The organism is Hungatella effluvii (genome assembly GCF_003201875.1).
Lineage (GTDB): Bacteria > Bacillota > Clostridia > Lachnospirales > Lachnospiraceae > Hungatella > Hungatella effluvii.
The window spans coordinates 134,992-250,334 of the sequence record NZ_QJKD01000007.1 but is presented as its reverse complement, the minus strand read 5'-3'; the positions used below and the strand labels follow the sequence as shown (position 1 = coordinate 250,334).

Here is a 115,343-nt window from a genome sequence, read left to right as displayed (position 1 = left end):
TTCCCGCATAAAATCCCTTCAGCAACAGGTGCCGGACAGTTATCGTGAATCCACGCCGCTGCCTTTTTTATCTGCGGTTTTCGATAATGAGTGCCGTGGGAATCTGTTCCCAGAAAATGGATCCGCCCCGACTTGCAGAGCTTGCGAACCACCGCGCTGGCAGAATCAAACACTCCGCCAAACAGGCTGGCTCCATTTACCTGAAGGCAAATGCCCAGATCCCTTAATTCATCGAGCCGGTCCGTCTCCTTATACAGGCAGCGGTAACGCTCCATGTGAGCCAGGATCGGCGTATAGCCGCCGGATGCCAGCCTTCGCAGTCCCTTGTACAGCTCTTCATAACGAACGGACGGTAAAAACTCCACCAGAATGTAATGGCTGCCCGCCATAGTCCACGCGCGGCCCTCGTCAAGGCACTCCAGAAGGCTTTCGGAATACATCAGCTCATTACCGAGATGCAGCCTCATTTCAGCCCCGTACGGGGTCTCCTTTAAGCGCGCTTTCAGCTGTTCGAAGCCCTCCTGCAGTTTAGAGGCGTATCCGGCCTCACAGTCCGCAGAAAAATGGGAGGTGCATATGATATGGCGCACGCCCTCCTCATATTCCAGCTTCATGGCCTCCAGGCTCTCTTCCATCGTCTGTGACCCATCGTCCACTCCGGGAATTAAATGGCAGTGAATGTCGTATAAATCCATCCTTCTTACCGTTCCCTTTCTCTTTGTGTGATCGTTAATGGTTGCTTAGTATTTTTTATTTGTTGTCTTGTTATTTACTGTCTTTGTTATTTACTGTCTTTGCTATTTGTTGACTTTGTTATTTGTTGACTTTGTTATTTGCTGTCTTTCCAGGTATGGACCGCGACCAGGACAATGACTCCGAGAAGGACTCCTATCACTCCCGTAATCATACCGGTTCTGCACAACCCGTTACCGTATATTTTGAAAAACAGTTCCATGTAATCCGGGGTCACCTTCGGCAGGTTCTGACCGACTATGACCATGCCGGCGCCAAAGGCCGCCGCAGTTATCAGTCCGCCGCCCATCAGGCCTTTTCCGCCCAGTATAACACCACGGTGTTTATAATGGTTCAAGCCGATGATAAGGGCCTGTGAAAGAATGACAAGCAGCAGTGAAAGCGGCAGTGCTATTTTTGCAAAAGCAAAAAATTCCGTTTTCATTTCTATCCACCATGCTGCAAATGGCCATTTAAGCAGCGAGGAGTACTTCTGATCCAGACGATTCATCAGTTCATCCAGCCCAGTCTGGGCCTGCTCCGTCATAGTAACAGATCTGTCTTCCAGGTATGATCTGATATCTGCCTCCAGCTGGTCTGTCAGCACGGAAGTATCCGCCTGATAAACGCCCTGGCTTAGATCACTCTCCACCTGCTGCCTTGCTGCCAGCACGACGCGCTCATACGTAATCGCGCCATCCATAACGTTATCCGGGATGTCCAGAAGTGCAAACGAGATAGAAGTATCACGCCGCAGTTCCTCAAAGATCGTGCGGTAATATCCCGTATCCGCAAGTTTATTCAAAACAGCACTGTCCTGAAACGCCCCGATCCAGACGCTTACTGCCGAAAAGCAAATGGCGGACAGCACACCTATTTCCGCTGCCAATATAAATCTAAAAAGTTTCCTCAGCTTTCTGTTATGATGGTGTACAAAAAGCTTTTTTAAGAATGAAATGGCTGTAATAATCGCTATGACCACAGCCAATATGATAATAATGTACCATAGTATTTGATAAGGAATATGGATGCGCGCCATCAGGGCGTCTGTATCCTTTGATAAATACTCGTATGACTGAGGCGGTGCCTTGTCCACGAGCTCCAGAATCGAGATTACCTCCGGGGTTGGCGGAATTACCTCCTGCGGCTCCTCAGAGTCTGATCCATCCGGATTATCCGTTCCGTCCCCACCATTCTGCCCATCACCGACAGTTTCTCCGGTTGATTCTCCGCTTTCCGTACTCTCTCCCGGCTGATTTCCAGCCTCTGCGTTTCCGTCTGTTTCCTGGCCATCCGGATTCTTACTTCCGTTATTTCCTGTTTCTCCGCCCTTTGGACTTTCGGCCGGTGCCGTCTCCGGAGGCGCGGTCTGCCCGATCTGCTCTAAATATCCGCTGTCGACACCAGTCTGTACATTGGAATAGATCTCAGATATCACGGATTGTGCCTGCTCTGCTGTCAGATCCACATCATCCTGCTGTAAGTAACCCATTGCAGAATTTATATATTCCTGACGAACTTTGTAGATAACACCGTCCTGCTCGAACTGGCCGTTGATGACGGAAACGATCGACTGCTCGTTGCCATTGATACTGCCGGCATAAGCAGGGGTACAGAAAAACGTGACCATTAGAAATGTAGGGAACAGCAGTGATAACAGGCTGCAGCGCTTTGCAGTCCTTGTTCTATTTTTCATAATTTGCTCCACATTGGTTTTGTTGCCTGGGTTGAAAAATGGTTGTGTATATTATTTTGTAAGGTGCACTGAAAAATAGGGCGGTTCCTTTGGGAGCCACCCTATAAATGGTTGGAAATATTAATTATTTTAAAGTAATTGTGTAAGTTACGTCTACACCCTCTACTGGTACAATAATAGACGCTACAGTTCCAGTTTTGTACTTATCTAAATTATCAACCGTTAAATATTTATCTAATAAACGGCTCATCTCACTATCCATATCTTCAACTTTGATTTCTTTTGTATGACTTGGAAGACCCGGTATAACTACTCCATCAGGAATAACTACAGTAACAATTTCATCAGAAGCAACACCTTCTACTGTTTTTCCTACAAGGCTTGTAACCGCCTCCTTTACTGTCGTTACATCTTCCTGAGTTTTAACCTCTTTTACGGTTACCGTAACAGGTACAGTCGCCTTCTTATCACTATCCATCTTAGGCTCAGGCACAACAATATTAGAGATTACATCCTTAGCTGCTTCTTTTACATTTTCAACTTCTCCCTTAACATTGTCCACCGCTGATCCTACTTCATCCGGTACCGGAACAGGGGTTGGGGTTGTACTACCACCGCCGGAACTGCTTCCGCCACCGCCACCATTCAGTGACTGGTTACCATTTCCACCATATGTAGCTGATGCTGGTACGCTAGGCTGTCCATTAGTAGTTCCATAAAGGCCAAAGTTATAAGTCGTATTACCGATCTTCATATCACCGATAAATAAGTCACCGCTTGTCCCCATGTAATAAACCTGATTATCAACCTTGATCAGGCCAACCTGCATAACGCCATTGTATGCCAGGAAATACCATTTTCCGTCAGCATCCTGGAACCAGCCCTTCTGCATAATTCCGTTGTTGTCGAAATGATACCATCTTCCATCAGCGTCTCTAAACCATGTTCCTGTCTGGAATGTACCATTATCATTCTGGTATCTCCAGTTGCTTCCCTCCTGTAACCATGCAGCTGACGCTGTCATGACTGAACCTACGGAGAGAGCTGTTGCTAATGCCATAACAGCAAGCTTCTTCATTCTCATAATTGCATTCTCCTTTCAAAATCCTTTTCCTAAAATTATTTTTCCGGAATATGTAACCCGTTGAGACTATATTAACTCACCTTTCCATATTTTGCAAGCTTTTTCAGCCTAAAACATGTCTATATAATCTGTTTTCAACGTATTTTACGAACAATATCACCGGATTGTATTTATAAAAAGACAGGATCACTAACTTTTAGCGATCCTGCTGTTTTACACCAATATTATAGATAATTACCTTGTCTATTAATTTATTATGGATCATAGACATTTAGCTTTGCATTAGTATTTATTTTTTCAGGTTTATTAAATCTTGTATAAACTGATAATATGAAACCTATATTATATAGAAGAAACCATCACCTCCACAAATATGGTGATTGGAAGGAGCTAAATATATGTCACTTATTTCTCTTCTATTATATGGTTCTATATGTTTTGTAGTCAGTTGCCTCATTACATTGGTCTTACTCGTTTATTGCATGATCCGCGTTTCGACAACTTATGACAAACTATCTGATGATGAGCAACAAATCAAATTTTTACAGAACCAAAACACTTTGTGATGGTATATCTGCAAATCCTATAGATTCCTGTTAGCAGACAGAAACAACTACAGCCAAGCACTGTGCCGATACTATTCATAAGAATATCATCTACCTGAAAATATCCTCTTTGGGTGATCAGTTGAGTCGTTTCAATCATTAGGCTGCAGAAGGCCCCGCCCATAAGGCTGAATACCAAATTACGCATAGGCCTAAAAAGAGTAGCTGGCAAAAAACCAAAAGGAATAAATAAGAGTACATTTTCTATAACATATGCATTATTTCTGGAACCGCCTAATGTTTCAAATAAGGTAAGACTGATCGCTGTCCGTGAGCCTGGTTCGCGCTCGAATAAAGTGATATGAACTAATGCTAATAGATAGATTAGAAATATAAATTTATAGAAATAATGGGAGCTCTTATTACTTTTAAATAAGATATTTTTTGTAATAAAGAACAATATTAAGCCCAGTAGTATAGCATATGGAAGATATTCCAGTTCTTTTCCAATGTCCTTTATTATATAGTTCCACATAGTTTTATCATATAAATTTATCATATTGGTTACCTTTCAAAAAGTAGTACATATAGTTTATTAATTGACAAATTTTTTATGCCTACATATTTTATCAACTACTATAACATAAATATATATTCTTTACATTATATTATATTCTTAATTATTAATATAAACTTTTTAACTTTTAATTAAAAGGCTGTATTTCTAAACACTTTATTTTACTCTTTCGACCAGATTAATTTTCAAAAATCTTTATTACATAATTGATTGTTAAAGTTTGTAAAAAATTACATTTACCGAAGTTCATTACAGCCACTCATCCACCATACTATCTTCTGGTAAATTAATAAAATTTCTTCCATTACAGTTTAATAGCACCTCTCTCTTTCTTTTTAATGATACTTCCGTATAAATTTGTGTTGTAACAATACTACTATGTCCCAATATCTCCTGTACCGCTCTAATATCAGCTCCGTTGTTTAATAATTGGGTTGCAAAACTATGTCTTAAATAATGAGGGGTTGCATTAGAATTTATATGTGCCAATTCCCGATACTTATAAAATAGATTTTCTATGCTGTAGATACTTAATCGTTTTCCGTATTTATTAACAAACAGAGCATCGTCCTGAATATTAAATTCTTTTCTCGTTCTGATCCATTTCTGAAGTTTCTGATTTACTGCGATTGAGGATATAAAAAGTAATCGTTCTTTGTTTCCCTTACCATGAATTAAAAATGATGCCTCAACAGAATCGTAATCCCCTATATTTAGCGCTGCAACCTCTCCAATTCTCAAGCCTAAACAAAACAACACTTCAATTATACACATATCTCTCAAATAGAGTCTCCGATAAAAATCACTTGGAGCTGACCAATATTCTCTTGATACAGTAGAAATCAATTGATTAATCTCCGCTTTTGATAAAGTACGTGGCAGGGACTTTGGCAGCTGAAACTTTCTAGAGGAGAACTTCATAAATATCTCGTTGATTCCTTTTTCTGTATTTATGTAGTAAAAAAACTGTTTGATGGAGACATACTTTCTGCGAATAGATCGCGGTGATAATTTCTTATCTTTTTGCAAATAAAGAAAATAATCTGAGATTGACTGTGTATTTAATGAATCATATCTATTTTCATCTAACCAAGTAAGCAAACATACCAAATCACTTTTATAAGCATAAAGAGTTTTCTCTGATAGATTCCTTTCAAGTGATAATGAATTAATAAAATCTGTAAGATATGTTTTTTGTTGTTCGTATATGTATTTCATTGTTTGGTACCCCCTCATTATTGAACATACTATATATTTTCAGTCTAATTATTGAAGTTTTATTGGCTTTCTACATTTACTCCTGGTCCTCTACAATTTGTTAGCATATCTCTCCCTTCTAAAAATAATGCAATTATAAATAACTATGTTTTGTACACCTAGATTATTGCATAAATAAATAGGACGATAAAGTGTCTGGTTTAAATAATAACAATTATTTGCAGATAGAAAGTTTTTAGTAGATATTAGTATCACATCCATCATCAGCTTATTTTCTTAATAATTAAAGAAATATCTGCCCCTATGATACAAGTGGTTTCCTACATAATCGAATGGCAAAAAACATATATGACCGCCTAATAGCTTACAAAATATAAAAATAAATGAAACCAATCATGAGGAAACAAAATATTACAGGAGAAACATATATCTCGTAAAAAAGAACAGGGTTTGACCGCAACGTTGGACATTAAAACAATGTTTAACATTGCGGGTTTTGTTGTTATTACGCCATCAACCAATATCTATCCTGCGAAATCAGTGATGGAGAATTACGGCATTGCACTTCAATTCGCGAAGGTTAGAGGAGAACTTGAGCAACAAGAGTGCAGTCGCCTCACCGAGGAACTTCAATCCATTCTAGCTTAGATTGAGAAGATTCTGGATGACAAGGAAAGACTGCAGTGGTTTGCAAGTAAGTGCGCAAAACAAGAAGGAGGTGTTCTTTGTTGGAAGAGATATTGGTCACGCAGTATGCCTAGAAGGAAGCTTGAAGCTAAAAGAAATCAGTTACATCCATTCTAAGGCATACGTCGCAGGAGAGTTGAAACATGGCACGATTAGTTTAACTGAAGATGGGACTTTTGTTATTGGAGTTCTTACACAAGGTTAACTGTATGAGAAAACAGAGAGCAATATGGTAGAACAAAAGCCGTGGAGCGAATTTATGTGCAGTAACTTTATATGGGAATTACGAGATTGAAGAAACAGCTGATTTTGTTACTTATGTACTGAAGGTGGATGAGAAATTTATGGCTTCACTGGCTGCAATACCATTACAGTTGTTGGGATATTACGTGAGCATTGTAAAGGGACTTGAAGTTGATAAGCCGAGAAATTTGGCAAAAAGCGTTACGGTGGAATAGGTTCATAAATGTCAATTTAAGCGTTAAATTTGGAGGTAAAAGAAATGTCATTGTATGAGAAATTAATTCATGGTGAAGAAAAACTTGCGTTGGTTGGGTTAGGTTACGTTGGTATGCCAATAGCTGTTGCTTTCGCAAAAAAAGGCTTAGATGTTATTGGGTTTGATCTCAACGAAGCAAAAATAAATCTATATAAAGAAGGTATTGATCCTACAAAAGAAGTTGGCGATGAAGTTATTAAAAGTACAACAGTTTGTTTCACTGCTGATGAGAAATCACTACAATCTGCAAAATTTTTGATTGTTGCAGTTCCAACTCCAGTAAATACTGATCATACACCGGATTTAACCCCTGTTATTGGTGCATCTGAAATTGTTGGTCGTAACCTTACTAAGGGCGCTATCGTGGTTTATGAATCTACTGTTTATCCGGGGTGTACTGAGGATGTATGTATTCCTATTCTTGAGAAAGAATCAGGATTAAAGTGTGGTGTGGGCTTTAAAATTGGGTATAGCCCAGAGCGTATCAATCCAGGTGATAAAGTACATCGTTTAGAGAATATTCATAAAATTGTATCTGGTTGCGATGCAGAGTCTCTTGAAGAGATTAAAAATATATACGACATCGTAATTGAGGTTGGAACACATCCGGTTTCCAATATGAGAACAGCTGAAGCTGTTAAAGTTGTAGAAAATAGTCAACGTGATATTAATATAGCGTTTATGAATGAGCTTGCTATGGTGTTTGATCGGATGGATATTGACACCAATGAAGTTGTAGAGGGTATGAATACTAAGTGGAATGCCCTTGGTTTCCGACCAGGTTTAGTTGGTGGTCATTGTATAGGAGTTGACCCATATTATTTCACATATCAGGCAGAAAAACTTGGATATCATAGTCAGATTATTCTGAATGGACGTATTATTAATGACAGTATGGGAAAATATGTTGCTGATAGTGCAGTAAAACAGATGATTGCAGTTGGACAGGCACCTAAAAAATCAAAAGTAGTTATTCTGGGCCTTACATTTAAAGAGAACTGCCCGGATACTAGAAATAGTAAAGTTAACGATATTATCAAGCAGCTGAATACATATGGTATTAAACCGGTAGTTGTTGATCCTTGGACAAGTGAAAGAGATGCGATGCATGAGTATGGTGTTACTCTAACTAAGTTGGAAGATGCAAAAGATGCAGACTGTGTGATTGTTGCTGTTGCACATGATGAGTTTAAGGCGTTGAGTTTGGATGATATCAAGAAAATGTTCAAGGCAGGCAATGAAAACGAAAAAGTTCTGATTGATGTAAAGGGACTTTATAAAGTATCTGATCTTAAAGCATCTGGTATGCGCTTCTGGAGACTGTAATTTATGAAAGAAAAGAAAGTAAAGATATGCTTGGCGTCATCATCGGGAGGACATTTTGAGCAGTTGATGATGCTTAAGCCTTTAATTGAAAAATATAGCGGCTATATTGTAACAGAAAAAATAGGCTATGATGTTAAGGTTGGAGATATACCGGTGAAATATGTTATGTCAATTAATCGAACAGATAAAATGTTCTTTTTAAAGTTTTTTGCAAACATTATAAAATCGTTTTTTATCGTTTTATCAGATAGACCAGATTATATCATTTCCACTGGTGCTTTAGCCGCAGTGCCATTAATGGCATGGACGAAAATTTTTGGTGGTAAGGTGATATATATTGAATCGTTTGCAAAAATTTATTCGCCTAATCTTTCTGGAAAGATTGCGTATAAGTTTGCAGACCAGTTTTATGTACAGTGGGAAAGTATGAAAAAATTCTATCCGAATGCAATTTGTAAAGGGGGAATTTATTGATGATATTTATCACGACAGGATCAAGAAGTTTCCAGTTTAACAGATTGTTAGAGGCTGTAGATAAAGCTATAGAGAATGGATCAATTACCGATGAGGTTTTTGCTCAAATTGGTTCCAGCAACTATTTAATAAGAAATTATAAATACAAAGAATTTTTGAATCGTGGCGAATTCAATGAAATAATGAAAAACTGCGATATCGTGTTGACTCATGGTGGCACAGGAGTAATCGTGAATGCTGTAAAAATGGGTAAACGTGTAGTAGCAGTTCCTCGATTGGCAAAATATCTAGAGGCTGTTGATGATCATCAGCTTCAGTTGGTGCAGGCATTTGAAAAACTCGGAATGGTCACTGCTTGTTATGATAGTAACGAGATTGGTAAGGCTATCGAAGAGGCAAAATGCAAAGAAGTCAAACCGTATGTATCAAATACGCAAACCATTATTGATTCTATCGATGCGATGATATGTGGAAATACTGAAAATGATAAAAAAACTAGAATCTTAATGTGTAGCTCGGATCGAAAAGAAAAGGGTGGCATGAACAGTGTTATTGATCAGTTAATGGATCATGATTGGGGGGATGACTTTCAATTTTCATATTTAGCTACACATGTAACAGGAAATCCGATAAAGAAGGCACTTTTCTTTGTTAATGCCTATAGAAAGCTAAAGAAACTCATAAAACGGAATACGTTTGATATAATACATATTCATATGTCTTATAAGGGGAGCTTTTATAGAAAGTATTATGTAACTAAACTGTGTAAGAGATACAATAAACGGGTTATAGTCCACTTGCATGGATCTGAATTTAAAGATTTTTATTATAGCGGAAATAAAAAACGGAAAAAACAGATTCAGGAACTGTTTTCTATTGCAGATGCTAGCATTGTTCTGGGAGAAGACTGGAAAAACTTTATTTTGGAAATCGCACCAAAAGCCATTGTTATTGTTATCAATAATGCTGTTTTTCTTCCTGTCTTTGAAGATAAGGAAGTCAGTAAGATAAGAACGTTTTTATTTCTGGGAGCACTTATCCGGCGTAAAGGAGTTGTTGACTTATTAGAGGCTGTAAACAAGATGAAAAATAAAGGTGTTTCGGATTTTCGTCTATTAATTGCTGGTTCTGGAACCGATGAGCAACGATTAAAAGAATATGCACAGACTAACGGATTACAAGACTGCGTTGAGTTTTTAGGCTGGATTACAAAAGAACAAAAGCCAGAATTGTTGAAAAAATCTGATGTACTTGTATTGCCGTCTTATAATGAAGGACTACCAATTGCTATATTGGAGGCCATGTCTTATAGCTTGCCTATTATAAGTACAGATGTTGGCAGCATTGCTGAAGCAGTGAAAGAGAACGAAAATGGCTTCTTAATTAAACCAGGAGATGTTAACGCGTTAACACATGCAATGGTTCAGCTTACCAATAATTTGGATTTATGGAAAAATGAATCGAATGCCTCAAGAAAAATCTGTGAGGAAAAATTTTCTGAGGATGTATTCTTTCAAGCTTTAGAGAAAGTATATCGGGGTTTGTATAAATAATGATTAGAAAAATTAAGCTGAAAATAAAAAAATTACTCCGCGGGGGATGCACAGTCGAAGAACTCCGGAAGCTTGGTGCCACAATAGGCGATGATGTGGAAATCTGGACGGATAAAATCGATAGAGGACATGCTTTTTTGCTAGAAATAGGCAATCGAGTTACTATTAGCGATGCCAGAATTCTTTTACATGATGCCAGTACAAAGAGATTTATAGGCTATAGCAGAGTGGGCCGAGTAGTTATAGGAAGTGATGTTTTTATCGGTGCAGATGCTATTATTCTTCCAGGGATCACAATCGGTAATAATGTAGTAATTGGCGCAGGTGCTGTTGTGACGAGAGATATTCCAGATAATAGTATCGTTGTGGGAAATCCTGGACGGGTAATCAGAACGACAGATAACTTTATAGAGAAAAACCAGAAAGGTATGGAGAAGCATCCTGTATTTACTACATACTGGGCAAATAAAACGATAGAAGAAAAACAAGAGATGAAGAAAGCTCTAAAAGATTGTATGGGATATGATGTTTAAGTGGCTTTTTTAATCAAGGTGGACAGTATTATTTACGTTTGTGAAATTGGATTTTATAAGTGCATTGCATGAGTTTTGAATGCTATTTTCTGGCTGTTCCCCACCTGAAAAAAATCGATATTCCAACGAAGGTTAGAGCCGTAGAGAATCTATATGCAACTGCAAGTATAAAGTTTGAGTTGTATAGGGAGTAAACTAAAGTTAGGAAAGAAATGGAGATTATTCAGACATGATGGATATGCTGGTAAGTGTGCTGATGAGTACATATAATGAGCCAATTGGTTTTATATCTACTGCAATAAATTCAATTGAGGAACAGACGTATAAGAATATAGAAATCGTTGTTGTAAATGATAATCCGTTGAGAAAAGATCTTACAGATTTTCTAGAGGGATTAAACGAAAAGGGGAAAATAGTACTAATTAAAAACAAAAAAAATATCGGCTTAACAAAATCGTTGAATCGAGGACTGCAATATTGTAATGGGTCAATAATTGCAAGAATGGATGCAGATGATATATCTGATAAGAATCGAATAGAAAGTGAACTAAGGTATATGTTTTATAATGATTTGGATATTGTTGGAACATATATTCAGCCTATAGATATGATGGGAAATCCGTGTGGGTGTATAAAAAAATACCCAGTGTGGAACACCGGATGTAAAAACTACTTAAAGGCGCGTAGCTCATTGATTCATCCGACCTGGATTGTAAGAAAAGAAGTTTTTAATGAGCTTGGAGGATATAGAGATTTCAATTGTGCTGAAGACTATGATTTTCTATTGAGAGCATCAAAGAAATTTCGAATGGCGTGTTGTCCAGTAGTTGGGCTAAAGTATAGAATCAATAATTCTGGAATTTCTCAAAGTAATAAATTGAAGCAAAAGGTTGTTTCTAGATATTTACGAGAGAATATTAATTCAATGAGTAATGTGAATCCAGAAGATATCAGTATTGACTTGAAATTAAAAAGTCACAAAACGGCTGAGATAGCAAAATATTTTTCTCAAATTGATGAAATTCGAGAAATGAAAGCTAATAGAAATTATATGTTTATAGGTAAGTATATTAAATTGTTGTGTAAATCAGGATATGCAAGAAGTTCCTTTGGGGAAATTTTTAGAATTAAATTAGTAATGATGATATCTTCACTAATTGAAAAAAGAAGGAAAAAAAGATGGCAATTTATTTGATAACATTTTCTATCTCCACTTTTTTGCTGATGCTGGCTGAAACGGGAAAAAGTAAAAAAATTACAAAGCATGTTTTAGTCTTTTTGGGATTGCTGATGCCCATTCTTTTAGCAAGTATGCGCAAAATCGGCGTTGGTACGGATACAAAAGTATACACTTTTATGTTATACGATGCAGCTCAAAACGCACAGAGCTTTTTTGATTATTTAGGGAAGTCAGTTTATTCAAATTTTCAATACAAAGCAGTTACAAATTGGGAAATCGGATACAATTTAGTAGTTTATTTTTCAACGAAGCTGACAGGATCTATTCAAGGAGTTTTCTTTTTGACGCACGCCTTGATTATTGGCTTTATCTATAAAGGATTAAAAAAAATAGAGGGCGATTTTTCGATTTCTTTTTCGATGCTTCTTTTCTATTTGCTGTTTTACGGAACATCACTGAATTTGATGAGACAGTGGATGGCAATCTCCATTTTGTTTTATGGTTTTCATTTTTTACAAAAGAAAGACATAAAAAGATATATTCTTACAGTAGTTTTTGCTACGCTATTTCATAATAGCGGAATTATCGGAGCGGTGATACTTCTTTTATATTTCTATCTTGAGAATGAGAGCAAAAATGTGAACATTACAATCGGAGAGAAAGTTGTCGATATTGGAATTCGAAGAGTTGTTTTCGTCTTTGGAATGGCAATATTGCTTTTGATTGGACTTGAAGCGTTTGCGAGAATTTTAGGTGCGATTAACAATGTTTTTGCACGGTATGTGCGCCTATATATTAGTGGTACTATAAAAATTATGCCGATGCAAATAGTAAGACGTGTACCAGTGTTAGCTATTCTGTTTTACAGTTGGAAAAGATTAAAGTGGAAAGAGCCGGCAACTCCTTTTCTATATGGAATGTTTATGCTGGATTTGGTTACGTCTCAGCTTGGAGGAATAACAAATCAATCCTCTAGATTGGGATATTTTTTTTCTGTGTATGAACTGATTTTATTTAGTAATGTAGTTCGGAGTCAGCAAAAAAGGCAAAGGCTTATTTGGGGTATTTTCTTTTTGGTTTATTATACCTTTTGGTTTTACTATGATATGGTTTTAATGGGAAGAGCGGAAATTGTGCCATATCTTTTTTATTTCCAGTGAAAAAAGCTAGGTGGTATTTTTTTAGAAACAAGGTAATATACAGGAGAAAAGAAATGAAAGTAAAGCAAAATGATATAGAAGTTTCCGTTGTTTGTATTGCATACAATCAAGAGAAGTATATTGCAAAAATGTTAGAAAGTTTGTTGGCACAAAAAACAACATTTAACTATGAGATTTTGATACATGATGATGCGTCAAAGGATAAAACACAAGATATTATCAGAAAGTATCAAAAAAATTATCCTGAGACAATAAAGCCGATTTTACAAACAGAAAATCAGTTTAGCAAAGGGAATAACCCCAATATCATGTTTAACTATCCACGAGTGATGGGAAAATATGTTGCATTCTGTGAGGGAGACGATTATTGGTCAGACTCTAACAAACTTCAACTTCAGTATGAGGCTCTCCAAAAACATACGGATTGCGCGATTTGTGTTCATAATACGCAATGTGTATCTAATACAGGCGAAAGAATAAATAGATCATTTCCACCAGTTAATATAAAAGGTGGGGCGATTACTGCGCAAGAATATATTAAAATGGAGTTATGTTCTATTGGGTGGCTGTTTCAAACAAGCAGCTACTTTATAAGAACAGAGGTTATCAAGAAGTATGTTCAAGAGTATAACAATGTGTATCCTGTAGGGGATTTGCCGCTTGTATTATTTTCTCTTCATAAAGGAAAATGCTATTATATACCTAAAAGTATGTCTTGCTACCGTACAAATAGTGGAGGTGTAATGACAAATCTACAGGATGTAACAAGAAAAATTAGCCATTTAAAAAAAATGATAGCGGGACACGAGAATTTTGATAAATTTACAGATTACCAATATCATGCTGATTTTCAATACGCAATTCAAAATTATACTTTTGAGATTTTATATTTACAAGGCGAATATAAAAGGCTTTTGAAATTTGAGCATAGACAGATTTTTAAACAGCAGAGCAATAAAAGAAAGGCTATTATTTTTATAGGAACTCTATCACCCCAAATAGCAAAATATATTCTGAGAAAAAAAGGGGAAAAGAATGAATGATAAAAGAGCACGTAAAACGGTTTCAAATTTTATATGGCGCTTTGCGGAACGTTGTGGTGCACAGCTGGTAACATTTGTTGTTTCCATTGTTCTGGCGCGTATTCTTGCGCCAGAAGATTACGGTCAGATTGCTCTTATCACAGTCTTTATGACAATCCTGCAAGTATTTGTGGATAGTGGTTTGGGTACAGCATTGATTCAAAAAAAGGATGCTGATGATTTGGACTTTTCGTCGGTATTTTATTTCAATTTTGTTGTTTGTCTAATACTCTATGCGGTAATGTTTATTACGGCACCGTTAATTGCAGGATTCTATAATGACGATTCTCTTACACCGATTATTCGTGTTATCAGTTTGACAATTGTGATTTCAGGTGTTAAAGGTATACAACAATCATATGTGTCAAAAAATATGCTATTCAAAAGATTCTTTTTTGCAACACTAGGCGGTACGATTTTTTCGGCATTTCTCGGCGTAGCTTTAGCGTATGCTGGTTTTGGTTTATGGGCTATTGTGGCACAACAGTTATCCAACACTACTATTGATACATTGATTCTATGGCTGACGGTTAAGTGGCGTCCGAAAAAGGTATTTTCATGGGAAAGGTTAAAAGGGTTACTTTCATTTGGCTGGAAAATACTAGCGTCGTCTTTGTTGGATACAGTTTATAATAATATCCGTAGTTTGATTATTGGTAAATTTTATTCCGCATCAGATTTGGCTTTTTATAATAAAGGAAAACAATTTCCGAATTTGATAGTAATAAATATCAATTCCTCTATTGATAGCGTGTTGTTACCATCAATGTCTCAGGAACAGGATAATCGTTCCAGAGTTAAGACAATGACTAGGAAGGCAATCCGTACAAGTAGCTATATTATGTGGCCATTGATGTTTGGATTGGCAATCGTTGCAGAACCGCTTGTATCACTGATTTTGACAGATAAATGGTTACCTTGTGTGCCATATTTGCGAATCTTCTGTTTTACATATGTATTGTGGCCAATTCATACAGCTAATCTAAATGCAATTAAGGCAATGGGTAGAAGTGATATGCTCTTGAAATTAGAGATTATCAAAAAAATAATGGGTGTTATTTCTATTGTTGTTGCTTTGCCGTTTGGTGTATTCGCAATTGCAGTGGGATATATGGCTACAGGTCCGCTCAGTGCAGCAGTAAATGCCTTCCCAAACAAGAAGTTATTGAATTATTCATTCAAAGAGCAGATTACAGATATACTTCCGTTTTTCTTGATGTCCAGTTTGATGGGGGCAATAATTTGGCCGATTCAATACTTAGTTTTACCAAAGATTACGATTATTGCTTTGCAGGTGCTCTGCGGAGGCTTTATTTACATTGTGGAATCAAAGGTATTTCGTATAGATGTCTTTGATGAGTGCTTAGTATTGATTAGAAAAATAGTGAAGAAATAATATAAACTTAGAGTAAAGAATGGGGCGTGGCTGTTGTATATAAAAGGAATGAGCCGAGAGGCGATGCTTTCATTTTTGAAAGAGATAGATGAATCTTTTCCGGTACCGCTTTTGCATAAGCAGGATTTAGAAAATTTAACGGAAAAGTTTGTTGAAAAGGCAAAAATATGCGCCGAAATAGAAAACAACGAAATTTGTTCTATGGTTGTTGGATATACAAATAATGTAGTTAACGATATGGCACATATTTCTGTAGTAGCAACGAGACAGGAGTACCTAGGGCGTGGTATGGCAGTCAGACTTGTACGGGAATTTTCGGAGATTGCATTCTCAGAAGGGCTGACTGCAGTTCATTTGTATTCGGATTCTCGAAATGAGGCTGCAATTCGTATATATGAAAAAGTGGGATTTGAAAGATATGTTGTCTCAAGTAAGCCTCGTCCTAAAGATGTCCATTTGATATTAAGGCTAAATAATTCTTGGGAGGAGCAATGAAAATGGAAAGGACACCGATTGTAATGTGCAAAACAGATTTAGATAATCTGGACATATATGTGAAAAGAGATGATCTGCTTCCGTTTTCATTTGGCGGCAATAAAGCTCGCATTGCACAGGAGTTTTATTCTGATATGGATATCAAAGGTAAAAATTGCATGATTGGTTATGGAAATGCAAGATCAAATTTGAGCAGAGCACTGGCAAACGTCAATTCTTATCGGGGTGGGGTATGCCATATCATATCTCCGGCAGATGATGATGGAAGTCGGATTGTAACGAACAACAGTTATATGGTACATGCGTGTGGTGCACATTTTCATGAATGCGAAAAACAAAAAGTTGCAGAGGCTGTGGAAAGTGTAATACAGGAATGTGAGTTGAATGGAATGAAGCCATACTATATTTATGGTGATAAATTTGGACATGGTAATGAAGCTGTCCCAGTACGTGCTTATGAAAAAGTATATCGCGAAATTTTGGAACAGGAAGAGCAAATGGGAATTCGTTTCGATTACATTTTTCTTCCGACAGGAACCGGGATGACACAGTCTGGTTTGCTGGCAGGGAAGTTGATTGCAAGAAGAAGCAATCAAAAGGTAATTGGTATTTCTGTAGCTAGAAAAAGTGAGCAGGAAATAGAAGTGATTAAAAACTATCTGGATGCATTTTCCCTGGAAAATCAGATATTGATTGAAGAATATCCTGAGATCTGTGTGGAGGATGATTATTTGTCTGGTGGGTATGGAAAATATTCAGATGGAATTAAGGATACGATACGCTCCATGTTTGTATGTAATGGAATTCCTTTAGATTCCACGTACACAGGAAAAGGATTTTATGGAATGCTGGAATATTTGAAGAAAAATGGAATTAAGAATGCAAATATTCTTTTTATTCATACTGGAGGAACACCACTTTTTTTTGATAATATCCATTTACTGGAACAAGGCAAATAAAAAGGAGACAAAAGTAATATGAATATTTTATTTACATCGGTAGGAAGAAGAAGTTATTTGGTTCAATATTTTAAGGAGACTTTGGGGGATAGCGGAGAAGTTCATGTGGCTAATAGCTCATCAGTTTCTCCAGCGTTTCTTGTAGCTGATAAATCGGTAGTTACTCCACTGATTTATGATTCGGAATATATTTCTTTTTTGCTTGAATACTGTAAAAGCAATCATATAGACGCAGTGATTTCTCTATTTGATATTGATCTTCCGATTCTTGCAAAAAACAAGGAGCGGTTTGAAGAAATTGGAACAACGGTTATTGTGTCTGATTATGAAACAATCGAAATCTGCAACGATAAGTGGAAGACTTTCTGTTATTTAAAAGAGAAGGGAATTGATATTCCAGTAACATTTATTTCTTTAGATGATGCAATCAGCAGTTTACACAATGGGTGTGTGTCCTACCCTGTTATGGTAAAGCCACGTTGGGGAATGGGCTCGATTGCTGTATTTGAAGCAGAAAATGAAGAAGAGCTTCGCATTTTCTATGCGAAGACTATGAGAAATATACAAAATACATATTTGAAATATGAGTCGGCTGTTGATATTGAAAAAAGTATTTTGATTCAGGAAAAACTAAAAGGACAGGAATATGGATTGGATGTCATTGACGATTTGAATTGTAACTATGTTACTACAATTGCAAAAATGAAATATGCGATGCGTTCAGGTGAAACAGATTGTGCTGTGACGGTTGATAAACCGGAATTAAAGCGATTGGGTGAAAAACTGAGTTGTGTGATGCACCATAGAGCTAACTTGGACGTAGATGTGTTTGTTGTAGAAGATAAATGTTATGTTCTTGAAATGAATGCCCGATTTGGTGGCGGTTATCCGTTTAGCCATATGGCAGGGGTGAATCTGCCATTGGCTATCGTGAAATGGCTGAATAATGAATCTGTGGAAAAAAGTGTATTAACAGAGCGAGTTAATATTATGGGACAAAAAGATATTCAGATGGTTCGTTTACAGATAGAGCCACAGATGAATATTGGTAAGATATTAGATGCGGATGAAGCAGAGAGACAGTTTCTGTATTTTGAAAAATTTCTTAGTCCTACATTATTGGAACGAGGAATTGATATTAAATCTTACGCTCAAAAAATATGTTCGCATGGAGCAATTCTTTCCTGTAAAAACGGCATCGAGAATCCAATGGGATTGTTGGGTATGTATGTGAATGACAAAGATGCTTATACAGCATATTTAAGCTTTTTGTCAGTGGATCCTAATTTCCGTGGTCTTCATGTTGGAAAAGAAATGATGAAGAAGGCAGAAAAACTGGCATTAGAAAACGGAATGAGAAATTTCAAGTTGGAAGTGAGAAAGTCTAATATTAACGGAATTGCATTTTATAAGTATATGGGCTATGAAGTGATTGAAGAAGCGACAAAAGATTCCTATTATATGTGGAAAGAATTGAAGGAGAATTAAAAATGGATAGCAAAATTTTAGTAACACGTTCTTCCATGCCTCCAATAGAAGAGTACATAGAAGAAATTAAGGAAATGTGGGACAGCCATTGGCTGACAAATATGGGACCCAAGCATAGAGGATTACAGGAAAAATTGGAAGAGTATCTTGGAGTCGAACATATTGATTTATTAACAAATGGACATATGGCTCTGGAACTTTCTATGCAGGCTCTTAATTTACATGGAGAAGTTATTACGACACCATATACTTTTGCATCTACTACCCATGCAATCGTCCGTAATGGTCTGACGCCGGTATTTTGTGATGTCAATCCTGTAGATTTTACTATGGATGTAACAAAAATCGAGGAACTAATTACTGATAAGACATGTGCGATTGTTTCTGTTCATGTATATGGAAATATCTGTAACATCGAGGAAATTGAACGAATTGCAAAGAAGTACAGCTTGAAGGTAATCTATGATGCCGCACATACTTTTGGAGTTCGCTATAAGGGGAAAGGCATTGGTGATTTTGGTGATGTTTCCTGCTTTAGTTTTCATGCAACGAAGGTGTTTAATAGTATTGAAGGCGGCGCAGTATGTTTCCACGATAAGGAATTCGGAGAAGCATTGTACAATCTGAAGAACTTTGGTATTCACGGACCAGAGAGAGTTGAAGCAGTAGGTGCAAATGCCAAGATGAACGAATTCTGTGCAGCTATGGGACTTTGTAATCTGCGTCATGTTGATGAAGAAATAGCGAAGCGCAAGAAAATAGTGGAAAGGTATCGTACTCATCTGGACGGCACTGATGGAATTCAGCTTAATCCTGTGCAAGATGGGGTAACTCCGAACTATGCCTATTTTCCAGCAGTTTTTGATGAGAAGGAATTTGGTTCAAGTCGTAATGAGGTTTTTGAGGCACTTGCAGAACAGGGGATTGGCGCAAGAAAGTATTTCTATCCTATCACTAATAGCTTTGAGTGTTTCCATGGACAGTATGATGTAAATGATACACCTGTCGCACTTCATTTGAGTAAGAGAGTTCTTACATTGCCATTGTATGCAGATATGTCATTGGATGATGTAGATAGAATTTGTGAGATTATTTTGAGTAGTAAAAAATAAGGATCTAGAGGAAACTGAAGATTGTAAGATAGAGTTACCATAAATCGGGGGACAAAACGAGATTCTGGTATAGAACTGCTACGAATACTTACTATGTTGATTATTGTTGCACACCATTATATTGTTAACTCGGGAGTACTTGACGTAATAGATCGTCAAAATATATTAATAGGTAAATCTGTTTTTGCGATGCCGTTTTGCTGGAGCGGAAAAATGGGAATAAATTGTTTTGTAATGATAACCGGTTATTTTATGCGTTCTTCTAATATAACTACATAAAATTCTCGTAAGCGCGGTATAATCCACCGGCTACCATCCCCCTAATTGTTATGAGATAACCATTCCAAGGAGTGATATCTCTTCTGTATTACAGCTTTTGTATTCGGATCTATTTACTTCAAATCGGTATGATCCAGTGCAACATTCGCTCCCAATTTTCAGCTTAGGAAGTGAATCTGCATGGAAAACAAATATCTTCGTCATACAGACGACGAGTGGCTGGCCATTATTAATGAATGCCGGTCCAGTGGTAATTCTGATCGCATCTGGTGCCAGGAACATCGCATCACACTTAGTACCTCCTATTACTAAATCAGGAGGCTTCGAAAAAAAGCCTGCTGCATACCTGAACCTGTAAAGTCTGCCGGCAGGCCACAGGAAGTAGTGCAAATTCAGCTGCTCTTAAGTCAGCAGGAACAAACACAACAGATGATAAAAGAAGTGCATTCTCTTAATGAGAATATGCAGCTCATGATGGAACAGTTCATCCTCGGGAAACAGGATCGTTTTGGAAGATCATCTGAAAAGATGGAGGACCGCTATCAGATCCACTTCATGAAAGTAGATGGAAAAATTGTTTTCTTTAATGAAGCAGAAGCTGTCTGCGATCTTGAAGCAGCTGAACCGGATGACCTTGAGACCAAACCTTCCAAGTCAAAAAAGCAGGCAGGCAAAAAAGATAAGGATATTTCCAGGCTTACCATACATGTGATCCCTCATTACATTACTGAGGAAGAACTTATAGCCGAATTTGGAGAAAACGGCTGGAAACAGCTTCCAGACGCGATCAGCAGACAGTATCGCTTTGTTCCGGCAAAAGTTGAAGTGAGTGAACATCATATCGGCGTATATTCCAGCAAGACGGACACATGATAAAAGCACCTCATCCCAGGCCATTACTGCATGGCAGTCTGGTTTCAGTCTCACTTGGTACTGCCATTATGAATGGCAAGTATGTAAATGCCGTTTCGCTTTACCAGCTGGAACAGGAATTCACACGTTATGGTCTTGCTGTCAATCGTCAGTGTATGGCAAACTGGAGGATCCGTCTGGGAGAAGAATAACTCGCCATCCACAACAGAATATGTGACAGGTACAAGTTCCCCTTGCGAAGCAATTTCTTGCATCTTCTAAAATGCAGAATTGTCAAACGAATAGGCCGCTCATCATATATATTGGTAGAGAGAAATACTCTATACAACATGACTTATCTCCTTTATGATTCACTCCATTCAAGATTGCATTCTTTAGCAATTAGTTCTAATATGCCTGGTTCAATTCTCTCATCTACCTTTCTAACAAATAGATACTCAGATATCTTAATCTCCTCAATGTCCGTACTTCTATATGTATATGGATTCCCTCTATGAAAATCAATCAATCTCATATTTCCATAGAATGTATTGCTCGTCTCTCTATATAAGTTTTTGAGAAATGGAGAACTCTTTAATATAGTTTGCATAAACAATTCGTCAGGGGCATTTGAATACTTGAAATCTGCTTTTATATAATTTCTTCGTTCTAATATGTATTGGGCGAATTTGTCAGTTATGCTAAACCATTGAGACCCGTAACAAATGTCCAGATCATTTTTTTTACAGTGGTCTACACAAACAAACTCTTGAAAAGTTACGAAAGCTAAATTTAGCCCTCGAAAAAAATCATTCATCCATTTATATTTGAAAAATCTACAATATTTTCTGAATGGATGATAATACTTTATTCTTTTTAAAATAACATCCGAATGATTTTCAAAAAACTTTTGCTGATAATCCACAAACTCTTTACCTTTGTGCTGTTTAAAAAAGTCATGAATATATTCTTGACTTTTTATCGGATAGCATTGGCCACTCAGAAGGTGATAATACTCAAATTTATGTTTTTTTACTGCTTTTTCAAGCAAGAAAAGTTCACAATCCACTATGCTGTAATGGCTCCAATACACTGCAATCTCATTGTAGATTTCTATTCTTCCTTTAGTCACCCCGCCTATAAGTTTTTTTTTAACAGTTTCTGTAAAAACCTTCGTTTTCTTATCAATATGAACAAATATTTCATTTCGCTCATCATCCAAGGTTTTTATCAATTTCTCCAATTGTTTAAAATTGTCATATGCCATTACCAAGTATGCATGCTTTTGAAATTTATTTCCATTTCCCATTAAATTCACCTGCGATTTTTTAAGAATTTATTTTTTGTTTTAATAACCATTTTACATCCCATTCTATAATTAAGTAAAACAGATATCATAATTGAAACCACAAAAATGATAATATTTACTGATGATTTATTTACATAGAAGATGCATGTAAGGCATATAAAACATAAAATATATACGATATCTTTTATACTCAAAAAATGTGTATATTTTCGAACCTGTAATCCTCTGTAAAAATACAAAAAAACTGAAGCAATTAGCGTAGAAATTGCTGCAGCAAATATTCCAAAGTGTCTAACTAAACATAAATCTATAAGCAAATTGATAATTGCAGCAACGAATGATGTTGTTCCAAGAATTTTTGTATCTTTAAATGCAGTAAAAATTCCCCCAATGTAGCCAGCTAATGATGAATAGAATACACTTATCGATAATAGTGGCACGACCATTACACCATCCCAATAATTCTTATTAACAAATAGTGGATAAACAAATCTAATGCCTGTAATCATTAGAATTGTAACCGAGAACAACATCAGATTTACCGTCTCCGTGATTTTTTTCATCTCACTAAAGTCGTTATCTTTTGCCATCTTTGCTGATGTTTCTTTCCATGCAATCACAAAAAAACCATAAAACGTATTTATTAAATTGGGAAATTTGTAAGCAACAGAATATAAGCCGTTAATACTTGCACCAAGTATCCCCATTAATACCAGTCGATCCGAAACATTAATAATTCCCCAACTAATTGTATTAGGTACTAGGGGTATGGAATATTTCAGCATTTTTTTTACTAACCCCAAGTCAATATTACTAAATTTCAAATACCTTAAAATATCAGACCTAAAATACACAAATAAAGCAGCTAACGTATTTGCGATTACTCCCGAAAGAATCAATGCTCGAAATCCCCAGTGAAGGCCAAGAATAAAAACTAGATTTAAAACAATGGTCATTACACTTGCTATAAAATTTGATACTGAGTAAGTTAAAATCTCCCCCTTCCCCCTTGCAAGTGCATTACTAAGAGCAATAAATACTGATGCAATACAATACATCCAAATTGAAAAACCAAGACTATATTGGGAAATGCACATTATAATTCCAAATATTATTGAAATTAACATCGTATTTACTGCACATATAATAAAGGTATGAGAAATAATTTTCTCTTTATCCCCATCATCCCTTGCGTCTATCAGAAATCGGAACATAGACTCTTCTAATAAAAGTGTCAAAAAAGGAACAACAAAGGCAGCAATTGATATGATAAAATCAGCATTTCCATAATCTTCAGTGCTGATTTTAGCAGTATACAAAGGTAATAATAAAAAGCTAATGATCTGCGTGCTGATTTTGCCAATACTTATTATAAAAGTATTCTTAACCAATCCATTTGCCTTACTCATAATGTTATTTTCTTATACCCCACTTCACTAAAATTACTACTTTATGGCGTGTCCTATAAAATGCCATTTTAAATTTTTGCTTCAAATTTGATATGATCATTTTTTTGCTAGAATATTTCTCATTACTATCCCATAATTTCTGACTAAGAGCGGATTTTAAGGTATCATTAAACCACTGTGCATCACTTCTATCTCTTATTGATACATAAGTCCGTTTATCGTCATTATCTATTACCCCTAGCGACATGAAGTGAGAAGAATTCAGGCAGTATGCACAGCCGCAATTATGCCCCATCACATTCAATTTAATGGGTTTGCTTATATTTTCAAAAATATCGATTCCTTTAGGATCTGCATAGCACTTCGTTAGTATCCCAGTCCCAAGATTTAATGTACCTGACCGCTCTCCTGCATAGCAAAATTCTTTTCTTTTAACATTGAAATTCTCCATGGTGTATTTGAACAACTCAGAATCAAAAGAATTTCCGATTTTTCTATATTCATCCTCACTCAGTTCTGTATGAAGTTGAATCTTTCTAATCCCTGGGCCTTCTTTTCTAGTTGCTGCAATTTGTGGATATGCACCTACATTTTTTAAACATACCTGCTTTATCTCATCAAGAAATGGAATATATTCATCACACAAATTTAGCTGAACCATGTATGAACATCCATATTCATGTACAAGCTTAATATTTTCAAAAAATCTATCTAACAAGTGCAGACGCTGCAACTCCAAATAGTGTAATGAAAATGAAAAGTGTAGTCTTTTTCTATCACATTCGTCTATATTGACGATTTCATGGAATCTATTTGTAAGAGTTCCATTTGTAGTAATGTTTACAATATGCCCTTCCCGAAGCAATAATTTCGCTATTTGAAACGTTTCCGGTTGTGCTAGAGTTTCACCTGCGCCACATATAGAGAAGTAGCATACTCCACCAAGTCGCTCCTTGGTAAGCCCTTGTGCAATCTGTTCTGGTGAATACTTCATAGTTGCTAGTTTCATATTTCTATAATCACGTTGAATAACATAGCAATAACTACATTTTAGATTACACACCGTTACTGGTATTAAGCATTCAAAAAATCTTTTTATCTGCTCCATTTTATTCTCCCTTACAGGCTTCTATCAGTGGCAAATAGTTAAATTCTTGCATTTGAGCATCCGGCTTGATATTTTTCGCCAAACTTTCATATGCCGAAATAAATTCCTGGATAGAAGCGTTCGTATTAATAATCTTTATAAAGTTTTGCTTCCTTAGCCACGTTTCATATGTAGACAGGATTTTAGGATTCGTTGAATCAATTACAATACATGGCGTATGTGTAATAAAACAAAAAATCATACCATGTAATCTATCCGTTATGGCAATTTTCTTATGTGAAAGCTTCTCCAAATAATTCATAAGTGTTTTATCATCAAAAAGTTTTGTACTATCTCCCCATGTATCCATTTTTTCGATTTTTTCATCCTTTGTCAGAGTTAAATAATCTATAATCTGTTTTTGATGCTTCACGTCCACATTTTTTTCTATATCATTTCTCAGCATTAATGCTATCCCATCTCCGCTATGATCATTTAATCTCGGTGGGACAAGGGAAAAGACTATATCTGGAACAAGATCTACCTTTGCTTTTTCAAGTTTCAGTTCTCTGTACTTATTCAATGAATATCTTTCTCTTGCGAATACAGTTAAGTGACTACATTTATTTGCAGCCTTAATAAACGCATATTTATATGGAATATCTCTTTCACTCGTTCCATAAAAAACTGTCTGTGGAAACGACACTATCCTATATCCTTTTAGTTCATTCAAGATGAACCTTCTCGGTCTTTCTAAAAATTCATATAATGATCCATTATTACCGCCACCGATAATGGTCACAAGTACATTATTAGTTGAAAGCTTCTTTATACTTTTACAGTATCTAATTGTATCTGAAGGCTTGACACATACTATTTTATAAGTAGGAAAGATTTGCTGCAAAAAGCGAACCTGCGCAGTAGTTATAGCTATATCTCCAAGATTATTGTAATCTGCCGCAAAAAAGACAAACGCATACTTCTCACTCTTTGCAAACTTCACCACGTCTTTGCAAAAAAAGCTTTCAACTAAATCATGTATCCTGGTCTGTTTAATTTTAACTAATTGCTTGATATAATCCTTCATTGTGCTAAACTACTCCAAATAACCGCCTATAACAGTGTGGTATATATTTTAACATCAGAAATTTAATTCTTTGCAATTTTGATAACCCTTTTGTCATTTCAATTGGGACATCATTATCTATTAGTTTTTTGATTTTAAGCATGGTTTCTCTATTCTCACAAAGATACTTATAATCTATAAAAATAGTACGAAGAATAAAATTATAGTTTTCTATCATACTAGGATAAATCTTTTTAATAAAATAGAATCGCTCCATGCTAAGCTTTAGCTTATCAATATAAAACTGTATATCAGCACGGTGAATTATGCTGTTTTCCCTTTGGAAATAGTAGTACGCCTTAAATGGCCTATATGTAATTACATTACATTTATTAAACAACAGATAGGTTGTTCCCAAATCCTCCATTTTCATTCCTATTGGGTATTTAATCTTTTCAAATAGATCTTTCTTATATAGCTTATTCCATGCGTAATTACAATATTTGTCAGATAATAGCAAATAGCGAATTCCATCTTCTTTATTTAAAACTTCAACATTTGAAGCAATTCCTATATCATCCCCAAATGGCTCATCGGTAAATTCTTGAAAAGCACATGTGGAAATGTCTGCATTATACTTCTCAATATCCGCCTGCAAACATTGATACATATGTGTGTCAACATAATCGTCACTATCAACAAAAGCAAGATACTGTCCTGTTGCTTGAACTATTCCGTAATTTCTCGCATCAGACAAGCCACCATTTTCTTTGAAATAGTAGAATACATTTTCATATCTCAACGCATATTTTTGGCAGATTTCTCCGCTACCATCTGTAGAACCATCATCAACCAAAATAATTTCTATATTTCTATAAGTCTGTTTAATTAAGCTCTCTATGCATCTCTCTAAGAACGCTTCAACATTATATACAGGTACAATGACCGATATTTTCTCATTTGTTGTTTGCTCGTTTAAATTGTTTTCCATATCAATTTCCTACTAGATTCTTTGCATCATAATACTTTTTTGCTTGTGCTGCATTGACCAATGCTAGGCCCGCAAAATAATATCCTGAAAGATTGATCTCAACCATTGAGCATACAGCCATCGAATATAAAAATGTCAAAATTGGGAATACCATATCATTGACATTTCCTCTCACTCTCTGATAAATTGATCGCCAACAAACATTCAGAAAAGCTGCAGTGCCAATTAGGCCATAATCCAAAAGCATTTTTAATAATCCATTTTGCGCGTTTCCCCATGACAATGTGTCTGATACTATGGTATTATTTATTCCATAACCCCAAACAGGCTTTTGAACTATTGTGTAAAGCGCAATTTTGTACATATCCACTCTACCAGTTAGTATCTTATTAGTATGAGAATACTTTTGTAGCAACGTAGCTAAAAATCTATTATTCAAAATAACGTCCGTTCCTACTAATAAAAATGTCAAGCTAATAAAGATTACTAAGTAAATTATTGGACTATCAATTATCTTTATAAACCTATCTTTTTTCCCCGCAATAAAAGTCATTCCTCCTATTACAACACAGCCTATCACCCCAGTATTACAATCAGCAATCATACATATTGCAACGCTGAATGCCAAGTATATCCAAAATGCATTTTTCTTGATCAAAAAACCTCGTGTAGTAAAAATATGAAACAGAAAAAGTGATAACGTAAGCATATGCAAATATGAAACTCCAAATTTGTTTCCAAACAAATAATATGCCAAAGTTCCATCATTAACTATTCCATACCCCTTTGTAATTAGCACACACAAATCTTCTATTGTTGTTGCGACAAAAAGAATCTTGAAAACTGTATCTGCAACTTTCTGAGCTGAAGTTTCTATGCTTAGTTGACAATAAGCCATAAAAAGCATCACATATCTCAATCCTGTTACAATCGCATTAATGGTTCTGCTTGTCATTCCATGATTCAATACTGTACAAACAACAGTAATACAACAAAAAACAATAATTGGTATACACTCTTTTATAGTGGTCCGGTAAATTTGCTTTTGAATCATTGAAATGAGCAGCACTAAGCTAACCACCAAAAACACTACATTGTTAATTGTCTGACTTAAATATGGCGAAGATGCAAATAACAAACAACTTAAGAGTATGATTATTGTATTTATCTTGATCTTCATAAAACTACTCCTTCTATATTCCATAACGATTTTTAAAACTCATAGTGAGCCACAATAAAAATCGCCACTGTCTATTCATCATTATATTAACAATTCTCGATTTAATTGGGATATTTCCGTTGTCAATATCAGTTAAGGCTTTCTGTAAGAAAGCATCCTTTAAAATCTTTGTTGCGTTTGTCTTATATGTCTTATATGAGTTGTTAGAAAACTTCTGCTCCAACTTAATACAGTATCGAGAAATGCTGACAAATGTATTCAAAATCCTTTGCTCACACTTCTCATAGATTCCTATATACTTAGCTCTCTCAATGACCTCTCTCGTCATCTCCTTTTGCTTTTCAAATCTCTTTGGATTGTATTTAGTAGTCAAAGATCCTTCGTTATCATAGTAATAGTATCCTACATCGTCTATAACAACAGCCTTTTTTGATCTCGGATAATAATCAAAGTCAAAGATCAAATCTTCGCTGATGAAGTCTCTCTCTGAATGAAATCTAAGGCCAAACTCATCAATAATCTTCTTAGATAGAAGCACCATACAAACTGACATCTCAATATAGTCACTCCCGTCTGGATTACTTCCCACCATTCTGGTTAATATTTCATTTTTTACTTCTTCACCTTTGAATATTTTTCCTGCACAAACATTAATATGCTCAACCCTGCTATCTGCATAAATCTTGGTATGACCAGCGAGACATGTATCTGCATCATCCTTCTCCAATGCTTTTACCATCTTTTTAATATGGTCATTCGTAATGCTGTCATCACCGTCAATAAATGTGACAAAATCTCCTGTTGCCATCTCAAGCCCCGAATTACGAGCAATTCCAAGTCCTCCATTTTCTTTATGGACTACTTTGATCCTTTGATCTGATATCGCATACTCATCACAAATTTTCCCGGTCGAGTCCTTTGATCCATCATCCACAAGTATTACTTCAATATCAGAGTATGTTTGTTCTAAAATGCTATCAATGCAACGCTTTATATATTTTTCAACATTGTATACAGGAGCAATTATACTTACCTTTTTCATTCTTTTACAACCTTTCAGTTGGATTTTATATATGGGATAGAAGAATAAACAATACTATTTTCCGGTACATCTTTTGTCACCACGGTGCAAGCCCCAATCTTCACATTATACCAACATGTATGTTGCCAACTACCACAGCATTCGAGTATATCGTCACATTATCACCAATTATTAGTAAATCGTCCTCGCCTCTTCCATTTTTTTTAAATAGTCACACCTTGGTAAACTGACAAATTCCACCGGTTTTCAAGCAATTGATAATTAAGCCATAGCCATGATATATTGTAAAGCCTTCTCCAATCCCCCCCCATTTTTGACCAAATTTCAATATCATTGCGCCAGAGTTGGGAAATATATACGAAAAATGTAACCAAAGATCTTATTTGAATCAGTCAGACGATGCTCTAATATCGCTTGAAATATTCGATCTCTTGACAGACATGTAGCAAGCATTCCACTAAAGGAATCTACAGCCACATCATACCTATAATTTAACCTTTTCATATTCCCTTCAACGAGAGATGAAACACGTGCAAAGTTAACCAGCAAATATGCTATTATTATTCTTGGAAGGTTAAGTATCTTCAATGTTACTGTTAATACTCTCTTCATTTTATACCTCATACAATTCTTATACTTTATATACCTTTTCTAAGGTTTTCACCGTATCCGCCAACGAATATCCAGAAGCTTTTATTTCATCTGAATATTTTGTTCTGTCACTAACGTTCGCTGAAACTATAGCATCACTCCACACCTCTGGAGCATTATTCAGTCCTAACATCTTCGCTCTGTCAGTAATAAGAATTTGCTTATCAATCTGATCAGAGAATAGACATTCCAATCCTTCACACTGCGCTTCCACTCCAACAATTGGAAGGCCTTCATATAACGAGGGCATAAGAAAAACATCGAATGCACTGTAATAATCCTCAGTCCTCATCTGCTTTCCAGCAAATATAATTGACCTGTCAATCCCAAGAGATTTACTCAATTCTTTTATACTGTCCTGCAATTCTCCTACACCGACCAACAGCAGCTTAGCATCTGACTGTTTTTCGAGTACGGCTTTGAAAATTCCAAGGATCAATTTATGGTTTTTCTGTTCGGAGAATCTTCCAATATGTCCTACAACAAGTTCATCCGAAAAACCGTAATGTTTACGGATTTTCTGACGTGCAGACTCATTATATGTGAAACGATCTGTATCGACTCCATTGACAATAATTTGCGTACTATTCATATACTCGTCACCGAAGAACCATCTCGTTGCTTCTGCAGAACAGGATAGTCTTTTGGATGTTATCTTATTGACTATTCTGCGAAAAATATTGTTTATAACAGGCGAATATCCATTTCCGTTATGACTATGAGATATTACTTTAAAGTCGTATTTTTTGCAGAAGGGATAAACATAAAGAATTTCCGCTGTCGAACCCGATTGGAAATGGACGTAATCATATTTGTGACCATTTTCTACGTAAAATTTCTTCAAGTCTCTGATGCAGCCCAATGGATCTTCTTTATATTTCTTTACGAAGAAAATATGCTTCTCACCATCGTCATAATATTTGTTTATCTCATCTTCAAATACGCAGTGATCTGTACCATGAACGAGATAATCGTATTTATATTTGGCTTTATCAGAATGTGTTGTCGTATTATAAATAAATGTCTCTACGCCACCCATTCTCTCTGTCAATCCAATTATGAGTATGCGTTTTGGCTGCTTTTCCATAATTACTCGCTTTCAACTCTCTTCATTTTTTGATACATCTTTTGATATGGAAGATTGATCTTAAATAGCTTTTTCATAAATCCAATCTTCCACCTACAAGATAAAAAGTCACGTTTTAGTTGGCTCACATGACCAAGATAAAACATTAAACTCTTTGGCGCTGCGAGTTTTGCTGTAATACCTTCATCATAAAACTCAATTTCGCTAAACAACTCCAAATCATGCTTATCTGGATTTACTCCACTTTCATAAATTCCGTAAAATAAATCATCAACAGAGTAATCAAAACGCTCCAAATTCTTGTCTGCAGCCGCTGCCTTTACAAAATCCATTGCACCCTGTTGCAATGACTTGATCTTTAAGAAATCCTGTGTAGGTTTTCCTTCCCGATAGTATTCATATGGATAACGCTCAGCTTTAACGCCTCCGTCCACCTGAATATATCGCTTCACAGATCCGTCCTGTTCAAGGAACAAGGTTTCAAAAAGTCCAACATAAGAGCTTCTTGTATCTACAGCAGACGGATCATGTTTGAAATCGAACAGATATCCATTTAAATCAAGCGGATTATCTACCGAATCATTCTTTGTATAGTAATCAGCAACTGCTAAATAAAAGCCTGAGATCTCGTAGGCAATTCCCAGTTGATTCAAAGTCTGCTGCAGATAACGTTGCATACTACCAGCATATCCAATATCAATTATTCCAAATTTTCCGGATATCCCATTGGTTTTTAAGTATTCATTCAAGGCATCGTATTCTATCTTGGAGTTACTTACAATCTCTTTCTCTAATGATAGAATAAGGTATTTCAGTTTCTCATCATCTCGGATAGTGCTTCTGTCGTAGACAGTATCTTTAGAAATTCCCAAATCTGATAATTGCTCTTTATAGTTATCAATTTCCAATCCTAACCCATCAAATATAGATCTTATAGATATGAGCTTCGAATTAACAACCATGTCAAGCACTTTATCGTAGTGGAAGTCCATCCATAGGTTTGGTCCTCTTAGGCTACGACGTGACACCTCTAAATAATGAGTATGAATTGTCGGATCAGCAAAACAGATGTCATAGGCTTGCTTCATGATCCAACCATCTCTAGCAAAGAAGAATAATTCGCTTATTCCTTTTTCTAACGTTTTCTGATGAATCCACCTAGAATAACCCCAGAGCAGTTTTCCAAATTGTGCATACCCAAATTCGTAATAGGCATCCTGGTCACTCGTGTAGGTGTTTTTTATCAATGAATTAAGATAATTATTCTGTAACCCTTCCAACTTTTCCCTGAACTGTATTTCTTTTGTTCTTCTTGGAATCTGAATAGCAGCAATTCCGATATTCCTTGGAACTTTATAATCGCTTTGAGGATGATCACCAATATGAATGAGTTCTTCTGGACGAATATTCTGTTCTTTAAGAATCTCCTTAAATAGGGATCCTGTTTTCTTTGTTTTCTGTTCCTCACTTGAAAGGTAAAGCTTCTCGTATTTATCAACGCAAACCTGCTTTAAAAGATTTTTTATTGATGCTATTGGCCAATACATGTCTGTCGTGATGAAGATTTTCTTTCCATCAGCAACACATCTGCGATAAACTTCAAGCATTGGAATATTTGGTACTATTGTATCCAGTTCAATTTCCAACTCTTTTTTAGCATAACCGCTGTTTTTCTCAGGATAATGATCGTAAATTTCTTGTAGAGTTACTTCCTCATGAGCAGAATTTTCTCTCGCTTTACGCTCAGCCTCTATCCTCTTATATACAAAATTATCTCCAACAGACAATTCCATGATTTTGAAAATGTCCACTGGAGTATTTACTTTTCTCTTTATTAGCGTATCGAAAATATCAAAGGAAACATATTTATAGGGTACAAGCCTGTCATATATTTCATTTACATCTATTTTCCCCGGTGGATTCTTTAATTCCCTAAGTTTCTCCTTAATGGGTATCACAGCATTTCCTCTACAATCTTCTCAAGTTCCGCATTGAACTTGGCATTATTGCTTTCCTGCTTTCCCGGCATTGCTTTGAAGAGATCTTCATATCCCATGATAGCTTCGCCAAGTTTTAAAATGTTCTCTACCACGAAGATAGAACCGTACCGTTCTGCAACTGCATTGCAAAACTTCACTTGATGATCATTTACATGCTCATCAAACTTCGCTTGTCTTGGCACCACAATCGGAGTTTTTCCAACCTGAAGTGGCATGATAAAGCTGGATGGGCCACCGTGGGTGACGACGATTCTTGCTTTATTTACATTTTCAAGCATCTTCGGGTATGGAATCCACTGACTCCATTCACAATACTCTGGTTCATATGTAGAATAGCCGGTTTGAATCAGAACTTTTTCCTCAATTACACCGTCTCTTTTTAATTCATCTATCTTTTGCACCAAACGATTAAATTGCTGCTCGTGCGTCCCTACTGTAACGAATATCATCTACCTTATGCTCCTTAGAAAATGCTGCCCAAGTTAATCGCCTTGGGATATACACGACGCATCTCCTCCCATTCGACTATAAACTTATCGGTGATTGGGTATACCAACTTTCCAGTTACAGTAGAAGCATCAATGCGGTCAAAGACTTCTATATAAATTGTTTTTGCTCCGTAGAGTTTTCCTAAATAAAAGAATGGTACTGCTACTGCTGCACCTGACGAGATAATCAGATCCGGTCTTTCCTTTCTAAGAACTTTCCAAGCAACAATCGTATTTTTAATTAGATTTTTTATATTTCGATTGGTTGGGTAATGGCAAGAATACATCTTCTCATCTTCAAGAAGGGACTGCGCATCAGCTTTGTCAAAGGTTACCCAGAAACGTTCCTTATTCTGCCAAAACGGTTTTAACATATATAAATGTGTCAAGTGTCCTCCACTGGACCCTACTAAACAAACTTTCATCTTATTACTGCTCCTCTTTCACATCTGCCTACTCGGCTTTATATCTATCTTCACAAAGCAATTAAAATCCTGTTTTTTAACTTTTTCATTCTTGGCCACGACAAACAGCGGGTGGAAATATCCGTCCACTGCGGCATAACTCTTTCCTTCTTTGGCGGCCTGAAAGCCTGCGATTTTCCTTGTATTTACGCTATTTTCACAGACTTTTTGTTCACCTTTCCGGATAAGAATATATGAACTCATCACCTACCCATCTCCTGACTAGATGTTTGTGTTCCTATTATGCCACATACATATCGATATCTTCCTTTATCGCACCTTCCTGAAGCAATTTAGCAAAATCTCTGCTGATTTTTTTGTATCACCATCACCAAACTTTTCACGGATACTCTTGGTATGGCCCACAGGAATTGTGGACTTGATAACCATTATGGCATCTGGGTTATACTTCATAATCGATTTAATCACTGCCTCTACTACAGATGTATCAAAGTATTGATTTGTAGCATCGTAGTTTGTAGGAGCAGTGATTATTACAAAATCAACATTACTATAAAAGCCTCCCTTGCATCCAAAGTTGCTATCATATTCAGTTCTTTCTTATTTAAATATTTCTATATATTCGTCTTGAACTGGAGATATACGATTGTTTATCGTCGCCACTTTTTTCAGAATAATATCAACAGCGGTTACTTTATGGTGTTGGGAAAGTAATGTAGCAATCGATAATCCTACATATCCCATTCCGGCTACGGCCATTTTGTAATCTTTTATTATAATGTCTATTCCTCATCTCTTTAAAAAGTGCTATATAAAATCAATTTGAGAGGGCTTTGCGTTTGTTTTATGCCAGTTAAAAGTTTTACGACTATTAAACTGACTATGTCAAACAGGTTACCGGTTAAATCTTACTCATTGATGATTTCCTCAATCTTTTTATACATTAAAAAACTTATATAATTGCTGTTATTGTTTGTTAAACTTCTTGTATATTTACATTAATCCTTTTAATAATAATTAAGAACAAATTTTAACTACAACAAAACAGTACAACATCATAATACAAAAAAAACTATCCCCATATATTCGTTAATATAATAAAATGCTTTTCGATTTAATTTGTCCCCCATCTCCATACTTGTATTAAATAGTTTTAATATTCATGTATCCTACTAAGTAAAATTTGGCTAAGTACTTTTTCGTTTTAGCTGCTATTCTATATATAAATAAACATAGTTTAATTTAATATTACAAAAGAGAGTTTAAAACATATTCATGATAAACGTAAATTTCTCTCCTATACAAAATAATTGTTATTATTTCCAGTTCACACCCTAAAACCCATTACTTTTATCTATCTAACCCTTACATCGCCCCACTCTTCCCAAACACCACACCCACAGTCCTCATCACAATCTTCATATCCAACCCCAGGCTCCAGTTTGTGATATACTCCTTATCCAACCTCACAACCTCTTCAAAGTCCGTAATATCACTTCTCCCGCTCACCTGCCACATTCCGGTTATTCCGGGCTTTATGGCCAGCCTTACGCGGTGGTGCAGTTCATACTTGTCCCATTCGTCGATGGTCGGCGGCCTCGTACCTACCAGGCTCATATCGCCTTTCAGTACATTCCAGAACTGAGGGAACTCATCGATCGAATACTTTCTGATAAATCCTCCAATCCCTTTGTCACCACCAATAATTCTGGGATCGTGGTCCAGCTTGAACATCATTCCATCTTTCACACGATTCTGTGCCATCAATTCTTTCTTACGCTTCTCCGCGTCCATATACATGCTGCGGAATTTGTAAAGCTTAAATCTCTTACCGTTTTTACCTACCCTGACTTGTGAAAAAAAGATAGGTCCCGGTGATTTTATGTAAATGCATGGTGCCACAATCAAATACAAAATTCCAGTGATGATACATCCGATCAGGCCGCCGGCAATATCCATAGCCCGCTTGTAAAATGCCTGTTTCCATGAAGCCATATTAATACTGCTCGTTAAAACGGTGTAGCTTCCCAACCGCTCTACCCGCTGAACTTCGCCTTCCAGCTTCGCCATCTCGATCAGTTTCAAGTGAACCGTGATCCCCATCTCGATGAAATGATTAATCAGGTCTCTTGGCAATGGAATCTCTTTGGGCAGATTAAGAAATACCTCATCTACCCATTCTCTGCAGACATACTCTTCAACATTGTCTAGGGTTGCTACTACCGGCACATCATTGATCGTCTCACCAACCCTGTCTGCATCAAGAAGGCTGATTCCTATAATCTGGAAACCTTCATAATTATTATTACGAATATTATCAATCACTATATCCATCATTTCTTCTGATGTTATAATTAATAACGATCGATTTCCTTTTCCTACAACACCCTTGGTTTTTAAATATTTTTTCCAAAGAATCCTGGCTATGTAGCTGATGACCATATAAATAATGCCGGTCAGGACCAATGTAATTCTGGAATATCCTTCACCGGTTTGCGTTGCAAACAAATAAAATACCGCAATTAGAATTATTTGGCATACGTGCTTAAATGTAGTTGTAAACTCCTTATAATATCCCCTCTTCAAAACATTTTTAAAGCTCTCGCCAAAGAAAGTGACGCAGACTTGAATCAAGAAGAGTACAAAGGCCATATTTCGATACAACTTGTTCTCATATGCCAAATGAACCCCATGACGAATAAAATAAGCGCTTATAAATGCCACTTGCAGACAAATTAAATCCAGGATCATAAAATCCCAGTGTTTCAGCCAGCCAAGGTTAGCCTTTTTATACATTTTTCATCCTCACCCTTTTTAGTGCCGTATGATCATTTTTCGACAGTATGTCGATTTTTGGCACCTCATCATCTGTTCGCGTTAGAAACAGGTGCATAATATACGTTTAAAACTTACTATCATTATACCCTCAAAACAGGTGTTGTCAACCTTAATGAACCATATAATAATTTTATGTACGGTAATTTCTGGAAAGTGAGGCTTATGAATTGGCGGGATATAATCGAATTGCAGCAGGGGAACGGATCAGAAACAGACGGATGATTATGGGATTAACACAGGAAGAGCTTGCGGAAAAAATCGGTCGTGCTTATAAATACTGCCAGGATATTGAACGCGGAACCTGTGGTATGTCCATTGACACAATGCTTAGCATTGCATCCTGTCTCAATATTTCGCTGGATTACTTAATCTACGGAAATAATGAGGATACCAGCGAATTCACCGACCTGGATGTGGAACAGCAGGCAGTCATTGAAATTCTGGGAAATTGCAGCATCAAGAAAAAAAGATATGCATTGGATCTGTTAAAATTATTTATGAAGGCTTGTGATGAACGCTAATGGAACGAAATCTTTGTTCAATGCTATTCGCATTACGATTAATTAAAAATATGTATTGTTATTTTATAATAATATAGTTTCATACTCTTATTTAAAACTATCCGGTGTTTGCTGTATCATTTTTTTGACACTTTTCCAAATATTATTTAACTTTAAAAACTCAGTTCTTATAATACCAATTATATAGAAGAAACTAATTAAAAATACAGCCTACTGGATTCCCCCTTTACCTCTTATCTGTTTATCAGGCAAGGGTATTCCTCCAGTATGCTGTATTTCATAATTTAAGCTCTTAAATTCTATTTTCTAACTTGCTTTTCTCCTATATTCTCTGAAAATTCTACAATGTTTTTCTTTCTAAGTTCGATCTTTTAGGCCTGTTTCAGAATTCATTACGCAAGATTTTTCTTGCCAAACATAATCTGTCTGTATTTATAAAGAACTCCCATTAAAAGATTTCCCAGAACACCGATCGCCAGAATCTCACCAATACCTACAGTTACCATTGCATACAAAATCATATCCTCCGAGCCATACGCAAAACGTAACACCCATGGAATAACAATTGTGTTTGCCAGGATCGGTGGAAGGCAGACCGCCCACTTGTTTTTGCGGAGCATCCAGGAACCCAAGGCCCCAATGAGCGTAGCCAGACTCCCAAAAATGATATCCAATGCTGCGGCGCCACACAATAAATTGGACAGCAGGCATCCGATAAACAGCCCCGGGACTGCGGCCGGTGTAAAAAATGGCAGGATACAGAGCGCTTCCGAAATTCGGAATTGGATAGGACCGAAACTGATCGGTGCAAATACCATCGTAAGTACGGTGTAGATGGCAGCAATCGCCGCCGCATAAACCATAAAATAGGTTCTGCTTGAAGATTTTTGTAACATATTCATTTCTCCTTTAGTTTTGTTTTAGGTGTGGAAGGTCTCGAACACACCATATATTTGCCGTTTTTGCCTGTTTTCAGGGGAAAATCAGCTTTCCTACTATAGCACAAAAACAGGGTAAAAGCAAGCCGTTCCAAATGAGGTTGCTGTTTCTTTATACATTAATACTATACTACATATTTTGCTTCCATTGTAAAGGCCATCTTATCACTCAATAGCTACTGCATTAAAAATTCAGTCTTTAATAAGTCTGTTTTGTCAACTAATCGTTTACTTTATACAAATTGTTTACTTTACGTGAATTGTTTACTTTACACAAATAGTTTACTTTACACAAATGGTTTACGTTCCCCCTATCCCTAAACAATTGCTCTCTCGTTCACCACCGCGTTTTCAGTCGCTCTAGTCGTCCAGCATCCCCCAACAAATTAATCAGGTGATTCCGCTCAACGACTCAACAAACGGGCTGGCTTCCCCCCAACCCGCATCACCAGATCTTCACCCTCTTTTCCGGCGTCACATACATGCCGTCGCCCTCTTTTAAATCCGGGTAGACCTTATAGAAAGCCTCTGTGGAACTTAAGACCGCATTTACTCTCACTTTTGCCGGAGAATGAACGTCCGTATTAAGCCTGTGGATCATGCTTTCCTCTGTATATTTTGACGCCCAGATGCGGGCATACTGCGTGAAAAGAGAATTCAGGGCTTCCGTATCATCTCCGGCAATCGAGGTGACACAGGCAAGGGCGCCTAAATCGGCAATATTCTCGTTTAACGTCTGGCGGCCATTTACATAACGCCCTTTCACAGCCTCCTGGCCGTCATAGTACGCCGCTACCTTAAGAGTCAGATCCTGGAATTTCTTTAAATCGTCCTCTGTCCACCACATATTATAATTTCCATTTTCATCATAGCGGGCGCCGGAGGAATCAAACGCATGGCTGATTTCATGGGCAATCACCATCCCAATCCCGCCTAAATTTGAAGCATCGTCTGCATTTGGATCATAGAAGGGAGGCTGCAGGATCGCGGCCGGAAAGACAATTTCGTTATTCAGAGGATTGTAATATGCGTTGACAGTCTGAGGCGTCATTCCCCATTGGGTCCGGTCAACCGGTTTCTTTATTTCTTCTTTTTCGTAGGATCTGAGCGATCGGTATACATTTACCATATTGTCAACCAGACTGCCCTGCCCTTCCGGAAGAATGACTGCGTTTTTATAGTAGTCCGGCCAGTGATCCGGATAACCAATTTTGAGGGTCATATGCTCCAGTTTTCGAATTGCCTTTTCTTTTGTCGCTTCTCCCATCCAATCCAATCCGTTTATACGATCTTCGTAGGCGGCCAGAATCTGATGGACCAGCGTTTCGACATTCTTCTTATCTTCTTCCGAAAAATGCTTTTCTACATAAAGCCTGCCGAACTCAAATCCAAATGTATTCTGAACAAGCTCTCCTGCCAGCTTTTTATCCGTTTTCTTTCCCTGAATTCCCTTTTGAGCATTACTCCATGCTATGGTGCTGTCCCGTATTTCCGGTGTCAGGCAAGGGCTGAAGTCTTTAATCAGACAGAAAATGGAGTAATTCTTTAACAGCGGCAGATGACCTTCTGTCAGATAGCTGTTCACCTTTTTTGCCTGTCCCGGATCATTTACCACCCAGGAATTAAAACCGGCCGCCCCGGCCGCTTTTAAATATGCTTTTATATCAATATTGGAGTATAGGGCGCTGAGTTCCTTCAGCGATTGGGGATTATACGTTTTTTCAGGGTTATTCTGGTCAGACAGCGGAAGCGTTGCAGACGCTAAATCAGTCTGAAACTTATAAATGGATGAAGCAGCTCTTTCCGCCTCTTTTTCGCTGATTCCTGTGGATTCCATTATATTTTTTATATATTTCCTGTATGCTTCCAATATAACCGACTGTGTACCATCTTCCAGCGTCTCTTTTCCCGGCCCTAAGTCGGCGCTCCCCAGATAACAGCCATAATTCTGGGAATCTTTCATATCCTCATAATAAGTCGGAGCAATGAGACTGGAGAATCCCAGTTCATTGTTTATAGTCCCGATCGCTTCTATATATTCCTGAATATCAGCCGCATTGCGGATGCTGTCAAGATAAGGCTGCAGCGCACCAAATCCTGCTTTTCTTCTCCCCTCCATATCAATTGCAGTCAGATATAGACTGGCTATTTTTTGTTCCGGTGACCCTTCGGCAAACTGCTCTCTCTGATTGATAATTTCATTAAGCAGATCACTTAAATTATCATAAGACTTCTGTCCCAATTCGTAAAAATAACTCCAGTTTCCAGAATCCGCAGGGATCTGCATTTCTGCAAGGATTTTTTGGTTTACATAATTGTAATAATCGTCTTCCGCCCTTACATTGCCCGCTTCCGCCTTTCCAGCGGTTCTGACCGCGTCTTCTGAATCCTGCGAACCTCCTGTCCCCTGTGGGTCTCCTGAATCCTGCGCCCCCACTTCCCGGTTCATGGCATTTTCCTCCGCCATAGCCAGGGAGGAGGATTCCCGGTTCTGTAGATCCTCGGCTCCTTGTCTTTGATTTCTGCAGCCGGTTAGTATCACCGAGATTACACATAACATTGTAAGACAACCAAGTATTCTTTTCTTCATTTTCGTTCCTCTTTTTCTGTTTCGCTTTTACTTTTCTTACGCGCCTGCTATTACTATGGCTTTTTTTCATCTTTTTCATGCCATATTTCACCAAACTTACGCCGATTCCCCGTTGAATGCCTCTTCCGTATAAGCTATAATAAAACCATCATGATTTTCCTGGCCCAGCCAGCAGGGGAATCTATATCGAAAGAGAGGGAAAGCAATTGAACGAAAACAGCGCTTATGTTCTTCCCAAAGATAAAAGAGTCAAAGAAATCTCAGAAAAACCCATTGAAAATGTATCCGATTATATTTCCAAGATAAAAGAATACATGGAATCCCGTAAAGGTGAAAATTACAGTTACGTTTACCGGGGCGAGCCCCAGATTTATACCACCTCCTGCCGCGCCAACATTTTCCGTAGGGGCGTCATGGATGGCAATCCTTTCTTTGAGAAGAGTCTCTTTGACGCCATGAGACAGAACAGGCTGACGGGCGAGAAGCGGTATCTGGACAACGCCATCGACGCCCAGCACGGAGAATTTCCCAGCCGCCTTCTGGATGTGTCCTATAACTGCCTGACGGCCCTGTATTTTGCAGTCACGCCGTACTACCGCAAGGATGTTGATTCGCTGGATCACGAGGATGGGATGGTGTTCGTATTTTTCATCGATGAGATCTTCAGTCCCAGCGCGGAGAATACCAATGCCAATTACGACGCCATCATTAACCGGGACAGGCAGTGGCACCGGGATAAGATTATCTTTGAGAAAAACCATAAATTTATTGACCACACAAAGCTGAATAACCGGATCGTGGCACAGCAGGGCGCCTTCATTCTGTTCCAGGGCAATGATGCTGCGGACTTACCCGCGTGGATGACGTATGGCATCCGGATTCCGAAGGAGGCCAAACCGCTGATCCGAAAAGAATTAAAGGAATTTTTCGGCATTCATACCGGGAGTATCTATCCGGAGATTGTGAATCTGGTAGATGAGATCAGCAATAAGAGCCGGAAACTGAACACGGAGAAGTTCTGCTGCGGCAACGAGCTTAAGTATGCCGTCAGAATGCTGGAGAAGGAGCTGGATTACTATTTTGACTACATCCTGGATAACCGGAAGGATTTGGATACAGACGGGATTCTGGTCTACGTGGAAAATATGATTAACAGCTACCGGATCGGCCTGCTGGACTTTACCCAGAACCTGGAAGAGGCCATACAGAAGAACTACCTGACAGAAGAAGAACTGAATACTATCGTAAACCGTTACAACCAGTTAATTCTGGAATTTTCCAAAGAGCTAAATCAGCATGGCGTTCATAAATTCTCAGGGAGCCAGCTGCTAATCAGTATGGAAAGGACAAAAGACAATGAGCGAAAATCGGATGAGAGCCAGGAGAATCGAAAACTATAAAGAGTATATCAGAAATATTTTGAGCAACCGTGATATCGACTGCGACGAGACCTGGTGGGACAGCGAAGAGGCTCAAAAGGCGCTGAATCTCCTGGTCCGGGCGGAAAAATGGGAAATCTGCAGTTCTGTACAGATGGGCATTGACAGCAGTGAGAATTTTCTGTTTCTGAAATTTACAGAGGACAGCGGCAGCCTGTTGGCGGCTCTGGAGGAGGAAGCCTGCCGCCTGGCAAATATGCCGGAATCGGCGGAAAAGAATATCTATGTCATCTGCATCGTAGACAACATGAAAAGCCGGGTTTTCCTCGAAAGACTTTTTCTTTCGGCGGAAGGTAAGACCATGAAGAAAAATATCCGGAAAGAGATGAAGGCCTGGAAAGGTACTGTAAATTTTCTCTATATTCTCGACAACAGCTACAATGAGCAGGACATCAAGCTGACCAATGTAAACCGGTTTGAGTTTATCCAGATGCCCCCTATGAAATGCCATATCAACTGGGAAAATAAGGACGAGGCGGAAGGTTCTAACCGGGGATATGTGACTTCTGTCCACCTGTACCAGCTGATTGATATCTATAACAGAATCGGCGACAAGCTGTTTAAGCGCAATGTCCGGTACGGTTTAAACGAACAGCTGGGCGTTGACCGCGCGATCAAAGATACGTTAAGAAACAGTCCCGGCGAGTTCTGGTTTAAGAATAACGGTATTACCATTCTGGTAGAACGGCCCGATTTTAGACTGGACCGTGTGGAGGAGGTCCTTCTGGAACACATATCCGAATATGGTGACCTTCATTTCTCCGTCATCAACGGAGCCCAGACCATCACCGCATCCGCCCAGTGCCTTTATGAGATGGAATATGATTTAAAGGAATGCAAAAATAAAGGGGAAACAGAGGAAGCGGCAAAGCTGGAGGAAAAGATCAGGCAGTCGAAGAACGCCAAGGTACTGCTGCGCATCATACATATTCCACACTCTGCGCAGGCCGCCGAGTCGGAATCGGATTCGACCCGGGAGGTGAATGAGATCAGCGTGGCCCTAAACCGGCAGAAGCCCATTAAGGCGGAGGATATCGCCTTCGCATCGCCATTTGTGGTGAAGCTGGCCGCATTTCTGGAGCGGGAGCAGATGAACGGCAAAAGGTATTTCAGGCTGGTGAAGCGCGGGGAAGGAAATATCGCCAGGCGCACCGTCGACCTCGTCGATTTTGCGAGAGCCCGGAAGGCCTGCGCAGGGTACCCGGGGGACGCCCGCAGCAAGGGCACCAATGTCCTGTTGAGTTCCCGAAATGACACCGGCGGAGAATACAGTTTTCAGGATAAAACGATATTCGTACCCGAATGGCTGGAGGCAGAGGATGAACAGGAAGCGGAGATTTTTGAGAAGTACTACGGCGCCGTGTATTTTGCAGTCAGAGTGGCCGATTTTTATGGAAAAAATGTAAAGAAAATCATTACGGACAATCCGGCAGCGGCAGCTGTACTGCAAAACGGGAAATGGTATTTCACCACATATATGGTCCAGCTCTTTAATGGATACCGCAGCGATTACTCCCAGTTCACAGACTGTTTTGAACTGATTCGGGACAAATTAAAAGACATGATGGAACTCTTCGCCGAACTGTGCGGCGCTGCGGCACAGCTGTCAGGTAACTATCCGGTTCTGGATTCCAATACGTTTAAAAAGGATGAGCTCTACTTACTGACCAGGAACGTGGCAGACGTTAGCAGATTTGCACAGATCGTAAACAACAGCCTGGAGGATGACGAGAAGATCGACCTCGTAAGCTACCGTGAGGCTGCTGCCGGAGACCGGCGGCCATCCGCGGAGCCAGACACACAGGCGCAGAAAGCGCCGGGCGGCGGCAAGGCCAAATTTATCAAATTAAACAACGGGCCGGCCGAACGGGTCAACAGCACCGCCCATGCCATGGTGAAGACGGTTCAGTACGTCCTCGACAACTATCCCGGCCATGAGGAGGAGATCCTGACGAACGGCACAGACTGGTTCACGGATGACCGCGCCAGAGCGGAAGAGGGCTACGGTTATCTGAGAAGGTCAGTTGAAGTGACGGGAAGCGACGGAAAAACCTACTGGGTGGGGACTCACTCGAACAGTGTCGTAAAGTATAATCAGATCGACCTGATTTGCAGCCTTCTTCACGTGAAAAAACACAGTATCAGCTGGATCGCCATTGACGGGAAGACGCCGTTGTTTTCATGGTAATGTACATAGGTTAAGGCCACTTAAAAGGATGCCCTGGAAGTCAAATTCATTCCTTCCGGGCATCCTCTTTGTTTTACTTATTCATTGTTTTACTTATTCTTTGTTTTACCTATTCCTGCTGCTCCCCCATCATTCCTGCCGAAACTCCACCGGCACCTGATCCATGGTCTTCCAGGTAGCAAGCGCCTCTTCCGTACTCATTCCTTTGGCAATCGCATCCTTGCGGACCGCGTTGACCGCCTGGATTTCCTTCATGCGCTCTCCGGTCAGTGTGTAGCCCTTCATGGCCCACAGGGTCAGCGCCCAGGCAATCATCGGAATCACGCAGAACAGCACGAGGACGATCCCCTTCATGCCTTCCATGTAAGGCGTATCACCGCCGGGCAGCGTAGACAGTCCAATGGCTGCGATAGCAATTCCCACCACCGTAGAGCTTAAAGAGGACACCAGCTTATCCACCAGGGAGAACAACGTTCCCATTACGCCGGGGATATAGTTGCCTGAGCGGTAGGTCTCATAGTCCGAACAGTCTGCAACCATGGGGATCGGCATATCCGCCGTCGCATAGTAGGCTCCATATCCGATTCCAAACAGCAGAACAAACAGGACCGTATAAATATTTAAGCTGCTGAGAGACAGATTCACTCCCGCCACGCCCGGTTTCCAGAACAGGAGCAGTGCAAAGACTCCCACATACATCACCAGCGCAAGCCCCACGTAACGCGTGAGGGACGCCTTCTGCCCGTGCTTCTGAGAGGTGCGCACCGTCAGCACAAAGAACGGCGCGGAGAACACGTAGCCGGCAATCATCATCGGCAGATACAGCCCGTTATAATTGCCCATCATGGAACCATAGAGCATACAGAGCACTGTACCATTGGTGGCAATGGCCAGCGCCAGCTTGCAGCCGGCCCCTGCAACCATCAGCCTCCGGAGCGGTTTGTTCTCTTTCATGATAGCCACATACTCAGAGATCCTGATCTTCTGCTTCTCCTCACTTCCCAGTCCAAAATACTTGGGCTGGTCTTTCTCCCAGATGCCGATTACTGCAAGCACCGTCAATAAGGCAGAGATAATAACCGAGATCGGAATCATCATGTCGAAAAATGCGGCCGTGGTATAGTCTCCGAACTTCGCCCGGAAAATGGGTGCCAGAAACTGGATCGCTCCCATCCCCAGCATGCTGGCCACCATGTTGAAAATCGTAAACATGGGCCGCTGCTTCGGGTCATTGGTCAGTACCGTCTGTCCAGAACGGGTACAGGAGGTCTGAAACGTATATCCGATTACATAGAGCGCATAGATCACCACATAGGACGTATAGCGCAGCCACATCATCGTATCGGGGATGAGCCTGGTGCCAAAATACAGCAGAAACGCACTCACCGCCATAATTACATTTCCCAGCACCATATAAGGCCTGAATTTGCCGAAGCGTCCGTTGGTCTTATCGATCAGAGCGCCGATGATCGGGTCCGTCACCGCGTCAAACAGACGCATAACCGTTACCATGGTCGTGGCGAACATCAGCGCCAGTCCCAGCACCCCATTGCCGTAATAGGCAATGTAGGTGATGGTCAGAATATAGTAAACATTGGTTGCACCGTTATTAAACGGAAACAGGACGAGCTGGTAAGGCTTTGCCCGGTTCATGCCGGCCGCCGTTGTTGATTCGTTGCTCATAAATGGTACCTCCTGCTTTCTTATTTAACACTCTTTAAGAATGAACCGATAATCAGCAGCACGATGGAGATCACAAAGCAGGCAATGGAAACCACGCTGGCATAGAATACGTTCCAGCCAGGCGTATTGCCGGAGTTCCAGGAAAATAATCCGGATATCAGCAGGACACGGTTCATGATGATCCCGCCGATGACGGCTGAAAAAAGAGCAACGGCAGCCACACCGGACAGTGTCCCCACATAATCGTAATTTCCCCACCGGTTAGCGGCGTAAACAGCAATCACGATCAGAAGTATCCCGGCAATTGCCCCCAGCACAAACAGCGGGAAGGAATTAAGCGCATAAGCTTCGTTCATGGTACTGCTGACCACCATGGCGATGAACGCCACGATACCTGCTGCTGCGGACAGGATATTGAAATAGAAAGCCGGACCCTGTTTTTTAATAAAAGCTGTCATTTTATGATACCTCTCTTTCTTTGCGTTTGGAGGACACGACATACAGAGCTCCACTGGCCAGCAGCAGAATGCCGAATGCTGCGATAGCCGCCATATAGGCCATACGCCACCATGTCATGGTCTGCTCGATATGTGTCGTGCTGTTATAACGGTTCATCAGACTGCTCTGGCTGAACGCATATAAGATATTGTGGCAGGAATCTTTCACGGCATTCTGCAGCTTCGCATCGCCGGAAAGCAGCTGGGCACTGAGCTTGCTGCCGTCAACCTGAGTAGCAAAGGTAGAACAGTTCTCCAGCGTCGTAGCTCCATAGAAGCCTGAGATACCACGGGTATCAAAGCAGGTCGTTCCGGAAGCCAGTACCGCTCCGTAAATATCGGTGTCGTCATAAATATCGGTGACGGCATATCCCTTAAAGCCCCATTCCTCTTTCAGAATTTCTGTCATCAGTTCGTAGCTGGCAGTGCATTCCACTGGTCCAATCTTGCTGAAGGAAATCATCAGGCCGCGCATACCGGCGTCCTCTTCCTCCGTGTCGTACTTGGTCGCCTCGAAAGCGATCTGATAAGCACGCAGCTCGACCTCACGGGCCCTCTGCTCCAGCATGTAAGGCGCCACGCCGCTTCGGTTTGTTTCCTGATCGTTAAATGCGAAATGCTTGGGTGCTGCAATCAGGCCGTAATCCAGTGCGCCGATGGCAAATTCCATAGCCGCGGAACCGGACAGAACCGGATCTTCCGAATAGTATTCGCCGTTACGGCCGTTATAAGCATGGCGGTGAGTATTTAAACCAGGTCCCCACAAAATCGGTATTCCTGTGAACAGTGCTTCCTCACCGATAAAGGAGCCAACTTCTTTATATAAATCCTGGTTAAAGGAAGCCGCTACAAGCGGTGCATTGGCAAATACCTCCGGATGCCAGTTTCCGTTGGGATCGCTGGCGGAGATGCTCCAGGGAGCCCCCGTGTCCTTTGACGCGTTTAAGTTTACAGCCACACCATTTCCTGCGTTCTCGGTCATATATGTTTCCACTGTACCGATGGAGCTGACTCCAGGGATACTTGGACCGCCGAACGTGGCGAGATACTGTGCTTCCTCGAGCGTCATCTTATCAAGCAGGTCCTGCCATTTCGCATCGTCAAAATCAGTGCCGTACATCTCATAGAACATCAGATCGCTGTCCTTCCCCCAGGTGATTCCGGAGGTGTCGTCGTCCGTCTGAATGGTATAATAATTGCCGTTAAGCAGGTTAATCAGTTCTTCATTGACCAGTGTCATACCGGTGTAGCTCTTCGGATATGTGCCGGCCCAGTCAGTACGGCTTAAATAAGTAACCTCTCCCGGCTGGAAATAGTTCCAGTCAGCGTAATCCAGCTGGTTTGAAATCTTCTCTCCGGTTTTCGAAACAGAGAAAGCGGTGCTGGAAATAAAATCTTCTGTAATCTTATGTTCGTAAGCCATAGCGCTGTTGCTCTCGCCTGACAGACTTTCCGGATCCGCTCCCTGGCGGGCCATCATGTGATTCAGAGCGTCATGTGCGCCGTTACCCATGGCAAAGTAATACGTTCCCGGATCCAGGATATAAGTACCAACGGTGCCGTCACCGTTATCATACGTGTTGTCATAGCTGGCAATATACTGTAAATCAACCTCTACGGAGACCACCTGTGATTCGCCTGGCTTCAGGGTATCGGTCTTGCCGAAATTAAGCAGCTGAACCGCTGACTTCTCAACGCCCCCCTCCGTATAAGGAGCCTGTCCGTAAATCTGGACGATGGATTTTCCGGCCATGTCACCGGTATTTGTTACCTTTACATGAAATACGGCGGTTGCATCGCAGACGCCGGTTTCCGGATCTGTGGAGACGTTAAACTCCGGTTCTCCCTCGAATTCCTGGGTAAAATCGGTATAAGAAAGACCATATCCGAAGCCATAGGCTACCTCTTTGTCATAGTCCCACTCCGTAGAAGACGCATAAGCGCCGACCGGAGAACCGGCGTTGCCGTTTCCAAATACCGAATCGTAATATCTGGTCTCATAGTAGCGGTAGCCAACATAGATGCCTTCGGCCTCGATCAGGTAGTTGCCTGTAGTGCCGCCGGTCTGTCCAGCGCCGCGGGTGAGCATATCCGCCCCGTTTTCATACTGGAAATTACCCATGTTCTGCATGGCGGGAGCCGACATATTATAGGTTGCGTAGATATCTGGAAGTGCTCCGGAAGGGCTGGTGCGTCCGCAGAGGATATCTGACACACCCAGCATACCGTAGCAGCCTGGGAATCCAATCCAGAGAATTGAATCTATTTCAGGGTCATTCTTTAAGTCACCGATTTCAACGGCATTGGCGGAGTTGAGCAGCACGATTACATTGTCGCTGCATTTCTTCGCCATCTCGATGGTATCGCGTTCATTGGCTGTCAGCTGCAGCGGTTCCTCTGCTCCCAGACCGTCAACCACTCCGCCCGGCAGATAGTCCTTGGACTCCGCGCTTGGACGGCTGATGACTACAATTGCCGCGTCGCCGTATTCGGCAAAGCTGGCCGCATAATCGGAATTGACTGCCTTGATCTCCGCTGCGGACGGCTCGCCCGGGTCGTACTCCGCGGAAGGAGTCTCATTTTCAGAGTGAAGATACGTTTCATTCAGTTTATCATATACCGCTGTCATTACCGGATTAACGGTAAAGCCTGCGCCCTCGAACTCAAATTCGTCTCCGCTCCAGGAGTCTAACGTCGCGCCTCTCGTAACCTCGCCGGTGGCAAAGTTATTGTTCAGCGTGTAGGCTATGGTATTCTTAAAATCAGTTTTATTCTGAGTAAGCGCCTGCTCCAGACTGATATAAGGACCCTGTGCCTTGACGCCGAAGCTGGAACCCAGCAGGGATACGTGAGAACGGATTCCGAATAACGTCACCTGGGAATTGCCGGCCAGTGGAAGTCCTTGTCCATCTGCGTTGTTGTTCTTAAGCAGTACCGCGCCTTCCGCAGCCTGCTGGCGGTTTAAATCAATGGCTTTCTGAATCAACGCGTGGGAATTGCCGGTTCCGTCTTCATTGAGAACCTCCGCCGACGGCTGAAACTTATCATATAAAGGGTCATCTTCTGTATTTTCGGAGACGAATTTCTCACTCAAAGTACCGAGAGCGGTATCGATCGTCGCCTTGTAGCTTTCAGCCACAACCCCAATAATAATTGTCAGTGAAAAAATAAATGTAAACAGAGTTGTCAAGCCGCGCCAAAGCGCTCTTTTTTTCATAAACATAACTTTTCCTTCCTTTCAACTGCATATTTTCTTACACCCAATTGGCGCTGGAGGACTTTTTCCTGACCAGCTTATATGCCGGGTTTGGAACCGCGACTTTATGAAAGACAGCGGTATCCCTGCATTCACCGGCTCTCACCTCCAGCGTTACCGTGCCGTTTAAGGGCACACGGAAGTTGAAAACACGGTCTCCTGTCTGTTCCTCCATCAGCTTTCCATCCGCGTACAGCGCGGCCTTCGGCTGATTGGTGTAAACCTTCACAGTAGTGACAGATTCCTCCCGGTCCGCCCTGCGGCGTCCCGCAATGTGCACAAACGGCTCATCACTCCAGTATGCCTTATAGAGATAGAAGCTGTCCTTTTTGATTTTCCGGTCAAATGTAACCAGCCCCTTGTGGTTCATACCGGCCTCTCCTCCCTGATCTCTGGCATCCGCCGCGAAATCAAACATGTTCCACACATGAGTCGCCCACAGATAGGGGTTGCGTTCAAAGCATTTTAACATGTACTCGTGGTAAATGGTCTGATACTCCTCCGAGTGATCCCCTCTGCGCGGCTTTCCGGAATGCAGGTTCGGCATAGCCTCACATCCGTATTCCGAATACCCCAGACAGCGCTTCGGATACCGGAAATGGAAAAACCGCATCCACCAATCATTCAGGAACAGCCCCGGGACGTACCATCCCAGATACAGATTCCACGATACCAGGTCGGTGATATGCGCAGACCGGTTAAACGGTCCGCACATGGCGTAGCAGGCCAGCGTTGTCAGCCTGGTCGGGTCCATCTCATGACAGAGCTCGTTGAGCTCCCGGTGATGATCCAGCATATCCTTCTTATTCTTTGTGGAGATGGTAATCTCGTTGGAGACTCCCCAGCAGACGATACAGGGATGGTTGTAATTCTGGATAATCAATTCCTTCATCTGGCTTATGGTGTTCGCTCTTCCATTGGCCATATGTTCGGAAATATAAGGGATTTCCGCCCAGACCACCAGGCCGGACTCGTCGCACAGATCGTAGAAATACTGATCGTGCTGATAATGGGCGAGGCGGACCGTATTGGCCCCAATCTCACGGATGAGCTCCATGTCCTTTTGATGGTGCTCCTTCGTGATGGCATTGCCCAGTCCCTTCCAGTCCTGATGGCGGGATACGCCGCGCAGGGGATAGCCGCGGCCATTTAAGAAAAATCCTTTTTCCGGGTCTACATGGAAGGTGCGGACGCCAAACCGGCAGCGGATCTCATCCACGGTTTTCCCGTGGTACTCCAGGCGCGCGACCGCCGTATAGAGATACGGGTCCTTTAAGCCATCCCATAAGTGCACGGAAGGGATGACCAGCGTGCAGTCCGCTCCGGTTCCGGAGGCGGCTGCCGCGCCGTCTGAATCCAGAAGAACGATGCGGATCTCACAATCATCGTCCGGCAGCGCTGCATCAGGCTTATTTCCCCCTGCATCCATCTCGGTAAAGGTCTGGACTCTGACATATCCGTCCAGTTCTTTCACCTGCGGCGTAATGCGGATTCCGTCCCCGCCGCGGTCAGCCAGAGCAAAATGTCTCCGGTTCACCACCACCAGATTCACGTCACGGTATATTCCCCCGTAGAATGTGAAATCCGCTTTCTGCGGGTACACACGGTCGTTGACGCCATTGTCCGCTTCCACAGCCAGCCGGTTTGTCTCCCGCAGCAGATCTGTCACATCCACACGGAATGTGGAATAGCCGCCGTCATGGGTGCACACCAGGGTATCATTGAAATATACCCTCGCACTGGCGTTCACTCCCCGGAATTCCAGATAGACCCGTTCTTCACCTTTCTGAAACTCCGGCATGTCCAGTTCCCGTTCATACCTGCATGAACCGCGCCAGTAATTATTACCGCCATCCTGCCCATCCACGCTGTTCCAGGTATGCGGCAGATTCACTGACACGGTCCTTCCATCCGGACCGGTAAACTGCCACCTGTCATTCAAATTCTTTGTTTTTCTCATGCCATTTCTCTTTTCTTTGTGCTAATCCTCCATACTATAACAAGTTTTTTTTCGGAGTGTAAGCATTTTTGTATAAGTGGTCGATTTTAGAACCCAAGTGGTTTTCAGAAATAAAGAGTCCAGCTCGCCGGACTCTCGCGCCGGAGCGCGGTCGCTTCAGCGGCCATATTTCCTTAGCGCGAAGTGCGCATCCCCCGGAGGGTTTTTGTTTCATAGGACGAACTTTCCTGTGAAACAAAAAAATCAGGACTGAGAGGAGATATACTACCTCCTCTCAGTCCTGTCCGCGGCTTTTTTGCCTGCAATCGGAATCAATATCTTCAGCGAAAAGATATTTTCCTCCGTGTCAATTTTCATGAAACCATTATATTTTTCTACCGTATAGCGGATACTCTTCAAGCCGAATCCGTGATACCCGTTCCGGGCCTTTGTGCTGACAGGCAGATCGCCGTCAAACTCCAGCCGCCTGCCGATCGGATTCATGATATTAATGATCAAAAACTGTTTGCGGACGTACACCAGCACGTCTATCATCCGCATCTCCTGATTCTCCAGCTGCTTTACGCTCTCAATCGCATTGTCAATGGCATTGCCAAACACGGTGTATAGATCCACCGGGTCAAAGATATCCATCTGGCGGCCATCCGCAATGCAGTTGATCTTGATGCTACTGGCCGTGCAGAACAGGCTCTTCTCCGTCAGAACCGTATCCAGCACCTCATTACCGGTCTTCACAATGGAGTCATAGATCTGCACGGAGTCTTCCACCTCACGCAGATATTTGTCCCGTTCCTCCGGACTGGTGATGGCGCGCATGGCGGCAATCTGATGCTTCAGATCATGGCATTTGCGGTTAATCAGGGTTATGGTCTCCTGGGAAAGCTCATACTGCTCCTTCTGCTGATGCCACAGCTGATTTAAGATGTCCAGCTCCTGTTTCATGGCGCTTTTCTTGAACAGCGTGTTCTGAAGGTAGAGAATCAGGACGCAGTAGCACTGAATCAGCAGGATGTTCCATACCCGCACATCGGGAAATGGAATGCCGCCTCCTGACCTCAAAAAACCAAACAGAATTTCAAAAACAATCAGCAAAAACAGCGCCGAGGACAGCTGCCGCGGCCCCACCTGGTAGACTCCGTTTTCCGGCATATATCTGACGATTGTGATGCCGGCCATTCCATAAATCACCGCGTAAATCACTGCCATGTAGCCGACAGCCGACAGCTGGCCTCCGATCTCCAGACTCCTCACAACAATAAACGCAGACTCATGAGCAATCTGCTGGCTGATGATCGCCCACGCCGCACAGTACACCGCCGCGCCCACAGGCATGGCCGCGCAGATATAAATAAACAGGCAGCCCAGCAGAAAAACGCCCGACATGGATACCACCTCCGGAACGGTCACCGCCGGAAATGCCGTCTTCCACCAGACTGCTGCTGCAGTCACAGCGCAGGTCCCCGCCGTCGCCAGCCCCAGTCTCAGCCGGAAATTCGGGCGGTGTTTCAGCGGAATCATATAAAGTACGCATGCTGCCCAGAGCGATACAGCCAGTTCCACATACGTCCATATCGTGATATTTATCTTTGTCATGTCCCCATCCCCATGTAATCCGTCAGCTCGGAAAGAAATGCCGTCTTATTCCTCCTGCTGATCTCCAGTTCATCTCCTGCTACGATGACTATATTTTTGCGTATCTCCGAGACGTACTGCAGATTCACCAGATACCAGTGGTTGCACCGCACAAAATGGCTCTCCTTCAGCGTCTCCTCCGCTCCCTGCAGCGTTCCTCTCACCACGAAGATACCGTCCTCCGTGTGGTAATGCAGCATGCGGTTCTGCACCTCCACGTAGTGAATCCGGTCCACCTTGAGCCGTTTGATCCCATCTGGAAGATTTAAAAGAATTTCCTCAGGCTGACGTTTTTTCACCCTTGAGACGGCGCGGTCGAGACGCACGGAGAAGGTGTAATAGTTAATCGGCTTCAGCACGTAATCCAGCGCTCCCACATCGTAACCGTTAATCGCATACTGGGCCATATTGGTAATAAAAACAAGCACCACATCCTGATCCTTTTTCCGTATCTCCCGTGCCGTCTCCATCCCATTCAGCTTCCCCATCTCAATATCCAGCAGGATAATGTCAAACCGCGGGCTGTAATTCTCCAGCAGCGCACTTCCGTCGCAGAAGGTCTCTGTCTGAATCTCCCGTTTCTTCTCTGCACTATACTGCCTGATGTATTCCTGAATCTGGTCAATATACACTTTTTCATCGTCCACTACAGCAATTTTCAGCATGCCCCGTTACCTCCTGACACATAACCCGCCTCTGTTTCATCCGTTCATTATAACATGTCCGATTTATTTTGCATAGAAAAAATGGCGGTGCAGCCGGAAAGGCCCTGAACCTTCCAACGTCCAGGACCTCCGGTACCGCCGAAAAAATCCTTTTATAAAATGACCGGCTGGATCTGTTTTCCTTCCAGCGCTTCTTCCAGGGTTCTGACAATCTGATCCGTCCTGGCAATCATGGAATTGGGTTTTTTAATCGCGTTATCCTGGCCGAATGGCACGAAATAAATGTTTTTAATATTAAAAAGCTGGCCGATATTTTTAAAATTAATTCCCAAAGCGTCGTTGGTGGAAATCGAGATAACCAGGGGCTTGGAGTTTCTCAAATGGGCTTTTGCAGCCATGAGGACAGGGGTGTCGGTTATGCCGTTGGCCAGCTTTGCCAGGGTGTTCCCTGTGCACGGTGCAATGAGAAGAATATCCAGGTAGCCCTGCGGACCAATCGGTTCGGCATCCTCCAGCTTCAGAATGGGGGGATTGCCGGTCAGGTCGGAAATGTGGCTGATAAACTCCGTGGTATCTCCAAAACGGGAATCGGTAGTCTGCACATTTGTGGAGATAATGGGGTAGATGGAGGCGCCTTCAGCCATCAGAGCGCTGACTGCCTCTTCCATCTTACTAAAGGTACAGAAAGACCCGGTGATTGCCAGGCCGATTTTTTTTCCTTCTAATTTCATATAAACTCCTTTACTATAAGCTTTTCATGACAGCCTTTAACAGAATTTCAGCCGCCGCCTTCGGCGCATAGGCGCCGGGGAGTCCGGGACATAGTCTGGCGTTTATTTCCCGGCTCTTACATGCGGTAAAATCCACGCCGCCAGGGGCAGAGGCAATATCAATGATGGTGACATCAGGCCTCATAAGGCGTATTTCGGCTTCATGGATGACTGGTGCGGGTATGGTATTAAAAATAAATTGATACTCGCCTATATCCTGTGAGATTTCGGACAGAGGCTTTGTCTTAAGCCCAAGCGCAGTCCCGAAGGCCAGCTGGACCGAATCTCTGTCGGCCACTGTAACATCCACAGACAATCCCTGTAATTTACAGGCAAGCGTTTTTCCGCAGCGGCCGAAGCCTGTGATGAGACACCGGCTTTGATGAAGGCAGTCCGGGCTCAGACGGATCGCTTCCGCAATCGCCCCTTCCGCTGTGGCTATGGTATTTTCTAAGGTTATTTCCTCTATCTCCAGAAAGTCAAAGTATGGGATTTTATGCTCTTTGGCGTGGTCTTTTACAAAGTCAGGTATATTTCCGCCGAACAGGGTATGGTCAGGCGTTAAGTGTCTTAATAGGTCCATGATCTTTAAGGAATCTTTTTGATCCGCGGAAAAGATGGTCTTGCCATCCTTTGTAAAGGGTACAGGACCCAGAAGGACGCTGCTGGCTTTTATGGCTGCTTCCAGAGAAAGGTTAAGCCTGCCTAAGTCGGCGGATGTAACGGTGGGAAATCCCTGTTGTTTTAACATGCGGCCCAGATAAATCTGTCTTAAATCGCCGCCCAGAATCAAATAATTATTCATGAACTTCACTCTCCATAGTGATTTTATATGAGGAAAAAAACTGGTTTGTGCAAGGAACAGACCGGGAGAGTTTGTCATATTTTACATTAAAGCATCGAATCAAAGGGAAGGTAAGATGATTTTTGAAGGATCTGCAGCAGCAGTTGTGACACCAATGGCTGAAAATGGCTCTATCGATTTTAAAGCAATGGGAAAATTATTGGAATTTCAACTGGAGAATGGAACTGACGCCATTGTAGTAAATGGGACTACCGGCGAATCCTCCACGCTTCAGGATGAAGAGAAATATAAGCTTATTGAATTTACCGTGAAGCGGGTTCATGGAAGGGTGCCTGTGATTGCAGGCGCAGGAAGCAACAACACCGCTCATGCAGTAGAATTGTCGAAAAAGGCTCAGGAGCTTGGCGCGGATGGGCTTTTAGAAGTGACGCCTTACTACAACAAGACATCGCAAAAGGGACTGATCGCCCATTTTACGGCCATAGCGGACAGCGTTTCAATTCCGGTCATCCTCTATCATGTGCCCAGCCGTACCGGCATGACCATGGAACCGGAGACCTGCAAAGTACTTTCACAGCATCCGAACATCCAGGCTGTCAAGGAGGCGGGAAGCAATATCTCCCACGTTGCCCGGATCGCCTCTCTGTGCGGGGATGACCTGGATATTTATTCGGGAAATGACGATCAGACGGTCCCTGTTCTTTCTCTGGGAGGAAAAGGCGTGATCTCTGTCCTGGCCAATATCATGCCGCGGGAAACCCACGAAATGTGCAGACTTTTCCTGAATGGGAAGGAAAAGGAGAGCTTAAAACTGCAGTTAGACCTGCTGGATTTGATGAACGCCCTTTTCCTGGACGTCAATCCGGTGCCTGTTAAGGCGGCCTTAAGCCTGATGGGAATGTGCGGGGAAAATTACAGGCTGCCTCTCATCAGAATGAGTGCCGCCGACAAGGCAAAGCTGACGGAAACCATGAAGAGGCATGCCCTGATTTAGAGAAATGCGAAAGGGGGTCCTGAAAGCCGTAATCGTACGGCCAGGACACCCCTTGATTTTTTCTTTTAGTGGTTCTCCAAAAATGCTTCTATCTCCCGCCTGTCCGGCATGGACGGCGCCGTCCCGATCTTCTGCACCGAGAGTGCCGCCGTCGCGCTGGCGAACACCACCGCGTCCTTCCAGTCTTTCCCTTCCGACACGGCCGCCAGAAGTCCCCCGCAAAATGCGTCTCCCGCGCCGGTAGTGTCCACGGCCTCTACGGAGAACGCCGGAACAAACTCCCTTTTTCCGGATGCCGATGATAAAAAGGCGCCGCGGTCTGCCATGGTAATGATTACCTCGCCGATTCCGCGTTCATGAAACCAGTCCGCGGCCCTCGCTGCGTCCGATTCCGAACAGACAGGAATCCCGGTGTAATACTCCGCCTCCACCTCGTTGGGCGTGATCACATCGATCCGTTCCCACAGCCCTTCCGGCAGGTCTGCCGCAGGAGCCGGGTTTAAGATCACTCTGGTCCCGCTCTCTGCCGCGTATTCCGCAACCCGCTCCACCGCATCCAGATTCGTCTCCAGCTGCATCAGCACATATTCACAGTCCTGGATCACTTCCTTTAAGGAATCCACTTCCTGCTCCGTTATAGAAAGCCCCGCTCCCGGTACCACCACAATCTCATTCTGACTGCTGTCTTCCCCCACCAGGATCAGCGCACAGCCTGTGTCCTCCCGGTCGGTCCGGAAGACCCGCCCGGTCTCCATGCCCAGTTTTTCCATTGTATTCAGTGCAATATCGGAAAATGAATCCGTACCCAGCTTGGTCGCCAGCGTGGCTTTTGCCCCCGCTTTAAAGGCGGCCACAGCCTGGTTAAAGCCCTTCCCCCCAGGGCCCATTTTAAATCCATTCCCCTTAACCGTTTCTCCCGGAACAGGAAGATGTGGCGCACGGGCCATGAGATCCACGACAAAGCTTCCAAAAACCAGTGTTTTTCTTTCCATATACAACCTCCTGATTTCCCGAACCAATCACTCCTCCAGCAGTATAACTCCGTTCCCTGCACCGATTCTGTCGGCTCCGGCTTCTATCATAGCCTTTGCCTGCTCACAGGTACGGATTCCACCGCTGGCCTTTACCTTTGCTGAATCTCCCACAGTTTCTCTCATCAGACGAACCGCCTCTTCCGTGGCGCCTCCGGTCGAAAATCCGGTTGAAGTTTTTACAAATCCCGCCCCTGCCTTCACAGAACGGCGGCAGGTTTCCACAATCTCCTCTCTGGTAAGCAGGCAGGTTTCCAGTATGACTTTCACCACCGCGCCGCCGCTGGCTGCCACGACTGCACGGATATCCGCCTCCACGCGGTCGTAATTTCCGTCTTTTACGGCGCCGATATTGATGACCATGTCAACCTCCTCCGCCCCGTCTTCCACGGCGGCCTGTGCCTCGTACGCCTTGGCACGGGTGCTCATGGCCCCCAGAGGAAAGCCCACGACACAGCATACCTTTACTCCGCTACCCTTCAGAAGTTCAGCCACCAGCGGAACTTGGCATGTATTGACGCATACTGATGCGAAATGGTATTGAACCGCTTCCCGGCAGTATCTTTTTACCTCTTCTTCTCTCGCGTCGGCGCGCAGTATGGTGTGATCAATCTTTTCTGCAATATTCATGTTGTTCTCCATTTCTATCCTTTGATTCCCCCCTGTGCCACCGCAGTAACAATGTATTTTCTCGCAAAGAAAAACAGTACCACCATGGGGATTACTACAATAAACGCTGCCGCCATCAGCCTCTCATAGCGGATTCCCGCGGACTGCACAAATGAAGTCAGTCCCACGGTCACGGTTCTCATCCTTGACTCATTCGTCACCAGCATGGGCCATAAGAATGAGTTCCAGCTGTCAATGCTGTTGAGAAGAATGATAGTGATGATCGCCGGCTTGGCGATTGGAACCATGATTCTCCAGAGAAATTTCCAATTGGATGCCCCATCCACCCGCGCCGCGTTGTAAAGCGAGCCCGGAATCTCCAGAAAGAAGTTTCTTAATATAAAGATATAGAGTATGTTGGCTGTATACGGTACGATCAGCGCTTTATACGTATCGATCTGATGGAGCTTCACGATGGTAACGTAATTGGTAATGGCAAGAAGCTCAAACGGAACCATCATAAATCCCAGGAACAGGGAAAAAATAATGTCTCTCCCGGGAAACTTAAGCCTCGAAAATGCAAAGGCAGTCAGTATGCTGACCGTGGTCGTCAGGATCACCGATGAAACCGTGACGAACAGCGAGTTTATAATATACCTTGCGAACTCACCGGAACTCAGCACATACTTGAAATTATCCAGCAAAAATGACGGCGGCCACCAGATCGGAGGCATCTGCGTCACCTGCTCCGGCGTTTTAAACGCAGTAATGATCATCCAGTAAAACGGCAGAACCATCATCACCGCGCCGGCCGACAGGATTACGTAGGAAATGATCTTTACAGCCAGATGTCTATTTTTCATCTCAATTCTCCTTTTTACCTGCTGACCCATTTTTTCTGAATCGTCATCTGCAGCATGGTCATGATAAACACGATCAAAAACAATACCAGTGCGGCCGCGCAGGCGATGGAAACGTTCATCTTATGATAAAAGTTCTCATATATGTAGAACACCACAGTATAAAGGGAGTATCCCGGCCCCGGTTTTCCATTGAACAGCGCAAATACTTCATTAAACACTTTCGAGGTATTGATAATATTGATAATCAGGACCAGCGCGATCGTGGGCGATAAGAGCGGAAGCGTTATACGGAACAGAATCTTTGCCGGTTTCGCTCCATCCACTTTTGCCGCTGTATAATACTGTTCACCGATGGTCTGGAGACCGGACAGGAACAGGATTATAGTAAATGGCAGCTTCGTCCAGATCCCATAGATAATCAGGGCCGCCAGCGCCATTTTGGGATTTTCCATCCATTTGACCGGCTCGATCCCGATCACTCCAAGCACGTAATTGATAATGCCGTAATCGTAGTGATACATCCATTTCCACACGATTCCGACGGCAATGGTCGCCGTGACCATCGGCAGAAAATATACGAACTGGAAGAACGAGCTTCCTTTCAGCTTCTGGTTTAAGAGAATGGCCACCGTCAGTGCAATGACTGTAGATAGCGGTACGACAAATGCCACATAAAGGAATGTATTTTTCAGTGACAGCAAAAACTCCTTATCCGAGAAAAGCGCTGCGAAATTCCCCATTCCCATGCCGGTGTAGGTGTTGGCCAGATAATCATAGTTTTCCAGAAATGCATTCAGAAAGACCGTGATAATCGGAAAGACCATGAACACACTCACTACAAGAATAAATGGGAGCAGATAGATGAAGGGTTCCGTAAATGTCCTGACCGTGATTTTTTCATCACTTTTTACCTTAACCGATCTTTTCCTCTGTCTCAGAATCATAGATGTGAACCCCCTTCTTTTTCAAACGAACCGATATCTTCCCTCCAATTTCATAGGTCTGTCCGCTTTCCAGCGTACTTCTGAATTCTTTTCCCCCAATTTCCAGAAGATACAGGGTTTCCTTGCCATTTAAAAATACGTTTCTTACTGTTGCAGGCGTCTCATAGACTCCCTCCGCCGCTGCCTCAAACGCCTCGCTCCGGATTCCCAGCTTTACCCTTCTTCCAGTTTCGATGCCTTTCAGCCCCACAATGAGAAATCCCAGAGTGTCTCCCTGCAATATTACGCGGTCTCCATCGACTACGCCCTCGTACAGATTAATCGGCGGATTGCCCAGGAAATCCGCCACAAACGGATTGCACGGTTCATCGTACAGCTCCTGAGGCAGCCCGTACTGCTGGATCCGCCCCTTTTTCAGGAGCAGAATATGATCTGAAATGCTGAGCGCTTCCTCCTGGTCATGGGTCACGAAAATGGTGGTGATTCCCGTCTCCAGCTGAAGCCGCCGGATCTCCTCCCGCATTTCCAGGCGGAGCCTGGCGTCTAAGTTGGACAGCGGCTCGTCCAGAAGCAGAATCTCCGGTTCCTTTGCCAGGGCTCTTGCTATGGCCACACGCTGCTGCTGTCCTCCCGAAAGCTGGGATGGCTTTCGGTTAAAGTAATCTTCAATCCGAAGCAGTTTGGCAAACTCCGCCGCCCGCTCCAGCCGTTCTTTTTTTGAAACCTTTTTGATTTCCAGCGGAAATGCGATATTCTCTCCTACCGTCATATGGGGATATAACGCGTAATTCTGAAATACCAGGCCGATATTTCTCTTATCCGGAGACAGAGATGTCACATCCCTGTCCCCGAAATAAATCGATCCCGAAGTAGGCGGCAGAATTCCCGATATTAAATTAAGCAGGGTACTCTTTCCGCATCCGCTTGGCCCCAAAAGCGTGGTCAGTTTCCCATCGCAAAATTCCAAAGATAAATCGTCAAGGGCTACCGTTTCCCCAAATCTTTTTCTGATATTCTGTAATTTAATCTCCATGGCTCACCTTTTCATCTGATTGGACTATTTGCGGATTGCTGCTTCTGCCGACTTTTTAGCCTCTGCAAGTGCCGTATCCATGTCGCTTATATCCAGCATAATCTCTTCCAACGCCTTATCCAGACTCGTGCGAAGCTCATACCATCCCGCTATAGTCGGCATATATCCGTAGGAATCTCTCTGCTCGTAGACCGCAGCCGCCACCGGATTTACTTTTAAGAAATCCTGGTATACGCTCTCGTTCATGGCCGCAGTAGATGCCGGAAGGGCGCCGAATACCGTTCCGCACTCCGCATTGACTTCCGGGCTCAGTAAGTATTTTAAGAACATCCAGCTGGCCAGTTCCTCTTCCGGATTGGTCTTCGCGATGGCGAATACCGGCTCGGAAAGGCTGACAAACTTCTTGGGGCCTTCCTGAGGAAGCGGCGCCGCTCCCAGTTCAAACTTGTCTCCGACCGCGGTGGCAAGATATCCGTAGTTTCCGGATAATGCAACGTAGCATCCGACATCGCCGTTGGCAAATGGATTGGTAAAGTGTTTGTCGTCTCCTACCAGACGGGCAACCTTCTTATCGATCAAATCTTTGTACCAGGTAATCTTCTCTCTGGCAGTCTCAGAATCGAAGCCAATGGTTTTATTATCCAGATCAATCACTTCTCCGCCGGCCTGAGTCAGAACCTCCATGTAACCGTCCACCATAATCTGGAATCCGAAGCCAGGCTTGCCGATCTTGTCGCTGACAGCCGTCGCCACGGCCTCCACCTCGGACCAGGTCTTCGGGGGTTCTATGCCAAGTTCTTCAAACATGGTCTTATTATAGAAAAAGACATTGCCGCCCAGGAACAGAGGCATGGCGTAGCGCTTATTGCCCCACGGCACATACATCTGATTCAGCCCTGAGTTGATATCTTCATCAAAGTTCTCATACCCCACCGTCGAATCATAAATATAATCGTCCATATTCACCAGCGCTCCCTCATTGATATAGCTGGTCATATTGGCTGCCGCAGAGTGAACCATGCTGGGCAGATCGTCGGCTTTTGCCGCCGCCATAACCTTTGCTTCGTACTGGTCGGCGGGCTGATATTGAAGCTTAACCGTAATATCAGGATTTTTTGCGTGGAATTCGTCCGCTACCTTCTGAAACCACACCTCATACTGATCAGAATACTGATGCCATATGGTTATCTCCACCGGCCCCGTAATCTCCGTTGCGATGGCTGCGTCCGTCTCTGCTTCCGTCGCCGCCGTCTCATTCGTACCCTCGTTCTCCCCCTCGTTCTTTGCCTGGCTTTCTTCTGTCTTTGCCTCTTCTGCCTTTGTCTCCTCTGCCTTCTCCGGCGCAGCCACCTTCTGTGGTACACAACCCCCGAGCAGTACCGCCGTAAGTCCCAATGCTGCAATGCGTCTTAGTTTACTCATTCTGTAACCTCCCTGTTCTTCTTCGAGTGCTCCCGGAAACTCCTTGTGCTCAGCTTTGTGAGATGATTTTTTGTCAGATGTGCACAAATTTACGAGGCGTACACGGCGTGTACGTTGAATAAATTTGTGTGCATATGGCGGAAAATCAGCCACAAAGATGAGTGCAAGGGAGTTTCCGAGAGTGCTCTCCTCTTTTGTTTTACCGGTTCCCCTGTTTACTCCTCACCCAGTTCGATGTTCTCCCTGGTATACTGTTTTAAGATCTCCTTCAGTTCCGGATCGTACTGATCCATAAATGGCGTAACATCTGTGAAATGTTCCAGGAAATCCAGATACGTTCTGCCGCCCTCTCTTCCCTTTTTCGTATGCCAGTCATAGATATCATACTCTGTCGGAAGCTTTGCGTACTCCCCCCGCTTGTACTCCTCGATTACGATCGTCTTAATCGTATCGCTGGAGCGCTCTTTCCGGCATTTGCACAGATAACGAATCGCCTGGAACAGGAACAGCGCCCTGCTGCCGCTTAAAGAGTACGGAAACTCCTCTCTCATGTTCTTCAATGTCTGGATCAGGATAGGAGCGGTCGGCTCCCCGAATCCGATGTCTTCCACACTGATGACGGATAGACGTCTCCAGAGATAGTTCTCCAGTTCCATACTGGTAACATACATCTCGTATCCGCACCGGATCGCGGTGTCCTCGTCCGCATGGCGGATGCTTTTCTGCAGTGCGGAAATCACCTCATCTGCGTGCAGTCCGTTCCTCGTCATAACATTTTCAAATGGATCGTACTGTGGTTTGTAGCTGTAGCTGTTGTCATGTTTCATTGCTGCTTTCCCCCTTTAAGTGATGTAAATATATATTTAATAATTGTTCACGGCCCACGGATTGCCTCCGTTGTCCATGCACAATTACCGTTTATTTCTCAGCAAGCTTCATATTGGTCGGAAGAAGGATCTCACGGCTTCTTTTGTTCTTTCCGCCGTTATGAATCCGTTCCCACAGCAGTTCAAACGCCAGCTCCCCCATCTCCCTCATGGGCCGTTCGATGGTGGACAGCTGAAGTCCAAAATCCGGGAATGTACCGATATCATCAAATCCAAAGAGACAGACATCCCTGCCGATCCGGTATCCTGCTTCGTTTAAGTATTTCACACATCCGATCAGCTCCGAACTGGAAAATGCCACAACTGCGGTGGGACTGTTCTCCATCTCCATCAGGCGCTTACAGGCATCATATCCGCTCTCAATGCTCAATTCTCCCTCGATCACCCAGTCCGGACAGACCTCCAGCCCATGCTTCTTCATGCATTCCAGGAAACCGTCCTGCCTTCTCGCGCCCACTCTGGAAAAATCAGGGCTGGTGACGGCCGCAATCTGCGTATGTCCTGCCTGGATCAGCTGTTCTGTAGCTTTATAAATAGCTCCCTTATTATCAATAAATACCGCGTCGAAATCCCCGCCCTCCGTATCACGATCGATGAGGACCACGGGAATTCCGGCCCGTTCCACTGCTTCCAGCATCTTTCTGGTGGCGGAGGTCTGATAGAGACTCGGGGTAATCAGAATACCCTTTACACTCTGAGCCTTCAGCTGCTTTAAGATTTCCCCCTGCTTCTTCTCATCGTCGTCTGTTTTATAAAATAGAACCGTTATATTCTCCTCATCCGCCTTTCGGGTCACACCGTCGTATACCTTCACGAAGAATGGATTAACCCGCTCCGGCATCACCAGGCCGATCATATCAGAGGCCTGGGTGATCAGGCTTCTGGCCGCCGCATTCGGACAGTAATTCGATTCCTGAATAATTTCCTCGATATTTTTTTTGTTCTTTTCACTCACGTAGCCGGATCCGTTAATCACTCTCGACACCGTAGCCACGGATACACCTGCTTTTTCAGCAATATCCTTAATCGTAAGACTCATTTTGCACTCCATTTCTCCTGCGGCCGCACGATGCGGCCATGATGCAGTAATATGTAACCGTTTACACATATCGTCAAAAAAAATTATGGTTATTTGAAAATATGTGAGTTATATGATCCTTTATAATCAGTGGGTTTTTGTTAAAGGCTAGTAATTGTATAGTATTATGATGTGTAATCGTTTACACATTTGTATCTTACCATCATTTATACAGATTGTAAAGTGTTTTGGGAGAAATAATGGACATTTCATACAAAAAGTCATTAACTCAAGTCTTATTAACCGTTCAATCCAATCAGCTTTTAATCAAAGCGATCAAAAAGCAGCCCGTCTCACGGTCTGCATGTAGTCTCTTGTAAAATAACCTAAAGTACGATTTAAACTACATGAAAGTATTTAAAAATAATTCTTGCATGTAAATGTGAGAAATGCTATAGTATAGATATAAAGAGGAGCACCCGCCCACAAGGTGGGTTGACTTGTATATCAGAATAGAAATTCCACCCTGCTACTGGCTACTGGCCAAGTTTTGGGGTGGTTTTTCTATGTTAAGCTAGCGACAAATCAAATAAATGAATGTCAACAGCCCCTCTATACTTTGAACCCGCTCACTGCGAATTTGCTGTTCAATATTATAGAAGCTACCCTTTAGCTCTTTCCGCCCTTCTCTTCCTCCTCATCACCAAGGCTGCATAAAATTTGAGTCATCTCTTCCAGTACAGCGTTGAAATTATACCCTATACAGGATCACTTTACAATCATCTTTTGTACTTGCAGGCTAGGTAATCCGTCTGAATTCCTGTCCGTTTATACAGCTTCCCGATAACGTCTTTCCCCTTCTCCTCTCCCAGCACATACAACGCCGTCGAAATAATATCCGCATAAATGGCACGGTCACACAGCACGGTCACACTCGACAGTCCTGATTCCACCGTTTTTCCGTTAGATGGGTCGATCAGATGGCTATAGATGTGCCCCGCCCGTTTAAAATGATGTTCATACCAGGAAGAAGTGGAAACAGCCTGATCTTTTGCATACACCTGCGCCATTATTTTTCCCGGATCATCCGGGTGGCGGATACCAATATTCCAGGCCCCGTTTCCCGGTTTTTCCACACCATGTGTCTCATTTTCTTCAATATTACTTCCCATCACATATAAGTTTCCGCCAAAGTCGAGACACGCACTGCGCACCTTTTTTTCTTTTAAATAATCTACAATCAAATCAATGGCGAATCCCTTTCCTGATGCTCCCGGATCTATAATGATCCCTCCAATATCAATCACTGCGGTACACTGCTCCGGGAGCAGTCGGATATGTTGGTATCCGGTCCTTTTCATAAGGGCAGCAAGTTCCGCTTCTGTAGGAATCACGTTTTTTCCCGAACCGATTCCCCATTTTCTGACCAGAGCTCCGACGGTGGGATCAAAAGCCCCTTCGCAGAGCTCCGCCATATTTAAATTGATATTCAAGAAATAGAAAAGCATTTCTGAGACGCCATACGGCACGCCAGGACAATAATTCCGACACATCGCCGACAGCTCAGACTCGTCATCATACATATTCAGAGTCTGCTCCACCCGCATGGCGATGTCACGGCACGCCGACAGCACTTCCGGTCCGTCCGGTCGTTCCTCTATCCGAACCATGCAGTACGTCTCATAAGCATAGAAATTCACTTCCCGCATTTTCGCTTTTATCTCCTATCCCTCCCGTCAGCACTTTGACAGTTCTTCCTGTATTCATTGGGTGACATACCAGTCTTCTCTTTAAACACCTTAGTAAAATAAGCAAAATTATCGTAGCCTGCCTGCGATGATATAACACTTACCGGCGTTCTGGTCGTAGAGAGCAGTTCTTTTGCCAGATCAATCCGTTTTTGTATCAGATAACTGCTGATGGACAGCCCCATCTCCTTTTTAAACAGGCGGGACAAATAATCTGGATTTAAAAATACCAGACGGCTCAAATCATCCCGCGATAAGTTTTCCTGAAAATGGTGGTCCATATAGTCCCTGATCGTATCTACAATCGTATGGGGGCGCTCTACTACATCTTTATATTCCATTGCCTTGGACAGAAGGTACTCCAGATACTGCATCATATTATGGGAGGAGAGTGCTGCTCTTCCGTAGATCTTATTGTTTTCCTCATTGTCAAACAGCATATGGGCGTATATATTCATAGATCCCAGCCAGGAATACACCATCTGGGTAAGATCCAGTCCCAGCTGCTGCAAATTTCTGGAACTGAGCTTCTGCTGACCGGCCAGAATATCCAGGTAACGCTCCACCGCTTCCTTCAATTCTCCTGTCTGTCCATATTTCATCATATCCCACCAGTTTTTAAGGTCCGGTACCTCATACATCATGCTGACGGGCTCGTATTCCTGAAGGTACAGAACCTTCTTTTTATTTCGCGGCGATTCATACATCATGGTATAGATACAGCTCACATCTTCATAAACAAGATTTGCAGTACTCCACATACCCACTCCGCAGAGCACATTCAGCTCCGCCCTTCCCATTCCCTCCATAAAGAAAGCCATAAAGCGTTCTACGTCGCGCCTTAATACATCCGGATCCGAATTCATCCTGGCTCTCAGCATAAGAAAATACATATGATCTGATATTTTTGCATGAAATTCATATGCCTCCACGCCATCATCTGTATTATCTTCCAGACAATTCGTACACAAAGCATCTACCGCATCCGCCAGCCCTGCATATGATTCCGCCACGTCACGGACCATCTGTATTACAATTGGAAGAAACACCTTTCCACGAATGTAATCGAGGCCGCATTCCTCTATTTTACAGTTTAACTCCTCCTCGTCTGATAAAGCGTTCCCTGCCAGCACACCAGTCCAGAAATACTCCACAACATTCTGACGGTTCTGCTCCCAGTACCGGCTGCTCTCTTTAAACGCCTCATTCTGCCTGCTCTTTAAGGACCGCTCTACCGCCAGGACTACTGCCTTTTCCAGCTGTCCATAGTCTACGGGTTTTAGTATATATTCCAGGCTCTCAAGCTTAATCGCCCTCTGTGCATATTCAAATTTGGCATAGCTGGTGAGAAAGATCGCCTGAATTGGAAATCCCTCCTCCCGAATCCATTCCAACAGGTCAAGCCCCGTCTCCTGAGGCATCTCAATGTCACAGATCATGACATCGATCGGATTGGAAGACAGCACCTTCTTAGCCGCAGGAACCCCCAGCGCTTGGAAAGCCTGGTCGATATGCAGCCGCTCCCAGTCTAAATTACGTTCGATCCCCTCAATTACATGAAGATCATCATCCACAATCAGCAGATTCATCCGGCTCATCCCCCTTTTCTAAAGCCGCTTTTACGGTATATGGAATATGAATATCGACAACAGCGCCCTTTACCGGTCCGTTATAGAAACTGATACTGGCCCGGTCACCATAAGTATAGTACAGACGTTTAATCGTATTCGATATGCCGATATGCCCTGTTTCCTCCTCCATATATTTCTTCTGATCCGCCAGCTGCTCCAGTATCTGTGCCGAGAATCCCGGTCCGCTGTCTGTAATACAGATATTTGTATAGGGAAACCCGTTCATTTCCTCCGAAAATACGGTAACTGTAATCTGTAAAACGGAATCTAAGTCAACCGCATACTTTATGCAATTCTCTACAAATGTCTGGATCACCAGCGGCGGTATTCTGGCCTCCCTCGTCTCATCCTCCTGCTCCAGATAGTAATCAAACGCGTGCTCAAATCTCAGCTTCTGAATCTCTAAATAATGGCCGATATGCTCCAGTTCTTCCCAGATACACACAAAATCCCGGCCATTATTAAATAAATACCTCATATATTCGGCTGTCATGACCGACATCCTACTGGCCTGGGTGTATTTGCCCAAATCGATTGTATTGTAGATAAAGTTTAGACAGTTCAAATAAAAATGCGGTTCAATCTGAAGCTTTAAGTACTCCATATACATCAGCTGTTTCTTTATTTCCCCTTCGTACACCTCCTCCTGCAGCATGCTGATCTTCTGCAGCAATTGCCGGAATTCTGCATTGGCCTGCTCCAGTTCCGACAGCTCACTGCTGCTTATCTCCTCCAGCCCTGTCTTGCCCCGGCTTAACCGCTCCAGATTATTAGAAAACTTTTTGATAGGTTTTAACACTTTATTATACAAAAAATAAATACTGCACAGTGTAATGAAAAGCATGGCCAGTGCCAGAAAGACGAGCCCCATCTGCATCAGAAATGTCTTTTGAAACAGACCGTAATCATGAACAGTCAAACGCACAGAAAACGGCAGATTGCTGAACCGCCGTTCGATCGTGATCGTATCCGGCTCCATGGTACGCTCCCCTGCAATGCACCGGTTATTCTGGTCAAAGAGCAACGCTGTGGTTTTTCCGTCCTTTACCGCATTTTCCAGCGGCGCGATAAGGTCATCCGGCCGGATCCAGCATCCAACATAGACTTCCCGGATGCTGTAAAATTTTATAATATAATTGCAGCCGCCGCTTCCCTCGACAAACTGCCAGTACTGGCTCCCGGAGTTGGGGACCAGCGTCTCTCCCTCCAGTCTATGTGTGATATCATCCCGGTACTGCTCCCAGACATCCTGTCCCAGTTTATCATTCGCATTGGCACCGACATACTGTTTTCCCTCCGGAAAAAAGGCAAAAAACTGATATTCGCTTCCATACTCCATGGAATACATGCGAAAGACGTCCCGCAGTTTTCCAATAAAGTAATTCCGAAAGGCGATGTTATCAGTTGTCTTAATACTGTTGATATAGGAATCCAGCTCAATCTCCGTCTCGCCTTCCCCCAGGATTAGCATGCTCATACGCCGGTTGATGTTTGTAACTGTATTCTCAATTTTATCAATATAGAAGTCCACAAATGTCTCGGCATAGCTCACAATCTGCTTTTTAAAGTAATAAGTGCTGGCTACGCTGATTCCGATATAAAGGGCAGAAAGAGGCACGAGAATCATCATCAGCCGCCTTAAACGGCTGGATATTGAATTCCCGGTCCTCTTTTCTGTCCTCATACAAAGTCCTCCCCCCTGATGCAGCGCATCATCTGCTAACAGCTTAACCTTTGACAGCTCCCATCGCAATCCCCTTGGAAAAGTATTTCTGTAAAAATGGAAACAACACCAAAATCGGAATCATAGCCACAAATGCAATTGCCATCCGGACAGAAACTGTTGGAAGTTTAGCCAGAATATCTGAATTTGAGCCAACCTGGCTGGAGTTCAGGTACTGGATATCTGTCACCACTTTATTTAGGAAGTTCTGAATACTATAGAGTTTCTCTCCATCATAACCAGTCAGGTAGTAAAGGCCGTTGGTCCAGTCATTCCAATAGCTGAGGCCCGAAAACAAAGCCATGGTTACCGCTATTGGTTTTCCCAGCGGCAAAATAATACTGCCAAATATCTTAAACTGGCTCGCCCCGTCAATTTCCGACGCCTCAAACAATTCCGCGGGAATACTGGTACTGTAATACGTTCTCATCAAAAGTACATTCATCGTGTGCATCAAAAGGTTGGGAACAATCAGGGCAAAAATAGTATTTTTCACGTTAAAAGCTGAGGTATACATCAAATATGTCGGCACCAGTCCGCCGTTAAACAGCAGCGTGAATACCACATAAAAGGTAAAAATCCGTTTCCCCGGCAGATCCTTTAGGGAAAGAGGATATGCCAGCATGGCCGAAATCATCACATTGATACTTGTACCGACCACAGTGACAAACAAGGTAACCGCATACGCCCTGAATATCTTTTTCCCCTTCATAACAATGTATTCATAGGCATACAGACTGAATTTCTCTGGAAAAAAGGAATATCCGTTCAGCACCAATGTATTCTCTTCCGTTACGGAGGAGAGAAACACGAGTACAAAGGGAAGTACCGCCATAACGGTCACGAGAATCATGACGGTATGGGAAATCAGATTAAATATTTTCTGGTCTTTTGATCTCATATCTTCCCCTCCCCTCTAAAATAATGCGCTGTCCCGATCAATTTTTCTGACGATAAAGTTACAGATTAAAATCAGCGTAAACCCAACCAGCGACTGGTAGAAGCCCGCGGCTGATGCCATGCCGATATTTCCAAGTTGAAGCATGCTCCTGTATACATACGTGTCAATTGTATTCGTCACGTCAAACAAGGCACCCGAATTCATCGGAATCTGGTAAAACAGGCCAAAATCGGAATAAAAAATTCTTCCGATGTTCAACAGGACCAGAGTAATAATCGTGGTCTTCATACATGGCAGTGTTATGTATTTTATCTGCTGCCATTTTGTCGCCCCGTCTAACTGTGCAGCTTCGTAATACCCCGGCGAGATTCCAGCCAGTCCAGCAATAAATACCAGACAGTTATATCCCACTCCCTTCCAGGCATTTACCAGAATTAGGATAAACGGCCAGTACTTTGGCTCCATGTACCAGGAAACAGGAGATTTCCCCATCGGTTTTAATATACTGTTGTTAATCATTCCCTTGTCCGGGCTTAACAGTGCGTAGACGATATAACCGATGATAACAACGGACATCAGGTAAGGAAGCAGCACCGCTGACTGATAGATCTTCTTGCAATACTTATTTTTCATATCGTTAATAAATATCGCAAAAGTCAGGCTCAAGCCGGTATTAATTGCAATGAAAGCTACATTGTACAGCAGTGTGTTTCGTGTAATAATAAAGGCATCCGGTGTCTTGAATAAATATGTAAAATTTGAAAGCCCCGCCCATGGGCTGTTCATGATACCCACACGGAAATCCACCTTTTTAAAGGCAATTACCAGCCCGAAAATGGGGATATAATTATTGATAAACAGATAGATCAGCCCTGGTGACATCATAACAAATATTGGAATCCATTTTTTCCACCGGAACTTTCTTTTTCTCACTTTTTCATCCATGGTATTTTCCTATTGAGCCGCAAGCCACTCGTCAAACTGCTTCTGTTTCTCCTCGATCAGCTTGTCCAGCCCCGCCTGCTTTAAGGCTTCTTCGTACTGAGGAAGATATTCAGCCGGATCCACAGCGCCGGTTTCCAGGGAAATACGGTATTTCTCCTGCACATTTTTCAGTGCCGTAAGCTCTGTCTCCACAGGCTCTGTGTTATATGCAAAGCCAAATCCCTTCGATTTCTTCCCCTCTTTATTAAACTTTAACATTTGCTCAAATACATCCGGATCCCATACGCCTTCCCAGCTGCTGGCCATAAACTGATTGGGAAGAGCCCAGGACAGCTGCGCATGATACGTTGCATTATTGGAGTCCACACCTTCCGGCCAGCTGACCACATTCTGTTCTTTGTCGACGTATACCCAATCTTTCCCTTCTTCACCCCAGTTTAACAGCTGTGCAACCTCTTCACTTCCATATAAGTAATCCAGAAGCTGCATGGCTTTATCCGGGTTCTGGGAATTAGTGGCGATTCCGTAATCCGCGTTGCTGGTAGCTCCCGATAACGCTCTGTGCTCCCCTAAAAACGCATAAGCCATATCTACGCCGCCAAACTGTTTGGGAGACATGGGATGCCAGACCATGATTGCGGAAAATGTACTGCCCGCCTTAAATGCAGATTCGAACTGGACCGTAGTAGTTGCCGCATCCTGATTGATGTATCCGGCCTGGTACCATTTATGGAACAGTTCACACTTCTCCTTATAGGCCTCGCTCTGGGTAACCGGTATAATTGTAGTGGTATCCTGCCCGCTGTTATCCAGAACGGCGATTCCGTCAATCAGAGGATCAATCACGCTGAGCTGGCGTGAAATCGGCGGCTGGTCCGCACAGATGTGAACTGGTGTCATAGTCGGCTCCTTCTCCTTAATCATAGCCAGAACCGGCTCCAGATCCTCAAGCGATTTGATGCTCTCTACATCAATGTCATATTTTTCTACTATGTCTTTTCTCATTCCGATTGCCGGAATATTACCCACCTCATTTAAATTAGGGACGCCAAACACAAAACCACCTATATTGGCAGACTTCGCCTCATCCCCCCAGTATTTCTTAATATTGGTTCCATATTTATCAATAAGATCACTCAAATCTATAATCTGGCCATTATTCATGAAACCAATTGCCGAGGAGGCATCCAGGTAAACGAGGTCCAGAGGTTCCCCGCTGGTCAGCATCAGCTGCCTCTGCTGATTTATGCTGCCATATGGCGCTACCAAAAGATTCAGCTTCATATTCAGATCTCTGACCAGAATTTCATTTACCTTCTCCATAATTCTCGGAAGGTCCTCCTGCTGCTCCCCCTGAGTCAGCATGGTAACCACATATGGTTCTTCCTTTTCCTCTCCCTTCGTCTGCTCGGTTGTTGCCTCGCCTGCTGCCGGCTGGCTCTCTGCCTGTTTCCCACCGCCGCATCCGGAAAGCAGGCTCACGGTCATCATACTGCTAAGTGTAAAGCTGGCGATTCTCTTCAGGGTTCTTTTTTTCATATTGTTTCCCCTTCCTTTCTTTCGTTGTATATTCAGTATAAACAGGTGGAAGGCCACTATTCTATAACTTTTTTGACTTGATTTTCTACTTTTATGACATTATAACATAATATCGCCCTATATGTCAGAATACTTATAATTCAAGTCAGTTCAGTTATAGAATTTCAATTTTTTCTGGATTATGCTCAATACAAATGAGAAATACTCAAGAAAAAAAGGAGGATTTTTTAATGAAACAACGGGAAAAAACAGTATCTATTTTAGATCGCCTCTCCTGGAGCGTACAGCCGCCAAAAGGATTAATCAAGGGCTGCTACTATAGGGAAGAAGCCAGATTCTCTTCCTGCTTTAACGGCGATCTCGGACACTTAGGCGTCCTCGAAGTGGTGGCAGATGACGGACGCATCGTCATGGTAGAATTCAATGAGCAGTGCAGCCCCACTTACTATATGAGGCATTTTCAAAATGTGGACAAGCGCCTGTCTGACTACGGCTTCTTCCAGGCTTCCAAAGAGCGTACCGCAGTCACGGGAGTCGTTCTGGTCAATGGAATCACAAGTGTGGAAAAACAGATGGTAGCCGCAAACCGTCTGACCGGAGACTTTGATCTGGTGGCCGGCGCCTCCAACAGCATTAAGCGTTCCATGCTGCCTCTCGCTGAAAAGATAGCTGCCCGCATGTCGGATCCCAGCCCTGCCAGGTATTACGGTCTGGCGAAAGAACTGGAGCCAGGTGTAACCGGAAGACTTCAGATTGTGGTTGAAGCAGGTAAAATTGTGCGGCTCTTTTATGATGAGATATTTGCAGACACACAGGAAGAGATTTCAGATCCAGAACTAAAGCAGTATTACAGGCAGTCAAAATATCATTGTCCCGACTATATTTCTACCAGCGGCGCAGGATTTAACAACTTATCCGATCTTATAACCATGAGCGTTTTAAAGCATCAGAATCTGCTCGGTTTCATTGACCTCCCCTATACAGAGGAAGACAACAGGGCTCCCGAATGGGACCGGTACTTATCCCTGGCCCGTCCGCTTCAGGAGGAAATGGAAAAAGATGGCGTATGGAAGCCGGCTGATTACATACCCGTACTCGATTCCACGGTTTTATCCGTGCAGGTGATGACGGCCGATGACGGCCGCCCGCTTCACTTACTGGAACTGGAATACCCGGATTTTACTTATGAACCTGGGCAGTTTGTTATGATCCAGAATCAGGGGGACGGTTTTCACTGGTCTTATCCATACATGATCTACGAAGCAACTGACCGGGGTCTAAAGGTGATCGCTGCAAAGAACTCTTCACTCTTTTCTCTCTCTACCGGCGCTGAGACCGCTATATGGGGAGCCAACGGAATTGGCTGTGCTCCCGGCACAAACGCTGTATTTGTGGCAGAACCCGCTACAATTCATTTACTGGCTCCGCTCATCCACGCCTGCGCCACACCAACTTTGTTCCTGATTGGTTCCCAAAGCGCGGTTCCCAAAGAACTGCTTCCTTCCGTTGCACACTTCGTATCCGACGGAGCCCAGGCGCTGAAACATCTGATGGACGGATCCGATCCCATATATATGGCTCTCAACGTACCGGTGCTCGAATCCATTATGAACTGCGCCGCTGATTCTTTAAAGGAGCGTACAATGGTATTTGCCAGTACCCGGATCGGGTGCGGGATCGGCGCCTGTAAGTCCTGCTACTTACACAGCCCGGATATCCAGATGGGCATCCCTGTATGCTGCAACGGACCGTATCTGCCATTTAACATGATCGATATTGATAAAGATCGGAAATGTTTTCAGACTTTTAAATAGGAGGGACCACAGACTATGAACTTAAACGTAACAATCCCGTCTTCCATAGGAGATATCCGCTTAAAAAATCCACTTATGCCCGCTGCGGCTACGCTGGGAAATTTAATCGAACATGCAAGGTACCTTGATTTGAATGAACTGGGTGCCATGATGCCAAACTCCATGTTCATAGACAGCGGATCACCAACCATGGCAAAAAAAATATGTAAGACCAATAATGGATTTATCAGTGCTCTCTCTAAAAACAACATGAGCATTTTTGAATTTGAAAAAGAGATACTGCCGCATCTTCCCTGCGAGACCACACCGCTTATTATTGACATGAAAGCCGTCGATAAATATCAGATGGAAGAACTGGCCGCCTCTATCGAACAGATGGACCGGATTATGGGCATTGAAATCAATTTGAACTGCCCCTACGGACCCGGAACTCCCTACTGGAAGAATCCGGATGAATTAAAAGATCTTGTAGCCCGTGTCCGTGCGGCAGCCCCGCGCAAATGGCTGATCGCCAAGGTTCCAGGCGGAGACATTCCCGTAGAGGAAATATCGGTGGCCTGTCAGGAGGGAGGCGCCGATGCCATAACCAGCTACAGCAGCCTAAACGGTTCCTGTATTGATATCCAGACCGGAACATATCGCTGCGGCGGAGGCGGCTCCGGCGGATTCTCCGGCCCGGCCTTTAAACCGGTGGGAATCCTGATGTGCCGCAAAGCGGCTGCCGCCGTAGACATTCCCATTATCGGAATCGGCGGTATTTCATGTGCAGAGGATGTGATCGAATACATCATGGCAGGGGCCTATGCAGTACAGGTTGGATCTGCCAATCTTTCCAGGCCAGACTTTATGCACCGCCTGTTGAAGGATTTAGAAGTGCTGGCCGGACAAATGGGAATCTCGTCCTTCGAAGAGATTCGTGGTACAGCCAGAATCGAATAATCGTACAGTAAAAGAGGGGAATAAAAAGTCATAAACTGAATGAGTCAGACTTTTTATTTCCCTCTTATTCCGTTTCCATTCTATCTTCCGGTCTGCGCCTTATACTTCCACCCAAACACCCCCAACGCCCCGATCCCCATCACCGTAAGCGCCAGCCACACCAGAAACACGCTGTTCCACCCCAGTCCCAGCTGGATAACCAGCCCGGAAAACACGGAGGACAGACCGGCGGCCACATAGGAGCAGAAATCCAGCAGCCCCGATACGAAGCTGGCCCGGTTGGCCCTTGCGAAGCGAAGCGGAAATACTCCCAGCAAAATCGTATTTACACCGTACATCACGGCGCTGACGCCGCCTAATAAAAGTACCCCGGCAGCCAGCGATTTTCCCATAAAGACACGAAGCCCGGCCAGGATAAATACCGATAGGACCATCATAATCACCACCAGCGTTTCTTCCTTCAGAAGCCGTTTTCTCTGAATCATTCCCACCAGGGTGATGCCCATAAAATTCATCACCGGTATAAACAACAGCAGGAATGAGGCCGTACCGGCGTCCACGCCATAGATATCCTGTATCATGGTCGGTCCCCACAGCCCGATTCCGTCCTTGATCACCCCCTGCGCCAGGCAGGCAAGTATAATCCAGATCAGGCCGGAAGCCAGAATAAACTTTCCAAGCCGGTTTCCGATACCCGAAGAGGAGTCCGTATGTTCCAGAAATGCCGCGGACGGTTTCATCACCCGAACGCTCTGAAAATCCGTAAATCCGGCTTCCACCGCTGTATTTTTCACATACGTCTTCCACAGCAGCGCAAACAGAATCAGGGCGAAGCCAGGTATTAAAAATACCCACTGCCAGGATGCCGCCCGGATAATAAGGCCGCAGATCCCCCAGCCAGCCAGCGTTCCTCCCACCATGGAGGTGGACAGCCACACCGCGGCTCCCGCGTGCTGTTCCTCGTAAAACCAATGGGCAATCAGACTGATCATATTGCACCAGATGGCGCTCTGCGCAAATCCGTTCACCGCCCATAAAAGGATGATGATCCATATGTTATGGACGAATCCGATAGCCACATTCGCAGCTCCCGACACCATCAACCCGAAAAACACCTGATGCCTGTTGTCCAGATAATCCCCCGCATAACCGTTGACCAGCTTTCCCACCGCATAAACCCAGAAAAATACGCTCCCGGTCAGGCCGATCACTGCGGCGCCGCTGGCAAATTCCAACGCCATGGCGTTCATGGCCACGGATAGATTCAGCCGCCCGAAATACGTCAGGAAATAACCGGTCCAGCAGAGCAGAAACACTTCCTTCTGCTTTCTCCTTAGACGTTCCCCCATTTCCATGATCAGAATCCCACCGTCATACCATCATATGCCACCACGAATCCGTCCTCGCGGACACAGTCCACGATCTCTTCGTGCATCAGCTTACCATTGTGAGAGAAATGATTGATCACAAACACCGTGTTCTCTCCGGCGCATCCCTCACGAATCATGCGCGCTTTTGCATTCCGGTTGTCAGGCAGCCCCATGTGATAATTTCCGTCGGGCGCCTCCACATTGGTACAGTCGAAGCTGACAAGGCTGATCATTTTCCCTCTTAAATAATCCCATGTCTCTTCCGGGTAGCTTCCCGAATCGTGACCATAGAAAAGACGTTTTCCGTCCTTTTCCAACAGGTATACGAGGCAGTTTTCGTCCTTCGCATGGTTGGCCGCCAGCGGCGTCACCACGTATCCGGAAGGCAGCGTTACCGGTTCGAGGGGCCTTACCCGCTTAAAATCCAGCTGAGTGTGAAGCGTAGGGCTGTCGTTCATCTCCATGGCCATTCGGTATGCCGCTTCCACCTTATCATTTCCATAGACCGTCAGAACCGGCGCTCCGGGCTGGTGCGCATATGGCTCGCCGCGCATCAGCAGCTCCATGGGATAAAAATGATCCTGATGAGAATGAGTAATAAACACCGATTTGACCGCGTCAATCGTTATTCCCTCCCGCAGGACATGGAGATACGTATCGGGTGGAAGATCGATGAGAACCGTATTATCCACAATGGCCTGGGAGCGGGTCCTGATATTCTTTCCCCCCAGCTCCCTCGCCCTCTTACACGCCTCACAGGTACAGAACACGGCCGGCCATCCTTCTGCGGCAGCCGTGCCCAGATATTTAATTTCCATATTAGTCTCCTTTCGCACCTAACCTTTGACCGCGCCTGTGGTCAGACCCTGGATGATGTATTTCTGAGCAAAGACATAGACCACCATCACCGGCAGCATGGACAGCAGAAATGACGCGAAGGCCAGATTATAGTCAAAGGAATACGTCGTCTTAAAATTATACTGGAACAGCTGCAGCGTCCAGCTGTTCTTGGATTTGTTTAACAGGAGCAGCGGAAGCATGAAGTCGTTCCATACGGATAGCCCGTTCAGAATCATGATCGTGGCGGTCATGGGTTTTACCAGAGGGAATACGATCTGGATATACGTCTGGACCACTCCGGCCCCGTCGATAAATGCACTCTCCTCCAGTTCCCGGGGCACACTGTCCATGTACGCCACGAAAAGGAACACGCCGTCACGCAGTGCAAACACCAGATTTAAAACAATCAGCCCCCAGATATTGGACATGTGAAGGGAGCTTGCAATCTTCACTAACGGAATCATAACTACCTGGAAGGGCACGAAGAGACCGATGACCAGATAGATGTAAGAGAAACGGTAGAATTTGGACCGTCTCAAGTTCCGGGACAGCGCGTAAGACAGCGAGGGAATGACAAGCGCCATCAGGAGCAGGGAACAGACCGTAATAATAACGGTATTTCCTAAATAGCGGAAATAGTTCTGTTTTTCAATAATTTCCCGAAAATTCCCCAGATAAAACTGGCTGGGAAAGGAGAAAAAATTGACCGTCGATTCCTCTCTCGTCTTAAATGCAGTAATAATTGTCACATACAAGGGCGCGGCAATCACCAGACAACCCGAGATCAAAAACAGATATTTGAGGATACTGGAGGGCCGCAGCTGCTTTTCCTTTTTTCCATTCATGGTCAGTCCTCCTTCCTCGTCGTCCTGAACTGGAAATACGACACGGCACACACCAGCACAAAAATTACGACAGACTGGGTAATCGCATAGCTGAATTTCTGGTTCATAAAGGCATTTTCATAGATTAAGAACGCAATGGACTGGGTAGAGCCCGCAGGTCCGCCGCTGGTCATGACCGTAATATAGTCGAAGACCGTCAGTCCTTCTTTTGTCACCAGGATGATACAGACGCTTAAGACCGGCATCAGAAGCGGAAGCGTGATGCGAAAGAAACGCTGCACTCCATTGGCCCCATCGATGGCGGCCGCTTCGTATAAGTCTCCGGAGATATTCTGCATTCCGGCGATCAGCAGCACCATGGGGATCGACACACTCCTCCAGATATGGACGATCAGGATGCCCCACATGGCGGTAGATGAACTGGATAAAATATTTTTACTTAGAAAATCAATATTTAAACTCTTTCCGATCAGCGGGATCACCCGGTAATAGATTTCATTGAAAACAAGGCCTATGGTAACGAGGCTCAGCGTTGCCGGGAAAAAGAAAGCGGCCCGGAAAAAAGTCTGCTGTTTAATCTTCGAACACAGGATAACCGCCAGAATCAGCGCGATGGTGATGACTCCCACCACAAGAATTGCACTGTATTCTACGGTGAAGACCAGCGCACGTTTGAAGACACGGTCTGAAAATAACCTTGCATAGTTGTTAAGACCGACAAATTTATACTCCTTTGCATATCCGTTCCAGTTCGTAAAACTGTAGTAGATTCCGTAGATTACGGAAAATACGAAAAAGACCGTATATAGAATAATTGCCGGCAGTGTAAATGCCATATAAGCGGCGCGTCCCGCCTTCGGCCGTTTTGGTTTGTTTTTCACGGTCCATCACCCTTTCTGAACGATTCTCTTCTAATTAGAAAGAGGGTGAAACCAGCGCCGCCGGACTTAAATGCGTAATGCACAGCACCCGCTATCTACGCCAGGAGCACGCCCACAAAGCTAGTCGTAGGGTCCACTACGCCGTCGCTTCGCGGACGCACACCTGACGCAGATATCAGGCACTGTACACTACGTATTTAGGTCCGGCGGCACTAGCGCCACCCGGCCAAAATGCGTCCTGGCAAGAATCTCACCCTCTCGTAAAACCTTAGTTGTTATAGGTATCCATAATTAACTGATTTAAGTTGTCAAGCCACTGGTCTACATCCTTGGTATCAATCAGTTCCTGGCAGATATTGCCGTACTCTCCACCAAATGACGGCGGCCAGCTGTTGGACGGAACGCTCATGGTCTTACCAGTCTGGACATAATCCTTAAACATGGATTCAAACTCGGTCTTATTGAAGTTGACGCCCTTGATTGCCGACGGAGTTCCATCGTAATCGGAGAACTGCTGTGCATTTTCAGGGCTGGTGCAGTACTCTACGAAACGTTTTGCCGCTTCCGGATACTTTGTTGTTGCGGAAATACTGAATGCCGTATCGATGTTGACGCCCAGACGGTCAATGCTGCTGCCATTAAAGGATGGGTAGCGGAACATGGCAAACTGAAGATCCGGGTTGCTCTTTACGATCTCCGGGTATGCGAAGGTTCCGGAGAAGAACATGGCTGCCTTGCCGTTTGCAAAATCTGCGATAGCCTGCTCCTGGCCGGTTCCCAGGTTATCTTCCTGGCCATACTGGCGAAGCTTCACAATGGTCTCGCCCATCTGGCGGAGTTCCTTGGAGTCGGCAGCTGTAGTCCCTCCTGCTGCAATGTCTTCAAACAGTCCTACCGGATCTTCCAGCATGGTTACGCTGGCGCGGTCACAGAACTGGCGAACCGTCCATACATCCTTATCCGGGAATGTAAACGGTGTGATATCGGCTGCTTTTAACGTATCGCAGACCTTGTATAAGTCTTCGATGGTTGCCGGAATCGTGGCATCGGCTTTATCAAATAAATCTTTGTTGTAGTAAACGCCCAGCATGTTTAAGGATACCGGGATCGAATACGATTTGCTGTCGATGAGGCTGATATCCAGAATATCATCCGCCACATTATCAAGCATCTTTTCTCCGGTTAAATCCATCATATATCCGGCCTTTACCTGCTCCCGGAAGGAAGCATCCAGCGGGAAATGGGTAAATACGTCCGGAACCTGGTCGGAAGCCATTCTCGTCATCAGGACGGTCTCCGCATCCGGAACGTTGGTGTACTCGATCTTAATATCCGGGTTCTGAGCCTCGAATTCCTTGATCAGCGCCGTGTAATAATCGGTTCCCTCGTCCTTCATCTGGAAGAACTCAATGGTTGTCACTTCTCCTGCCTGCGCGGCCTCCTTCGTCTCGGCTGCCGTCGTCTCCTCCGTCTTCTCCGTGGATGCGGCCGACGCCGCCGTGGTCTCTGCCGGTTTGTTGGACGAGCCGCATCCGGCCATAGACACTACCATTACTGCCGCCATTGCTGCACTCAATACTTTTTTCATAGATATCCTCCTTACAATGCGAAAAATATGGGTATAAGTCACTTGTATCTTATACCCATATTATAGCGTTTATTTTTTTCAATCATATTGCAAAACTGACATAAGCAGATATCAATTATGTTACTTTTCCGTTATTATGCATTAATTTTACATTTATATTACACGTCTTTTATTGTATTTTTACATTAGCGCGATTCAGGCCTGTTTCTCTGTGTTCCCGGAGTCCGGCCGAAATATTTCTTAAAATTCTGAATGAAATAGGAAGGGCTGGTGTATCCCACCATAAGCGCCACCTCATTGATATTCATATCCCCGCTTTCCAGGAGTTCTTCCGCCTTTTTCATACGCAGGCCAAGCAGGTACTTGGAAAATCCCATTCCGGTCCGCGCCTTGAAGAGACGGCTCAGATAGTTGGGATTCATGAAATACTTCGTCGCCGCCAGCTCATTTAAAGAGATCTCACAGTAATAATTTTCTTCCAGGAATGCCTGGATTTCGTCAATAATGTCTCCTTCATTTATGGACCGGTCCGCCTCTTCGATGCAGCACGCCATGCTGCAGATATAGTCCAGAAGCCCGCCCATGTCCTCAAAATCCCAGAGAGGCCGGTAAATCGTTTCCGTATCCATGGTAAAACAGATGCCCAGCAGCGCCTGGTATGCCTGCTCCAGCTGCAGGACCGTCGTCTTCTCCTGCTGTACCAGTTTCTTGAAGCAGAACTCTTTTGCCTCCTTCACCCGCCTGGCATTCAAATGGTTTCGAATTAAATGTAAGTCTTCCTTGGAGAGCAGTTCCTTCCCCCTGTCATGATCGAAAAGATATAATCCCCGTTCCGGGTCCTGGAGCCGCAGACAGCAGGCTCTTCTCGCCTGGGAATATGCCTCCCTTATGGAATCCGGTCCCGTGAGAAGCAGGCTGACTCCGACTGCCGCCTGACGGCCATCCTTCTTTCCCTGTTCCGCCAGCGTATTTAATGCCCGGAGCTTCTTATCAAACACCGCCATGGCGCGTTCTTCCCCGCAGGAGACGATGACTCCCGCTCCGGAATGCAGAATATCCTCGAAAATCAGGTCCCGGCCAAAAGACAGATCCCGCAGCCGTATGGACAGTTCCTCAAATCCCATTCCGTCCACCATGATCTGAGCCGCAAAGAAACACCCGTTTTTCAGTCCTGTCATCTCCTCGGGCAGCACGTCCTCGGGACGCTCCTCCCCCGATAAATACCGGAGCAGGAGAAAACTTCCTGCGCGTTTCTGTACGTCACGGAGCAGATCCTCCTGCCGCTTTTCCTCTGTGCGCGCCTTCTTTATAGTATCCAGGGTGTGAAACAGATCCTCTCTCCTCAGCGGTTTCAGCAGATAATCCCGTACCCCGTTATGAAGGGCGGCTCTGGCGTAATCAAACGTGGCGTATCCGCTCACCAGAACCACATCCACCGACGGAAAACGCTGGCGCACCACCTCGGATAAGACGATTCCGTTCAGTCCTGGCATCCGGATATCCGCCACCAGCACATCCACGTTTTGCTCCTCCAGCACCTTTAAAACCTCACTGCCATTGTCACAGGAGCAGCAGATGGTGCTGTCCCTGTCCCATTCCAGTATTATTTTTTCTACAGCCTTTCTGGCCAAAAGAACATCATCCGCAACTGCAAACTTCATGACTTCACCCGCTTCCTATACATTTTTGTGCGCAGCACAACTCCGTCCGCCAGGACATGAATTACGGGGTGCCCTGTGGGTATGACTTTTTTTCACCTTCAGGGATCCTGATGGTGATCTTTGTTCCCCTGCCTTCCTCACTCTCCAGGATCAAACCGTACTCTTCTCCATAATAATTCTTCAGACGGAAATTCACATTCAGCAGTCCAATGGAATCCGTCTCCTCTTTTTCCAGACACAGCGATCCCTGCTCCCGGCATTTTTCCGTCAGCTGCTTAAGACGAGCTTCCGACATCCCGGCGCCGTTGTCCTCCACGGTCAGCGTTACGACGCCTTCCTCGGAGGAAGCCCTGATCCCGATCCGTCCATCTCTCTTATCCTGAGAAAATCCGTGTTCAAAACAGTTCTCAACCAGCGGCTGAAGCAAAAATTTGAGTATCTTCTTCCCTCTGACCTCCTCGGGAACATCAAACACGGTCTCGATCCGCCCCGCCATGCACAGCTTCTGAATATTGGCATACCGCTCAATCTGCGTGATCTCATCCATCACCGTGACCAGACTTCCTCCGCTGATGTTATAGCGAAACATATCTCCCAGCCCGGTCGCCAGCTCCGATATCTCCGGCACGTCCTCCAGGATGGCGATGGAATTGATGACATTTAACGTATTATACAGAAAATGGGGATTGATCTGGCTCTCCAGCATCATAATCTGCGCCTTTTTCTGTAGATTCTTCGATTCATACTCCCTTAAAATGCTCTCCTTCAGTCTGGCAGTCATGTTATTGAACCCAAGAATCAGCCGGCCTAAATCGTCCTGGCGGTTCAGCTCCTGTGTGATGGGAACCAGTTTCCCGTTTTCCACCTGATGCATGCCTTCCTCCAGTACGCGGATCGGCCGTGTCAGCTTCACACTCAGCAGGATGCTGACGCCGATGAATACCGCGGTCATAATCACAACAATGATCACATAGGAGGCCATTCCCTGCATCATATGAAGCTTCAGCACCCGCCCCGCAGCCATGCTGACGATGGTTAAGTCCAGCGCTTCATTATAAGTCGCCACCATACGCCAGTCTTCCCCGGAAAAATTCAAATCCATCACCTGATTTTTATTGGCGGCAAAGCTCTCCTTCCTCTCAAGGAGCGCCTGCCTCACATGGGAAGCCATGGCGTCCGTCACCCGCTGTCCCTGGTAGATTATGTAATCTCCCTGCACCGCCAGGGTATCCATGCTTCCATCCTCGGTAAAAACCATAAAGCTCTGCCCGAACTGCTTCAAATCCAGGTTGATAAAGGCGTACCCCACCTGTTCAAAAGTATAGGTATCCACCAGGGAGAACCCGTAGGTAATCGTCCTGACACTCTGCTGGTTGATCACGGTCTCGTAGACCGGTGACAGCATATTTTTAATCTTTTCCGTCTTCATGGTCTCAGCGAAGCCTTCGATCCGGCTCATGTAATTTTCATTATATCCGGCGCCGCTGTAGGCGTTATTCCTGTTGGACAAATAAGTAATGCTGGAGACGTAGGGATTGATTTTCGCCGACATCACATTTTTTCTCAGCTCCCGCAGAGTGGTGATATACTCCGGCCGGTTCATGTTAAAATCATTTTTCACATATTGAATAATGTCCGGATAGACCAGATACATGGCTGAAGTGGTCTTCAAATGGTTCACAATGGTCTCCAGCCGGTCATCAATCATCTCATTTGCCTGCGTCATGTTCACGATGCTTCTGTCAATCTCCTCCTCCATGCTTCTTCTCAGCACAAGACTGACCAGGATTGTTAATGGAACCAGGATTACGACGAGACAGGCCGCCAGAATCTTTCTTTGAAGCGGAATATGTTTATACCAGTTCATCCCCCCACCTCTCTATACGGATTCCCGGAGGCATACCTCGCAGGGCACGATCACAGTCGGCTCATACGTTTCATTCCCCAGAATATCTGTCAGCATCCTGGCCGCCAGAAAACCCTTGTATTTCTGGTTCTGACGGATGGTTGACAGCTTTGGTCTGGCATATTCGCTGCTTAAGAGTCCATCGAATCCAAAAACGGAAATCTGTTTCGGAATCTTTATGTGCTGCCCCCGCAGCGCATTGATGACTCCCAGGGCCATCAAATCACTGGCGCAGAAGAATCCGTCGATCCTTGGCTCCTTCTCCATAAGCCGGATCGCCTGTTCATGAGCCATGTCGTAGCGGAAATCGCCCTTCACAATCCATTCCGGCTTAACCGTAAGCCCCGCCTGACAAAGCGCCTGCCTATATCCCTCTTCCCGCTCCTTTTCCACGATGGAATGGCCGCTTCCGGTTATCATGGCAATGCGTTTCCTGCCGCGTTTCACCATGTGTTCCACGGCAAGTCTCGAATAATAGGCGTTGTTGACGATGACGCATCCCTTTCTCTCCCCTGTATACGGAATATCAATGAAGACACAGGGGAAATCCCCTTCAGCCAGCTTCTTAACCGCCGGTTCATCGTAATCCGCGTTCATCAGGATCATTCCGCCCGCCCCCCGCTGCCTGCAGTACGTCTCGAAGCACTCCGGGCTGTTCTCCATTATATATACCACGGTCTCGTAACCATTCTGATTGGCAAATGAATTCACTCCCTGCATAATGCCGAAGAAAAAAGAGGAATTCTCCGTCTGCTCACTGACCCCTGTCACGACAACGGCCAGCTGCATCGGCTTCTTTGCAGACAACGTCTGTGCCGTCAGATTTTTCACATATCCCATGGCCGCGGCCGTCTGGCTCACGCGCCGTTTCGTCTCCTCGCTGACGTCCTGTCTGCCGTTAAGCGCCCGGCTCGTCTGTGACACCGACAGGCCGCAGGCCTTTGCTACATCCACCAGTTTTACCATACCGCACCTCCTCATGATCCGCTGTGATCTCAAACCTTTCGCCTTTCCAGACAAATGAAAATGAAACACTTCGCCAGGATTCCGGCAGATGGGGTTCCATCGCAGGACGCCCATCCTTTACCGATAATCCGGCGAACCCCAGAACGATACACTGCCAGATTCCGCCCATTGCCGCCGCGTGAATTCCCTCTGCGGAGGACAGCCCGCCGTTTAAATCCACTCCGGCGGCCTTCCTGAACAGCCGGAAGCTCTCCTCTGTCATACCGAGGCGGGCCGCCGTCATGCTGTGCACATTAAAGCTTAAGGACGAATCGTGTACGCAGCGCGCTTCATAATATTGATAATTTTTAAGAATAATATCCTCCGGAAACAGATCCGGCATCGAGGACAGCAGCATTACCACATCCGCCTGCTTTAAGACCTGATATCCGCAGAGCTGCTCTACATTAAAGCTTTCCAGAATCTTCCTCCCGCCCTTTTTAAACGGCGTCAGGTCCAGTTCCGGCAGATTTAAAAACGCCTCATCCTGCGGAATGATTCCCCTGCTATCCGGCTTTGGAAGCGCCAGCTTCTCCGCCCGGTCCTTCATCCATACTTCCCTGGAGACAGCGCCCGTCTTCTTCTCCAGCTCCTCCAGTAGATCCGCCTTACCTGCCTGCCGGAGCATTTCCAGGATGCGGAGCGCCTCATTGATATTCCATGAAGCCATATAATTCGTATAGGCATTGTTGGATACGTGTTCACTGTATTCATCGGGTCCGATCACGCCGTGTATATCGTACTGTTTCCTCTCTTCGTTCCACTCCGCGCGGGAAGCCCAGTACAGCGCCGTCTCCAGTATCATCTCATAGCCGCACGCTTCCATAAATGCGGTATCATCCGTAGCTTCAAAATACCGATGGACCGCATACGCTATATCCGCATTGACATGAATCTCCTGGGTACCGGTATAAATGGGAATCGGCTTTCCCGTCACCACGTCGGGCGCTCCCTCTGACGGAGTCACCTCTCCGTCTGTAATCCAGGCGCTCTCCCATGGGAACAGCGCCCCCTCACATCCGTACTGCGCCGCCTTTTCCTTCGCCTTCGGCAGCGTGAGATAGCGGTAGCGCAGCAGCCGTCTGGCCACCTCCGGCTCTGTGTACAGCCAGGATGAGAAAAGGAACATCTCCGTATCCCAGAACGTATGGCACTTATAGGCCTCCCCGGACAGCCCCTTCGCACCGATATTCATCCGCTCGTCATGCACCGGCGTCATGATTCGCAGGTGGTAAAGGGCAAATCTGGCCGCACAGGAATCAAACACCTCGTCGCTGTCAATCCGGATATCATGTAAGTCCCAGTACCGTTGCCACGCCTCGCCGCTCTCTTTAAGCGAATGGTCGAATCCTGCTTTGGCGGCTTCGGCCGCCAGTGCGTTGGCATCCTCTACTATGGAAAGGCTCTTGTGTTTCCCACACGCTGTCTCTTTGAAAGGTGTATCTGCAAAAGGGCTTTCGCCGTCCCAATACTCTGCATCTCTGGAAGTATAAAAAGCGGCCGCATTTTCAAGCACGATCTCCTCCCCTTTTTCCCCGGAAATATGGTAGTGCGTTCCGATCCTGCGCCGGTCCATGTCAATGGAAGCGCGGTATGATCCTGCAGTCAGCCTCGGAGCGCAGGCAGCGGCAAAGCGCACCCCTGAATCCCACGCCTGAAACGACAGTTCCTCCCGCTCTCCCGGCACGCAGTGCCTCGTACCTTCCGTAAAATGCTGGGCCCCGCTGTTACTCACCTGTCCGTTGATTCCGGTCCTGATCTCCAGCTCGGCCGGTTCCTCCAAAATAAGAGACAGTCTCTGCATCAGCAGGTGGCGGTTCTTTAACGACACAAACCGCTCCATCTTTACCTTCACCTGTTTTCCCTGTTCCGTTCTGTATGTAAAGTGCCTCTCAACCAGCCCGTTTTCCAGATGAAGCATGGCACAGTAATCCTCATGATTTCTTCCGTTCAGCTGGAGCAGCTCCCCGTCAATGGTAATCTCCTTCCCCATCACATCCGGAAGATTCGGAAGCTCAGAGACCTCGCCAAAACAGGAATCATACGTTCCTGCAATAAACGTATCGCGTTTCTGCCCGGGAACCGGCTCATCCACCGCGCAGCGTACCCCCAGATACCCGTTTCCCTGGCAGAACAGCGATTCCATCTGGGGCTGCCACGCCCGGTCCCACCGGGACACCGACACGCTCCATTCCCCCAATTCTATTTTTTCCATAAAATACCTCACTTTTCCAAAACGTTTGTGGTACAAATATGATTCTATTATTGCAATGTTACACGTAAAAGTCAAATATTTTATATATAATATTTACTTCTTTTTTAAATATAAATGAAAACGTTTGTGGGATCAATCATCTCATGCTACAATAGCGTTAAAAGGAGGGGATTTCAATGAAAGAAACTTGGTGGAAAGAAGCGGTTGTCTATCAGATTTATCCGAGAAGCTTTATGGATTCCAATGGAGATGGAATCGGAGACCTGGGAGGAATTATCCGGAAACTCGATTATTTGAAAGAGCTGGGCGTGAACGTAATCTGGCTTTCCCCCATCTACCGTTCTCCCAATGACGATAACGGATATGACATCAGTGACTACTGCGAAATCATGGAAGAGTTTGGCACCATGGAGGAATTTGACCGGCTGCTTAAGGCGATGCACGAGAGAGGATTAAAGCTGATGATGGATCTGGTCGTCAACCATACCTCTGACGAGCATCCCTGGTTCCAGGCTGCGTTAAAGGACAAAAACAGCCCCTACCGGGATTATTACTTCTTCCGGGATGGGAAACCGGGAGGTCTGCCGCCTAACAACTGGTGCAGTCATTTCGGATTTTCTGCATGGGAAAAGGAACCGGAGGGTGAGCAGTATTTCCTGCATCTGTACACAAAGAAACAGCCTGATCTCAACTGGGATAATCCGTCTGTGCGGGAAGAGGTGTACCGCATCATGCAGTTCTGGACGGATAAAGGAATTGACGGCTTCCGCATGGATGTGATCAACTACATCTCCAAGGCCGCGGAGCTTCCGGATATGCCTGAGGATGGCCCCCATCTGGCCACACCTTACTTTGCCAACGGCCCGCACGTCCACGAATACCTTCAGGAAATGAACCGGCGCATCCTGAGCCAGCGGGATTTCATCACAGTAGGCGAGATGGTCTCGGTCACCACGGACCAGGCGCGGCTCTATACTCACGAAGACCGCCATGAGTTAAACATGGTCTTCACCTTCGAGCACATGTATCTCGATGCGGTCGGTGAAGACAAGTGGCAGATCCGCCAATGGAAGCTGTCCGAACTAAAGGCCGTATTCGGGAAATGGCAGACCAGCCTGGCGGACGGCTGCTGGAACAGTCTGTACTTAAATAACCATGATCAGGCACGAATGGTAAGCCGCTTTGGGGACGACGGAAAATACCGCGTGGAAAGCGCCAAGATGCTGGCCACCTTCCTTCATACGCTCCAGGGAACTCCTTATATCTACCAGGGCGAGGAGCTGGGTATGACCAACATCCGGTTCGGCTCCATCGACCAGTACAAAGACATCGACACGCTCAACCATTATGCCGAGGCTGTCACGGTATTTCACGAGGATCCGAAACGCGTTATGGAAGCGATCTACGCCAAAGGGCGCGACAATGCCCGAACGCCAATGCAGTGGGATGCCTCCCCGAATGCCGGATTTACCGACGCGGTCCCATGGATTCCCGTCAATCCAAACTACACAGAGATAAACGCGGAAGCGGCCATCCGTGACACTGAAAGTATCTATCATTACTATCAGGATCTGATCCGTATCCGCAGACATCATAAAGTTGTGGTCTATGGCGACTACAATCCGGTATGTGAAGAACATCCGTCCATTTATGCCTATACACGGCGCTATCAGGGGCAGATGCTCCTGGTGGTTCTTAACTTTTTCTCAGATCCGGCTGTCATTGACCTTCCCAAAGCGTGCCTTCCGGAAAACGGGGTCCGGCTGATTGGGAATTATGAAGACGCTCCGGCCTGCGAGGTGCATATGAAGCTTCGGGCGTTTGAGGCTGTGGCATTCCTGGGAGGGGATGGGGGTGAACAGATAATGATATAAGAATATTTCAAAGAATTATAATTTTTTATTTAAAAGGGTACTTGAAAAATACAAGTACCCAGTGTATAATATAAGCAGAAGTAATCAAGGGCTAACAAGAAACCGATGATTGCCGATCAAGCAAACAGTAATTTTAAGTTACCGGGCTATCCTCTGGCCAGAGAGGATAGCTCATTTTCTATTCTGGTGATTATCCAGATATGTAAGTACCGTAAATATCACTATGATTAACGTTAATATTTCCAGCGTATTCATTGCACATCAGTCCTTTCAATATTTTGAAAGGCAATCACCGAGTCATCCTCTGACTTCTATATAAATTATACATTATAATTTTAACACTAATTTTTAGTATATTCAACTTGTATTTTATGTTTTTCGTTATTTATTCAGCCATCTACCCCTGACGATTTCTACAAAACTTAAATCCGATCTATAATCCCATTTATAAAGCAATTTTCATTTACAACTATATGAAGTAAAACAGAATCATAACCTGCCTGCGGATTGATCTGCACCCGAAGCGCCTGCAGCCCGGGTATAAGATTAAAGATACGCTCTGTACTGTACGGTAAACTCATCTCCCGGTTTGACTCCATCAGCACCTGCCCGTTTTTCTTACATATTACTGCCCGTTTTCCATTCTCTTCCACTAACACCGCTTCATCAGCGCCGCTCACCACCGGACAGATCAGCGTTCCGTCATCAAACTCCGCCCGAATGCGCAGTTCTTCCCCTGAAACCTGGTAAGTAAAACAATAACTCTGTTCTCTGCCAGACAACGTTCTGCGTTTTTCGTCTCTCAGCTTTCCGCTGGCAGTAACCAGTCCGCCTTCTACCGATACCCGGACATCGTCATCATAGAGACTGCTGTAGACAATACCGTCCTTTTCGGCTTCGATTCTCACTGCCAGGCACTCCTGTCTGACCCGGCAAGGAACCTGCATATTGTTTGGTTCCTTTAAAGTATACCGGCTCATCCCGGCACACAGCAGAGTTCCCAGCCTCTCGTGGTGAAGAAGCGACAGTGTTCCGCCTCCGACATGGCCTCCGGGTAAATACTCCCAGTCACAGGCTGTCACCGTGGCCGTCATGGATCCCTTTGTTACAATCCAGCTTTCTGTCTCCGGGTAATACCGGATTCCCTCGGTCCTCTGTCTTAGCAGGCGCCGCTCTGCCCGGTCGTCCGCTCCCTTCCACACTAAATTTCTGTCCAGAATTCCAGCCAATACCTTTGCATGGGTAAATGTATGATGAACGCACGGTGCCTGACCGGCCAGCCTATAATGCGGACCTCCAGCCAGCAATCCATCCACGGTACATTTCTTCAGCAGATTTAGATTTCTTACAGCTGCCAGTACAAAATCCGGGTTGTCATCTGCCAGAAGCAGGTATCCCAGCGCGCAGCCATCTGAAGTGCGGCTCCCCCAGTAGCTCCATTTATAATTTCTTGTTCCAAAACTGTTGTCCCAGGCACCGTTTTCAAGTAAAAACGGCAGATGCGCAGCCATCCCCCTATCCGCAGCCTCCAGAACTCTCCGGTCTCCGCTCAGATGGCCGTACAGAGCCAGAGACGGCAGCGTCTCCTCAACATTGTACCCGATATCGATGGGGCGGCAGCCCCTTGGACTCCTCTTTTCACGAGGCACCCCCTCTCCATACAGCAGATCATGTTCGGTAAATGGAAGCCCGGACGGCTCAGCCAGTTCTTCCGCTTTTCGTTTATAGAGTTCCTCATGCAGCACCAGCCAGCACTCATATAAGGCCAACGCATTGGATATGGGATAATTGATATTATTATCCTTCAATTCATCAAACCGGTACAGGAATTCTGCTGCCAGCTTAAGGCGCTGTCGCCAGGCGGCTCTCGTTTCGTCTGACAGCAGCTCTTCATGAAACAGCAGACAGTCCGCCAGCTGGATCACATTAAAAACCGTCGTGCCCTTCCAACCGGAGTCAATATCATTTAAAAAGGAACCATCCTCCTGTGACACCGTATTTTCCGCCCAAATAAAAAGCCTCTCAGCGGCTTTCACCCATTTTTCATCCCTCTCAAGCGCAGCCATACATAAAAAGGGATACATCGCCTCAAAGCAGCGCCCGTGAATCTTTCCGCACGCGGGGCAGAGGAGAGCGCCGTCGAGTCTTGGGTTATTCGTATTTCCGATCTGAAGGCGAAGCATGGCTTCGCACCATTCCTTCAAGAGATCTTTGCACACTTCCGCCATATTATTTCCCCCATTACCAGTATGGATTCCAGTCATATTTTAATCTCACCAGACCTTCCAGATAATAATAATCCCCCCAGAGATTGCACTCGTCGATCCCATGGTCAATACAGTCATTGTAAGGCGTCTTTCTCCCATATACTCCGTGCAGAAGAAGTCCATCCGACTCTGAATCAGATTTCGCCGCGCAGGTGTCATAAAGCGCTTTCATCAACCGGCTGGCAATTCCAGTGTAGTACGAGGCTTTCTCCCCTGGCAGGTATTTCGCCATCTCCAGCATACCGCAGGCCGCGACCGCCGCCGCAGAGGAATCCCGGGGTTCCATACTGCCATCCTCGAAGATAAAATCCCAGTACGGAACGAGACTGTGGGGAAGATGATCGAGGAAATACCCGGTTACCTCCTCAAACAGCCTGACATACTCAGGATTTCCCGTATAGCGATAGCTCAATGCGATGCCGTACACGCCCCAGGCCTGCCCTCGGGCCCATGCGGAGTCGGCGGAATACCCCTGATGTGTGACTCCCTTCAGCGGTTCCCCTGTCTCCGGATCAAAATAAAAGGTATGGAAAGCGGAACTGTCAGGACGGATCAGCACGCTCAGCGCCGTATGTACATGGGCTTCCGCTTTTTCCCCATAAATTTTGTCCCCGGTAACCTCGCCGGCCCAATACAGCAGCGGAAGATTCAAAAGGCAGTCGATAATCAACCGGTAATTTCCCGGCTCAGCCAGCTTTCCCCATGCCTGCAGGAACTGCCCCTTCTCATGAAAACGCTCCAGAAGCCTGCGGGCCGCCTTAATTGCGGTTTCCTTCGCCTCCTCGCTGCCGGTCAGCTTCCAGGCCGCCACACAGGATGGGGTATACAGAAATCCGAGATCATGAGTATCCGTTTCAATCTGATGATCGATGCGGTACCGAAAGGATTCTGTCTGTGCAAGCGCCGTCCGTTTCATCTCCGGATCGCCGGAACACTCGTATGCCAGCCACAGCTGTCCCGTCCAGAAGCCGTTGGTCCACTGGTTATTTGGCGCTTCCGTGTAAAAGTGATTGGTACTGAAAATATGTTTGAACCCAGCTCCGAATCTGGACATGGAAAAACGGGTCTGGGATACGGCTGTTTCGAGGGCCGCCTCCAGTTCCGCCGGCGCCAGCTTCGGATAGTTCTGTAACTCTTCTTTTTTCATTCTCTTCTCCTGTTCTTCCTGTTTTTATTACAACACAGGAAAATCCTCATATTTACGCCGGAATCCGGCCGCATCAAAGGGAGCCATTGTAAGTAAATCCCCTGTTTCCCTGCTGTGCGCGGCTAAGCGGTTCGCCATCTCTTCCGCAATCTCATCGTGTTTTCCGTCAAACATCAGATTGGAAGTTTCCTGCACATCCTCCTCCAGATCGTACAGCTCATAGAATGTTTCATCCTTAAATAAATCCACGATCAGCTTCCATCTCCCCCATATCATACAGCGCTGAAAATTAGACCGGGAGCCATTTCCGTCATACTGGATATAAGCAGAATTTCTGTCCTCCGCCCTGCTCTCTCCACGAAGCAGCGGCATCAGCGATGTGCCGTCCATTTCATTTCCGCTATCCACCTGAAGATAATCACACAGTGTGGGCATTACATCGATGTGACTCACTACCTGGTCATACGATTTCTCTGAAGGCGTGAACGCCTTTGGGAACTTCATAAACAGCGGCACGCGGGCTGATTCCTCGTACATACACATCTTCTGAAACAGGCCGTGGGAGCCCAGCATCTCTCCATGGTCGCTGGTAAAGAGAATCAGGCTGTCATCATAGATTCCCTGCCGCTTCAGCTCTTCCAGAACCCGGCCCACGCAGTGATCCAGCATCCTCACCAGCCCCAAATAGACTCTCCAGGCCTCCTTCCAGTGCTCCCGCCCATAGCGGGTCCCCACGATTCCCGTCAGATTATACATCTGAAGCGGGGACTGCCTGGGGTAGTACACACCGATATTTTCCGGAAGCGCAAAGTCCTCCGCGCCCACTGCCCTGTACCATGGATCCGGTATCTGAAGCGGTGGATGAGGCGCTAAAAACATGGCGTTTAACAGAAGAGGCTTCCTGGTATCCCGCCGCCGCAGGCCTTCCAGCGCCATCTCCGTAAAATAAGAATCAAAATAATACTGCTCTCCCGGTTCATACCTCCCCGTTTCCGCGTTGGAATAGCTGCTCACCCTTGTAGCCTTTCCGTCCACCATTTCCGGTACCTTTGTGCGGAATTTCCCGCCTCCCGGCATGGCAATACCGTGTTCCTTCAAAAATTCTTTATAACTCTTTTCCGTGGAAAACCAGCGCGTACGGGAATCCACACGGTCTTCCAATTTTCCTCCGGTTGTAAACAAATGCTGCTTCCCACTGTGGATACTGTCCCAATCCCGCTCCATCATTGTGTATAAGTTGCCAAATTCCGGCCTGACATCTCCACAAACGGCGTCGGCCGGCTCCCATGGGTTGATCAGAGAACCGTTTCTGTTGGGATAAGTCCCGGTAAAAAACGAACCTCTGGCAGGCACGCAGAGAGGGCAGGCACAGTAGGCCCGGCCAAATGCGGTCCCATCCGCTGCGATTGAGTCAATATTGGGGGTAAATCCCATTCCCAGCACATCATACCGCAGCTGGTCCGCCATAATTATAATAACGTGTGGCTTCAACTTCCGTCTCCTTTCCTTTTTACAAAGAGCCGCACCAGAGCATATTTGGCAACGGCTCTGATATACGGCTCTCCTGATTCATTATTTCCGCGTAACAGTTCAGGACGGCGGGAAAAATAGTGCGAAAGCAGGCGTTAAGCTCGCTTATAAGACTGTTTTTGCACTATTTTTCACATCGGATGGACATACGATGCTTCTTGACCGGTTTTTTCGGTCAAGAAGATAAGCCGTCCTGAACAGTTACATTTCCGCAAAATATGGGGTAACAGATTCTCCTTATTCTGCGCTGTAACGGGCATAAGCGTCCTTATAAATCTGGATATAGCGTTCCACGTTCATATCCTGAAGCTTCTTCTGGAACGAATCCCACTCGTCTTCCACGCCGCCTTCCACGATCCAGCCTGCATACTTCTGGGCTACGTAAGAGTCAATATCTGTCTGCAGCACGCCGATTTCTTCAATCTCGTCCCCGGTGAAGAACACGTTGGGATACATCTCGTCAGCCGGTACATTGTACGGAGCATAGAAAGCATCCAGTTCCTTACGTTCTGTTAAGTTAGCGTTTAAGTCCAGCTTTTCAATGATGGGCTGCATTACTGCGAAGGTTCCGTCATTTCCCGGGCTGTAATCATGAATTGCCGTATCGAGAGTGACGCCTTCCGGCAGCTGCATCTGGTGGTAACGGCCTTCTCCGGTCTTCTCCAGAACGTGGCCCAGCAGGCCCTGGCAGATCTCCAGAGAACTTTCCGGATCGTAGGACTGATCGATCCAGCGCATCAGAACTTCCGGATGCTCCGCTTTGCTGGTAATTGCGAAGGAACCCTTGGAGATGATCTTCGCATCCACGGTTCTCCAGATGCGCTCGCCGTTGGTATTGATAAGCGGCGCCATGGCTGCGTAGTCATCCTTGTTGGCCGCCGCTGTGGCATTGCCGCTCCAGCCTAAAAACATGCCGACAATCTTGTTGGGATCCTGAATTTTGGCCACATAGACGTTAAAGTCGTGTGTGAATGCTTCCTTGTCCACCAGCCCCTTTTCGTACAGGGAATGGAACCAGGAAATGGCCTCTTTATACGGTTCTGTCATCGGCGTATATACAACATCTCCGTCGTTGATCACGAAATGATAGATATCATCCAGCTGTCCGAAGGTTCCGAATAAAGACTGGATTCCCTGCTGCCTGTTGTAAGGGTCGCTGGAGCTCATACGGAACGAAAATGGGATTTCATCGTTTGTATTGCCGTTTCCATTGGGATCTCCGTCCTTGAAGGCCTGAAGAACGGTTTCCAGCTCTTCCCTGGTCTCCGGCACTTGAAGGCCAAGATTATCGAGCCAGGTCTTGTTGATGAACAGCTTGTCATGGGTGGTCGGATTTAACTCATTGATGGTCGGCAGCGAGTAGATATTGCCATCCGGCGCCGTAATCTGCTTCCTGTACTGCGGGTTCGCGTCAAGGATCGCCTTTAAGTTGGGCGCATACTCATCAATCAGATCATTTAACGGGATCAGCATTCCCTGGGACGCATACTTGATGATATCCACATCTTTTAAGATATCCTGTCCGTAAAATGCATCCGGCAGCGTATTACTTGCAAACAGCAGGCTCTTTTTCTCATTCCATCCGTCATCAGAGGACATATTCCAGTTGACGATTACATTCGTATCCGTCTCCAGCTTCTGAAAGAATTCCAGCTCCTTAAAATTCTTATTTTTCTGTGTGCTGGCCGCGATCTCATACGTAATCGGCTGGTTTACGATGGGCAGACCTTCCTTATTCACTTCAAACGCAGCCTGCGTCTCTCCGGCTTCCACGGCTTTGGTGGCCGCCGGCGCTGCCGTCTCGTTGGCCGCCTTGGGCACACAGGCCGTCAGGGCCGATGCCATAACCGTAACTGTAAGCAGTGTACTCATAAATCTCTTTTTCATTGTTTCCCTCCTGAAAAAATATAGTTTTATGTAATTTTCTTTCCAGGTCAGCCCTTGACGGAGCCAACCATAACACCCTTTGCAAAATGCTTCTGCAGGAACGGATAGATCACCAGAACCGGCAGAGTCGATACGATAATGACGCCGTACTTGATCAACTCGGCAGCCTTCTGCTGTTCAATGATGCTGTCCACATCCCCCAGGCCGGAAGCCTGATTCTGAAGCAGAATATTTCTCAGTGTCAGCTGCAGCGGATACAGCCCCTCATCCCTTAAATAGATCAGACCGTTCATGAATTCATTCCAGTGCGCGACGCCGTAATAGAGGACGAGCACCACCACAATCGTCTTTGACAGCGGAAGCACAATGCTGAAAAAGTACCGGATATGACTGCAGCCATCGATGGAAGCCGCCTCGTACAGTTCCTCCGGTATGCTGTTGCTGATATAATTGATGGCAATAATCAGGTTAAACACGTTGATAGCCGGAAGCAGAACCATAACCCACGGCGTATTGTACAGATGAAGGTCGTTCATCCATAAGTAAGTAGGAATCAGTCCCCCCTGAAAGTACATGGTAAACATGACGAACAGCGTGAGCGGCTTCCTGGCAAAAAAGTTCTTTCTGCTTAACGGATACGCCAGCATCATGGTAAGAATCACGTTGATGGTGGTTCCCACCACGGTGTAAAAAATGGTATTGCTGTAGGATCGCCAGATCTTCGTATTTTCAAATATTTTTTCATAGCCGGTCGTGTTAAACCCGACGGGCCAAAATGCCACCTGGCCATTGTTGATCGCCACCGGATCGGAAACCGACGCGATTACGATAAAATATAGTGGATACAGTACACAGACTGCCACCAGGCCGAGTACGAGATAATTAAAGATATCAAACAGGCGGTCGGCCGGCGCCTGCGTCCCAAAGCTTCTGTGCAGCTTCGTTTTTTTCTGTGCCATTTTGTCCTCCTTATTACGAGCAATTGGCAGCTCGTTACCACAAACTGTTGTCAGTCGTCTTCTTCGCAATGTGATTGACAGTGACCAGAAGTATGATATTGACCAGATTGTTAAACAGGTTGATGGCCGCTGAATAGCTGTACTGTGCATCTATCATACCAACTTTATAGATATAGGTCGATATAATTTCACTGGCTGCCAGATTCTGGGCATTCTGCATTAAATATGCCTTCTGGAATCCCAGATTCATCACCTTTCCTACCTCCAGAATCAGCATCATCACAACCGTAGGCAGGATCCCCGGAATATCGATGTGCCAGATCCGCTGCCACTTATTTGCTCCATCCACCTGTGCCGCTTCATATAAGTCGGGGCTGATTCCCGCCAGCGCCGCAATATAGATGATTGCGCTCCACCCCGCGTTCTGCCAGATTCCCGAGAGGACAAATGTCAGCTTAAAATACTTCGCATCTCCCAGAAAGAAGATGGGCTCACCTCCGAACAGCTGAATCACCTGGTTAATCAGACCATTTCTCGGTGATAAGAATATGTACAGCATACCGGTCAGGACGACGATCGATATAAAGTGCGGACAGTACACGATCGACTGCACAAATTTCCGGAACCTCTGGTGCTTCACCTGATTCAGCATAATTGCCAGAAGAACCGGAATCGGGAACCCCAGCAGAATCTGCAGAAAGCTGAGTCCCAGCGTGTTCTTAATTAATGGCCAAAACTGGGAAGATGAAAAAAAACGTTCAAAATGTTTGAAGCCGCACCACTGGCTCCCCCAGATTCCGTCCACCGCCCGAAAATCCTTAAAGGCAATCTGCACTCCATACATGGGTACATAATGGAACAGAATAAAATACAAAACAGGAACTGCACATAATAACAGAAGCTGCCAGTCGCGCCTCAGCGCCCTTTTCACTCTGTAAATCCCCGGCTTTCCGGGTGCAGGCCCGACCGCGTGTTTCGTGTCAGTACTCCCCCTCATTCCCTGAAACCTCCTCCATATTTTTTTGTCTGGCACCAGTATAGCGGCAGTACCCGCCTGGTTTCAATTCACATTTTTTGCAGGCCTTCCAGCCATTTTTCCAGCGGTCATAACTGCATACTGTTTTTGCTTTCTGCATTTGCCATTTTTTGCTTCTTTGCAGAATTTGCACTAGATTCCATGGGGCTTTCCGCCATTTTTTATCTATCTTTTCCTTGTCCTTATTTTCTTTCGCGGTACTTTGCTTGAAAGTGTTGTGCATTTACCCTATAATAAATATTGTTAAATATCAGAAACGGGGGCGGTGAGATCTTATGCTGAAAACAGGGAAAAAGCGAAAATTCGGGAGGCACTATATCCGCTATCTGATTTCCTATATGACCGTGCTCTTAATCCCTCTCGTCATCCTGACCTTCTTCTATTCCTCCCGATTTATGAAGAAATTTTATGATGAGATCTATGAAACCGTAGACTTAGAGCTGCTGCAGATCAGCACTCAGCTCGACAATGAGCTGGAGTCCATGCTAAATATCGTAGGGCAGCTGACGCTGACTGGAACGATACACGATGCCTCCGAGGCGGAAACTCCTCTGGCCTTAAGCCCGACCATCACCTATCTGTCGGCCTTAACCTCTGCGAACCCTTTTATCCAGGATATCGTTCTGATTCTGGATGGGAAAGAATACGTGGCCACCAGTTCCACGACCTGCCGGAAGGACTATTACTTCAGCCGCATTTTCCGCGTTCCCGGCATGAGCTCCAGGGAATTCCAGGATCTGCTTCTGAACAGCAAGGCCTCCTTCTGTCTTCCCAGGCAGAAGCTTCTCAACCTGGACTTAGGCCCTGCCGAGGCAAACGTCGTGCTTTTTTCCTACCCGGTCTTTACCGATTATCAGAAACACGAGGGCACGGCTCTCTTTTATGTAAACAACAGCTCCATCGAGGCACTTTTAAGCCAGAAGCTCCAGAGCTATCAGGCGCAGACCTATATCCTGGACCAGAACGGTGCTGTCGTAACCACCTCGGGAGAACACGATCGGATGCGCGGCATTTTAAGCTCTTATCTGGGAGATTCCATAGAACTGTCGTCCACAACCAGTATAGACGGGAAAGAATACGTCGTCCGCACGCACCGGTCGGAGAAAAACGGGTGGACGTATCTGGCTTTTATTCCGGACAGGCAGACCACATTTACACAGGTTTCTTCTATTATGAGGGAATTCCTGCTGGCTATTGTTATTATTCTGCTTATCGCCAGCTTCACTATCTTCTTTTTGCAGAAAGTGAATTACGCTCCCGTCCGCCGTCTGCGGGACAGGGCAAAGCTGATCTCCCCGGACGCGGCTTCCTACAACGAACTGGAGACCATTGCCGGAGCGCTGGACTACTTATCTACTCAAAACAGTTCACTGTCCACTCAGCTGGCCAACAGCCTCACAGCCGTTAAAAATGAACGCTTATACCGCCTCTTAAACGGCGCCTACGCTTCCAGAGAAGACTTCAATCTGGATTGTTCGGAGCTGGACCTCTCTCTGCCAAATGAGCACTTTACCGTCAGTATTGTGATGCTGCATAAGCAGTTTGACAACTTGGACGGGCTGGCGCAGGAGATTAAGAAGCAGTTTTCCGTTCCTTATATTTACTATTACCTGCATAATTTCCATCCCAATCAAATCGTGCTTCTCATTAACCAGCCGGATCATATGCCGGTCTCGGCAAGATTTTTCGGGGATGTGCAGAAATATTTAACCAGGCAGTACGGGCTGCTGACCACCGTCGGAATCGGCACCTGCGTGGACAGTACGGAGCGCATCGCCCAGTCCTACATGGAGGCCGTCAGCGCCCTGGACTACCGTTTCGTAAAGGGCAACGGCACCGTCATTGAGTTTCGGGAGGTCCTGGGGCCGGCACACGCAACGGTTGTTTACCCTCACAAGGAATTTGAGAGTCTTAGAAATGCTCTTTTTTCCCATAATGAGCAGAACATCAGGGATGCCATTCAGAATATCATTCATTTTATGGAGGAGAGCCAGCTTCCTCTCTATCTGGCCAGAAGCATCTGTTTTGACTTAATCCATCTCGTAAATGAACACTGCCGCGGTCAGAAAAATGCGGCCTCCAACTCTCCCATCGAATTGTCGGGTATGGAGACCGCGCTGGAGATTATACAGATGCTCCGGGCCTGGAGTGAGCATTTGAGCGGGCTCACCGCCTCCGCGGCCAAACGGGTCGTTCTGGATGAGGTTATGAAATACCTGGAGGCCAACTGCCTCCGCTGCGATTTTTCCGCTTATGAGGCTGCCGGCCACTTCGAGATGACGCTTCCGGCCTTCAGCAAATACTTTAAAGATCAGACCGGTCAGAATGTGATGGATTACACCATTCACCTGCGGATAGAACGGGCAAAAGAGCTTTTACGTACCACCGCGCTGCCGCTGAAAGAGATTTCCGAAGCCGTAGGCTACTACAATATTTCCAGCTTTACGAGACGTTTTAAATTAAACCAGGGGATTACCCCCAGTGAATACCGAAAGGCGTTTGTAAAAGACAGGTCTGAAAAACCACCATGCTAAAAGAAGTGTCAACCCCCGGACGACTCCATTGATGAAGAGAATCCGTATGTTCCGGTTCGATGGAATCCCCTCCATCTGACACACCAAAAACAGAGGCGGCACCCGTATATAAAATGGGATGCCGCCTCTGTTATTTTTAACAGATTTTAGCCGATTCATTCCCCCGCCCTCTTAGGCGGTGGAATGAATCGGCTTTGGTTGTAAGGTGTGGTTACGTCTTTTGTAACCATATCGCAACAGCCGATAGGCAAAGCTTGCGTAGGACGGATAAAAGAGGTATCATATAATCAGTCGAATAGAAAGAAATGTGCCTTTTCGTGCTTATCCTAAATCTGAAATCGGCAAATTCATCAATGCCTGTAAAAGTGCAGGCAGCAGGTGGTGCGCCTCTTTCTGTAATAAAGCAATACATACAATCGCAGGGGGAAAAGCGATGAACAAAGCCTATGTGTTTCGAATCTACCCAAACAAAGACCAGAAAATCTTACTGGCCAAAACATTTGGCTGTGTCAGGTTCATCTGGAATAAGATGTTATCAGACAAGAATGACTGCTATGAAACGACAGGAAAATCCTTGAAGACAACTCCTGCAAGGTACAAGAAAGAATATCCGTTTCTCTGTGAAGTGGACAGTCTGGCACTTGCCAATGAACAGCTGTCTTTGGAGAAAGCTTATAAAAATTTCTGGAACGGAAAAGGCAAAGTGGGATTTCCGAGATTCAAAAGCAGGCACAATGACAGGAGTTCCTACACAACAAATTATGTGAACGGAAATATAGAAATCGCAGACAGCAAAATCAAATTGCCAAAACTCAAATGGGTGACAATCAAACAACATAGGGAAATACCAGAAGATTATAAGCTGAAATCTTGTACAGTATCTCAGGATCCGGATGGAAAGTATTATATTTCTGTTTTGTTTGCATACGAAGAAACAATCACGCCGCAAAAGGTAGAAAAAATAACAGGCTTAGATTTTTCCATGAAAGAGTTATATGTCGATGATAAAGGACGAATCCCTGAATATCCACGATTTTATCGTAAGGCGCAGGAAAAACTGGCAAGGGAGCAAAGAAAGCTGTCAAAATGTGAAAAAGGGAGCAATAATCGTGCCAAACAACGAAAAATAGTTGCCAAACTCCACAAAAAAGTATCGAATCAGAGAAAAGATTTTCTCCACAAACAGAGCAGGCAGATAACCAATGCTTACGATGCAGTTGTGGTGGAAAATCTCAACATGAAAGAAATGTCTAAGGCATTACGATTTGGAAAATCTGTTCATGATAATGGCTGGGGGATGTTTATCTTGTTCTTGCGGTACAAGCTGAAAGAGGAAGGAAAACAGCTTGTAAAAGTAGATAAGTGGTTTCCGTCAAGCAGGACCTGTTGTTTGTGTGGAAAGAAAAAAGAAGAGCTTGCCTTGTCAGAACGAGTCTATCTATGCGAATGCGGGAACATCATGGACCGGGACCAAAATGCAGCAATAAACATAAGGCAGGAGGGGATAAGGATCTTAGGCATAGCGTGAAAATATATATCAACCGTGGGACACACGGGGGTAGCTTGTTGATACTGTCGGGATTACCTGGCCTGAACAAGAAGCCCCCACTACTTAGAGAAAATCATCCAGTGAATGATTTTCTCTAAGTAGTGGGAGTATGTCACTTAAACTGTCAGTTATTCCGTTTTCTCCAGCATTCCCATTCCCGCAGCAATCTTCTTTCCAAAGATCAGGACGATCAGTCCTGCCGCGCAGGTAATCAGGCCGATCACCAGGAAAAACGGAACCTCAGATCCTTCCTTATAGAAATTCACTGCCAGGGTGTTAAGCGCCGCACCCGTGGACTGTGACATGGACCACACCGTAATCATCTGGGTTGCAAACGCCTGCGGGGCCACGATGGATGCACAGGAATATCCAACCGGGCTGGTAAACGCCTCACCGAGGATAATAAGCAGATAGAACACTACGATCCAGAGCGGGCTCACCTTATCCGCAGCTCCGTAGAGCATGAAAGGAAGCGTCATGAAGAGCGGTCCGCAGCCCCACAGAATCGTACCGATACCGATCTTTGCCGGTGCCAGAGGCTGCCTCTTTCCGAGCACACTCCACAAGGAACCGACCACGGCCCCTAAGAAAATGGCAAATACGGCCGGAAGTGTCTGGAAGGACGCCGCCGATATCTCCATTCCAAATATCACACGGTCCACTCTCTGTTCCGTGAAAATGGCAAGAATGGAAGTGGACTGGGTCCATACCAGCATGGCAAAGCAGTTGCAGATGAAGGCGGGGATTAGGTTGGCGACTCTCGTCTTCTCCTCTTTCTGCGTCTTCGGGCTTGTAATAATAATCACAAAGTAAACGATCGGGATAAAAATGGCGGCTGTACTGATTACGTTGGAGAATACCCCGATTGTCAGGATTCCGCTGATAAACAACACAGCAAATACAGCAATGGCGACTACAATGGCTGCAATCATTTTTACAATGAAGCTTTTTTTCTTGTCAGCAGAAAGGGGATCATCCGGCTCGTAACCAATCGTTCCGAAAAACTTCTTCTCTGTGATCAGATAGGCTGCGACCCCCAGAGCGGCAAATACGGCACAGACCAGAAATGCTGCATGGTATCCGGTAGCCAGCGCAATGGCGCCGGAGATAACAGGCGCCGCCGCGCCGATGTTGGATATCACATAGCCAATCGTATAGGCTCCGTCTCTTCGGCTGTCGGATTTGTCGTAAAATTTTCCCATCAGGGCGTCCGCACTTCTGCCGCAGAGCATGGCGGATACAAGGAGCAGACACATGGCGCCCACGTATCCCACGATTCCGCCGAATGGCAGGGCGAGACAGACGTACGCCAGCACCGTGACGGCTCTGGAAAAGCACAGCGCGCGCCTCGTTCCCAGGATACGGTCGGCCACATAGCTGCCGACAATACCGAACATAAGGGAACACGCCGAGTAAAGGGATATCAGCTGCGCCGCGTTGGCCTGGCTTAGTCCCAGCCCCTCCGGTTTTACAGCATACAGATAATAAATTAAAATGGCGCTCATGCCATAGCTGGCATAAGAATTGCATAACTGCATAAAGCTTAAGGTCCCCACTCCCTTGGGATGGCCTAAGAATGATTTCTGTTTGCGTAACTCTTCATTTGAAATCGCCTGACTTGCTGTTTTCATGAGTTTTTTCTCCCTCTTTTATTTAGATCGTCTTAAAGTAGACCTGGTACGGCTCGTGGCAGATACTGCTGAGCGGAACAAATTTAATCTCCTGGTACTGCAGCGAGATCTCTCCCTCCACCTTCACAAGCTGCTCTAAGGCTCCTTCTCTATCGAATGGTAATTCCAGAAAATTCACCGAATCGGTCAATGCCGCCAGTACATAAGGTCCATACGTAAGGCTGGCGGTATGGGGATCATCCGGCGTCCGCTCCAGATTCACCCGACACGCAAACCGGATCTCTGCCCTCATGCTGCCGCTTCCATTGTATCCAATCTGAATATATCCGGCCTCATCAGACGGGGCCTCCACGGCTGCCTCGTCAATCTCCAGCTGATACGATCCGCCGCACCAGTACGGAACTCTTATTTTCAGCACTGTGCTTTTATTTCCCTGTACCTCCACAGAGATATGGCCCGGGTCCGCCGAACTCGTCGTCTGCCTGATCGTAATACCTGCGGCTTCCAGAACCGACGGGCTAAACAGGTTAACATAAAACGAGTCTGCATCGTGGTAATAAATACTGTCAATATATTTAAAATGGCTTTCCAGCCCGGTTCCGTGACAGCAGGAATTCTCATCCTCAAAATCCTTATGAAATCCCGGTGCCAGCGGCATAAAGTAGGTGCTGGCCCCCGTCGCTCCGTGTTCACAGGAAGCGGCTATATGGTTGAAGACCGTCCTCTCATAATAATCCATATAGCAGGCCGAGGGCTGGTACTGGTACAGTTCCTTCGTCAGCTTCAGCATATTATAGGAAGCGCAGCTCTCTGCCGTATTCTTTGTCAGAAGACCGGCAACCGTTCCGGCCTCATGGAACATCTCCCCCTCACCGGTGCCGCCGATGGTATAGATATGAGCGCCGGTCACCGCTTCCCAGAAGAAACGGGCGATATCCCGGTAATACGTCTCTCCGCCTGCCTCAAATATTTTCATGCATCCTACCATTTGGGGAATGTGCTGGTTCGCATGGAGTCCATCCAGCGCGTCTACGTTTTTTGCCATGGGGTAAAACAGCCTGTCGTTGTTAAACAGCTTCGCAGCCTCCAAATGCTCCGGCTTTGCTGTGTGTATGTATAATCGGGCCATGGCGTCGTTCATGCCGCCGAATTCTCCTGCAATATAGAGACTCCACATACGGTTCAGCTGGGCGTGGGGTACCTTTGACAACCTCTCGTATACCCAGTCTCCCAGATCTCCGGCAATGGAGAGCGCCTCGTCACAGCCCGCAAATTCATAGCAGTCCAGAAGTCCGGCGAGAATCTTATGGAGTGTATAATAGGGAGCCCAGATCTCCGGATAGCGCACCAGCTGTTCCAGGCGGTCAAACTGTTCTTCTCCATAACCGCTTAAAAAGCCTTTATGGCAACCCATTTTCTCGTGCAGGGCAGTCTGACATTCCCGAAGCGCGTGCACCATATACTCTGCCTTTTCCCGGATCACCGGGCTGCCGGTCGCCCGGTAACACAGGGCCAGCCCCGATAAATAGTGGCCTGTGGTATGTCCCCTTAAGTTGCTGTCAGGAGCATCCCATCCAATCATCTCCGGCGCCCCCTTCTTATTCAGTCCCGCAGCATCCCGGAAATTATAAAGCATCTGGTCGTCATTGACCTGAAGCAGAAACTCTAAAAACCACTCCTGCGCCTGATAAAACGGGCTTCCTTCGGTTAAATAAACCCGGCCGTCCGAACAGTCTCTGACAGTCGGCGCAGGATTTACGGTCTCCGCATCCAGCGTTTCCACCACCTCTATTCCGGCAGTCACAGGGACCGTGGTTCCAGATATAAAGCCGTGTTCCTCCACGAATCCTGTTTTCTCATAGACAGCTTCTCCATGATTGTTCCACTCTACCGCGTGGGAAATGGTCTTGCCGTCTTCCGTCACCACCACCGCCACAGACGGCAGATAGTAAGTCTGTCCCTTTGGAGCCTTTTCCTGGATCGGATATACCTTGGCAATCCTGATCCGGTTTTCCTCCTCCAGCACGCGCACGTCAAAGCTGCGCTCCGCCTCCGCGTCTCCGCACTTGATTACTGCCGTAAGTTTGATCGTCCTGGTACCCATGCCGAATTTGGGGCGGGTAACCTTTCCATCCGGAGTGATAATCCTGTCGTGGCCGCTGATCCACCGGATATCGGAACCGTACACTCCCTTTTTCGGAAGCGGCAAATCGAACTCTACGGTCCGGGTATTGCCGATATACAGAGCCTCTCTGTCTTTCTCCACGATTTCTTCTGCCGTCATGATTCCCTTACCTCCTGATATTTCGTTCCGTCGATATCGTATTCATTTCGCACCGTATCCCATGGATACGGAAGCTGCCGTGTCGTATAGAGCTGTGTGAAATATTCGTATGCCCCGGTGTCGTAACGCTTCAGCTCTTCTCTCGTATTGACCGGCCCCCTCACACCGTCCCATGCTCCGTTCTTTCCCTCTTCCATGACGTTAAACCAGATCGTGGTCAGTGTGGCGAAATACTCTTCAAAATTACTGATTGCATAGCTGCCCGGCCATTTTCCAGCCGCTTTTGCCGCCTCATATACGTCAATGGAACGGCGGTACAGCGTCTGATCGGCCAGATTTTTGATACCGATCAGGTGAATGGCGTGGGCAAACTCATGGGCCAGAATCAACTCCTGTTTATATCGGGTCTGATGCGGCCCTTCAAGCACTCTTAAGACGTTGGCCTCCGAAATGGACGTGACCGGATTTTCATCGATACCACCGTAGCCCTCGACCGGCCGGTTCATGTACAGACAGCCCGCGCGGTGCTCCGGTATATCGTATGCGTCTTCATCCAGCGCGTAGATCGCCAGCTCGGCATGAAGTTCTCTCATCCGAGTTGCCGTCTCCGGCAGCTTCTCCAGCAGAATATCAATGATCTGAGCCGCAGCCTCATGAGCCCTGTCGCTCACATTTTCCCCTGACTTAATTCGGATTCCCATCTTCGAGGCTGTAAACTTCCGATAATACGGTTCGTAGGGAACCTGGTGGACTACGGGATTTATGCCGGCTGCTTCTTTCAGACCTTTGGAACATACAATCCGGTGATCTGTCTTATATTCCACCCAGGCGGTAAGAGGGTATGCGTATTTGATACGGGATTCTTCTTTCGGGCGTTCCTCTTTCGGGCGTTCCTCTCCCCCGATTTCTCTCGCCAGCGTTACCGTAGTTCGTCTCTTCGCCGGTTCATGCACAGTACCGACATCCCATTCGTCATCGTCTTTCCGCTCATAAAGCTCCAGTTCTGTTCCATCTCTGTATACATGGAAAGCCATGCTCTTTTCTTCGCCGGATACCGGCTCTCTCCCCCAGTAAAATTCAATATGCCTGCTGTCAATCCGCCGCACACGCTCAATGGGAAGCACACATTCTTCTCTCATTGCCGTTCCCCTCCATACCTTCCCGTAACATCAGAGTATAATCAAATCCCGTGTAATATTAGGTGTCAGACACTCCGCTCCGTCACCAGTGATCAGGTAATCATCTTCAATCCGCACGCCGCAGATACCCTGTACGTAGATTCCCGGCTCCAGCGTATGTACCACATTACGTTTCATCCGATACTCATTTCTCGAAGACAGGAACGGGTTCTCATGAATATCCAGACCGAAGCCGTGTCCCGGTCCGTGAGGCAGGTGATAACCGGCGCCATTGATAACCGCTTCCACAGCAAGATCAACATCCCGTGCGCTGACTCCCTCTTTTAGAATACTTTCCGCTGCTTCCTTGGCTGCCTTCACCGTGTTGTAAATCTTTATCATCTCGTCTGACGGTTTTCCCAGCGCAAAGGTTCTTGTGATATCGGAGCAGTACGCCTCATATTTACAGCCAAAATCGATCGTAACCATATCTCCCTGCCGGATCGTTCTGTCTGTTAAGCTGGCGTGTGGATTAGCTCCGTTTACCGGGCCGGAGGCGACAATCGTTTCAAACGCCACGTCCAGGCTTCCCCTTCTGCGAAATTCATTTTCCAGAATGTTGCGGATCTCCTTCTCGCTCTGTCCAGGCTGAACCTGATTCAGCAGAACCATGAATGACTGTTCCGTAATATCGCAGGCTCTGCGGATCAGAACAAGCTCTTCCTCGTCTTTCACCATCCTGGCATCTGAAATATACGGTTTCATGTTCTGGATATTTCCATGACAATGGCTTTCCAGTTCCAAGTAGTCCGCGTGCGAGATCTGTCCGATATCGATTCGGATTTCCCTGGCTCCAATCTCATCGAGCAGTCCGCCTGCGGTTTCGTAAAGCTTATGCCCTGACTTGATTAAGACAATCTCAAATCCTTCTGTCTCCTGTTCCGCCTGACTGGTAAACCGTCCATCTGTAATCAGATAATTTCTGCTTTCACTGAGAATAATCACCGCCACTCCGGCCTCGCCGCTGAACCCGCTCACATATCGGATATCCGTCCCCTGGGTCACAAGCAGGCTGTCTATCCCATCCTGCTGCATACCGCCGAGGATTTTCTGTACTCTTAAACCATAATTCATCTTGCTTCCTCCAACTATAATTATGAACTAAATTTCATTATTATGAACACATTGTAATCTCACCTCATACTTTTGTCAATGCGTGGCGCTGAAATATTTTATTTTTGAGCAATAGTGCTAATTTTGCAACTTTTTATTTAGGAATAATCACAAAAAAAGATGTAAACGCCGGCCATCGCATGCCATGCATTTACATCTTCCCATATATTATTCATTATTTTGTTTTCTGAAAAACCCAGTAGGTAACCACCTTTTTATCGCCCAGATTATAAATCCTGTGCGCCGATTTTTCTGGGATATAGATGGAATCACCCTCTTCCAGGGTATAGACGCTGTCCTCCACCTCGATGGTGAGAACGCCCTCGATCACGGTGCACACTTCCGGGAACAGGTGCCTGGAGACGATTCCCTTCTCCTCCGCTCCCGGGTCGATCGTTATGAACTCATAGATCTGCTTGTCATAACCGAAATCCAGTGTTTCAATCGTCATCTTATAACGGGGATGATCAAACACCGACCGCTCATTCTTCCGGATGACCGTATGGTGCTGCTTCTCCTTCGTCAAAATCTCGATGATATCGGTCCGCAGCGCCTCGGCCACCCTCTGAAGGCTTTCCACCGTGGGACTGTTTTTCCCAGTCTCCAGATTGCTTAAAAAACCCACTGAATAACCAGTATACTCGGAGAGCTCCCGGATCGTGACTCCCTGTTCTTTTCTTAACCTGCTGATTTTTTCGCCTATTCCATCGAGATTAATGTAGTTCATAAAGCTCCTTTAACATCACATTTTTTGTAAACTATCTGTCTGAACTTTATCTTACTACATCATTTTAGAAATGAAAAGCGGTTTTCCATATTTTTTCACATTTATGAACTAACATTCATCAGCAGGCCCATTTTACAGCTTCAACTCTCCAATAATCTTCTTTAACTCTTCTGCCGAATACACCAGTTTTCCCATTTCCATTAAGTCCAGGGGGATATCCAGCACCTTTTCCGCGCCTTCCTGGCCGACTACCGTCGGGATACTTAAGCAGATATCGTGAAGTCCATAGAGCCCGTCTAAGTAAACCGATATCGGCATGATGGAATGTTCATTCCGGATCACAGACTCAGCGATTCTGCAGACCGCCATGGCCACACCGTAGTAGGTGGCCCCCTTTTTCTCTATAATCTCGTAAGCACTGTCCCGGACGCTCTGGTAAATGCGGTCCATGGACTCCATATGATCGAAATATCCCCTCAGTTCACAAAAATGATTCAATGGGATCCCCGATACGTTTGCAGCGCTCCACACAGCCAGCTCACTGTCGCCGTGCTCACCGATAATAAATGCATGAATGCTTCTGCTGTCCACGTCGAGATGGCGGCTCAATAGGTATTTCAGCCTGGCCGTATCCAGAACGGTTCCGGAACCGATGACTTTGTGACTGGGATAACCGGAAAGCTTAAGCGCCACATACGTCATGATATCCACCGGATTGGACACGATGAGCAGCGTCGCCTCCTGATTCTTCTCCACGATCTTCGGTATAATACTCTTGTAAATCTCCACATTTTTATGGACCAGATCGAGCCGTGTCTCTCCAGGCTTCTGATTTGCTCCCGCTGTGATGATGATCATGGCACAGTCCGCAATATCCTCATAGCCTCCGGCCTTGATCTCCATAGGCTTCGTAAACGGCAGACCATGGCTTAAATCCATCGCCTCCCCTTCCGCCTTCTTTTCATTGGCATCAATCAGAACCAGTTCCGAAAAAATCCCCTTCTGTACAAGGGAAAATGCAATAGATGTTCCTACAAATCCACAGCCGATAATGGCCGCCTTCTGAATATTTATCATGATGAACTCCTCCTTTAACCAGGTTTATTTTATGCTGCTGTCCGGCACGGCATGACTGCACCGCCTCATGAACCGAAAAACAGAGTGCCGCAAAGGCACCCTGTCATATGGGAAAATACGATATCCTGTTTTATAATTCAATGACAATCTGCCTTTGCATGATTTACTCAATGGTACCGGCCGTAGTATTTCCAGCCATTTCCATCTGGTTACAGTATAGCAGAGTCTTTCTCTCTTTGCAATAGTGATAATGATAATTATTTTTATTTAAGCAGCAATTCAACCTCCGCCGGCCTTTGCTGTCCGGTCTGTTCCGGCTGACTCATGGGGCCTTTCCTGTGACTTTGCAGGGAATTAGCAATTCTTAATGCGCAGAATTTTTCGTTCAGGGGAAATGCCCACTTGTCTGAGCGCAGCGAGTTTGGGGATTTTCTCTGGTTTTTAGAAAAATTTTGCACATTTAGAAGTGCTTATTCCCGAAACCGGAACTGGAAAGGCCCCATGAGTCAGCCGGGACAGACCGGACAGCAAAGGCCGGCGGAGGCTGAACTGTTACTTATTTAGCCTAATTATTTCGTTCCAGCACATACGCGGACAAGAATGAGGTCACTGGAACGCACAGGATAACAGCCAGACTGCCGGACAGGCTGTGAGCCGCCTCAATTGCAATATAATCCGAATTCATCAGCTGCTCCGGCTGGACACCGTATGAGATCAGCACCAGCATCATGGTAAGGGCCGTCCCGGTAAATGCGAGAACCAGGGTCGCGCACATAGTACCGATCATATCTCTTCCAATGGCGTACCCGGCTTTGACAATCGCTTTAAAATCCATGGATGGATTCTGATGTTTCATTTCAAAAAGAGAGGCCGCGATGGACATACACATATCCATAACTGCTCCCAGAGAAGCGATCAGAATGCCTGCGAAAAGAATATACCGGATTTTCAGCCCCGTGTTTTCCGAAATCAGTAAAAGCTCCTCCGCCTGACTTTCGTTATAGCCGTCGAGATGCAGGACCGCCGTTATGACTGCAAACGCCCCTGCTGCCACCAGCACTCCCGCCATGGTAGAGGCGATAGCAGTCAGTGTCTTTGCGCTGTACCCGTTCAGAAGCAGCATGGAGACAGCTGTGGAAACAAGAATTGTAAGAATGCTCAAAAGCACGGGGGAATGGCCCCTGTATATCATGGGAAGCAGAAACGCAATGATAAAAAACATGGTAAACGCCAGGCTGAGAATACTTTTTACTCCCTTTCCCCGGCCCACCAGCACCATACACGTCATAAAGACAATGCCAGTCATCATAAGTCCTGTGGTTCTGTCGTAATTATAGACCGAATAAAACGGCTCCACTCCCTCAGGGCAATCCGCCTTGATAATTAATGACTGCCCCTCTTTGGCATAAACATTATGGGTCGTACTCAGATAATTGACTACAGTAATGATTTCCCCTGCATGGCCCTTGTTAAGAAGCTCCACCTTCAGTTCCTGGGTTCCCAGCCAGCGTCCCTCTGCTTCCTTCACCGGCTCCAGCTGCTGATCCGTCACCTCCAGCACCCTTGCCTTTACGTAATTGATGGACCCATTTTCATACATGGTATAGGTAATCGGGTTAGCCCTGTTATAAATGCAGATGGCTGCAATCATCAATACTACCACAGCTGCCAGGACGATCTCCCCGCTCTTCCTCTTAATCCATTCCATAATTGATTTCCTCCCTGTTTCCGCGTTAGCCGGAACATCAAATAAGAATCCCGCCTACGGGATTCACCGCCTGCGGCGGGTCGCTGCGGCGACAAGATTCCTTACCGCCGCAGCGCGATCCTCCGTGGAGTGGAACGGTTATTCTTATTACGGATTTATACACGCACCTGATTCGTCGAACCGGTACTCCGTTCCATTATAGTGAACCGGTGCTGTAGCCATCGCCCCATCCTGGTTCAGATAATACCATTTATCCTGATACAATACCCAGTCTGATGCCACCATAGCTCCTGACGGCTGTAAATAGTACCATACGCCCTTTACCTGAATCCAGCCAGTCTGCATATAACCGGCCTGGTCAAAATGATACCAGATTCCCTGTATGGACACCCATGTATTGACCGGATACGTCTTATTCTGATACTGATACCACCAGCCCGTCTGGTCCTGTATCCATGATCCCTGCACACTGCCGGAAGAACCACTGCCGGAAGATCCATTGTCAGAAGATCCATTGTCAGAAGACCCGTCATTAGAATCATTTCCATCATCATCCGGCTTATCCGCCGCTTTTTCCGCAAGTACAAACGGGCTCAACGCATTAACAACAAAACTGATCGCTCCATCTTTTACTGTAAATTTTACGTTTTCATATACCCCATTGGTGTAATGCAGCAGTACCAGCCGGTTTAAATCAATGCCCTCCGGCGCGTTGATGGTAATCTTCATCGGAACCTTCGGCTGGATATTCCCGCCTGACACCTCCGGATCATCACTTATGATATCCAGTTGAATATCCAGTGTGATAACATCTTCCGTCTCAAATCCCACAGCCTCCGGCAGTTCCATATCGCTTACCTTCAGAACGGCCGCTGCCCTGACACCAGCCTTTAACGGAATACTGAGCGCTGCGCCTTCTGCCTTCACACCGGTCACCTTCTCGGTTTTTAAGTCAGTTTCGGTCGACAGATCGCCGTAGCCTGCCAGAATCTTATCTTCCAGCTTTTTAATTTCCTTCATTTCAGATTCATCCATTGTATTAGGATCATACGAGAGCGCTCCGGCCGCATCAGCCGCCTTCTTCAGAATTTCCTGCTTCTCTCCCTCTGTCTCCGCCTGTTCCAGGGCCTGATCCAGACTCTCCAGAATCTCTGCTACTGTATCGCCTGTCACATCAGGCTGCGGCTTAGGAGCCTCTGTCCTGTAAATTGTAAAATGGTCTACTTCCGACATATCCGTCGTGCGATAGGTTGTAATTGCAAAGGAACTGTCCGTTACCTCCACGTTAGTGATATTCGGGGTACTCTCCTGATTCATCACCGCCGCATAAGGAAAATCTTTATTATGTATTGAATAATACTTGCTGCCGCTGGCGGAGTTGGCCGTCACATAAAGCACTTCGCCTTCCGCCGGATCTGTCACACTCTCCGGCACCGTTCCATCAGCAGGAACTACCGGATCTGTTCCATTCATCATATAGCTTCTGGTATAAACATGGTCATGGCCCATCAGCACTACGTCGATTCCCAGCTCCGTAAAGACCGGAGCGAGCTCCGCCCGCCTCTGGATAATATCATTGTCCGACTCGTGGCTGGCCGTGCTGTAGATCGAATGATGGAAAGTTACCACCGTCCAGTCCGCATCGGCTCCGTTCTCGTCAAGCACCTGCTTCATGAACGCTCTGTGCTCTGCCGTACTCATATTGTTGGAGTTGAGAGACATAAAGAGCACATTGTTATACGTATACCAGTAGTCTCCTCCGAATTTTCCGGTCTTCTCTGTCATTCCCATGCTGCTGACATTCGGCACCTGGAAATGCTGGCTGTAGGCGCTGCTTCCCGCGTCATGATTTCCCACGTTTACCGCTACCGGCAGGGACAGCAGCTCCTTCGGGCTTAAGTATCCCGCATACTGCGCCTCATTGCTGGCCGTGTTGACCTGATCTCCCGCGCTGATTAAGAAGCTGGTCCCTGGAAACGCCTTTATAGCCGTCTCCATAGTTCTCTGCCATCCCTTAATATCCGTATCCGTGCTTCCCGCCCCGATCTGCGGATCGCCTGCAAGCAGGAAATTAAATCCATTCTGAAAATCCTGGACCGTCAAGTCATACACATCTGACCAGGTGGTTCCGTCTCCGACCCGGTATGCGTACTCTGCCCCGAATTCCAGACCGCGAATCACTGCCTGATTCGTGAAAAAGCCTTCCTCATTGGCGCTCTCCTTCTCTGCCGCAAACTCTGCCGCTGTCTCCGGAAATACGCGGTCGGCCAGATCACTCTTCTTTACAAGCTGTACCTTTCCCGGCAGCTTAGAATCAGAATACCAGGTAACCATGGTCTCTGACTCGTCCGCACCCACTCCGAGAGAAACGGATTTAATAACAGCTTCCGGGGGCTGATAGCCATCCTTATAAATTGCAAAGGTATCCACTACAGACATATCGGCAGTACGGTAAGTCGTAATTGCAAAAGACTTATCTGTCACCTCCACGTTAGTGATATTCGGGGTACTCTCCTGATTCATCACCGCCGCATAAGGAAAATCTTTATTATGTATGGAATAATACTTGCTGCCGCTGGCGGAGTTGACCGTCACATAAAGCACTTCGCCTTCAGCCGGGTCTGTCACACTCTCCGGCACCGTTCCGTCAGCAGGAACTACCGGATCCGTTCCATTCATCATATAGCTTCTGGTATAAACATGGTCATGGCCCATCAGCACTACGTCGATTCCCAGCTCCGTAAATACCGGAACGAGCTCCGCCCGCCTCTGGATAATATCATTGTCCGACTCGTGGCTGGCCGTGCTGTAGATCGAATGATGGAAAGTTACCACCGTCCAGTCCGCATCAGCACCATTTTCTTCCAGAACAGCTTTCATAAACTCCCGGTGTTCCGCCGTACTCATATTGTTGGAGTTAAGAGACATGAAAAGCACATTGTTATACGTATACCAGTAGTCTCCTCCGAATTTTCCGGTCTTCTCTGTCATTCCCATGCTGCTGACATTCGGCACCTGGAAATGCTGGCTGTAGGCGCTGCTTCCC

The 115,343-nt window shown here is 45.0% G+C and carries 88 protein-coding genes and 3 pseudogenes (1 of these 91 running past the window's edge); 24 read left to right on the top strand and 67 right to left on the bottom strand.

Going from position 1 to position 115,343, the window contains the following annotated elements; genetic code table 11:
- From DFR60_RS15280 to DFR60_RS15260, 5 genes are all read right to left on the bottom strand, one after another.
- Window positions 1-695, bottom strand: the 5' portion of a protein-coding gene (locus tag DFR60_RS15280) for a CpsB/CapC family capsule biosynthesis tyrosine phosphatase (RefSeq protein WP_110323658.1). 34 nt of this gene lie to the left of the window's left edge; the window shows 695 of its 729 coding nt (coding positions 1-695); the start codon lies at window positions 693-695; its stop codon lies off the left edge, out of view.
- Window positions 696-829: 134 nt separating this feature from the next.
- Window positions 830-2,428, bottom strand: a complete 1,599-nt coding sequence (locus DFR60_RS15275; protein WP_110323657.1) for an ICP22 family protein — start codon at window positions 2,426-2,428, stop codon at window positions 830-832.
- Window positions 2,429-2,552: 124 nt separating this feature from the next.
- Window positions 2,553-3,512, bottom strand: coding sequence for an N-acetylmuramoyl-L-alanine amidase family protein (locus DFR60_RS15270; RefSeq protein ID WP_110323656.1), 960 nt, complete (start codon window positions 3,510-3,512; stop codon window positions 2,553-2,555).
- A gap of 534 nt (window positions 3,513-4,046) precedes the next feature.
- Entirely contained in the window at window positions 4,047-4,592 is a 546-nt protein-coding gene (locus DFR60_RS15265; protein ID WP_243005087.1) for a VanZ family protein, read from the bottom strand.
- A 291-nt stretch (window positions 4,593-4,883) separates the two neighbouring features.
- Window positions 4,884-5,852 (bottom strand): tyrosine-type recombinase/integrase, encoded by a 969-nt coding sequence (locus DFR60_RS15260; protein ID WP_110323654.1) that lies wholly within the window; start codon window positions 5,850-5,852, stop codon window positions 4,884-4,886.
- Between the two features lie 477 nt (window positions 5,853-6,329).
- Between DFR60_RS15260 and DFR60_RS15255 the strand changes: the two are divergent.
- The 15 genes and pseudogenes from DFR60_RS15255 to DFR60_RS31455 form a co-directional block, all read left to right on the top strand.
- Window positions 6,330-6,997, top strand: a pseudogene (locus DFR60_RS15255) (SIS domain-containing protein); the annotation flags it as partial.
- 44 nt (window positions 6,998-7,041) lie between these two features.
- Window positions 7,042-8,364 carry a nucleotide sugar dehydrogenase gene (locus tag DFR60_RS15250; RefSeq protein WP_110323653.1) on the top strand — a complete coding sequence of 441 codons (1,323 nt, stop codon included), beginning with the start codon at window positions 7,042-7,044 and terminating at the stop codon, window positions 8,362-8,364.
- A gap of 3 nt (window positions 8,365-8,367) precedes the next feature.
- On the top strand, window positions 8,368-8,838 hold the full coding sequence (pssD, locus tag DFR60_RS15245; RefSeq protein WP_207659539.1) for a PssD/Cps14F family polysaccharide biosynthesis glycosyltransferase: 471 nt from the start codon (window positions 8,368-8,370) through the stop codon (window positions 8,836-8,838).
- Window positions 8,838-10,391: a PssE/Cps14G family polysaccharide biosynthesis glycosyltransferase gene (pssE, locus tag DFR60_RS15240; protein ID WP_110323652.1), complete on the top strand. Its 1,554-nt coding sequence runs from the start codon at window positions 8,838-8,840 to the stop codon at window positions 10,389-10,391. The genes pssD (DFR60_RS15245) and pssE overlap by 1 nt, the downstream gene beginning before the upstream one ends.
- Complete coding sequence (locus DFR60_RS15235; protein WP_110323651.1) at window positions 10,391-10,924, top strand: acyltransferase; 534 nt, start codon at window positions 10,391-10,393, stop codon at window positions 10,922-10,924. The genes pssE and DFR60_RS15235 overlap by 1 nt, the downstream gene beginning before the upstream one ends.
- A gap of 229 nt (window positions 10,925-11,153) precedes the next feature.
- On the top strand, window positions 11,154-12,119 hold the full coding sequence (locus tag DFR60_RS15230) for a glycosyltransferase (protein WP_110323650.1): 966 nt from the start codon (window positions 11,154-11,156) through the stop codon (window positions 12,117-12,119).
- A complete protein-coding gene (locus tag DFR60_RS15225) occupies window positions 12,104-13,264 on the top strand; it encodes an EpsG family protein (protein WP_110323649.1) in 1,161 nt (386 codons plus the stop codon). The genes DFR60_RS15230 and DFR60_RS15225 overlap by 16 nt, the downstream gene beginning before the upstream one ends.
- A 53-nt stretch (window positions 13,265-13,317) precedes the next feature.
- Window positions 13,318-14,307, top strand: a complete 990-nt coding sequence (locus DFR60_RS15220) for a glycosyltransferase family 2 protein (protein ID WP_110323648.1) — start codon at window positions 13,318-13,320, stop codon at window positions 14,305-14,307.
- Entirely contained in the window at window positions 14,300-15,742 is a 1,443-nt protein-coding gene (locus DFR60_RS15215) for a lipopolysaccharide biosynthesis protein (protein ID WP_110323647.1), read from the top strand. The genes DFR60_RS15220 and DFR60_RS15215 overlap by 8 nt, the downstream gene beginning before the upstream one ends.
- Window positions 15,743-15,775: 33 nt before the next feature.
- Complete coding sequence (locus tag DFR60_RS15210; protein WP_110323646.1) at window positions 15,776-16,237, top strand: GNAT family N-acetyltransferase; 462 nt, start codon at window positions 15,776-15,778, stop codon at window positions 16,235-16,237.
- Window positions 16,234-17,196 carry a 1-aminocyclopropane-1-carboxylate deaminase/D-cysteine desulfhydrase gene (locus tag DFR60_RS15205; protein ID WP_207659538.1) on the top strand — a complete coding sequence of 321 codons (963 nt, stop codon included), beginning with the start codon at window positions 16,234-16,236 and terminating at the stop codon, window positions 17,194-17,196. Before DFR60_RS15210 ends, DFR60_RS15205 begins: the two co-directional genes overlap by 4 nt.
- A gap of 18 nt (window positions 17,197-17,214) precedes the next feature.
- Window positions 17,215-18,684: a GNAT family N-acetyltransferase gene (locus DFR60_RS30915; protein WP_110323645.1), complete on the top strand. Its 1,470-nt coding sequence runs from the start codon at window positions 17,215-17,217 to the stop codon at window positions 18,682-18,684.
- Window positions 18,669-19,796, top strand: coding sequence for a DegT/DnrJ/EryC1/StrS family aminotransferase (locus DFR60_RS15195; protein WP_432764118.1), 1,128 nt, complete (start codon window positions 18,669-18,671; stop codon window positions 19,794-19,796). Before DFR60_RS30915 ends, DFR60_RS15195 begins: the two co-directional genes overlap by 16 nt.
- 459 nt (window positions 19,797-20,255) lie before the next feature.
- The gene (gene tnpA / locus DFR60_RS31460; protein WP_432764117.1) at window positions 20,256-20,387 is read left to right on the top strand and encodes an IS66 family insertion sequence element accessory protein TnpA; all 132 of its coding nucleotides are present in this window, start codon (window positions 20,256-20,258) and stop codon (window positions 20,385-20,387) included.
- 30 nt (window positions 20,388-20,417) lie between these two features.
- Window positions 20,418-21,136 (top strand): annotated as a pseudogene (locus DFR60_RS31455) (IS66 family transposase); the annotation flags it as partial.
- A gap of 155 nt (window positions 21,137-21,291) precedes the next feature.
- On the opposite strand, the gene DFR60_RS15180 reads toward DFR60_RS31455, so the two are convergent.
- The 15 genes and pseudogenes from DFR60_RS15180 to DFR60_RS15110 all read right to left on the bottom strand — a co-directional run bounded on the left by DFR60_RS15180 (window position 21,292) and on the right by DFR60_RS15110 (window position 36,458).
- A complete protein-coding gene (locus DFR60_RS15180) occupies window positions 21,292-22,236 on the bottom strand; it encodes a beta-1,6-N-acetylglucosaminyltransferase (protein WP_110323642.1) in 945 nt (314 codons plus the stop codon).
- A gap of 5 nt (window positions 22,237-22,241) precedes the next feature.
- The gene (locus DFR60_RS15175) at window positions 22,242-23,645 is read right to left on the bottom strand and encodes a lipopolysaccharide biosynthesis protein (protein WP_110323641.1); all 1,404 of its coding nucleotides are present in this window, start codon (window positions 23,643-23,645) and stop codon (window positions 22,242-22,244) included.
- 4 nt (window positions 23,646-23,649) lie between these two features.
- A complete protein-coding gene (locus DFR60_RS15170; RefSeq protein ID WP_110323640.1) occupies window positions 23,650-24,753 on the bottom strand; it encodes a radical SAM protein in 1,104 nt (367 codons plus the stop codon).
- A gap of 1 nt (window position 24,754) precedes the next feature.
- Window positions 24,755-25,819 carry a polysaccharide pyruvyl transferase family protein gene (locus DFR60_RS15165; RefSeq protein WP_110323639.1) on the bottom strand — a complete coding sequence of 355 codons (1,065 nt, stop codon included), beginning with the start codon at window positions 25,817-25,819 and terminating at the stop codon, window positions 24,755-24,757.
- Between the two features lie 4 nt (window positions 25,820-25,823).
- Entirely contained in the window at window positions 25,824-26,789 is a 966-nt protein-coding gene (locus DFR60_RS15160) for a glycosyltransferase (protein ID WP_110323638.1), read from the bottom strand.
- Window position 26,790: 1 nt separating this feature from the next.
- Window positions 26,791-27,969 (bottom strand): O-antigen ligase family protein, encoded by a 1,179-nt coding sequence (locus DFR60_RS15155; RefSeq protein WP_167437607.1) that lies wholly within the window; start codon window positions 27,967-27,969, stop codon window positions 26,791-26,793.
- A gap of 13 nt (window positions 27,970-27,982) precedes the next feature.
- On the bottom strand, window positions 27,983-29,011 hold the full coding sequence (locus DFR60_RS15150) for a glycosyltransferase family 2 protein (protein ID WP_110323636.1): 1,029 nt from the start codon (window positions 29,009-29,011) through the stop codon (window positions 27,983-27,985).
- Between the two features lie 330 nt (window positions 29,012-29,341).
- On the bottom strand, window positions 29,342-29,623 hold the full coding sequence (locus DFR60_RS15145; RefSeq protein WP_110323635.1) for a hypothetical protein: 282 nt from the start codon (window positions 29,621-29,623) through the stop codon (window positions 29,342-29,344).
- 19 nt (window positions 29,624-29,642) lie between these two features.
- On the bottom strand, window positions 29,643-30,749 hold the full coding sequence (locus DFR60_RS15140; RefSeq protein ID WP_207659537.1) for a glycosyltransferase: 1,107 nt from the start codon (window positions 30,747-30,749) through the stop codon (window positions 29,643-29,645).
- A 2-nt stretch (window positions 30,750-30,751) separates the two neighbouring features.
- Window positions 30,752-32,707, bottom strand: coding sequence for a glycosyltransferase (locus tag DFR60_RS15135; protein ID WP_110323634.1), 1,956 nt, complete (start codon window positions 32,705-32,707; stop codon window positions 30,752-30,754).
- Window positions 32,704-33,198, bottom strand: coding sequence for a glycosyltransferase (locus DFR60_RS15130; RefSeq protein WP_110323633.1), 495 nt, complete (start codon window positions 33,196-33,198; stop codon window positions 32,704-32,706). Before DFR60_RS15130 ends, DFR60_RS15135 begins: the two co-directional genes overlap by 4 nt.
- 14 nt (window positions 33,199-33,212) lie before the next feature.
- Window positions 33,213-33,662: a PssD/Cps14F family polysaccharide biosynthesis glycosyltransferase gene (gene pssD / locus DFR60_RS15125; protein ID WP_110323632.1), complete on the bottom strand. Its 450-nt coding sequence runs from the start codon at window positions 33,660-33,662 to the stop codon at window positions 33,213-33,215.
- Window positions 33,663-33,680: 18 nt separating this feature from the next.
- Window positions 33,681-33,905 (bottom strand): hypothetical protein, encoded by a 225-nt coding sequence (locus DFR60_RS15120; protein WP_110323631.1) that lies wholly within the window; start codon window positions 33,903-33,905, stop codon window positions 33,681-33,683.
- A 66-nt stretch (window positions 33,906-33,971) separates the two neighbouring features.
- Window positions 33,972-34,406: pseudogene (locus DFR60_RS15115) on the bottom strand (hypothetical protein).
- A gap of 621 nt (window positions 34,407-35,027) precedes the next feature.
- On the bottom strand, window positions 35,028-36,458 hold the full coding sequence (locus DFR60_RS15110; RefSeq protein ID WP_110323630.1) for a sugar transferase: 1,431 nt from the start codon (window positions 36,456-36,458) through the stop codon (window positions 35,028-35,030).
- A 209-nt stretch (window positions 36,459-36,667) separates the two neighbouring features.
- On the opposite strand from DFR60_RS15110, the gene DFR60_RS15105 reads away from it, so the two are divergent.
- A complete protein-coding gene (locus DFR60_RS15105) occupies window positions 36,668-37,021 on the top strand; it encodes a helix-turn-helix domain-containing protein (RefSeq protein ID WP_002605575.1) in 354 nt (117 codons plus the stop codon).
- 392 nt (window positions 37,022-37,413) lie between these two features.
- On the opposite strand, the gene DFR60_RS15100 is transcribed toward DFR60_RS15105, so the two are convergent.
- Window positions 37,414-37,917 carry a QueT transporter family protein gene (locus tag DFR60_RS15100; protein WP_025530687.1) on the bottom strand — a complete coding sequence of 168 codons (504 nt, stop codon included), beginning with the start codon at window positions 37,915-37,917 and terminating at the stop codon, window positions 37,414-37,416.
- Window positions 37,918-38,404: 487 nt separating this feature from the next.
- Entirely contained in the window at window positions 38,405-40,549 is a 2,145-nt protein-coding gene (locus DFR60_RS15095) for a M13 family metallopeptidase (protein WP_110323629.1), read from the bottom strand.
- Window positions 40,550-40,755: 206 nt separating this feature from the next.
- Here DFR60_RS15095 and DFR60_RS15090 point away from each other — a divergent pair, with 206 nt between their 5' ends.
- Both DFR60_RS15090 and DFR60_RS15085 read left to right on the top strand, forming a co-directional pair.
- Window positions 40,756-41,949, top strand: a complete 1,194-nt coding sequence (locus DFR60_RS15090; protein WP_243005084.1) for an FRG domain-containing protein — start codon at window positions 40,756-40,758, stop codon at window positions 41,947-41,949.
- Entirely contained in the window at window positions 41,906-44,176 is a 2,271-nt protein-coding gene (locus DFR60_RS15085) for an AIPR family protein (RefSeq protein ID WP_110323627.1), read from the top strand. The genes DFR60_RS15090 and DFR60_RS15085 overlap by 44 nt, the downstream gene beginning before the upstream one ends.
- 129 nt (window positions 44,177-44,305) lie before the next feature.
- Here DFR60_RS15085 and DFR60_RS15080 read toward each other — a convergent pair whose 3' ends face one another.
- From DFR60_RS15080 to dpsA, 8 genes are all read right to left on the bottom strand, one after another.
- The gene (locus DFR60_RS15080; RefSeq protein WP_110323626.1) at window positions 44,306-45,859 is read right to left on the bottom strand and encodes an MFS transporter; all 1,554 of its coding nucleotides are present in this window, start codon (window positions 45,857-45,859) and stop codon (window positions 44,306-44,308) included.
- A 20-nt stretch (window positions 45,860-45,879) separates the two neighbouring features.
- Window positions 45,880-46,317 (bottom strand): hypothetical protein, encoded by a 438-nt coding sequence (locus tag DFR60_RS15075; protein ID WP_110323625.1) that lies wholly within the window; start codon window positions 46,315-46,317, stop codon window positions 45,880-45,882.
- 1 nt (window position 46,318) lies between these two features.
- Window positions 46,319-49,579 carry a glycoside hydrolase family 3 C-terminal domain-containing protein gene (locus tag DFR60_RS15070; protein ID WP_110323624.1) on the bottom strand — a complete coding sequence of 1,087 codons (3,261 nt, stop codon included), beginning with the start codon at window positions 49,577-49,579 and terminating at the stop codon, window positions 46,319-46,321.
- Window positions 49,580-49,610: 31 nt separating this feature from the next.
- Complete coding sequence (locus tag DFR60_RS15065; RefSeq protein WP_110323623.1) at window positions 49,611-51,572, bottom strand: glycoside hydrolase family 2 protein; 1,962 nt, start codon at window positions 51,570-51,572, stop codon at window positions 49,611-49,613.
- A gap of 264 nt (window positions 51,573-51,836) precedes the next feature.
- Window positions 51,837-53,165, bottom strand: a complete 1,329-nt coding sequence (locus tag DFR60_RS15060; protein WP_110323622.1) for an ATP-binding protein — start codon at window positions 53,163-53,165, stop codon at window positions 51,837-51,839.
- A complete protein-coding gene (locus DFR60_RS15055; protein WP_002605565.1) occupies window positions 53,162-53,869 on the bottom strand; it encodes a LytR/AlgR family response regulator transcription factor in 708 nt (235 codons plus the stop codon). The genes DFR60_RS15060 and DFR60_RS15055 overlap by 4 nt, the downstream gene beginning before the upstream one ends.
- Window positions 53,870-54,021: 152 nt before the next feature.
- Complete coding sequence (locus DFR60_RS15050) at window positions 54,022-54,600, bottom strand: dipicolinate synthase subunit B (protein WP_110323621.1); 579 nt, start codon at window positions 54,598-54,600, stop codon at window positions 54,022-54,024.
- Between the two features lie 13 nt (window positions 54,601-54,613).
- A complete protein-coding gene (gene dpsA / locus DFR60_RS15045; protein ID WP_110323620.1) occupies window positions 54,614-55,444 on the bottom strand; it encodes a dipicolinate synthase subunit DpsA in 831 nt (276 codons plus the stop codon).
- A 115-nt stretch (window positions 55,445-55,559) separates the two neighbouring features.
- On the opposite strand from dpsA, the gene dapA reads away from it, so the two are divergent.
- Window positions 55,560-56,438, top strand: coding sequence for a 4-hydroxy-tetrahydrodipicolinate synthase (gene dapA / locus DFR60_RS15040; protein WP_110323619.1), 879 nt, complete (start codon window positions 55,560-55,562; stop codon window positions 56,436-56,438).
- Window positions 56,439-56,503: 65 nt separating this feature from the next.
- Here the strand turns inward: dapA and rbsK are convergent, their stop codons facing one another.
- The 14 genes from rbsK to DFR60_RS14970 all read right to left on the bottom strand — a co-directional run bounded on the left by rbsK (window position 56,504) and on the right by DFR60_RS14970 (window position 72,732).
- A complete protein-coding gene (gene rbsK / locus DFR60_RS15035; RefSeq protein WP_110323618.1) occupies window positions 56,504-57,430 on the bottom strand; it encodes a ribokinase in 927 nt (308 codons plus the stop codon).
- Between the two features lie 27 nt (window positions 57,431-57,457).
- Window positions 57,458-58,099 carry a deoxyribose-phosphate aldolase gene (deoC, locus tag DFR60_RS15030; RefSeq protein ID WP_243005083.1) on the bottom strand — a complete coding sequence of 214 codons (642 nt, stop codon included), beginning with the start codon at window positions 58,097-58,099 and terminating at the stop codon, window positions 57,458-57,460.
- A 14-nt stretch (window positions 58,100-58,113) separates the two neighbouring features.
- A complete protein-coding gene (locus tag DFR60_RS15025) occupies window positions 58,114-58,941 on the bottom strand; it encodes a carbohydrate ABC transporter permease (RefSeq protein ID WP_002605559.1) in 828 nt (275 codons plus the stop codon).
- Between the two features lie 14 nt (window positions 58,942-58,955).
- The gene (locus DFR60_RS15020; protein WP_110323616.1) at window positions 58,956-59,885 is read right to left on the bottom strand and encodes a carbohydrate ABC transporter permease; all 930 of its coding nucleotides are present in this window, start codon (window positions 59,883-59,885) and stop codon (window positions 58,956-58,958) included.
- Entirely contained in the window at window positions 59,854-60,918 is a 1,065-nt protein-coding gene (locus DFR60_RS15015) for an ABC transporter ATP-binding protein (protein WP_110323615.1), read from the bottom strand. Before DFR60_RS15015 ends, DFR60_RS15020 begins: the two co-directional genes overlap by 32 nt.
- Before the next feature lie 24 nt (window positions 60,919-60,942).
- A complete protein-coding gene (locus tag DFR60_RS15010) occupies window positions 60,943-62,340 on the bottom strand; it encodes an ABC transporter substrate-binding protein (protein ID WP_110323614.1) in 1,398 nt (465 codons plus the stop codon).
- A gap of 215 nt (window positions 62,341-62,555) precedes the next feature.
- Window positions 62,556-63,167 carry a hypothetical protein gene (locus DFR60_RS15005; protein ID WP_110323613.1) on the bottom strand — a complete coding sequence of 204 codons (612 nt, stop codon included), beginning with the start codon at window positions 63,165-63,167 and terminating at the stop codon, window positions 62,556-62,558.
- Window positions 63,168-63,258: 91 nt separating this feature from the next.
- Window positions 63,259-64,266: a LacI family DNA-binding transcriptional regulator gene (locus tag DFR60_RS15000; protein ID WP_110323612.1), complete on the bottom strand. Its 1,008-nt coding sequence runs from the start codon at window positions 64,264-64,266 to the stop codon at window positions 63,259-63,261.
- Between the two features lie 758 nt (window positions 64,267-65,024).
- A complete protein-coding gene (locus DFR60_RS14995; RefSeq protein ID WP_110323611.1) occupies window positions 65,025-65,954 on the bottom strand; it encodes an FAD:protein FMN transferase in 930 nt (309 codons plus the stop codon).
- 8 nt (window positions 65,955-65,962) lie between these two features.
- Window positions 65,963-67,582 (bottom strand): helix-turn-helix domain-containing protein, encoded by a 1,620-nt coding sequence (locus DFR60_RS14990; protein WP_167437606.1) that lies wholly within the window; start codon window positions 67,580-67,582, stop codon window positions 65,963-65,965.
- A complete protein-coding gene (locus tag DFR60_RS14985; protein WP_110323609.1) occupies window positions 67,560-69,308 on the bottom strand; it encodes a sensor histidine kinase in 1,749 nt (582 codons plus the stop codon). The genes DFR60_RS14990 and DFR60_RS14985 overlap by 23 nt, the downstream gene beginning before the upstream one ends.
- Window positions 69,309-69,351: 43 nt before the next feature.
- The gene (locus tag DFR60_RS14980) at window positions 69,352-70,248 is read right to left on the bottom strand and encodes a carbohydrate ABC transporter permease (RefSeq protein ID WP_110323608.1); all 897 of its coding nucleotides are present in this window, start codon (window positions 70,246-70,248) and stop codon (window positions 69,352-69,354) included.
- Between the two features lie 15 nt (window positions 70,249-70,263).
- On the bottom strand, window positions 70,264-71,193 hold the full coding sequence (locus DFR60_RS14975; RefSeq protein ID WP_207659536.1) for an ABC transporter permease: 930 nt from the start codon (window positions 71,191-71,193) through the stop codon (window positions 70,264-70,266).
- Between the two features lie 9 nt (window positions 71,194-71,202).
- Window positions 71,203-72,732 carry an ABC transporter substrate-binding protein gene (locus DFR60_RS14970; protein WP_110323607.1) on the bottom strand — a complete coding sequence of 510 codons (1,530 nt, stop codon included), beginning with the start codon at window positions 72,730-72,732 and terminating at the stop codon, window positions 71,203-71,205.
- Between the two features lie 230 nt (window positions 72,733-72,962).
- Here DFR60_RS14970 and DFR60_RS14965 point away from each other — a divergent pair, with 230 nt between their 5' ends.
- Complete coding sequence (locus DFR60_RS14965; protein ID WP_110323606.1) at window positions 72,963-74,546, top strand: ferredoxin reductase domain-containing protein; 1,584 nt, start codon at window positions 72,963-72,965, stop codon at window positions 74,544-74,546.
- A 15-nt stretch (window positions 74,547-74,561) separates the two neighbouring features.
- Window positions 74,562-75,485 (top strand): nitronate monooxygenase, encoded by a 924-nt coding sequence (locus DFR60_RS14960; RefSeq protein WP_110323605.1) that lies wholly within the window; start codon window positions 74,562-74,564, stop codon window positions 75,483-75,485.
- An 80-nt stretch (window positions 75,486-75,565) separates the two neighbouring features.
- Here DFR60_RS14960 and DFR60_RS14955 read toward each other — a convergent pair whose 3' ends face one another.
- From DFR60_RS14955 to DFR60_RS14915, 9 genes are all read right to left on the bottom strand, one after another.
- Window positions 75,566-76,840, bottom strand: coding sequence for an MFS transporter (locus tag DFR60_RS14955; protein ID WP_110323604.1), 1,275 nt, complete (start codon window positions 76,838-76,840; stop codon window positions 75,566-75,568).
- A gap of 2 nt (window positions 76,841-76,842) precedes the next feature.
- Window positions 76,843-77,673: an MBL fold metallo-hydrolase gene (locus DFR60_RS14950; protein WP_110323603.1), complete on the bottom strand. Its 831-nt coding sequence runs from the start codon at window positions 77,671-77,673 to the stop codon at window positions 76,843-76,845.
- A gap of 18 nt (window positions 77,674-77,691) precedes the next feature.
- Window positions 77,692-78,540 carry a carbohydrate ABC transporter permease gene (locus DFR60_RS14945; protein WP_110323602.1) on the bottom strand — a complete coding sequence of 283 codons (849 nt, stop codon included), beginning with the start codon at window positions 78,538-78,540 and terminating at the stop codon, window positions 77,692-77,694.
- A 2-nt stretch (window positions 78,541-78,542) separates the two neighbouring features.
- On the bottom strand, window positions 78,543-79,421 hold the full coding sequence (locus DFR60_RS14940; RefSeq protein ID WP_243005082.1) for a carbohydrate ABC transporter permease: 879 nt from the start codon (window positions 79,419-79,421) through the stop codon (window positions 78,543-78,545).
- Window positions 79,422-79,689: 268 nt separating this feature from the next.
- Window positions 79,690-81,009: an ABC transporter substrate-binding protein gene (locus tag DFR60_RS14935; RefSeq protein WP_110323601.1), complete on the bottom strand. Its 1,320-nt coding sequence runs from the start codon at window positions 81,007-81,009 to the stop codon at window positions 79,690-79,692.
- 185 nt (window positions 81,010-81,194) lie between these two features.
- Window positions 81,195-82,670: a response regulator transcription factor gene (locus DFR60_RS14930; RefSeq protein WP_110323600.1), complete on the bottom strand. Its 1,476-nt coding sequence runs from the start codon at window positions 82,668-82,670 to the stop codon at window positions 81,195-81,197.
- 61 nt (window positions 82,671-82,731) lie between these two features.
- Window positions 82,732-84,537, bottom strand: a complete 1,806-nt coding sequence (locus DFR60_RS14925; RefSeq protein ID WP_110323599.1) for a sensor histidine kinase — start codon at window positions 84,535-84,537, stop codon at window positions 82,732-82,734.
- Between the two features lie 12 nt (window positions 84,538-84,549).
- Window positions 84,550-85,542 (bottom strand): LacI family DNA-binding transcriptional regulator, encoded by a 993-nt coding sequence (locus DFR60_RS14920; RefSeq protein WP_243005081.1) that lies wholly within the window; start codon window positions 85,540-85,542, stop codon window positions 84,550-84,552.
- Window positions 85,475-87,796 (bottom strand): glycoside hydrolase family 65 protein, encoded by a 2,322-nt coding sequence (locus DFR60_RS14915; protein ID WP_110323598.1) that lies wholly within the window; start codon window positions 87,794-87,796, stop codon window positions 85,475-85,477. Before DFR60_RS14915 ends, DFR60_RS14920 begins: the two co-directional genes overlap by 68 nt.
- A 176-nt stretch (window positions 87,797-87,972) precedes the next feature.
- Here DFR60_RS14915 and DFR60_RS14910 point away from each other — a divergent pair, with 176 nt between their 5' ends.
- A complete protein-coding gene (locus DFR60_RS14910) occupies window positions 87,973-89,670 on the top strand; it encodes a glycoside hydrolase family 13 protein (protein WP_110323597.1) in 1,698 nt (565 codons plus the stop codon).
- A gap of 422 nt (window positions 89,671-90,092) precedes the next feature.
- Here the strand turns inward: DFR60_RS14910 and DFR60_RS14905 are convergent, their stop codons facing one another.
- The 6 genes from DFR60_RS14905 to DFR60_RS14880 form a co-directional block, all read right to left on the bottom strand.
- Window positions 90,093-91,898 (bottom strand): ulvan lysase-like protein, encoded by a 1,806-nt coding sequence (locus tag DFR60_RS14905; protein ID WP_110323596.1) that lies wholly within the window; start codon window positions 91,896-91,898, stop codon window positions 90,093-90,095.
- Between the two features lie 13 nt (window positions 91,899-91,911).
- Window positions 91,912-93,084, bottom strand: coding sequence for a glycoside hydrolase family 88 protein (locus DFR60_RS14900; protein WP_110323595.1), 1,173 nt, complete (start codon window positions 93,082-93,084; stop codon window positions 91,912-91,914).
- Between the two features lie 27 nt (window positions 93,085-93,111).
- On the bottom strand, window positions 93,112-94,575 hold the full coding sequence (locus tag DFR60_RS14895) for a sulfatase family protein (RefSeq protein WP_110323594.1): 1,464 nt from the start codon (window positions 94,573-94,575) through the stop codon (window positions 93,112-93,114).
- 276 nt (window positions 94,576-94,851) lie between these two features.
- Window positions 94,852-96,501, bottom strand: a complete 1,650-nt coding sequence (locus DFR60_RS14890) for a type 2 periplasmic-binding domain-containing protein (protein WP_110323593.1) — start codon at window positions 96,499-96,501, stop codon at window positions 94,852-94,854.
- 47 nt (window positions 96,502-96,548) lie between these two features.
- Window positions 96,549-97,460 carry a carbohydrate ABC transporter permease gene (locus tag DFR60_RS14885; RefSeq protein WP_110323592.1) on the bottom strand — a complete coding sequence of 304 codons (912 nt, stop codon included), beginning with the start codon at window positions 97,458-97,460 and terminating at the stop codon, window positions 96,549-96,551.
- A gap of 34 nt (window positions 97,461-97,494) precedes the next feature.
- Entirely contained in the window at window positions 97,495-98,457 is a 963-nt protein-coding gene (locus tag DFR60_RS14880) for an ABC transporter permease (protein WP_110323591.1), read from the bottom strand.
- A 314-nt stretch (window positions 98,458-98,771) separates the two neighbouring features.
- On the opposite strand from DFR60_RS14880, the gene DFR60_RS14870 reads away from it, so the two are divergent.
- Both DFR60_RS14870 and DFR60_RS14865 read left to right on the top strand, forming a co-directional pair.
- The gene (locus DFR60_RS14870; protein ID WP_110323589.1) at window positions 98,772-101,030 is read left to right on the top strand and encodes a helix-turn-helix domain-containing protein; all 2,259 of its coding nucleotides are present in this window, start codon (window positions 98,772-98,774) and stop codon (window positions 101,028-101,030) included.
- A 433-nt stretch (window positions 101,031-101,463) separates the two neighbouring features.
- Window positions 101,464-102,558 (top strand): RNA-guided endonuclease TnpB family protein, encoded by a 1,095-nt coding sequence (locus DFR60_RS14865; protein WP_110323588.1) that lies wholly within the window; start codon window positions 101,464-101,466, stop codon window positions 102,556-102,558.
- Window positions 102,559-102,707: 149 nt separating this feature from the next.
- Here the strand turns inward: DFR60_RS14865 and DFR60_RS14860 are convergent, their stop codons facing one another.
- From DFR60_RS14860 to DFR60_RS30430, 8 genes are all read right to left on the bottom strand, one after another.
- Window positions 102,708-104,210 (bottom strand): peptide MFS transporter, encoded by a 1,503-nt coding sequence (locus tag DFR60_RS14860; protein WP_110323587.1) that lies wholly within the window; start codon window positions 104,208-104,210, stop codon window positions 102,708-102,710.
- A gap of 22 nt (window positions 104,211-104,232) precedes the next feature.
- A complete protein-coding gene (locus DFR60_RS14855; protein ID WP_110323586.1) occupies window positions 104,233-106,494 on the bottom strand; it encodes a beta-L-arabinofuranosidase domain-containing protein in 2,262 nt (753 codons plus the stop codon).
- A complete protein-coding gene (locus DFR60_RS14850) occupies window positions 106,491-107,633 on the bottom strand; it encodes a hypothetical protein (RefSeq protein ID WP_110323585.1) in 1,143 nt (380 codons plus the stop codon). The genes DFR60_RS14855 and DFR60_RS14850 overlap by 4 nt, the downstream gene beginning before the upstream one ends.
- A 30-nt stretch (window positions 107,634-107,663) precedes the next feature.
- On the bottom strand, window positions 107,664-108,746 hold the full coding sequence (locus DFR60_RS14845) for a M24 family metallopeptidase (RefSeq protein ID WP_110323584.1): 1,083 nt from the start codon (window positions 108,744-108,746) through the stop codon (window positions 107,664-107,666).
- Between the two features lie 214 nt (window positions 108,747-108,960).
- Complete coding sequence (locus DFR60_RS14840; protein ID WP_110323583.1) at window positions 108,961-109,512, bottom strand: helix-turn-helix domain-containing protein; 552 nt, start codon at window positions 109,510-109,512, stop codon at window positions 108,961-108,963.
- 132 nt (window positions 109,513-109,644) lie between these two features.
- Entirely contained in the window at window positions 109,645-110,589 is a 945-nt protein-coding gene (locus DFR60_RS14835; RefSeq protein WP_002605530.1) for an L-lactate dehydrogenase, read from the bottom strand.
- Window positions 110,590-111,154: 565 nt separating this feature from the next.
- Window positions 111,155-112,297, bottom strand: a complete 1,143-nt coding sequence (locus DFR60_RS14830) for a YibE/F family protein (RefSeq protein WP_110323582.1) — start codon at window positions 112,295-112,297, stop codon at window positions 111,155-111,157.
- Window positions 112,298-112,444: 147 nt separating this feature from the next.
- Window positions 112,445-115,343, bottom strand: a 2,899-nt coding sequence (locus DFR60_RS30430) for an FN3 domain-containing metallophosphoesterase family protein (protein ID WP_207659535.1), incomplete at its 5' end; no start/stop codon positions are given.

Excerpts from the sequence above, each read along its gene's own strand:
- DFR60_RS15275 (WP_110323657.1), bottom strand. The coding sequence starts at position 2,428 with ATGAAAAATAGAACAAGGACTGCAAAGCGCTGCAGCCTGTTATCACTG.
- DFR60_RS15270 (WP_110323656.1), bottom strand. The coding sequence starts at position 3,512 with ATGAGAATGAAGAAGCTTGCTGTTATGGCATTAGCAACAGCTCTCTCC.
- DFR60_RS15265 (WP_243005087.1), bottom strand. The coding sequence starts at position 4,592 with ATGTGGAACTATATAATAAAGGACATTGGAAAAGAACTGGAATATCTT.
- DFR60_RS15260 (WP_110323654.1), bottom strand. The coding sequence starts at position 5,852 with ATGAAATACATATACGAACAACAAAAAACATATCTTACAGATTTTATT.
- DFR60_RS15250 (WP_110323653.1), top strand. The coding sequence starts at position 7,042 with ATGTCATTGTATGAGAAATTAATTCATGGTGAAGAAAAACTTGCGTTG.
- pssD (WP_207659539.1), top strand. The coding sequence starts at position 8,368 with ATGAAAGAAAAGAAAGTAAAGATATGCTTGGCGTCATCATCGGGAGGA.
- pssE (WP_110323652.1), top strand. The coding sequence starts at position 8,838 with ATGATATTTATCACGACAGGATCAAGAAGTTTCCAGTTTAACAGATTG.
- DFR60_RS15235 (WP_110323651.1), top strand. The coding sequence starts at position 10,391 with ATGATTAGAAAAATTAAGCTGAAAATAAAAAAATTACTCCGCGGGGGA.
- DFR60_RS15230 (WP_110323650.1), top strand. The coding sequence starts at position 11,154 with ATGATGGATATGCTGGTAAGTGTGCTGATGAGTACATATAATGAGCCA.
- DFR60_RS15225 (WP_110323649.1), top strand. The coding sequence starts at position 12,104 with ATGGCAATTTATTTGATAACATTTTCTATCTCCACTTTTTTGCTGATG.
- DFR60_RS15220 (WP_110323648.1), top strand. The coding sequence starts at position 13,318 with ATGAAAGTAAAGCAAAATGATATAGAAGTTTCCGTTGTTTGTATTGCA.
- DFR60_RS15215 (WP_110323647.1), top strand. The coding sequence starts at position 14,300 with ATGAATGATAAAAGAGCACGTAAAACGGTTTCAAATTTTATATGGCGC.
- DFR60_RS15205 (WP_207659538.1), top strand. The coding sequence starts at position 16,234 with ATGAAAATGGAAAGGACACCGATTGTAATGTGCAAAACAGATTTAGAT.
- DFR60_RS30915 (WP_110323645.1), top strand. The coding sequence starts at position 17,215 with ATGAATATTTTATTTACATCGGTAGGAAGAAGAAGTTATTTGGTTCAA.
- tnpA (WP_432764117.1), top strand. The coding sequence starts at position 20,256 with ATGGAAAACAAATATCTTCGTCATACAGACGACGAGTGGCTGGCCATT.
- DFR60_RS15180 (WP_110323642.1), bottom strand. The coding sequence starts at position 22,236 with ATGGGAAATGGAAATAAATTTCAAAAGCATGCATACTTGGTAATGGCA.
- DFR60_RS15175 (WP_110323641.1), bottom strand. The coding sequence starts at position 23,645 with ATGAGTAAGGCAAATGGATTGGTTAAGAATACTTTTATAATAAGTATT.
- DFR60_RS15170 (WP_110323640.1), bottom strand. The coding sequence starts at position 24,753 with ATGGAGCAGATAAAAAGATTTTTTGAATGCTTAATACCAGTAACGGTG.
- DFR60_RS15165 (WP_110323639.1), bottom strand. The coding sequence starts at position 25,819 with ATGAAGGATTATATCAAGCAATTAGTTAAAATTAAACAGACCAGGATA.
- DFR60_RS15160 (WP_110323638.1), bottom strand. The coding sequence starts at position 26,789 with ATGGAAAACAATTTAAACGAGCAAACAACAAATGAGAAAATATCGGTC.
- DFR60_RS15155 (WP_167437607.1), bottom strand. The coding sequence starts at position 27,969 with ATGAAGATCAAGATAAATACAATAATCATACTCTTAAGTTGTTTGTTA.
- DFR60_RS15150 (WP_110323636.1), bottom strand. The coding sequence starts at position 29,011 with ATGAAAAAGGTAAGTATAATTGCTCCTGTATACAATGTTGAAAAATAT.
- DFR60_RS15145 (WP_110323635.1), bottom strand. The coding sequence starts at position 29,623 with ATGAAGAGAGTATTAACAGTAACATTGAAGATACTTAACCTTCCAAGA.
- DFR60_RS15140 (WP_207659537.1), bottom strand. The coding sequence starts at position 30,749 with ATGGAAAAGCAGCCAAAACGCATACTCATAATTGGATTGACAGAGAGA.
- DFR60_RS15130 (WP_110323633.1), bottom strand. The coding sequence starts at position 33,198 with ATGATATTCGTTACAGTAGGGACGCACGAGCAGCAATTTAATCGTTTG.
- pssD (WP_110323632.1), bottom strand. The coding sequence starts at position 33,662 with ATGAAAGTTTGTTTAGTAGGGTCCAGTGGAGGACACTTGACACATTTA.
- DFR60_RS15120 (WP_110323631.1), bottom strand. The coding sequence starts at position 33,905 with ATGAGTTCATATATTCTTATCCGGAAAGGTGAACAAAAAGTCTGTGAA.
- DFR60_RS15110 (WP_110323630.1), bottom strand. The coding sequence starts at position 36,458 with ATGTATAAAAAGGCTAACCTTGGCTGGCTGAAACACTGGGATTTTATG.
- DFR60_RS15100 (WP_025530687.1), bottom strand. The coding sequence starts at position 37,917 with ATGTTACAAAAATCTTCAAGCAGAACCTATTTTATGGTTTATGCGGCG.
- DFR60_RS15095 (WP_110323629.1), bottom strand. The coding sequence starts at position 40,549 with ATGAAGAAAAGAATACTTGGTTGTCTTACAATGTTATGTGTAATCTCG.
- DFR60_RS15085 (WP_110323627.1), top strand. The coding sequence starts at position 41,906 with ATGAGCGAAAATCGGATGAGAGCCAGGAGAATCGAAAACTATAAAGAG.
- DFR60_RS15080 (WP_110323626.1), bottom strand. The coding sequence starts at position 45,859 with ATGAGCAACGAATCAACAACGGCGGCCGGCATGAACCGGGCAAAGCCT.
- DFR60_RS15075 (WP_110323625.1), bottom strand. The coding sequence starts at position 46,317 with ATGACAGCTTTTATTAAAAAACAGGGTCCGGCTTTCTATTTCAATATC.
- DFR60_RS15070 (WP_110323624.1), bottom strand. The coding sequence starts at position 49,579 with ATGTTTATGAAAAAAAGAGCGCTTTGGCGCGGCTTGACAACTCTGTTT.
- DFR60_RS15065 (WP_110323623.1), bottom strand. The coding sequence starts at position 51,572 with ATGAGAAAAACAAAGAATTTGAATGACAGGTGGCAGTTTACCGGTCCG.
- DFR60_RS15060 (WP_110323622.1), bottom strand. The coding sequence starts at position 53,165 with ATGACAAAGATAAATATCACGATATGGACGTATGTGGAACTGGCTGTA.
- DFR60_RS15055 (WP_002605565.1), bottom strand. The coding sequence starts at position 53,869 with ATGCTGAAAATTGCTGTAGTGGACGATGAAAAAGTGTATATTGACCAG.
- DFR60_RS15050 (WP_110323621.1), bottom strand. The coding sequence starts at position 54,600 with ATGAAATTAGAAGGAAAAAAAATCGGCCTGGCAATCACCGGGTCTTTC.
- dpsA (WP_110323620.1), bottom strand. The coding sequence starts at position 55,444 with ATGAATAATTATTTGATTCTGGGCGGCGATTTAAGACAGATTTATCTG.
- dapA (WP_110323619.1), top strand. The coding sequence starts at position 55,560 with ATGATTTTTGAAGGATCTGCAGCAGCAGTTGTGACACCAATGGCTGAA.
- rbsK (WP_110323618.1), bottom strand. The coding sequence starts at position 57,430 with ATGGAAAGAAAAACACTGGTTTTTGGAAGCTTTGTCGTGGATCTCATG.
- deoC (WP_243005083.1), bottom strand. The coding sequence starts at position 58,099 with ATGAATATTGCAGAAAAGATTGATCACACCATACTGCGCGCCGACGCG.
- DFR60_RS15025 (WP_002605559.1), bottom strand. The coding sequence starts at position 58,941 with ATGAAAAATAGACATCTGGCTGTAAAGATCATTTCCTACGTAATCCTG.
- DFR60_RS15020 (WP_110323616.1), bottom strand. The coding sequence starts at position 59,885 with ATGATTCTGAGACAGAGGAAAAGATCGGTTAAGGTAAAAAGTGATGAA.
- DFR60_RS15015 (WP_110323615.1), bottom strand. The coding sequence starts at position 60,918 with ATGGAGATTAAATTACAGAATATCAGAAAAAGATTTGGGGAAACGGTA.
- DFR60_RS15010 (WP_110323614.1), bottom strand. The coding sequence starts at position 62,340 with ATGAGTAAACTAAGACGCATTGCAGCATTGGGACTTACGGCGGTACTG.
- DFR60_RS15005 (WP_110323613.1), bottom strand. The coding sequence starts at position 63,167 with ATGAAACATGACAACAGCTACAGCTACAAACCACAGTACGATCCATTT.
- DFR60_RS15000 (WP_110323612.1), bottom strand. The coding sequence starts at position 64,266 with ATGAGTCTTACGATTAAGGATATTGCTGAAAAAGCAGGTGTATCCGTG.
- DFR60_RS14995 (WP_110323611.1), bottom strand. The coding sequence starts at position 65,954 with ATGCGGGAAGTGAATTTCTATGCTTATGAGACGTACTGCATGGTTCGG.
- DFR60_RS14990 (WP_167437606.1), bottom strand. The coding sequence starts at position 67,582 with ATGAATCTGCTGATTGTGGATGATGATCTTCATGTAATTGAGGGGATC.
- DFR60_RS14985 (WP_110323609.1), bottom strand. The coding sequence starts at position 69,308 with ATGAGGACAGAAAAGAGGACCGGGAATTCAATATCCAGCCGTTTAAGG.
- DFR60_RS14980 (WP_110323608.1), bottom strand. The coding sequence starts at position 70,248 with ATGAGATCAAAAGACCAGAAAATATTTAATCTGATTTCCCATACCGTC.
- DFR60_RS14975 (WP_207659536.1), bottom strand. The coding sequence starts at position 71,193 with ATGGATGAAAAAGTGAGAAAAAGAAAGTTCCGGTGGAAAAAATGGATT.
- DFR60_RS14970 (WP_110323607.1), bottom strand. The coding sequence starts at position 72,732 with ATGAAAAAAAGAACCCTGAAGAGAATCGCCAGCTTTACACTTAGCAGT.
- DFR60_RS14965 (WP_110323606.1), top strand. The coding sequence starts at position 72,963 with ATGAAACAACGGGAAAAAACAGTATCTATTTTAGATCGCCTCTCCTGG.
- DFR60_RS14960 (WP_110323605.1), top strand. The coding sequence starts at position 74,562 with ATGAACTTAAACGTAACAATCCCGTCTTCCATAGGAGATATCCGCTTA.
- DFR60_RS14955 (WP_110323604.1), bottom strand. The coding sequence starts at position 76,840 with ATGGAAATGGGGGAACGTCTAAGGAGAAAGCAGAAGGAAGTGTTTCTG.
- DFR60_RS14950 (WP_110323603.1), bottom strand. The coding sequence starts at position 77,673 with ATGGAAATTAAATATCTGGGCACGGCTGCCGCAGAAGGATGGCCGGCC.
- DFR60_RS14945 (WP_110323602.1), bottom strand. The coding sequence starts at position 78,540 with ATGAATGGAAAAAAGGAAAAGCAGCTGCGGCCCTCCAGTATCCTCAAA.
- DFR60_RS14935 (WP_110323601.1), bottom strand. The coding sequence starts at position 81,009 with ATGAAAAAAGTATTGAGTGCAGCAATGGCGGCAGTAATGGTAGTGTCT.
- DFR60_RS14930 (WP_110323600.1), bottom strand. The coding sequence starts at position 82,670 with ATGAAGTTTGCAGTTGCGGATGATGTTCTTTTGGCCAGAAAGGCTGTA.
- DFR60_RS14925 (WP_110323599.1), bottom strand. The coding sequence starts at position 84,537 with ATGAACTGGTATAAACATATTCCGCTTCAAAGAAAGATTCTGGCGGCC.
- DFR60_RS14920 (WP_243005081.1), bottom strand. The coding sequence starts at position 85,542 with ATGGTAAAACTGGTGGATGTAGCAAAGGCCTGCGGCCTGTCGGTGTCA.
- DFR60_RS14915 (WP_110323598.1), bottom strand. The coding sequence starts at position 87,796 with ATGGAAAAAATAGAATTGGGGGAATGGAGCGTGTCGGTGTCCCGGTGG.
- DFR60_RS14910 (WP_110323597.1), top strand. The coding sequence starts at position 87,973 with ATGAAAGAAACTTGGTGGAAAGAAGCGGTTGTCTATCAGATTTATCCG.
- DFR60_RS14905 (WP_110323596.1), bottom strand. The coding sequence starts at position 91,898 with ATGGCGGAAGTGTGCAAAGATCTCTTGAAGGAATGGTGCGAAGCCATG.
- DFR60_RS14900 (WP_110323595.1), bottom strand. The coding sequence starts at position 93,084 with ATGAAAAAAGAAGAGTTACAGAACTATCCGAAGCTGGCGCCGGCGGAA.
- DFR60_RS14890 (WP_110323593.1), bottom strand. The coding sequence starts at position 96,501 with ATGAAAAAGAGATTTATGAGTACACTGCTTACAGTTACGGTTATGGCA.
- DFR60_RS14885 (WP_110323592.1), bottom strand. The coding sequence starts at position 97,460 with ATGGCACAGAAAAAAACGAAGCTGCACAGAAGCTTTGGGACGCAGGCG.
- DFR60_RS14880 (WP_110323591.1), bottom strand. The coding sequence starts at position 98,457 with ATGAGGGGGAGTACTGACACGAAACACGCGGTCGGGCCTGCACCCGGA.
- DFR60_RS14870 (WP_110323589.1), top strand. The coding sequence starts at position 98,772 with ATGCTGAAAACAGGGAAAAAGCGAAAATTCGGGAGGCACTATATCCGC.
- DFR60_RS14865 (WP_110323588.1), top strand. The coding sequence starts at position 101,464 with ATGAACAAAGCCTATGTGTTTCGAATCTACCCAAACAAAGACCAGAAA.
- DFR60_RS14860 (WP_110323587.1), bottom strand. The coding sequence starts at position 104,210 with ATGAAAACAGCAAGTCAGGCGATTTCAAATGAAGAGTTACGCAAACAG.
- DFR60_RS14855 (WP_110323586.1), bottom strand. The coding sequence starts at position 106,494 with ATGACGGCAGAAGAAATCGTGGAGAAAGACAGAGAGGCTCTGTATATC.
- DFR60_RS14850 (WP_110323585.1), bottom strand. The coding sequence starts at position 107,633 with ATGAGAGAAGAATGTGTGCTTCCCATTGAGCGTGTGCGGCGGATTGAC.
- DFR60_RS14845 (WP_110323584.1), bottom strand. The coding sequence starts at position 108,746 with ATGAATTATGGTTTAAGAGTACAGAAAATCCTCGGCGGTATGCAGCAG.
- DFR60_RS14840 (WP_110323583.1), bottom strand. The coding sequence starts at position 109,512 with ATGAACTACATTAATCTCGATGGAATAGGCGAAAAAATCAGCAGGTTA.
- DFR60_RS14835 (WP_002605530.1), bottom strand. The coding sequence starts at position 110,589 with ATGATAAATATTCAGAAGGCGGCCATTATCGGCTGTGGATTTGTAGGA.
- DFR60_RS14830 (WP_110323582.1), bottom strand. The coding sequence starts at position 112,297 with ATGGAATGGATTAAGAGGAAGAGCGGGGAGATCGTCCTGGCAGCTGTG.